The following is a 115,343-nucleotide window of genomic DNA, read 5'->3' as shown; positions in this document are numbered from 1 at the left end:
TCGCGCTCACCGCCGATCGGTTCCTCGCCCGCTGGCGTGATCAGCGACTGGCCGGTAATGGTGTAGCTGGCCTGGCCCTCGCGCATTTCGATGGCGATATCGTGAGGGTCGATGCCGCCGCCGCAGAAGGCATGGCTGGCGACCGTCAGCTCGGCGATGCCGTCCTTGTTCAGGTCACTGACATCACTGACATCGGTATAGAAGTCGACATCCAGGTCCAGCCCCGGGCAGGTGGTTTCCTGTTCGATCTGCCAACGTGCCTTGAACGCATCGTTTTCGGCCATACGCCCATACAACGTGGCCTTGAGCACCACCTTGTCCACTTCCTGCTGGTTCTGTGCGTCGGTGGCCTGGCCATCGGCGCGGCTCAGCACCAGCAGGCCTTCGCCGTCACGGTCACGAAAGTGCACGCTCTTGATCGGCGTCTGCACGCCCAGGGCCTCAAGCTGCCCGGGCGGAATCGCCGGCAAGGTCTCGAAGCTTTTTTGTTCGCAGGTGGCCAACAGCACCAGGCTGCTCACGGCCAGGGAAGCGTTCAACCAGCGGTGCTTGGCGGACATGTTGATACGCAGCCCTCGTCAGCAAGACGGTGTTGGTCGATGAAACGGCTAGACTGTTGGTCTTCGGCACCCTTCGGTGCACTTCAACACTTTGGTCTGACCGGCCGATCCGTTAACATAGCCGGCTTTTCATCGCGGGAGTTCAGGCAGTATGGCGCAGCAGTATCAACCGGGGCAACGCTGGATCAGCGACAGCGAAGCAGAGCTCGGCCTGGGTACCATCCTGGCGCAGGATGGCCGCCTGTTGACCGTGCTCTACCCGGCCACTGGCGACACCCGCCAGTATTCCCTGCGCAATGCGCCGCTGACCCGCGTGCGCTTCTCGCCAGGTGACCAGATCACCCACTTCGACGGCTGGAAGCTGACCGTGCGTGAGGTCGACGATGTCGATGGCCTGCTGGTCTACCACGGCCTGGACGGGCAGAACCAGCCGCGTACCCTGCCGGAAACCCAGCTGTCGAACTTCATTCAGTTCCGCCTGGCCAGCGACCGCCTGTTCGCCGGCCAGATCGACCCGCTGTCGTGGTTCAGCCTGCGTTACAACACCCTGCAGCACACCAGCAAACAGATGCAATCGTCGCTCTGGGGCCTGGGTGGCTGCCGCGCCCAACCGATCGCTCACCAGTTGCACATCGCCCGCGAAGTCGCAGACCGCAGTGCGCCACGGGTTCTGCTGGCTGACGAAGTAGGCCTGGGCAAGACCATCGAGGCCGGCCTGGTCATCCATCGCCAACTGCTCTCCGGGCGCGCCAGCCGCGTGCTGATCCTGGTCCCGGAAAACCTCCAGCATCAGTGGCTGGTGGAAATGCGCCGGCGCTTCAACCTGCAGGTGGCGCTGTTCGACGCCGAACGCTTCATCGAGAGCGATGCCAGCAACCCGTTCGAAGACGCCCAGCTCGCGCTGGTCGCCCTGGAATGGCTGGTTGACGACGAGAAGGCCCAGGACGCGCTGTTTGCCGCAGGCTGGGACCTGATGGTGGTCGATGAAGCCCACCACCTGGTCTGGCATGAAGACCAGGTCAGCGCGGAATACGGCCTGGTCGAGCAACTGGCCCAGGTGATCCCTGGCGTGCTGCTGCTCACCGCCACCCCCGAACAGCTCGGCCAGGACAGCCACTTCGCCCGGCTGCGCCTGCTCGACCCCAACCGCTTCCACGACCTGGTGGCGTTCCGTGCCGAGAGCGAAAACTATCGCCCGGTCGCCGAGGCGGTACAGGAGCTGCTTGACGAAGGCCGCCTGTCGCCCAAGGCCCACGCGACCATCCATGGCTTCCTGGGCGCCGAAGGCGATGCCCTGCTGGCGGCCGTTAGCGATGGCGATACCCAGGCCAGCGCGCGCCTGATCCGCGAGTTGCTCGACCGCCACGGCACCGGCCGCGTGCTGTTCCGTAATACCCGTGCAGCGGTTCAGGGCTTCCCCGAGCGCCAGTTGCATGCCTACCCGGTGGCCATGCCGGAGCAGTACCGCGACCTGCCGCCCGGCGAAAAGGCCGAGCTGTACCCGGAAGTCGCGTTCCAGGCCCACGGCGACACCACTGATGACGAGCGCTGGTGGCGTTTCGACCCTCGGGTCGACTGGCTGATCGATACCCTCAAGATGCTCAAGCGCACCAAGGTGCTGGTGATCTGCGCCCATGCCGAGACCGCCATGGACCTGGAAGACGCCCTGCGCGTGCGCTCCGGCATACCGGCTTCGGTGTTCCACGAAGGCATGAGCATTCTTGAGCGTGACCGCGCCGCCGCCTATTTCGCGGACGAGGAATTCGGCGCCCAGGTGCTGATCTGTTCCGAGATCGGCAGCGAAGGCCGCAATTTCCAGTTCTCTCATCACCTGGTGATGTTCGACCTGCCGGCCCACCCGGACCTGCTTGAACAGCGTATCGGCCGTCTCGACCGGATCGGCCAGAAGCACACCATCCAACTGCACGTGCCCTACCTGCAGGACAGCCCGCAAGAGCGCCTGTTCCAGTGGTACCACGAAGCGCTCAATGCCTTCCTCAACACCTGCCCGACCGGCAACGCCCTGCAACATCAGTTCGGCCCTCGCCTGCTGCCGCTGCTTGAAAGCGGTGACAGCAAAGCCTGGGAAGCGCTGGTGGCCGATGCCCGCAACGAGCGCGAACGCCTGGAAGCCGAGCTGCACAGCGGCCGCGACCGCTTGCTGGAACTCAACTCCGGCGGCGCCGGCGAAGGGCAGGAACTGGTCGAAGCGATTCTCGAACAGGACGACCAGTTCGCCCTGCCGATCTACATGGAAACCCTGTTCGACGCGTTCGGCATCGACAGCGAAGACCATTCGGAAAACGCCCTGATCCTCAAGCCAAGCGAGAAGATGCTCGACGCCAGCTTCCCGCTGGGTGACGACGAAGGCGTCACCATTACCTACGACCGCGCCCAGGCGTTGTCCCGCGAGGACATGCAGTTCCTGACCTGGGAGCACCCGATGGTCCAGGGCGGCATGGACCTGGTACTGTCCGGTTCGATGGGCAATACCGCCGTTGCGCTGATCAAGAACAAGGCCCTCAAACCAGGCACCGTGCTGCTCGAACTGCTGTTCGTCAGCGAGGTGGTGGCACCGCGCAGCCTGCAGCTTGGCCGCTACCTGCCACCGGCAGCCCTGCGCTGCCTGCTCGACACCAACGGCAACGACCTGGCGTCGCGCGTGGCGTTCGAAACGCTCAACGACCAGCTCGAAAGCGTGCCTCGCGCCAGCGCCAACAAGTTCGTCCAGGCCCAGCGTGATGTGCTGTCCCAACGCATCAGTGGTGGTGAAGCCAAAATCATGCCGACCCACGTCGAGCGTGTGGCCGAAGCCCAGCGCCGCTTGAAGGCCGAGGCCGACGAAGAACTGGCGCGCATGATTGCCCTCAAGGCCGTCAACCCAAGCGTGCGCGACAGCGAGATCGACGCCCTGCGCAAGCAGCGTGAAGACGGCCTGGCGATGCTGGACAAGGCGGCCTTGCGCCTGGAAGCGATTCGCGTGCTGGTAGCTGGCTGATTCTTTCACCGGCATCAGGGGGCTGCATTGCAGCCCCATTACGACACAAGGCCACTCCCACAGCAGTCATATTCCTGACTGCGATTAGGCTCATAACCAAATCGTAGAAATCAAAGTGCCATTAGTCAGGAAGGCCTAACTACCTCTTCCTATACTGCGTCTGGACAGTCTCCCAAGGGTTGTACCGGAGACGAGTGAAAACTCGACCACGAGGCGCGCAATGGAATGGCTGGGACTGCAACTGTTCGCCGATCTTCCGGCAACCGGACGCATCGTCATCGATTGTCGGCACGAACCCTTTCTGGTCCTGCTCGCCTACACCGTGGCTTGCGCTGCGTGCTTCGCGACCCTGGACATGGTCGAGCGCCAATCCCATAGCGAACAGCCCACCGCGCAACGCCAATGGCGCATGCTCGGCGCCTGCTGCCTGGCCGGCGGTGTCTGGGCCATGCACTTCATCAGCATGTTGGCATTCCAGGCCCCCCTGGAGCTTCACTACGACGTCTCGCTGACGGTCCTTTCACTCCTCATTGCCCTGATCGTTGCCTGGGTGGGCATGAACAGCCTCAACCGTAGCCACATGCGCCCGCACCATTACCTGAAAAGCGCAGTGCTGATCGCTGCCGGCATCATTCTCATGCACTTCGTTGGCATGGCCGCCCTGGAAACCAGCGCCCATCAGTACTACCAGACCGGGCTGCTGCTGGCCGCCATGGCCATCGCCCTGCTCACCAGCCTCGCGGCGCTGCTGCTGGCGCGGTATTTTCGCAACGGTAGCGGCACGTTGCACCAGGCCCTGAAGTATGGCGCCAGCCTGCTGATGGCCGGCGGCATCGTCGCGACCCATTTCACCGCGATGTCGGCCATGACCCTGGTCATTCCAGCCGACACCGCCCTGCGCTTGCCCTCTGCAGACAACAGCCTGCAACTGGGGCTGACCATTGCCTTCATCACCCTGCTGATCAGTGGTGCCAGCATCAGTGCGGCATTGGCCGACAAGAAGCTGCAAAGCAAGGAACACGACCTGCGCCGGGTCAGCGTGCTGCTCAACCAACTGGATCAGGCACGGGCCTCGCTGCAACAGGCCGCGCACTACGACGCCCTGACCAACCTGATCAACCGCCGCGGCTTTAATCAGGTATTCGCCGAACGCCTCGCCGAACAGAACGCCGATGAAAACCGCCTGGCGGTGATGTTTCTCGACATCGACCATTTCAAACGCATCAATGACAGCCTTGGCCATGCGGCAGGCGACGAACTGCTCAAAGTCATTGCCAACCACATCAAGGCAGCCACCCGCAGCCAGGACCTGGTGGCACGATTCGGTGGCGACGAGTTCTGCGTGGTCACCAGCCTCAATAACCGTGATGAGGCACGCCATCTAGCGCAGCGCATCATGCAACGGATGAAAGAGCCCATCGACCTGGGCGGCCGGCGCATGGTCATGACCACGAGTATTGGTATCAGTATTTTCCCCGACGATGGCAACACGGCCGAAGAGTTGCTCAAGCACGCCGACCTTGCCCTATACCAATCCAAGGGCAACGGGCGCAACAGCCTGAACTTCTTCAACGACAGCCTGAAAACCCGCGCCACCCTTGCCCTGCAGCTGGAAGAAGAATTGCGCATCGCGCTGCTGGAGGAACGCGGGCTGTGCGTGCACTACCAGCCGATCTTCGACCTGCGCAATGGCCAGGTGGCCAAGCTCGAAGCCCTGGTACGATGGCAGCATCCACAACACGGGCTGCTCGGGCCCGACCGGTTCATCGGCATTGCCGAAGCCAATGGCTTGATCATCGACCTCGACTTGTGGGTGCTGCGCCATGCCTGTGCCGACCTGGCCCAGCTGCACCGCCACGGCTATGGCGACCTGAAGGTTACGGTGAACTGCTCGGCAGTGACCCTCAGCCACGACGAACTGGCCAGCGAAGTGGAGAAAGCGCTGTTTCATTCAGCGCTGGCGCCCCGCCACCTGGAGCTGGAGGTCACCGAAAACGCCTTGATGGGAGACATTCAGCGCACGGTCAGCCTGCTCAAGCGCGTTCGCGCCCTGGGCGTGGCCCTGTCGATCGATGATTTCGGCACGGGTTACTCTTCGCTGGCCTACCTCAAGCGCTTGCCGCTTGATGTCCTGAAAATCGACAGGACATTCCTGCAGGATGTGCCAGGCAGCCAGAAAGATCGCGAGATCGTCCAGGCCATCATCGTCATGGCCCACACCCTGCACCTGCAGGTGGTCAGCGAGGGTGTGGAAACCGTCGAACAGCTCGAATTCCTAGAAACCCACGGCTGCGACTACCTGCAGGGTTACCTGCTCAGCCGCCCGGTGGCGCTGGGCGAATTGCGGCCAATCCTCGAGCGGCTGGAACGCCACAACGGCGTGCTCAGCCCTTGCTGCGATACAGCGATACCAGGGTCGCCGGATCTTTTTGCAGATAGCCCTGGCTACCGTGCAAGCGCATCAATTGCGCGGCGAGGCCACTGAGCGGTGTCGCCGAGCCCTGCTCGCGGGAAAACTTGACCGCGCTGTCGAGGTCCTTGAGCAACGTACGCACATGCCACTTGATCGGCTCGAAGCGGCTCTCGGCCATTTGCGGGGCGAGGATCTGCAAGGGTTTCGAATCAGCAAAGCCGCCCGCCAAGGCCTCGGCGATCAGGGTCGCATCGACGCCCGACTGCTCGGCCAACGCCACCACTTCGGCAATCACCAAGGCATTGCAGGCCACGATCATCTGGTTGCAGGCCTTGGTCACCTGGCCCGCGCCCACAGCGCCCATGTGCGTCACACGCTGGCCAAGGGTCAGCAGCACCGGTTGCGCGCGTTGCACATCAGACGCGTCACCACCGACCATGATTGCCAAGGTGCCGGCCTCTGCGCCCGGCGTGCCACCGGACACCGGCGCATCCACCCAGGCCATGCCAGACAACGCCGCGAGCTCTGCGGCCATCTCGCGGGTGGCGGTCGGTTCAAGGCTGGAGAAGTCGATCAGCAGTTGGCCACTGCGCCCACCCTGCGCAATGCCCTGCTCACCAAACACCACTTCGCGCACCACCACCGTGTCGGCCAGGCACAGCAGCACCATGTCGCTGTCGCGGCACAGCTCGGCCGGGCTTGCCGCCAGGCGCGCGCCAGCCGCCACCAGCTCGGTGCATTTGTCCGGGCTGCGGTTCCACACCGTCAGGGGGTACCCGGCAGCCAGCAGGCGCCTGCACATCGGCAGGCCCATCAGGCCGATGCCGGCGAATCCTAGCGAAGGTAGTTGTGAGCTCATGAACGACTCCTGGCACATTTGTTATTTTTAAGGCCGCGGTCAGGGCACTGCTGCCGTGGCATACCCGCGAAGGGCCCTGCGGCGACCCCATTACGCATCCCGTAAACTGTTACCGCCACGCCGAATTGTTACTTACCTCTACCCACCTGATCGCCCTCAAGCACCAGATTGAGGCAGCTGCGTATTTTCACGCACCAAAAACGTTCACGCTCATTCCGAGCGCTTCGCCTGAATCACGATAAACGGTGAAACCACCACCGCCCAGATCTCTGGATCGCGGCTTTGCAGGTCCACTGCCTGCTCGGCTGTGACCGGCCCAACAGTGCCATCACTACGCCACTTGGCGAAGATCTCGCTGCGATTCTCGGCCATCGCTTCGGCAACGGTGATCAGGTCCAGGCTGGGGTCGACCCAAATCAGGTCACCCTTTGCCCAGAAGCGCTCCAGCGCTTTCCACTCGATGATTGCCGTCTCGCCAATCAATTTGGCATAGAGGGTGCTTGTTTGATCAGTCATGGGTTGCTACCCGCAAAAATCGGCCAATAAAAAAGGCCGCTATTTTTGCAGAAAAACCCGGTTTCAAATACGTAATTTGGTCGATTGGCCCCGAACTTGTGGGGTGGGGCCGCAGATGCAGGCTAATTGATGGCGCTTTTTTGTATCTTTATGTCGATCATGCGACAACCCAGGAAACAGGCTCTTTTTGACCGCTTTTCAAGCGCTCGAACAGCGCTCTACACTGTACCGGTACAGTTCCGGGACATGTTCCGGGGGAAGGTGGGCATGCAGTATGGCGTGGCCATACCGCAAATCCCGCCCGGTCTGTAGCCCTGGCCGCCAGGACTATAAGAATTACAACAGAATGAGTGGAGCACTATGATCAAGATTTCCAAGCTGTTCGCCGCAATGGTTCTGGCCGGGGTAGCCAGCCATTCGTTTGCCGCCGATACCATCAAGATCGGGATCGCAGGTCCTAAGACCGGCCCTGTGACCCAGTACGGCGACATGCAGTTCATCGGCGCCAAGCAAGCTATCAAAGACATCAACGCCAAGGGCGGCGTCGATGGCAAGATGCTTGAAGCCAAGGAATACGACGACGCCTGCGACCCTAAACAGGCCGTTGCAGTCGCCAACAAAGTGGTCAACGACGGCGTCAAGTACGTCATCGGCCACCTGTGCTCCAGCTCCACCCAGCCTGCGTCCGACATCTACGAAGACGAAGGCGTGATCATGATCACCCCCGCCGCCACCAGCCCGGAAATCACCGCGCGTGGCTACAAAATGATCTTCCGTACCATCGGCCTGGACAGCGCCCAGGGCCCGGCCGCCGGCAACTACATCGCCGACCACGTCAAACCGAAAGTCGTCGCGGTCCTGCACGACAAGCAGCAGTACGGTGAAGGCATCGCCACCGCAGTCAAGCAAACCCTGGAAGGCAAAGGCACCAAGGTTGCCGTGTTCGAAGGCCTGAACGCCGGTGACAAGGACTTCTCCTCGATCATCCAGAAGCTCAAGCAGAACAACGTCGACTTCGTCTACTACGGCGGCTACCACCCAGAGCTGGGCCTGATCCTGCGCCAGGCTCAGGAAAAAGGCCTGAAAGCCAAGTTCATGGGCCCAGAAGGTGTCGGCAACGACTCCATCTCGCAGATCGCCCAGGGCGCTTCCGAAGGCCTGCTGGTCACCCTGCCGAAGTCGTTCGACGCAGACCCTGCGAACAAGGCCATCGTCGACGCCATCAAGGCTGACGGCAAAGACCCAAGCGGCCCGTTCGTGTTCCCGGCCTATTCGGCTGTCGAGCTGATTGCCGAAGGCATCAAGGCCGCCAAGTCCGAAGACACCGACAAGGTGGCAGCCGCCATCCACGCTGGCACCTTCAAGACCCCGACCGGCGAACTGTCGTACGACGCCAAGGGCGACCTGAAAGACTTCAAGTTCGTGGTCTACGAATGGCACTTCGGCAAGCCGAAGACTGAAGTTTCCCCTCAGTAACTGCGTGACTAAATAGCTGACCGTAAAAGCCCACTGTGCGAGCAGTGGGCTTTGTTTTACGAGGTTCATGGACCTGATTCCCGCGATCCGGGGGCCGGTTCACCTGAAAATCTTAAAACCGTCACTCGCGGTTTCCTGGCCTACCCCCGCCAGCGAAATGCAAATCAGGTTTTTAGGAGCGCTGTAATGCCTGAGATCTACCATTTCTTCCAACAACTGGTTAATGGATTGACCATCGGCAGCACCTATGCCTTGATCGCCATCGGCTACACGATGGTGTACGGCATCATTGGCATGATCAACTTCGCCCACGGCGAGGTGTACATGATCGGTTCCTACGTGGCCTTCATCGCCCTGGCGGGCCTGGCCATGATGGGTATCCATTCGCTGCCGATCCTGATGACCGTCGCCTTCGTCGCGACGATCTTCGTCACCAGTGCCTATGGCTACAGCATCGAACGGGTTGCCTACCGCCCCCTGCGCAACAGCAACCGTCTGATCCCGCTGATCTCCGCCATCGGCATGTCGATTTTCCTGCAGAACACGGTCTTGCTTTCGCAGGACTCCAAGGACAAATCCATCCCCAACCTGATCCCTGGGAGCTTCTCCTTCGGACCGGGTGGCGCTGAAGAAGTCCTGATCAGCTACATGCAGGTCCTGGTGTTCGTGGTCACCCTAGTGGCCATGACCCTGCTCACCCTGTTCATCTCCCGTTCCCGCCTGGGCCGCGCCTGCCGCGCCTGCGCCGAGGACATCAAGATGGCCAACCTGCTGGGCATCAACACCAACAACATCATCGCCCTCACCTTCGTCATCGGTGCCGCACTGGCGGCGGTGGCGGCCGTGCTGCTGAGCATGCAGTACGGGGTGATCAACCCCAACGCCGGCTTCCTGGTGGGCCTCAAAGCCTTTACCGCAGCTGTGCTGGGTGGCATCGGCAGTATTCCGGGCGCCATGCTCGGTGGGCTGGTGCTGGGTGTGGCCGAGGCCTTCGGCGCCGACATCTTCGGCGACCAGTACAAGGATGTGGTGGCATTCGGTCTCTTGGTGCTTGTCCTCCTGTTCCGGCCGACCGGCATCCTGGGCCGCCCGGAGGTTGAAAAAGTATGAACAAAAATCTCAAACAGGCGTTCTTCAGCGCCTTGCTGGTCTGGGCCGTGGCCTTCCCGGTACTGGGCCTGAAACTGAGCATCGACGGCATCAGCCTGATCGTGCACAGCCAGGGCTCGTTCACCATCAGCATCATCGCCGCCTGCTCGGTGTTGATGTTCCTGCGCGTGCTGTTCGACAAGCAGTGGAGTTCGGTGATGGGTCGCCGCTCGGATCGCAAGCTGATGCCGCCTGCGGTAAGCAATTACCTGACCCTGCCCAAGACCCAGCGCTGGATCATCATGGGGCTAATCGTGGCCGCGCTGGTCTGGCCGTTCTTCGGCTCGCGCGGTGCGGTCGACATCGCCACGCTGATCCTGATCTACGTGTTGCTTGGCCTGGGCCTGAACATCGTGGTCGGCCTGGCGGGCTTGCTCGACCTGGGTTATGTGGGCTTCTACGCCGTGGGTGCCTACAGCTATGCCATGCTGTCGCACTACCTGGGCTGGAGCTTCTGGGTGTGCCTGCCGATCGCCGGCCTGATGGCTGCCACCTTCGGCTTCCTGCTCGGTTTCCCGGTACTGCGCCTGAGGGGCGACTACCTGGCCATCGTGACACTCGGGTTTGGCGAGATCATCCGCCTGTTCCTGCGTAACCTCACCGACTGGACCGGCGGCCCCAACGGCATCAGCAACATCCCCAAGCCGGAGCTCTTCGGCTTGACCTTTGAACGCCGTGCCGCCGAGGGGATGCAGACCTTCCACGAGTTCTTCGGGCTGGAATACAACTCGATCAACAAGGTCATCTTCCTCTACCTGGTAGCCCTGCTGCTGGCCTTGCTGGCGCTGTTCGTCATCAACCGCCTGCTGCGCATGCCAATCGGTCGTGCCTGGGAAGCCTTGCGTGAAGACGAGATCGCCTGCCGCGCACTGGGCCTGAACCCTACCGTGATCAAGCTCTCAGCGTTCACCCTGGGTGCCTGCTTCGCCGGTTTTGCCGGCAGCTTCTTCGCTGCCCGCCAAGGCTTGGTGACACCCGAGTCGTTCACCTTCATCGAGTCGGCGATCATCCTCGCCATCGTCGTGCTCGGTGGCATGGGCTCACAACTGGGCGTGATCCTCGCGGCCATCGTGATGATCCTGCTGCCCGAGCTGATGCGTGAGTTCAGCGAATACCGAATGCTGATGTTCGGTGCGCTGATGGTGTTGATGATGATCTGGCGTCCGCAAGGCCTGCTGCCTATGCAACGTCCACACATGGAGCTGCGTCGATGAGCCGCGAAATTCTGCAAGTCAGCGGCCTGAGCATGCGCTTCGGCGGCTTGTTAGCGGTCAACGGCGTGGCCCTGACCGTCAAGGAAAAACAGGTGGTGGCGCTGATCGGCCCGAACGGCGCAGGCAAGACCACCGTGTTCAACTGCCTGACCGGCTTCTACAAGCCCAGCGGCGGCACCATCCTGCTCGATGGCCAGCCGATCCAAGGCCTGGCCGGCCACCAGATCGCCCGCAAGGGCGTGGTGCGGACCTTCCAGAACGTACGCCTGTTCAAGGAAATGACCGCGCTGGAGAACCTGCTGATCGCCCAGCACCGGCACTTGAACACCAACTTCTTCGCGGGCCTGTTCAAGACCCCGAGCTTCCGCCGCAGCGAGAAGGAGGCCATGGAGCGCGCGCAGTACTGGCTGGAGAAGGTCAACCTGACCGAATTCGCCAACCGTACCGCCGGCACCCTCGCCTACGGCCAGCAACGCCGCCTGGAAATCGCCCGCTGCATGATGACCCAGCCACGGATCATCATGCTCGACGAACCGGCTGCGGGCCTGAACCCGAAAGAGACCGAAGATCTCAAGGCTCTGATTGCCTATCTGCGCGAATCACACAACGTCACCGTGCTGCTGATCGAGCACGACATGAAGCTGGTGATGAGCATTTCCGACCATATCGTGGTGATCAACCAGGGTACCCCCCTGGCAGATGGCACGCCGGAGCAGATTCGCGACAATCCTGATGTGATCAAGGCTTACCTGGGGGAAGCGTAAATGCTGAAGTTCGAGAACGTTTCCACTTTCTACGGCAAGATCCAGGCGCTGCACAGCGTCAACGTTGAGATCAACCAGGGCGAGATCGTCACCTTGATCGGCGCCAACGGCGCGGGCAAGTCGACCCTGCTGATGACCCTGTGCGGTTCGCCGCAGGCCCATAGCGGCAGCATCAAGTACCTGGGTGAAGAGCTGGTCGGCCAGACCTCCTCGCACATCATGCGCAAGAGCATCGCCGTCGTCCCGGAAGGGCGCCGCGTGTTCGCCCGCCTGACAGTCGAAGAGAACCTCGCCATGGGCGGTTTTTTCACCGACAAGGGCGACTACCAGGAGCAGTTGGACAAGGTCCTGCAGCTGTTCCCGCGCCTGAAGGAGCGTTACATCCAGCGTGGCGGCACCATGTCCGGTGGCGAGCAGCAGATGCTCGCCATTGGCCGAGCACTGATGAGCAAACCCAAGCTACTGCTGCTTGACGAGCCATCACTGGGCCTGGCCCCGATCATCATCCAACAGATCTTCGACATCATCGAACAGCTGCGCCGTGACGGCGTGACCGTGTTCCTGGTGGAGCAGAACGCCAACCAGGCGCTGAAGATCGCTGACCGTGCCTATGTACTGGAAAACGGACGGGTGGTGATGCAGGGCACGGGGGAAGCACTGCTGAGTGATCCGAAGGTACGTGACGCCTACCTCGGAGGTTGATGAACAAAGGGCCTTCGGGCCCTTTTTTGCCAGAACGAGATGCACCACTAGTACCGGCCCTTTCGCGGGGCAAGCCCGCTCCCACAAGAAATATAGGCACAGATCAGAGGCCTGTGGGAGCGGGCTTGCCCCGCGAAAGAGCCGGTGCCGGCAACACATCAGCGCTTGTGAACCCTGCCCAGCCTGAGTAACGTGGCCAGCTCTTTTGCAACGTTCGCCGGAGCCCGCCCCATGCGCCTCACCCCCTCCCTGCTGCTCGCCGCCCTGCTGCCACTGTTCGCCGGCTGCCAGCTCATGGCTGCCACGCCGACCGACCCGAACATCGGCACCACGCGCATGCAGGGCGAACTGAGCGCCGCCGGTGGCCAGTTGCTGTTCAAACCCTGCAATGAAAGCCGCCGCTTCGTGATCAACGACGTCGCCGGCACGGGGATCCTGCAGGAAGCCGCCAACCTCGCCAAGGATGCGGGCGACAAGCTGTTCGCCGATGTACGTGGCCGCCTTACCGGCAGCAAGCAGGCCAACAACGACGGCCAGCTCGAAGTCCGTCGCCTGTACCGCCTGGAACCCTCGACCCGCGCCTGCGAAGACCCCAACTTCAAGCAACTGACCCTGCGTGCCAACGGCCATGAGCCCGACTGGGACATCAAGGCCAGTGGCAAGGGCATGGTCGTCAGCCGCGTTGGCCAGGCGCCGCTGCCGCTGCCGTTCCTGGAGGAAGAAGTGCCAGGTGGCGGCCTGACCCTGACCAGCGAAGCCAACGGCCAGCACGTGGAGCTTTGGGTCGCACCGCAACGCTGCGTGGACAGCGCCACCGGGGCGGTCCGTCACCTGCGCGCCGAGCTGCGTATCGACGGCAAGACCCTGCAAGGCTGCGGTTACTACGGTGGTGCACGCGACAACTGATCGCCGGGCGCTTTTATCCTGCCAGTCAGGGCGGCGAACAGCTTATACTTGGCGGTTTGTGTAAAGCCGCCGGCCGCCCATGGCCGGGATACTGGACCCTGCCATGCTACGAATCACCGAACTGAAGCTGCCCCTGGACCACCCTGACGAAGCCCTGCGCGAAGCCATCGTCCAGCGCCTGGGCATCAGCGATGAGCAATTGCTCAGCTTCAACCTGTTCAAGCGCAGCTACGACGCACGCAAGAAAAACAGCGAGCTGCTGTTCATCTACACCATCGACCTCGAAGCCAGCAACGAAGCCGAACTACTTCGCAAGTTCGAAGACGATCGCAACATCGGCGTTGCACCCGACGTCACCTACAGGTATGTCGGCCAAGCCCCCGCTGAGCTTGAACAACGCCCGATCGTGGTCGGCTTCGGCCCTTGCGGCATCTTCGCCGGGCTGCTGTTGGCGCAGATGGGCTTCAAGCCGATCATCCTCGAGCGCGGCAAGGAAGTGCGCCAGCGCACCAAGGACACCTGGGGCCTGTGGCGCAAAAGCGAGCTCAACCCGGAGTCCAACGTGCAATTTGGCGAAGGCGGCGCCGGGACATTCTCCGACGGCAAGCTGTACAGCCAGATCAAGGATCCGCTGCACCACGGCCGCAAGGTGCTGGTAGAGTTCGTCAAGGCCGGCGCGCCGGATGAGATCCTCTACATCAACAAGCCGCACATTGGTACCTTCCGCCTGACCGGCATGGTCGAGCAAATGCGCCAGGAAATCATCGCCCTGGGCGGCGAAGTGCGCTTCCAACAGAAAGTCACCGACCTGCTGACCGATGAGGGCCAACTGACCGGTGTGGTGCTGGAAAGCGGCGAGCAGTTGCAGTCGCGCCATGTGGTGCTGGCCCTGGGCCACAGCGCCCGCGACACGTTCCGCATGCTGCACGCCAAGGGCGTGTACATGGAGGCCAAACCCTTCTCGGTCGGCTTCCGCATCGAGCATCCGCAAACGCTGATCGACAAGGCGCGCCTGGGCAAATACGCCGGCCACCCGAAACTCGGCGCCGCCGACTACAAGCTGGTGTATCACGCCAAGAACGGCCGTTCGGTCTACAGCTTCTGCATGTGCCCAGGCGGCACCGTGGTCGCCGCCACCAGCGAGCCTGGCCGCGTCGTGACCAACGGCATGAGCCAGTACTCGCGTAATGAACGCAACGCCAACTCCGGCATCGTCGTCGGCATCGACCCCGAACGTGACTACCCGGGCGGCCCGCTGGCCGGCATCGAGTTGCAAGAGCGCCTGGAGGCTCACGCCTATGTGATGGGTGGCAGCAACTACCAGGCACCGGCGCAGTTGGTAGGCGACTTCGTGGCCGGCAGGCCGTCCACTGCCCTGGGCAGTGTCGAACCGTCGTACAAGCCAGGCGTGACCCTGGGTGATCTGGCGCCCAGCTTGCCGGACTTCGCCATCGAAGCGATCCGCGAAGCACTGCCGGCCTTCGATCGGCAGATCAAGGGCTACAACCTGCACGATGCGGTGTTGACCGGCATCGAGACGCGCACCTCTTCGCCACTGCGCATTACCCGTGGCGAGGACTTCCAGAGCCTGAACATGAAGGGGCTGTTCCCGGCCGGTGAAGGTGCGGGTTACGCGGGCGGTATCCTGTCGGCGGGCGTGGATGGCATTCGCATTGCCGAGGCGGTTGCGCGGGATATGCTCGGGCTGCAGGGCTAAAATCGCCTGATCAGGCCTCTTCGCGGGCAAGCTTGCGAAGGGGCCATGGCAATCGTCAGATAGTTCTGCGGGGAAAATCAGATTTCCCCTACCCTCACATTCCCAAACTGCATCTAGGCTTCCCACAGCCGAGGCAGCAACACCTTAGAACAAAAAAGAATATAGTTTTTGTTTTAAAGCATATCGCCACAGGCTAGGGTGTACGCCCGTTCCATCCTTAAATTCTCTCAGGGAGAGCCCATAGCCCGTGCGTAGCCTCTTCACCCGATTCTTTCAGCTTGAAGCCGCCAGTGGCCTGCTGCTGATCGCCGCGGCCATCCTTGCTCTGGTCATCAACAACTCACCTTTGTCCTTCCTCTACAACGGTTTGCTCGAAGTCCCGGTCGCCGTCAAGGTTGGCGCGCTGGAGATCGCCAAGCCTCTGCTGCTGTGGATCAACGACGGCCTGATGGCGCTGTTCTTCCTGCTCATCGGCCTGGAGGTCAAGCGCGAGGTGGTCGACGGCCACCTGTCAAAGCCCTCTCAGGTAGTCCTGCCCGCTACCGCTGCGGTGGGCGGCATGGTGGTGCCGGCACTGATCTACTGGTTCATCAACCGTGAAGACCCGGCGGCCGTCGCCGGCTGGGCAATCCCCACCGCCACCGACATCGCCTTCGCCCTTGGCGTGCTGGCACTGCTGGGCAAGCGTGTGCCGGTGTCGCTGAAGCTGTTCCTGATGACCCTGGCGATCATCGATGACCTGGGTGCGATCATCGTCATCGCCCTGTTCTACTCGGGCACCTTGTCGAGCGTGTCGCTGCTGCTGGCCGGTGCCTGCCTGGTAGCGCTACTGGCCATGAACCGGCTTGGCGTGGTCAAGCTTGGGCCTTACCTGATCATCGGCCTGATACTCTGGGTGTGCGTGCTCAAGAGCGGTGTCCATGCCACGTTGGCGGGTGTCGCCCTGGCGCTGTGCATTCCACTGCGCACCCGCAACGCCGAAACGTCGCCGCTGCTGTCCCTGGAGCACGCCCTGCACCCTTGGGTTGCCTATGCCATTTTGCCGCTGTTCGCGTTCGCCAACGCCGGTGTCTCGCTGGCAGGCATGACCGTGGAAAGCTTCACCCATCCGGTGCCGATGGGTATCGCTGTCGGCTTGCTGCTGGGCAAGACGGTGGGGGTTTTCGGCCTGACCTGGGTCGCGATCAAGCTTCGCGTGGCCGCATTGCCTGCAGGCGCAAACTGGGGGCAGTTGCTGGGGGTGGCGATCCTGTGTGGCATCGGCTTCACCATGAGCCTGTTCGTGGGCTCGCTGGCCTTCGTGCCAGGCAGTAGCGACTATGCGGGCATGGACCGCATGGGCATCCTCACTGGCTCGTTCTTCGCAGCGGTCATCGGCTATGCCGTTACCGCCATGGCCAGCCGAGCACCCCGCGCAAGCTAAACAGGCAGCGGTATGAAAAAACCCCGACTGGCTTGGCCATGTCGGGGTTTTTGTTTCTGCGCTATGGCCCTTGCGAGGCTTAGTGCGAGACGCGGCTGGTACCGTCGACGGTCATGATGCGCACACGTTCGCCCACCCGGAAAATTTCGTTTTCCTGAACGGCCTGCACATAGGCGCGCATGCTGCCATCGTCTTCACGCACGGTGATCTCAACACCTTGGGTGCGGGTAATGCCTTCCTCGGCGGCAGAGCCTGCCAGGCCACCGGCAACCGCACCAATCACAGCCGCGACGATACTGCCGCGGCCACCACCCACTGCGCTGCCGGCAACGCCGCCGACAATGGCGCCAGCGCCGCCGCCGATCGGGGTCTTGGTGCCTTCGATCTTGACTGGACGCAGGGCTTCGATGGTCCCCATGCGTACGGTCTGCACGCGACGGGCCTCATCACGGGAGTAGCTATCGCCGGTCAGGCTCGAGGCACAGCCCCCCAGCAACAGCGACATGGTGGTAAAGGTCGCCACCAGCAAAACGGATTTACGCATGGGTAAAGTCTCCAAAAGTCATCGGTGTCCATTAGACGCTGCGCGTTGACGGCTGTCACGACACAGACGTAATAAAATTGTTTTCATTCAGCCTGGGTACAGCCTGCCTGGGCTGTATCGTGGGGCCTTTCAAGTGAGACCAAGGATAGCCATGGATTACTTCATCGTCGTGGTGACGACCGTCGCAGGGCTGTATTTCCACGGGTGGCTGTATGTGCGCATGCGCCGCTGGATGGACCGGGATCTGGCGCTGTCGCTGGCCGGGGACGATGTACGCAAGCGTGACTACATGTTGCAGCGACTGCAACAGGCGCGGGTGGAGAAGGTCAAGCGCAAGGACCTGGCAGCCTGGTTGGCGCGTGAGGCGCAGGCTTATCCGGGGTAGCCGGATGGGCGTTGGGGCCGCATTGCGGCCCCAGGTACTTCAAGGCGCCAGCCGCTCCCGCAGCCATTGCCCATCGACCAGACGATAATTCATCCGGTCATGCAAGCGGCTCGCCCGCCCCTGCCAGAACTCGATACGCTCAGGCAACAGACGGTACCCTCCCCAATGCTCCGGGCAATGTGGCTGAACGTCGGAGAACCGTGCCTCAGTCGCCTTGACCAGCCCTTCCAGCTCTTCGCGGCCGGTAATGACCCGGCTCTGAGGCGAGGCCCAGGCCCCCAGGCGACTGCCCAGAGGGCGCACCTGGTAGTAGTCGTCCGACTCCTTGGCCGTGACCTTTTCCACGCGCCCCTCAATCCGAACCTGGCGCTCCAGCGCCGGCCAGAAGAACGTCATGGCGGCGAAAGGGTTGGCCAGCAGTTGCTGGCCCTTGGCGCTTTCGTAGTTGGTAAAGAAGGTAAAACCACGGTCATCGAGCCCCTTGAGCAGCAACACGCGGCAATGGGGGCGGCCCTCGCCATCGACTGTGGCAAGGGTCAAGGCGTTGGCCTCGACCGGTGGTTGCTCGGTCTTCACCGCATCGGCGAACCACTGGTGGAACAAAGCGAACGGCTCACTCGGGGCCTGGGCTTCAGCCAGGCCATCACGGGTATAGTCGCGGCGCATATCGGCCAGGGATTGGGTCATGGCTGCGTTTCCTTGACGATCAGTTGGTCTTCGCAGGGCTGTTGGCGGCTACTTTCTTGTCAGCCGTCGCCTTCTTGGCAGCAGGTTTGACCGGCGCGGCTTTCTTCTTGGCGGCAGTCTTGGCAGGTGCCTTGGCCTTGGCGACAGGTTTCTTCGCAGCCGGTTTGGCAGCAGCCTTGGCAGCGGGCTTGCTAGCAGCCTTGACGGCAGGCGCCTTGGCATCCTGAACGGCGACCATCGAGGCCGGTACAGGTGCCGGCGCGGCCTGCTGGTACTTGGCCAGCAGCGCGATCATGGTGTTCTGCGGCGTCAGCAGCATTTCCACCCGGCGGTTCAATGCACGGCCTTCGGCACTGTCGTTGGCCGCACGCGGCATCACCGAACCCATGCCCTTCAAGGTCAGGCGATCACGCTGCAGGCCGCTGAGGCGGAAGATCGCCGATACCGAGGCGGCACGCTCCAGGCTGAGTTTCTGGTTGGCGGCGGCGGCACCGCTGCTGTCGGCATGGCCCAGCACCAGCACGGCGGTCTTGGTATCGCCCTCGACGGTCTTGGCCACACGCGTGATCGGCCCCAGGGTCATGGGCAACAGCATGTTCGGGCGGTCAGGGTTGTACGCGCTGTCCACTGGAATGGTCACAGCCAGCACGTTGTCACGGCGTTCAAGCTCCAGCTTGCTGTCCTTGATGGCCTCACGCAGCTTGGGCTCGTACTCGTCCAGCCAGGCTTGGGTGGCTTTCTGGTCGATTTTCGGCACGACTGGCCCTTTGGCCTTGTCGTCACCCCCGAACGGCCACCACCAGCGACTGGCGCTTTCCGACTTGGCATCGGCCTTGGCTACTTTTTCGGTGACGGCTTCCTTCACTTCCTGCTCGGCAACCTGGTCCGAACCAAAAGGCCACCAGCTGGAGCCACTGCCCTTCGCGGCGTCCGGGGAATGACTGGCGCAGCCGGTGACGGCGGTCAGGCACAGGGCGAGTGCTAAGGTTTTATGTGAAGACATCAGCGATACACCATGAAATAAAAAGAAATTTTGCCAACGCACTTAAAGCGTAGACAGTGAGGATAGTCAAAGGGGTCAGCCAATACCCGCATTACCCGATCAAAGGCAACTGGCAAGAACGCGTACCAGTTTCTGGGCTCTTGGGTCCATTAGCACATACGGGCCGAGGGTATTGACCACAAAGCCAAAGGCCACATCGTGCTCCGGATCGGCAAAACCTACCGAACCGCCCGCGCCAGGATGCCCGAAGGCACGGGCACCAAGGCCAAAGGTGGCATTGGCCACCTGCGGTTGGTCGAGCATGCAGCCCAGGCCGAAACGGGTCTGGGTCAGCAAGGTGCGGTCCTGGCCGATGCTGTGCTCGCGCGTCAGTTCGTCGAGCAGCTCGGATTCGAGCAGGCTGCCATCGAGCAGCCCAGCATAGAAGCCGGCCAGGCTGCGGGCATTGCCGTGACCATTTGCCGCCGGCTGCTGCATGCGCCGCCACTCGGGCTTGTTGGTACTGGTAAGAATCGCTGGCGGGTTGGTGAAGGCACGGGTCGACAGTGCCTCGGGCTCGCGCAAGGTCACCTGCAGCAAACGCTTGGCCGCGTCATCTCCAGGGTTGCCCTTGCCGCGCGCGATATGCGCCACGCGATAAAATTCTTCATCTGCCAGGCCGACATGGAAGTCCAGCCCCAACGGACGGGCCGTACGGGCCACGATCGAATCACCTGGGCCACGGCCATCGGCGCGGCGGATAAGCTCACCGATCAGCCAGCCATAAGTGATGGCGGCGTAACCGTGCTCGGTGCCCGGCGTCCACCATGGGGTTTCGGCGGCCAGGGCATCGACCATGGCCTGCCAGTCATACAGCGCCTCGGCCGGCAGCAGCTCACGGATAGCTGGCAGGCCAGCGCGATGGCTGAGCAGCTGGCGCAGGGTGACGGACTGCTTGCCAGCCTGGGCGAACTCGGGCCAGTAACGGGCCACCGGCGCATCCAGGGCAAGCTTGCCCTCGCCCACCAGTTGCAAGGCGGTGACAGCCGTGAAGGTCTTGGTGCAGGAGAACAGGTTGGCGATGGTGTCGCTGTGCCAGGCCTGCTGCCCGTCCTTGTCGGCGCTGCCCGCCCACAGGTCGATCACGGTCTCGCCGCCCACCTGAATGCACAGCGCCGCGCCGCGCTCCTGGGGATCATCGAACAACTCGGCGAAGGCTTCGCGCACCGCCTCGAACTTCAGCTCATAGTGACCCTGGATCTGCACCCACTGTTCTCCGTACGACCTTCTGAAAATGGCGTGCATTGTTTCAGTAGTTGGCGGTTTTGCAAACTGGCTTAGGCTCGGTGGTCGCCATAAAAGGGGCCGGTTGACGGCCCCAATGGCTCAGGGGAGCGGCTTGGCCAACTCAGCGCGCAACTGACCAATGGCCTGCTGGTTGCTTTTACGCACGGCCTCGACGAACCCCGAATACGGCACATCGGTAATCGCCACCAGGCCCAGGTGCCCATTCTCGCCATCGAGCAACCGCCCACTGGCTGGTTGGTCCAGGTACTGGAACCAATGCGCACCGACAATCATCGGCTGCGCCAACGCGGCCTTGAGGAAGTTGCCATAGGCCGGCCCACGGTCTTCTTCACGTGCGACTTCCAATGGCCCCGGCCAGAATGGCCCACGATCGCGGGAGCCAAACTGGAACTCGGAAACCAGCACCGGCTTGTCCAGTTCGGCCAGGCGAGCGAAGTCGTAACCGTCCTCGGGCTTGAGGGTATAGAAGTTGAAGCTCAGCACATCGCAGAACTCGGCGCAGGCCTTGACCGCCTCTGGCGTGCTCACGGCATAGCGACCGCCGAGCAGCAGGTGATTGGGCGCATGCCACTTCAACGAGTCGGCGATGGTCTTGAAGTAGGTCTCGGCGAACACCTGCTGGAAGTGCTGGTAATCCCGCTCAATTTCCGGGTGCTCGGGGTTGGGCACGGGCGCCTCGAAACCAGGGTCTTCCATCAGTTCCCAGGCGGACAATTCGATCCCCCAGGCCTTGGACAGCCCCTCCTGATTGCGGTACTTGTCCCGTAGTTGCTTGAGGAAGGCGCGCTTGGCGGGCACGTCGGTGGTCAGGCGCAAGGTGCCATAAGCCAGCCCGTAGCGAGCCTTGGGGTCATTGCCCGGCGCGGCCCACGCCAGCTCGTTGTCAGCGAAGTAGCCGATCAACCAGGGATCATCACGGTGGTCCCGGGCAGCAATGGCGACGGCGCGCTCGGTGGCCATGGCGAACCGTGGGTCGAAGGGATCGGGCATGCTGCCCCACCAGTCCATGCCTGTGCTGATGCTGGCGTAGTCACCGACAATCGACAGTGGCAGGGTATAGGGCATGCGCTTGGCCTGGCCCAAGGCCGGATCGCTCCAGTTACCCAGGGTGTTGAAGCCCCAGGCTTGCAGGCGATCGAGCGTGTGCGCCTGCCAACGCGAGGCGTCCAGCACCAGCGGCGGGCAGTTGGCCGCAGGCTGCCCCTCGACACTGGGTGGGCATGGCTTGCCATAGGTACGCTGGATGTTGGCGGCATAGAAGTCGAACCAGCGCCCCTGCTTGAAGTTACGCCCTTGTGACGAGGCGTTGCCGTCGTCGTTGTTACCCTTGCCATAGAACGCCGCCAGCGGATCGCTCTCGGTTGGCAGCGCCTTGAACATGCCATCACGGCCTTCGACATAAGTGCGCCCGCCATCAGCGGCCACGGCGTTGACACCCAGCGAGTAGAACGGGTGCCCCTCCGGCGTTACCAGGTACCAGCGGCCACCCTGCTTCTCGGTACGGAAAAACCCCTTGGCCTCGAACGCCGGCCCGCCCAACAGCCCGCCATAACTGTCCAGCTGCTGCTTGCCATGCTCGGCCAACCAGCCCTTGAGTTGCTGCTGCTCACGGCCATCAGCAGCCTTGAGCTGCTCGTCACTGACGATTTTTTCTGGCCATTGGCCGCGGGTGGACTGGCCATACGCGTCGATCAGTTCATGGTAGGCAGCCTTGTAGGCCTGATCGTCATCCTGAATACCCACCTTCTCGATCAGCAGGTTCTGCGCCACCTTGGGGTTGGGAATGCTCAGGCTGACAGACGCCACTTGCTTGAGGTCAACCGCGCCCGCGCTGCTGGTCAGCAGCAGGCGCTGGCCAGCGTACGTCCACGGCATCGGCGGGCCGGCGCGCATGCCCTGGCTTAACGGTGAGCTGGCGGTGAGCGGCACCATCACGGTCTGGGCAGGCCCTGCGGGCAGGTCGATGCGGCTGGTCAGCGTGCGGCCATCACTGCCCACCACGGTAACGTCCACGGTCAGCGCCCAGTCCATGGCGCTTTGCAGGCGCAAGGTCAGAAACTGCCCGGCAGACCAGTCCCAGACACCGCTCTGCGGGCTCAAGCGCAGCGTCGGCCGCTCGGCCGGGTTGAACACCACGCGCCGCAATACCTCACCCCCGGCCGTCTGCTCTGCGTTGTACTGCGGCATGCCGGCATCCTCGGTCACCACATTGACCACCGAGGCCGGGCGCACGAAGCTGAACAGCGTCTGCTGCCCGGCCAGCAATGGCGAGCTGAACAACAGGGCGAATACGACGGGCAGGGTACGGCGGACCATAAGGCTGGGGCTCTCCTTCAGGGCCCTCATGAGCCCAAGACTGAGTGATGGACAACAAGCCGGTGCAGTGTGCTCCGGCTGTCAGGAAATCTCCCGCCGGAAGGGCGGCAGCGCATTGAGAATAGCCTTGCCGTAGCGCTGGGTGACCAGACGTCGATCAAGCAAGGTAATGACGCCGCGGTCCTGCTCGGTACGCAGCAGCCGGCCGCAGGCCTGGATGAGGCGCAGAGAGGCGTCGGGCACGGCAATTTCCATGAACGGATTGCCCCCTCGGGCCTCGATCCATTCCGCCAGGGCCGCTTCGACCGGGTCGTCGGGCACGGCGAAGGGGATTTTGGCGATGACCACGTGCTCGCAATAGGCGCCAGGCAGGTCGACCCCCTCAGCAAAGCTGGCCAGGCCGAACAGTACGCTGTGCTGGCCGTCATCGACCCGCGCCTTGTGCTTGTTGAGGGTTTCCTGCTTGGACAGGTTGCCCTGGATCAGCACCAGCTTGCGCCAGTCGCGGTCCAGGCCGTCGAACACATCCTGCATCTGCTTGCGTGACGAGAACAGCACCAGCGCGCCACGGGCATCATCGAGCATGTTCGGCAGTTCACGAATGATCGCCGCAGTGTGCGCCGTCGCATCACGCGGATCGGCGCCCAGGTCGGGCACCCGCAGCAAGCCAGCGTCGCCATGCACGAACGGGCTGGGTACCACACAGGTCACGGCATCGCGCGGCAGCCCCGAACGCATGCGGTAGCGGTCGAACTTGCCCAGGGCGGTGAGCGTGGCCGAGGTCACCAGCGCGCCGTGGGCGACGCTCCACAGGCTGCGACGAAGCATTTCGGCAGCCAGTATGGGGCTGGCGTTGACTTCGATGTCGAACAGCGCACCACTCTCGGCCAGGGTCAGCCAACGCGCCATGGGCGGGCTGTCCTCGGGGTCTTCGGCGGTGAAGGCCGTCCACAGTTCCCAGTTACCCTGGGCGCGGGTCACCAGGCTGCCAAACAGTGGGTACCATTCTTCGGCCTGATGGCTGGCGATGCCGATATTGACTTCACCGTCCATGCCTTCCTTCAGCAGGTCGGCCAGGCGGGTGAACAGATCGTTGAGGCGGGCGAAGCCCTTTTTCAGCTCGATGCCCACCTCGCGGATCTGCTCCGGTATCACGCCCCCTTCGAAGCGATAGCGGGGGCGTTCGCGGCCCTCGGTGTCTTCACTGGGGCGGAAGTCTGCGACCTGCTCGCACAGGGTGAACATGAACTGCTGCTGGGTACGGATCTCCCGTGCCAGCTCTGGCACCTGTTCGATGAACTTGCCCAGGTCACCCGGCAGCGGGTGTTGGGCCAGCAGCTTGGTGAGGTTCTTGGCGGTCTGCTCCAGCCAGTCGGCGGTGGAGCGAAGACGCGAATAATGGGCGAAATGGCCAATGGCCTTGTCTGGCAGGTGGTGGCCTTCGTCGAACACATACATGGTGTCGCGGGGGTCGGGCAGCACCGCGCCGCCGCCCAGGGCCAGGTCAGCCAGGACCATGTCATGGTTAGTGACGATCACGTCGACCTTGCCCATGCCTTCGCGAGCCTTGTAGAACACGCACTGCTGGAAGTTCGGGCAGTGGCGGCCGGTGCACTGGCTATGATCGGTGGTCAGGCGTGCCCAGTCCTGGTCTTCCAGGGCTTCGGACCAGCTGTCACGGTCACCGTCCCAGCGGTTGCCGGCCAGCTTTTCGATCATGCTGTTGAACAGCTTCTGGCTGCGCTCGTCGACCTCGATGTGGAAGCCTTCTTCCTCGAACAACTGAGCAGTGGCCGACTGCGCGTGACCTTCTTGCAGCAGTACGTCGAGCTTGGACAGGCACAGGTAGCGGCCACGCCCCTTGGCGAGGGCGAAGCTGAAGTTCAGCCCACTGTTGCGCATCAGGTCGGGCAGGTCCTTGAAGACGATCTGCTCCTGCAAGGCGACGGTGGCGGTGGCGATCACCAAGCGCTTGCCGGCGGCCTTGGCGGCCGGGATCGCGGCCAGCGCATAGGCGACCGTCTTGCCGGTACCGGTGCCCGCCTCCACGGCGACCACGGCAGGCTCGCCGGCACGGCGGCCTTCATCGTCGCAGGCGATGTCGCCGAGCACCTTGGCCACTTCGGCAATCATCAGGCGCTGGCCGTAACGCGGCTTGAGGCTCTTGGCTTCGAGAAAACGCGAGTAGGCGCCCTGGATGGTGGCTTTGAGTTCGTTGCTGATCATGGTCTGCAGGCGCCCGAAGGGCTGGATATATTTTCAGTGTTTCGCATTGGACGGCTATCATACCCCGCTATTGCCCTTTATGCCGCATGGAGATCCGGATGCTTGCCTTTGCCCTGCCCTACACACTGCATGTCCTGGCCGCGCTGGTCTGGGTCGGCGGCATGTTCTTCGCCTGGCTGGTGCTGCGCCCGGCAACGGTTGCAGCCCTCGACGGGCCTGCTCGCCTGCGGTTGTGGGTGGAAGTTTTCCGACGCTTCTTCGGATGGGTCTGGCTGGCTGTCGCGATCCTGGCGATAAGTGGTATCGGCATGTTGCACATGCGCTTCAGCGGCCTGGAGACGGCGCCGAAGTACGTGCAGGTGATGATCGGTGGCGGCATCGCCATGTTCGCCCTGTTCATGCGCATTCAGGCGTTGCTGTTGCCAGAGCTGAAAACGGCCGTGCAAGCCGAGGACTGGCCGGCAGGGGCTGCGGTACTGGGACGGATTCGACGGATGGTCGGGATCAACCTGTTGCTGGGGATCGCGGTGGTGGCGGTGGCCAGTTCGCGCGTGATGCTGTAAGCGACGCGGCCCGAGGGCCGCACCGCCCCTTCACGTCAAAGACGCTGCAAGATCAACTCACCCGAAGCACCGGCCAGGCCTGGCTGGCCCGCTTGCCCCGGCCGGCCGCTGGCGCCGGCATCGGTGCGATAGACCAGGCAACCCTTGCTCGCCCCGCCCTTGCCTGCCTTGCCTGCGGCACCGGCCTGCCCCGGCGCCCCACCATCCAGGCGCACCACGATGCGCTCCTGCGGGAAGCCCTGTGGCAGGCTCAGACGAATTCGCCCACCCGCTGCGCCATCGTGCCCGTTGCCACCGTCATCGCCATTGGCGCCGCGGCTGGCCTGGCCCCAGGTACAGCCTCCGGCCTGGCCGTTGGCGCCATCAAGCCCGACATAACCCGGCGCACCGGCCCCGCCTCGCGCATCGATCGCGAGCTGCTCGGCCTCTATCTCATCCAGCTTCAAGTCCAGGCTTCGACCAGAACGGGCCGCACGCTGGTAGGTGCCCGGGGCACCCGGCGCACTGATCTCACTGCCTTCGCCCAGCTTCGCACTGTGCGCCTCGATGCGCAGTGGATGGTCGGAGGGGGCAATGGCGATACGCGCCTCACGCCCCAGTTGCAGATGATCGATTTTCAATTCGGTGAGCGTGGCGGGCAACAGCAACGTCGCCGAATCGGCCACACGCAGATGCTCCAGGTGCACGCTGGCAGACTTGTCGGGCAGGCGCAGCATGGAGTTGGAGGCCACTTCGAGGGTTTCGGCCTGGGCCAGGGGAGCGGCCAACACGGCCAGCAACATCAGATTACGCATTACGCGGCGCCTCCTGCGCACGGGGTATGGACATGACATGGAAGATACCCGTCAGCAGGATCTGCAGACGGTCGAACCAACGGTGGCTGCGACCCCGCAGGCTGGCGTTGAAGAACAGCACCTCAAGCACATGCAGGCTCAGCAGGATAATCCCTACCGCGTTGATCAGTAAATTCAATGGCAAGGGTTGCGGCATCAGCAAATTGAACAGCGCCACGCCCCAGAAGACAACCGTCAGGACCTTGCCCAGGCCCAGGATGAATTTCATACCCCCGCCCCTATACCTTTATTGTTATGTCGAAGCGGCCCGTTCGAGCGGGCCGTGCGACCAACAGTACCTGCCTTGCCCAGGCATCCGCCAGCACTGCTCAGTTGAGGTGCAGTTCCACCCGTCGGTTATGGGCGCGGCCTTGTTCGGTGTCGTTCTCGGAGACTGGCTCGCTTTCACCACGCCCCTGGCTGGTGACCTTGGCCGGTGCCAGGCCTTGGCCGATCAGGTACTCGGCAACACTGCTGGCGCGGCGCTCGGACAGTGCCTGGTTGTAGCTGTCGGAACCGACACTGTCGGTGTGGCCGATGACCTTGACCCGGGTCACCCCCGGCTCGTTGAGCTTGGGCAAGAGCCCCTGCAGACGCTGCTGAGCAGCGGTGGTGAGTTCGGCGGAGTCGAAGGCGAACATCACCTGCCCGTTATCGTCCAGAGTAATCACCTCTGGCGCAGGCTCGACTGCCGGTGATGGCGGTGGACTCTGTTTGAGCGGGCAACCCATGTGGTCGACGGCGGTATTGGCCGGCGTGTCGGGGCAGCGGTCACGACGATCGAAAATGCCATCGCCATCTTCATCACCGTCCTGCGCAAAGCAGATCAGGCCGCCGGTGATTGCCCCCAGCACGCCGCCACCCGCGGCCCAGGCTGAACTTTCGATGGCGCCCAGGCCGCCACCTGCCAGGCCGCCCAGCACGCTGCAGAGGGGCCAGGTCCTTTGATTGAGGGGCGCACTGCCATCGCTGTGGGTGGCACAACCTGCAAGCAGGCTCGTCACCACCAGCAACGGCAGTGCTGTCTTCGACATAACACGCATGCTGACGCTCCTTGTGTCATTGGCCACAACCGGCTTAGCGGTTTGAAGACGCGCCCGCGCCACTGCTCAAGGCACGGGCGCAAGCCGTCACCGCTGGATCTTGATCTCCGTGCGACGGTTCATGGCGCGCCCATCGGCCGTAGCATTGTCTGCCACTGGCTGGGTTTCACCCGCACCGACCACCGAGACGAAGCTGCTGCGTGGTACACCACTCTCGACCAGGTAATCGGTCACCGAATGTGCACGGCGCTCGGACAGTTTCTGGTTGTAGCTGTCGGACCCCACGCTGTCGGTATGGCCACTGACGCTCAGACGAGCACTGGGTGCTTCCTGTTTGAGGCGGGTGGCGATGGTGTTCAGGCGCTCTTTATCGGTAGCGGTCAGGCGCGCGGAGTCAAACTCGAAGTGCACGTCACGAATGACGATGATTTCTTCCTTCTGCACCACCACCTCTTCGACTACCGCAACCGGCTCCGGAGGGCAGCCATTGGCATCGACCTGCACGCCGCGCGGGGTGCCGGGGCATTTGTCGCGGCTGTCCGGCACGCCATCGCCATCTTCGTCGCCATCACCATGGGCCCAGCAATAGCCCGCCGCCAGGCCGCCGCCCAGCAACGCGCCCCAGCCAGCCCAGCTGGAACTCTCGATGGCGCCCAGGGCGGCGCCGCCTACGCCCCCGACGGCAGCACACTTCGGCCAGTCGGTTTTTTGCAAACCTGCACAACCAGTCAACACACTGGTGAGCAGTACCAGGGGTATCGCTGTGCGTACTATGCTCATTTTCGTTGCATCTCCTAGGGGGAATCGGCATAAGGCCGATCTCTGGGAGTAAAGACCGCGCAATCCATCCCTGCCAGCAATAAGCCACGACACGGTCACATGCTGCTTTGCCCACGCGCCGCGGCCCGCTAGTCTTGGACGACTTGAACGAGGATTGGCAATGACCGACGGTTTTTCCCAGCGCACACCCCAGCAGGCCCTGGCAGCCCTGCTCGAGCGTTTCACCCCTCAGCGCCTGCTGCTGGTAGGCACGCGCTTCCCTGCATTGGACGCCTTTGCCGAGGCACACCCGCAGGTAGCCATCGCAACGACCGCGCCTGGCCCGCTGCCGGCAGACCTTGCGAGTCAACGCTTTGACCTGGCGGTACTGGTGGACTGCCTGGAACACCTGCCTAAGCGCACGGGCCTGGAACTGCTCGGTGGCATTCGTAACCTCAATGCCAGCCGGGTTGCTGTGCTGGCCGACCTCTCGGCCTGCGGCTGGCAAGACACTGACTTCTTCGCCCTGGCCTTGTCGGCCAGCGAAAAATTCCGGCGTGAAGGGCAAGTACTGAGCCTGTTCACCTATGATCTACATGATTACAAGCAAGTGCCGGACTGGCTGAATGCGCGGTTTTGGGCCAACCCTGAAAACTTTGGAAAGTATTGGTGGTGATGATGAGTGTTTCGGTTTGCCCCTGCGGCAGTGGCAACCTGCTGGGCGCCTGCTGCGGGCACTACCATGCCGGAACTCCGGCACCCGATGCCCAGACGCTGATGCGCTCACGCTACAGCGCTTACGTGCTGGGCCTGATCGATTACTTGGTAAGCACTACCCTGCCTGCCCAGCAAGCGGGGCTGGACCGTGCCGCCATAGCCAGCTGGAGCGCCCAGAGCACCTGGCTGGGGCTGGAAGTGGAAAAAGCCGAGGTGCTTGGCGGCCAGCCGGAGCACGGCTTCGTCACCTTCACCGCACGCTGGCACGACCTGGAGGGCGATCACCAGCACCGCGAGCGCTCGGCGTTCGTCCAGCATGACGGGCGTTGGTACTTCATTGACCCTACGGTCGGGCTGAAAGCCGGGCGCAACGACCCTTGCCCGTGCGCCAGCGGTCAGAAGTTCAAGAAATGCTGCGCCAGCTACGTGGCCAGTTGAGCATGATCGCCCAGGCCCGCGTGCTTCTGCTCGGCATCCTGCTGGCTCTGCTGGCGGGTTGCGCCAGCTGGGGCGGCGACGATTGGCGCGAGCCTGAGGTGCACCTGGTCAAGGTAGAGACAGTCAAGGCCAGGCTGCTCCAGCAGGAATTCGTCCTGCACCTGCGTGTCGACAACCCGAATGACAGCCGGTTGTTCATTCGTAGCCTGGCGTATTCGATACGGCTCAACGACCTGCTTCTGGTGCAGGATGAGACGAGTGTATGGCGCAGCGTTGGCGGCCATGCCCGGCGTACGTTCAAGATCACTGCGCGGACCAACCTGTGGCAGCACTTGAAGCCGCTGGCCAAGCTGCTGAAGAGCGAACAGCCGCTGCACTATTCCCTGCAAGGGGAGTTGGCCACCGGGTTGCTCATCCATCGGGACCTGCACTTGTCGCGCAGTGGTGAGATAATCCCCGGTGATTTCATACCGGAGTAACCTTGCAATGACTCAGCAACCCCATGTTCATGGCCCTGACTGCAACCACGATCATGATCACCACCACGATCACGACCATGGCCATGTACACGGCCCGCACTGCAACCACGGCCATCAGGAGCCTGTTCGCAACGCCCTGAAGGACGTTGGCCGCAACGATCCTTGCCCATGCGGCAGCGAGAAAAAGTTCAAAAAGTGCCACGGCGCCTGATCTGACGAAGCACCTAAAAGCAAAGGTCTACCTGAGCGCTGAACCGAGCTCTTGATCTTGATCTTGATCTGGCTTTTGATCTTGATCTTGATCTGGCTTTTGATCTTCAGCGACTCAGGAGCGAGGGGACCCCGAAGCGCAGCGTAGGGGCCGTATGATGGAGCGCAGACCTTTTTGGTTACTTTTTGGGGCGTTTGCCAAAAAGTGACCCGCTGTAAGAGCGGAAAGGTGATTAAGCGTCGCCACCGCAAATGGACCTTGCCAGATCTCAGCACCATCAGTTGAAGCCCAACGCACAACTATGGCCGGACACACCGCGTAACCATGCAAGAGCAAGAGCAAAAACTCACCTAAGGTGACGCTCAGAATTGCGCGTTGGTGAGTGAACGCGTCTGCGACCCATATGGGTGATCCGTTCAGTAACGTACCATTCGTAAATAAACCGCCTCAGCACCTTGCACCGCGCCTGCGTGCTCACTACCTTAGCGCCTTCCAAACCCCCGCCACGCCTTGCAGGAGCCCTTGTCATGGCCGCCCCCGCCTTTCCTCCCTTCCGCCTGCGGTTAACGACCGCTGCCACGCTAGTGGGCACGCTCGGACTCGCCGGTTGCCAGATGGGCGGCTACCAGGACAGCGTGCCACCGACCACCGGCGTACAGCCGCTCAAGGGCCTGGCACAAAACGTCTCGGTACGGCGCAATGCCATGGGCGCTCCGTTGATCGAAAGCGGCAACTTCCATGACGCGCTGTTCAGCCTGGGTTACGTACACGCAGGCGATCGCATCGAGCAGATGGTCGCCATGCGCCTGCTCGCCCAAGGCCGCCTCGCCGAACTTGCCGGCAGCGATGCACTCGACATCGACCGCCTGATGCGCGCCGCCAACCTCAAGCAAAACGCCGCTCAGCAATACGCCGACGCCTCGCCCCGGCTCAAGCGCTTCTTCGAAGTCTACGCCCGCGGCGTCAACGCCTACCTGTTCCGCTACCGCGACAAGCTGCCCGCCAGCCTGGCCAGCAGCGGCCATCGCCCTGAGTACTGGAAGCCAGAAGACTCGGCGCTGATCTTCAGCCTGTACGCCTTCAGTCAATCGGTAAACTTGCAAGAAGAACTCAGTGCCCTGACCCTGGCGCAGCAGGTCGGCAGCGACAAGCTGGCCTGGCTGCTGCCCGGCGCACCGGACGAACCATTGGCCGACAGCGAAGTGGACAAGCTCAAGGGCCTCAACCTCTCCAGCCAACTACCCGGCTTGCCTGCCCTGGCGGCAGCCAGCCAGAAACTCGCCGACCTCGACCTGCTCGGCAGCCCAGGCTCGGCCAACCTGGCCTTGGCGGCCCAACGCAGCCGCAGCGGCAAGAGCCTGCTGGCCAGCGACAGCCAGGCCGCCTGGGCCTTGAGCCCAGTGCAGATCCACACCGGCAAGTATCAGGTCGCCGGCCTGTCGCTGCCGGGCCTGCCGATCGTACTGGCCGGCTACAACGGCAAGATCGCCTGGAGCAGCAGCGCCGTGATGGCTGACAACCAGGACCTGTACCTGGAGCAACTGCGCCGCCAAGGCAACCAGTTGAGCTACCTGGCCGACGGCAAGTGGCTGCCAGCACGGGCACGCAGCGAAACCTTCTTCGTGCGTGGCCAACGCCCGCTGCGCGAGGTGATGTATGACACGCGCCACGGCACCTTGCTCGCCCAACCGACAAGCGCCAGCCTGGGCCTGGCCCTGAACCTGCCACAGCTCAAGGGCGACCGCAGCCTCGATGCGCTGTTCGACCTGACCCGCGCCAAAACGGTCGAGCGCGCCTTCGACAGCACCCGCGAAGTCGCCGCCGCGGCGCTCAACTTTGTCTTCGCCGAGCCCGAACACATCGGCTGGCAAGTCAGCGGGCGCTACCCTAACCGCCGCGAAGGCCAGGGCCTGCTGCCCTCGCCCGGCTGGGACGGGCGTTACGATTGGGACGGCTACGCTGACCCGATGCTGCACCCTTACGATCAGGACCCACCCGCCGGCTGGATCGGCCACGCCAACCAGCGCAGCCTGCCGCGCGGCTACGGCATGCAGTTGTCCAACACCTGGTACTACCCCGAGCGCGCCGAGCGCCTCGCTCAGTTGGCAGGCAACGGCCGTCACGACAGCCGCAGCCTCATGGCCCTGCAGAACGATCAAGTCACCCTGCTGGCCGACAAGCTCAAGCAGATGTTCGACGCACCGGGCATGGCTCAACCGCTCAAACAAGCCATCGATGCCCTGCCAGCCGCACAGCGTGACAAGGCCCGCGACGCCTTGGCCCGGCTCAAGGCATTCGATGGCCGCCTGAGCCCGGTGTCGGCAGATGCCGCGCTGTACGCGTTGTTCCTCCAGGCCTTCGCCCGCGAAACCTTCCTCGATGACCTCGGGCCAGAATCCGGCCCTGCCTGGCAGGCGTTCGTCAGCAATGCGCGGTTGTCCTACTCGGCCCAGGCCGACCACCTGCTGGGCCGCGAGGACAGCCCGTTCTGGGATGACCGCAGCACCCCGCAGAAAGAAGACAAGCCGCTGATTCTCGCCCGCAGCCTGGCTGCTGCAGTGGATGCCGGCACTGCGCAACTCGGCGCCGACCGCCGCGCCTGGCAGTGGGGCAAACTGCACCAGTACCGCTGGCCGGCACCGGCCTACCATGGCCTGGGTGATGCCCTCAGCCGTTCACCGCTGGCTGCCGGCGGCGACTTCAGTACCCTGGTCCTCACCCCCTACGCCTGGGGCAGTGACTTCAACACCCGCCTGCCAGCGTCGGCACGCATGATCGTCGATTTCGGCCAGGCCGAACCGTTGCAGGTACTGACCAGCAGCGGCCAGTCCGGCAACTCGGCAAGCCCGCACTACAGCGACGGGCTGGATGCCTGGTTCAAAGGGCGTTTCATGAGCCTGCCGATGCAACCGCAGAACTTTGGGCGGGGCTATGGCAATCAACGGCTGACGTTGGTGCCGGGGCGGTAATCGGGAGGGGGATGGCCTGGGAGATCGAGCGCCGCGCGCGCGGCGCTCGATCTCCCAGGCGATACAACACTCACGACAAACCCACTCGAACTTCCCATCGCCCGCCGCGCTCCTAACGGGTAACCCACCACCAGCGCCCGTGCCATGGACCTCGTTATCGCCCGCCCCGAAGGCCTGTACTGCCCGCCCGGTGATTTCTACATCGACCCTTGGCGGCCGGTGGACCGTGCCATCATCACCCACGGCCACGGCGACCACGCCCGCACCGGCAATAACCACTACCTGACCGCCGCGCCCGGCGCAGGCATCCTGCGCAGCCGACTGGGCCAGGACATCAACCTGCAAACCTTGGCCTACGGCGAGCGCATCCTTCACCACGGTGTCACCCTGAGCCTGCACCCCGCCGGCCATGTACTGGGCTCGGCGCAAGTTCGCCTGGAATACCAGGGCCAGGTCTGGGTCGCTTCGGGCGACTACAAAGTCGAACCCGATGGCACCTGCGCCCCCTTCGAGCCAGTGCCTTGCCACACCTTCATCACTGAGTCGACCTTCGGCCTGCCTATTTACCGCTGGCCCCGCCAGCCTGAGGTATTCGCCGGTATCAACGCCTGGTGGCGCGCCAATTGCGCGCAGGGCAAAGCCTGCGTGCTGTTCTGCTACGCCTTCGGCAAAGCGCAGCGCATTCTCCACGGGCTGGACGCGAGTATCGGGCCGATTTTGGTACACGGCGCGGTCGAGCCGTTGAACCGGGTGTACCGTGAGGCTGGCGTGCACCTGCCGGAAACCCGCTATGCCGGCGACATCCCGCGCAACGACCCGTTGCTGCGCCACGCCTTGGTCCTGGCCCCACCTTCTGCCGGGGGCAGTAGCTGGATGCGGCGCTTCGGCGACTACAGCGATGCCTTCGCCAGCGGCTGGATGCTGTTGCGCGGCACACGCCGGCGGCGTGGCGTCGACCGAGGCTTCGTACTGTCGGACCACGCCGACTGGCCGGGCCTGCTGTGGGCCATTGGCCAGACTGGCGCGGAGCGCGTGATGGTCACCCATGGCTCGGTCAACGTGCTGGTGCGCTACTTGAACGAACAGGGCCTGGATGCTCGCGCCTTCGCCACCGAATACGGCGACGAAGACGAGCCAGCGCCCTCGGAGCCCGAGGCATGAAAGCCTTCGCCGCGCTGTACCTGCGCCTGGACGCGACCACCTCCAGCAACGCCAAGCTCGAAGCCTTGCGCGACTACTTTGCCCAGGCGCCTGCCGAGGATGCGGCCTGGGCCGTGTACTTCCTGGCCGGCGGCCGCCCTCGGCAACTGGTGCCAACCCGAGTGCTGCGCGAACTGGCGACTGAGTTGGCAGAGCTGCCTGAATGGCTGTTCGAAGAGAGCTATCAAGCCGTGGGCGACCTGGCCGAAACGATCTCGTTACTGCTGCCCGATAACAGCCACGGCAGCGACGAGGGTTTGGCCCATTGGGTCGAGACATACCTGCTGCCCCTTCGCGGCCTGCCGCCCGAAGTGATCCGCCAGCGCCTGCCGCCGCTCTGGGCGCAGCTCGACCGGCCAAGCCTGATGCTGTGCCTGAAGCTGATCACCGGCAGCTTTCGCGTCGGTGTTTCCAAGCTATTGGTCACCCGCGCCCTGGCGCAACTGGCCGGCCTCGATGCCAAGCGCGTGGCCCAGCGCCTGGTTGGCTACACCGATATCAGCCACCGCCCTACCGCCACCGGCTACCAGCAGTTGATCGCTGCCGAGTCGGCGGATGAACACCGCCAGCGTGGCGGTCAGCCCTATCCTTTTTTTCTGGCTCACCCGCTGCAGGCGCCCGTCGAGCAGTTTGACGCGCTGCTCGGCCCGCCGAGCGACTGGCAGATCGAATGGAAGTGGGACGGTATCCGCGCGCAGGTGGTCAAGCGCGACGGCCAATTGTGGGTCTGGTCGCGCGGCGAAGAATTGGTCACTGATCGCTTCCCCGAACTGCATAGCCTGGCGCAGACGCTGCCTGACGGCGTCGTGCTCGATGGCGAGATCCTAGTGTGGAAACCGAGGGCCACGGACGATGCCCTGGCCGTGCAACCCTTCGCCCTGTTGCAGCAACGCCTGGGCCGCAAGACCCTGGGCAAGAAGCTGCTGGCCGACGCACCCGTGGTGCTGCAGGCCTATGACCTGCTGGAATGGCAGGGCGAGGATTGGCGCAACCAGGCGCAGCACGCACGTCGTCAGCAGTTGCAACGGCTGGTGGCAGATTACCCGCTAGCGCCCGTGCTGCTGTCGCCCTTGCTCGAAGGGCAAACCTGGGCCGAGCTGGCCGAACAGCGCGAGCAGTCCCGCAGCCTGGGCGTCGAAGGCCTGATGCTCAAGCAGCGCAAGGCCCTGTATGGCGTGGGGCGCACCAAAGACATGGGCACCTGGTGGAAGTGGAAGATCGACCCCTTCAGCGTCGATGCCGTGTTGATCTACGCCCAACGTGGCCATGGCCGCCGCGCCAGCCTCTACAGCGACTACACCTTCGCCGTCTGGGACGCGCCCGCCGGCACGGCCGGACGAGCATTGGTCCCATTCGCCAAGGCCTATTCGGGGCTGAGCGACGAAGAGATGCGCAAGGTTGACGCGATCATCCGCAAAACCACCGTGGAAACGTTCGGCCCGGTGCGCAGCGTGACACCGACCCTGGTGTTCGAACTGGGCTTCGAAGGCATTGCATTGTCCAAACGCCACAAAAGCGGCATCGCCGTGCGCTTTCCACGCATGCTGCGCTGGCGCCTGGACAAACCGGTCGAAGAAGCCGACAACCTGGCGACCCTGCAGGCACTGCTGATCTAACAGTGCCTAATTTGCACAGGCGCAGATGCAAAAATTATGCTTCTATTTTTGTGCCGACCCGTGTCGCAGACCGTATTCGCCACGAACCTAGGACCACCATGCACCATTCGACCCACGAGCTGCTTTCTCCCGTACCGGGCATCTCACGCCAACTGCACAGCTTTCACTTCGGCCCCCGCGGTGAAGGCAAGGTGTACATCCAAGCCTCGCTGCACGCCGACGAACTGCCCGGCATGCTGGTGGCCTGGCACCTCAAGCGTCGGCTGGCCGAGCTGGAGCAGCAGGGCCGTCTGCAGCGGGAAATCATTCTAGTGCCGGTGGCCAACCCGGTGGGCCTGGAACAGGTGCTGCTGGACGCCCCGCTGGGGCGTTTCGAGCTGCAAAGCGGCGAAAACTTCAACCGCAATTTCGTCGACCTCTCCGACAGCATCGGCGACCAGATTGAACAGCATTTGACCCAGGACCCGGCACACAACATCGCGCTGATCCGCGAGTACCTGCGTCGCGGGCTGGATGCACACCCCACCCGCACCCCACTTCAGGACCAGCGCCTGATCCTGCAGCGCCTGGCGTGCGACGCCGACCTGGTGCTGGACCTGCACTGCGACTTCGAGGCAGTCGAACACCTCTACACAACGCCGGAAGCCTGGCCGCAGATCGAGCCGCTGGCCCGTTACCTGGGGGCCCAGGCGAGCCTGTTGGCCACCGACTCGGGCGGGCAATCGTTCGATGAATGCTTCAGCCTGGTCTGGTGGCAGCTGCAACAGCGCTTCGGCAAGCGTTTCCCGATTCCGCTGGGCTGCTGCTCGGTAACCGTCGAATTGCGTGGCCAGGCGGATGTGAGCCATGAGCTGGCCGGCAAGGACTGCCAGGCGATCCTCGACTTCCTGACCCATGCCGGCGTCATCGAAGGCAGCCGCGCGCCCCTTCCGCCGCTGTCCCGCCCGGCTACACCGCTGGCCGCCGTAGAGCCCGTCTCGACGCCGCTTGGCGGTTTGCTGGTGTACCACACGCGGCCAGGCCAGTACCTGCAAGCCGACCAGCTGATCGCCGAGGTCATCGACCCGCTAAACGACCGGGTAACTGCGGTGCGTAACAGCCAGCCCGGGCTGTTGTACGCCCGCAGCGTGCGCCGCATGGCGACGGCGGGCATGGTCATCGCCCATGTGGCGGGCGAGCAGGTGTGCCGCAGCGGCTACCTGCTGGGCAACTGATCCGGTAAAACCAATCTACCCGGCGGGCGGTCAGTAGAAGCACAGCCTTCGAAGGATCAGCCCGCGCCCATGGCCACCTCCACCGACCTCGCCAATGCCTGGTTCGCCATGCTCGGCTGGAAACCATTCGCTTTCCAGCGACGTGTCTGGGCGGCCGTCGAACGCGGCGAGTCCGGGCTGCTGCACGCCAGTACCGGCGCCGGCAAAACCTATGCTGTCTGGCTGGCGGCACTGCGCGCGTTCGCCATTGCCAGCCCAGGCCGCCAACCGGCCCCCTTGCAGGTGCTGTGGGTCACGCCCATGCGCGCCTTGGCCGCCGATACCGCGCGTGCCTTGCAAGCACCGCTCGATGCGCTAGGCCTGAACTGGAGCGTGGGGGTGCGCAGTGGCGACACCGGCAGCGCCGAGCGCGCCCGACAAGCCCGGCGCCTGCCCAGCGTGTTGATCACCACACCCGAAAGCCTGACGCTGCTGCTGACCCGGGCGCAAGCCTGCGATGATTTCGCCGGCCTGCGCCTGGTGGTGGTGGACGAATGGCATGAACTGCTGGGCAACAAGCGTGGGGTGCAATTGCAACTGGCCCTGGCACGCCTGCGCCGCTGGCACCCGACGCTGCTGACCTGGGGGCTTTCGGCCACCCTTGGCAACCTGCAACATGCCCTCGACGTGTTGATGCCCCACGACGGGTTGCTGGTGCAAGGCCGACAGGACAAACGACTGCAGGTCGATACCTTGCTCCCCACTGAGATCGAGCGTTTCCCCTGGGCAGGCCATATGGGGCTGAAGATGCTCGATCAGGTCAGCCGAGAGATCGACACGAGCGCCAGCAGCCTGGTGTTCACCAACACCCGCGCCCAGGCCGAACTCTGGTACCAGGCATTGCTCGATGCACGCCCTGACTGGGCCGGCCTGATTGCCCTGCACCATGCCTCGTTGGCCCGCGATACCCGCGACTGGGTCGAGCGCAACTTGAAGCAAGGTTCGCTCAAAGCGGTGATCTGCACCTCCAGCCTGGACCTGGGCGTGGATTTCCTGCCTGTGGAGCGGGTACTGCAGATCGGTTCGGCCAAAGGTATCGCCCGCCTGATGCAACGCGCCGGGCGTTCCGGGCACGCACCAGGTCGCCCCTCGCGGGTAACCCTGGTGCCCACCCACAGCCTCGAACTGGTAGAGGCAGCAGCGGCCCGGCACGCGCTGCTCGCCGGGCAGATCGAGGCCAGGCGCTCGCCTCAGCTGTGCATGGATGTGCTGGTGCAGCACCTGGTCAGCATGGCCCTGGGCAGCGGCTTTCGACCCGAGCAGTTGCTAGCCGAAGTACGCAGCACCTGGGCCTTTCGCGCGTTGCGCGACAGCCAGTGGCAGTGGGCGCTGGACTTTGTCTGCCACGGCGGCAACTCGCTCAGCGCCTACCCTGATTACCAGCGTGTCGAGCCCCATGCCGACGGGGTCTGGCGGGTGGCCAGCGAGCGCCTGGCGCGGCGGCACCGCATGGGCATCGGCACCATCGTCAGCGATGCCAGCCTGCAGCTCAAGTACTGGAGCAAAGGCGGTGGCGGCAAGCCGCTGGGCAGTGTCGAGGAGGCCTTCATCGCCCGCCTTCGCCCTGGCGACAGCCTGATCTTCGCAGGCCGGGTATTGGAGTTGGTGCGTGTCGAAAACATGACCGCCTATGTACGCCGCAGCACCTCGCGCAAAGCCGCCGTGGCCCGCTGGAACGGCGGGCGCATGCCCCTGTCCAGCGAGCTGGCCGATGCCCTGGTCGCACAGTTAGATGCCGCAGCCCATCAGCGTTACGACAGCCCGGAAATGCGCGCCGTGCGCCCCCTGCTGGCGTTGCAGGCCAGCTGGTCGGCGCTACCGACCACCCGCACACTGCTGGCAGAAACCCTGAAATCACGTCAGGGCTCGCACCTTTTTCTCTACCCGTTCGCCGGGCGCATGGCCAACCTGGGCCTGGCCAACCTGATTGCCTGGCGAATCAGCCGGGTACAGCCGCTCTCAGTGTCCATCGCTGTCAATGACTATGGCTTTGAGCTGCTCAGCCCCAGTGCCGTGGATTGGGCAACGCACTTGCCGACCGCACTCTTGCCCGAGCACCTGCTGGAGGATGTACTGGCCAGCCTCAACGCGGGCGAGATGGCACTACGGCGCTTTCGCGAGATCGCCCAGATTGCCGGGCTGGTATTTGGCGGCTACCCGGCCGCGCAAAAGAGCACCCGGCAGATCCAGGCGTCCAGTGGGCTGTTTTACGAGGTTTTCCGCAAGCACGATGCCGACAACCTGCTGCTGGGCCAGGCTCGGGACGAGGTATTGCGTGAAGAACTCGAGATCGAGCGGCTGCATCGCCAGTTGCTCAAGCTTGGCCAACTGCGGCTGGACCTGCATGCGTTGCCTCGCCCTGGCCCGTTGGCCTTTGCCCTGCTGGTGGAAGGCATGCGCGAAACCTTGAGCACGGAAAAACTGGCAGAGCGCATAGCCCGGATGGTCGCGGACCTGGAAAAGGCGGCGAGTGGCCGCGATGAATGATCACCTGGCCATCCAGCACTGCGACCAAACGCTCTGGCTACTGCCGGACAAAGCCGTGTACTGGCCTGCCCGTCGCGCCCTGCTGGTGGCCGATGTGCATATCGGCAAAGCCGCCAGCTATCGCGCCCTTCATCAGCCCGTGCCACGCGGTACCACCGAGGCAACCTTGGCGCGCCTTGACACCCTGCTGGCCAACCATGATTGCCGACTGCTGGTCGTGCTTGGCGATTTCCTGCACGCCCGCACGGCACGCGCACCGGCAACGCTGGCCAGGCTGCAGGCGTGGCGGCAACGGCATGCGGGGCTCCGCATCGTGCTGGTGCGTGGCAATCATGATCGCCACGCTGGCGACCCACCGGTTGCACTGGGGATTGAGGTGGTGGAAGAGCCATGGGTGCTGGCGCCCTTCGCCTTGCAGCACGAGCCCGTCGCCCATCCCCAGCACCCGGTGCTGGCGGGCCATGTCCACCCTGTGTTCGTCTTGCAGGGGCGGGCCAGACAGCGTCTTCGCCTGCCTTGCTTTCTGATGGATGACAGGGTCAGCCTGCTGCCAGCCTTCGGCGAATTCACCGGTGGCTGGCGCGTGCGCGGCGATGCGACTACCCGCGTGTTTCTGGCAGGCGCAGAGCGGGTCTGGGCGCTATAGCCACACGTGCTCAGGCGACCGGTGCGGGAGGCGGCTCATCGGGCAAGGTGGGTTCACCTGGCTCCATGGGCTGCGTTTCACCCGGCTCCGGTGGTTGTGGGGTATCGGGATCAGGCTGATGAGGCACGCCCCCCGCCTGCATCGGCAGCGGATGCGCCAGCAGTGACCATGGCAACAACCCGACATGATTGGGCTGCAAACCAGCCAGCTTGGCACTGATTGCGGGATGGAGTTTCATTGGCGGCTCCTGACGAGAGCCGATGCGCATCATGCACATCGGCAAGTTACTCGTTGGAGTCGCAAACACGCGGGGAATTCCCCGCGCTCGTCGGCTCAGGTGCGTGGCAGGGTGACGCCACGCTGGCCCTGGTACTTGCCGCCACGGTCCTTGTAGGACACTTCGCATTCTTCATCGGATTCCAGGAAGAGCATCTGCGCCACACCCTCGTTGGCATAGATTTTTGCCGGCAAGGTGGTGGTGTTGGAGAATTCCAGGGTCACGTGGCCCTCCCACTCTGGCTCAAGCGGGGTGACGTTGACGATGATGCCGCAGCGCGCATACGTGCTTTTGCCCAGGCAGATGGTCAGCACGTTGCGTGGAATGCGGAAGTACTCCACAGTGCGGGCCAGGGCGAAGGAGTTTGGCGGGATGATGCAGACGTCGCTCTTGACGTCGACAAAGCTGCCGGCGTCGAAGTTTTTCGGGTCGACGGTGGCCGAATTGATGTTGGTGAACACCTTGAATTCGTCGGCGCAGCGCACGTCGTAGCCGTAGCTGGAGACGCCGAAGGAGATGACACGGCTGTCGTGTTCGCCGCGCACCTGGCGCTCGACGAAGGGTTCGATCATGCCGTGTTCCTGTGCCATGCGGCGAATCCACTTGTCCGATTTGATGCTCATGGCGGGGTGTCCTGAAGAGTTGCGAGGTGAAAATCGTGAGGCGCATCTTACCGGTCCCGGCGCCCTCTTCAAAGTTCCATCCTGCATTCTGGCCACAATCCCCGCCAGGCGGGGCTTACAGCCGCCGCCGATCTGATTTTCAGTAAAGCGGCCTCTGGCCATTGGCAGGTTGCGGAAAGTGGGTTAAGGTGGCGCCACTGTGCTGCACGTGACACCGAGAATCTCTAGTTTGATGCACGATCCTGATCGGCCCATCTCTGAATTTTCTGCTCTCTTTGCACTCAGTCCCGGGCAGGGATTTTCCTGACCGTTATCAACTTTGTCCAAGGAGACAGAAACATGTCCAACCGTCAAAACGGTACCGTTAAGTGGTTCAACGACGAGAAAGGCTACGGCTTCATCACCCCTCAGTCGGGTGACGACCTGTTCGTGCACTTCAAAGCCATCCAAGCTGACGGCTTCAAGACCCTGAAAGAAGGCCAAGCTGTTACTTTCGTCGCTACCCGCGGCCAGAAAGGCATGCAGGCTGAAGAAGTTCAGATCGCCTAAGTCGATCTAAGCTTTCTAGCTTTCAAAAAACCCGCCTTCTGGCGGGTTTTTTTATGCCTGGCTGAACCGGCGCTGCCTTCTTCGCGGGTAAAACCGCGCCTACAGGCCTGTGGTGTACCTGTAGGAGCGGGCTTACCCGCAAAGCAGGCGACGCGGTCTCTGGTCAGTCTTCGCTGATGGTAATGTTCGGCATCGCCGGTGCCGCTGCTTCCTGCAGCACGATGCGCGCGCCCACCTGACGGGCCAATTCCTGATAGACCATGGCGATCTGGCTTTCGGGCTCGGCAATCGCCGTTGGCTTGCCACTGTCGGCCTGTTCGCGGATCAGCATCGACAACGGCAGCGACGCCAGCAGGTCGACGCCATACTGGGCCGCCAGTTTCTCACCGCCGCCTTCGCCGAACAGGTGCTCGGCATGGCCGCAGTTCGAACAGATGTGCACGGCCATGTTCTCCACCACACCCAGCACCGGGATATTGACCTTGCGGAACATCTCCACGCCCTTCTTGGCGTCCAGCAGGGCCAGGTCCTGCGGCGTGGTGACGATCACCGAGCCGGCCACCGGTACCTTCTGCGCCAGGGTCAACTGGATGTCACCCGTGCCTGGCGGCATGTCGATCACCAGGTAGTCGAGGTCATCCCAGGCGGTCTGGGTCACCAGTTGCAGCAACGCGCCGGACACCATCGGGCCACGCCACACCATCGGCGTGTTGTCGTCGGTGAGAAACGCCATGGACATGACTTCCACACCATGCGCCTTGATCGGCACGAACCACTTCTGCTCGCGAATCTGTGGCCGAGTGCCTTCAGCGATACCGAACATCACGCCCTGGCTAGGGCCATAGATATCCGCGTCGAGAATACCGACCCGGGCGCCTTCACGGGCCAGGGCCAAGGCCAGGTTGGCGGCAGTGGTCGACTTGCCGACGCCACCCTTGCCCGAGGCCACGGCGATGATGTTCTTGACGTTGGCCATGGCCGGCACCTGCGCCTGAGCCTTGTGCGCGGCGACCACGCAGTCGATCGACACCTGGGCGCTGCTGACGCCTTCCAGGTTGCCGATCGCTGTCTGCAGTACCTGGGCCCAGCCGTTCTTGAACAACCCTGCGGCATACCCCAGTTGCAACTGCACATTGACCTGCCCGCCCTGGATATCGACGGCGCGCACACAACCTGCGCTGACTGGATCCTGGTTCAGGTAGGGGTCGGTGTACTGGCGAAGCACGCCTTCGATGGCGGCACGGGTGACGGCACTCATGGAGACTCCCATTGGCAAACTGAATGTAAAACAGGCGCCTATCCTAACCCGTCAATCGTCAGCAGGTGCGTCTGTGGGGTGAAATATCTTCGCCAGCCCTTTATAGTGGCCGATCACCCTCATTTTTACCCCGTAGCCAGATAAGTAGCCGAGCCACCATGTCCGAGCCACGTCAGATTCTCGTCACCAGCGCCTTGCCCTATGCCAATGGATCGATCCACCTTGGCCATATGCTCGAGTACATCCAGACAGACATGTGGGTCCGTTTCCAGAAACTACGCGGCAACCAGTGCATCTACGTCTGCGCCGACGACGCCCACGGCTCGGCCATCATGCTGCGTGCCGAAAAGGAAGGCATCACCCCTGAGCAGTTGATCGCCAACGTTCAGGCCGAGCACAGCGGCGACTTCGCCGACTTCCTGGTGGATTTCGACAATTTCCACTCGACCCACAGCGAAGAGAACCGTGAGCTGTCCGGCATGATCTACACGCGTCTGCGTGAAGCCGGGCACATTGCCACCCGTTCGGTGACCCAGTACTACGACCCTGAAAAGGGCATGTTCCTGGCCGACCGTTTCATCAAGGGCACCTGCCCCAAGTGCGCGGCCGAAGACCAGTACGGCGACAACTGCGAAAAGTGCGGCGCGACCTACGCCCCGACCGAGCTGAAGAACCCCAAGTCGGCCATCTCCGGCGCCACTCCGGTGCTGCGTGATTCCCAGCACTTCTTCTTCAAGCTGCCCGATTTCCAGACCATGCTGCAGCAGTGGACCCGCAGCGGCACCTTGCATGAAGCCGTTGCCAACAAGCTGGCCGAATGGCTGGACTCGGGCCTGCAGGAGTGGGACATCTCCCGCGACGCGCCGTATTTCGGCTTTGAAATCCCGGGCGAGCCAGGCAAATATTTCTACGTCTGGCTGGATGCGCCAATCGGCTACATGGCCAGCTTCAAGAACCTTTGCGCGCGCCGCCCGGAGCTGGACTTCGATGCCTTCTGGAAAGAAGACTCCAAGGCCGAGCTGTACCACTTCATCGGCAAGGACATCGTTAACTTCCACGCCCTGTTCTGGCCAGCCATGCTTGAAGGCGCGGGCTTCCGCAAACCGACTGCGGTCAACGTGCACGGCTACCTGACCGTCAACGGCGCCAAGATGTCCAAGTCGCGCGGCACCTTCATCAAGGCCCGCACCTACCTGGATCACCTGCAGCCGGAATACCTGCGTTACTACTACGCGGCCAAACTGGGCCGTGGCGTCGATGACCTGGACCTGAACCTGGAAGACTTCGTGCAGAAGGTCAACTCCGACCTGGTCGGCAAGGTGGTCAATATCGCCAGCCGTTGCGCCGGTTTCATTCACAAAGGTAACGAAGGCGTACTGGTAGCCGGTGATGCTGCGCCCGAGTTGACCGAAGCCTTCCTGGCCGCCGCGCCTTCCATCGCCGAAGCCTACGAGAGCCGTGACTTCGCCCGCGCGATGCGCGAAATCATGGCCCTGGCCGACCGCGCCAACGCCTGGATCGCCGACAAGGCACCTTGGTCGCTGGCCAAGCAGGAAGGTAAACAGGATGAGGTTCAGGCCATCTGCGCCCAGGGCGTCAACCTGTTCCGCCAGTTGGTGATCTTCCTCAAGCCGGTACTGCCGGTGCTGGCCGCCGATGCCGAGGCTTTCCTCAATGTCGCGCCACTGACCTGGAACGACCACCAGTCGCGCCTGGAAAACCACCGCCTGAACGCCTTCAAGGCACTGATGAGCCGCATCGAACCGGCCAAGGTCGACGCCATGGTCGCTGCCAGCAAGGAAGACCTGCTGGCGGCTGGAGCCCAGGCCCAGGCCCCGACAGGCAATGGCGAGCTGACCAAGGACCCGCTGTCGGCGGAAATCGAATTCGATACCTTTGCCGCCGTCGACCTGCGCGTGGCGCTGATCGTCAAGGCCGAGGCCGTACCCGGTGCCGACAAGCTGTTGCAACTGACGCTGGACATCGGTGACGAGCAGCGCAACGTGTTCTCCGGCATCAAGTCGGCCTACCCCGACCCGTCCAAGCTGGAAGGCCGCCTGACCATGATGGTAGCCAACCTCAAGCCTCGGAAAATGCGCTTTGGCGTCTCTGAAGGCATGGTCATGGCCGCCGGCCCTGGCGGTGAAGAAATCTACCTGCTCAGCCCGGACAGCGGCGCCAAGCCAGGCCAGCGCATCAAGTAAGCCCCCTGCCCCGGCCTCAGTGCCGGGGCAGTTCCCTCTCCCGCTCAATGCCGGACAATCGCCACGATTCCCGGCTATCGTCAGTTCATGAGTGACTACGTTCTGGTTCTGATCAGCGCTACGCTGGTCAATCATCTGTGCCTGCAGCAGCAGCCGACTTCTCAGCTGCGCTTGCATGTGCTCGGCCTGGCATGCGCCCTGTCCATTGCGCCGGGGCTGATCGGCGCTCACCTGCTGAGGTGGCTGGTGCTCGACCCTTGGCAGATCCACGACCTCAGCCTGTTCCTGTTGCTGCCCTGGCTGGCGTTGCTGGCATTCGCAGTGCCGTGGGCACTGACAAGGCTACGCCCTGGCTGGCCTGTGGCCGACCTGACCGGGCTGCTGCTGTGTAACGCCACCGTGCTGGGGCTGGCTCTGGAAGAGGCAGGCAACGACACCACCTGGCTTTCGACACTGACCAAGGGCTTGCTGGCAGGGGGCGGCTTGTGGCTTGCACTGGCCCTGTTCGCGGACCTGCGCCAGCGCAGCGCACAGGCCGACATACCCGGCGCCCTGCGCGGCCTGCCCATAGAACTGCTTGGCGCCGGGGTAATGGCCATGGCATTTTCCGGTTTCAACGGACTCTTCGCACAATGAAGCGGACTCAACACCCCCAGCCCCGAGAGAACGAGCGCGATCATGGCGAAGCCTGACCCACGCCTGCGTACGAGCACGGGCCTGGTGCTACTGGCCTGTGCCCCTGGTTTACTGACGCTATTGTGGTTGCAGGGCTGGGGGCTGCTCTGCAATCTGCTGCTGTGCGCCAGTGCAGCGCTGCTCTGCGAGGCGCTGCTAGTGAAGCTGCGTGGCCAGCCTGTCAGCGTCGCACTGAACGACGGCAGCGCACTGGTGACCGCCGTGCTGCTGGCGGCCGCACTGCCTACCCAGGCCCCAGGGTGGCTGCCCGTGGTCGCCGCTGTAGTCGCTATCGGGGTGGGTAAACAGGCTTTTGGCGGTGTCGGACGCAACCTGTTCAACCCGGCCATGGTTGGTTTTGCCTTTGTGTTGCTGAGCTTTCCCCTGCAGATGAACCAGTGGCCAGGACAGCCATCAGGCCTGTTCGAGAGCCTGCAACAGGTATTGGGTGGCGGTGAGCACATCGATGCCTGGGCACAACCGACAATCCTCGATGGCCTGCGCCATAACCGCAGTCTGACCCTCGATGAGCTGTTCGCCAGCCACCCGGGCTTTGGCAGCATCGGCGGGCGCGGTGGTGAGTGGGTCAATCTGGCCTTTTTGCTCGGTGGCTTGTTTCTGTTGCAGCGCAAGGTGTTCAGTTGGCACGCGCCAGTGGGTTTGCTGGTGGGGTTGTCGCTGTTCAGCCTGCTGGCCTGGAACGGGTCAGGCTCGGACTCCAATGGCTCCCCCTTGCTGCACCTGTTTTCTGGCTCGACCATGCTGGCCGCCTTTTTCATTGCCACCGAGCCTGTCTCCGGCCCCAGAAGCGAAGGGGCCAAGCTGGTATTCGGCTTTGGTGCGGGCCTGCTGATCTACCTGATCCGCACCTGGGGCAGTTACCCCGATGGCACGGCGTTCGCCATCCTGCTGATGAATCTCACGGTCCCCAGCCTCGAACGGCTGGCCCTGCGCCGCCAGCGGGCTGACCGGTGAACCGCCGGGTGCGTTCAGCAGGGCTGCTGCTGGTGACAGCTGCACTGGCGTTGTCGACGACGCTGGTCTGGCGCACGTGGACAACCCCGTCCATCCGCGAAGCCGAAAAACAGCTGCAAAGTCGCCAGAGACTCGCGGTATTACCCGAGGGCAGTTACGACAACCAGCCGCTGGATGCTCCGCTGCCCAGCCCCGGCTCGCCACTTGCACACAGCCGCATCATGGCAGCCTACCGCGCAACGCTGGCGGGCAAGCCTACCGCCATCGTCCTGGTTACCCATGCCCAAGGCTATGCCGGGCCAATCGTGTTAAGCATCGCCATCGCACCGGACGGGCGCCTGATCGGTAGCCAGGTGGTCGAGCAACAGGAAAGCCCTGGGCTGGGCGGACGCCTTGCCGACCCGCAAGCGAACTGGCTGGCGCAGTTTGCCGAACACCGCCTGAGTGATCGCTGGGCATTGAAGCGGGACCAGGGCGATTTCGACCAACTGGCGGGCGCGACAGTAACCTCACGCGCGGTTATCGAGGCAATACAAAGTGCCCTACGCTATTTCGATGAGCACCGTCACGTATTGCTCGGGGAGCTCGACCATGAATAGGGGCTACTTGCTGGCCGCCAGCCTTGCCCCCCTGCTTGGGGCCACGCAAACGCTGCCCTTGGCCGCTGCCATAGGCGTGTGCGCGGTCATGATGCTCGGCCTGCATCAAGTAGGGCTGATGCCGTTGCGCAGCCGCCTGAACGGTGCGGCATACGTGCTGGCAAGCCTGCTGCTTTTGGCTGCCCTGGCCTGCTGCCTGCAGTTGGCACTGCGTGCCTGGCTGCTGCCAATGGCGCTGTTACTGGGCCCGTATCCGGCCCTACTGTGCCTGCAGTGCCTGGCAGCAGACCGCCTGCTACCGCATGAAGGCCGTTGGCACGCACTGCTGGTGCACCTGGCGGGCCTGTTGGCCGCCTGCCTGCTGCTCGGCGCCTGCCGTCAAGGGCTGGCCGAAGGCTTGGGCGTGCACCTTGCCAGTGTCGCCCCTGGCGCCCTGCTACTGCTCGGCGTGCTGTTGGCCTTGTACAATCACCTGCGTCCGGGCTCTGCCCACCCACGTCGTCAAGGAAAGCCCTGATTCCATGAATGCCGCAAAACGCCTGGAGATCTTTCGCAGGCTTCACGAAGACAATCCTGACCCCAAGACGGAACTGGCCTATACCACACCGTTTGAACTGCTTGTTGCCGTCACGCTGTCAGCGCAATCCACTGACGTCGGCGTCAACAAGGCCACCGCGCGCCTGTTCCCGGTCGCCAATACCCCAGAGGCGATCTACGCCCTGGGCGTCGAAGGGCTGAGCAATTACATCAAGACCATTGGCCTCTACAACAGCAAAGCCAAGAACGTGATCGAGGCTTGCAGGCTGCTGATAGAGCGCCATGACAGCCAAGTGCCACAAACCCGAGAAGCACTCGAAGCGCTGCCAGGGGTGGGCCGCAAGACGGCCAATGTGGTACTCAACACGGCGTTCCGGCAGCCGACCATGGCAGTGGACACCCATATTTTCAGGGTCAGTAACCGCACCGGCATCGCACCGGGCAAAACCGTGCTGGAGGTCGAGAAGAAGCTGGTCAAGTTCGTGCCCAAGGAATACCTGCTCGATGCCCATCATTGGCTCATCCTGCATGGGCGCTACGTATGCCAGGCACGCAAGCCCCGCTGCGGGAGTTGCCGGATCGAGGACCTGTGCGAATACAAGCAGAAGACGTCTGACGATTGAGCCGATAGCGAAAAACCACCCGGTACGATTGAAAAAATCTTTTTTACCAGCGTCAGCTTTCTGGTTATAAGGACGGCCAATGGCCCTTTGGCTTGGAGCGACTCATGAGTGCCGATAAAGACGACCTGTCAATCGAAGATGATTTTGTTGCCGCAGATGATGAAGCGGAGCCGCAGGTAGAGACTGCAAAGACCAACCTGAGCAAACGCCGCACCATCGACAACCTGCTGGAAGAGCGACGCCTGCAGAAGCAACTGGCCGATTTCGACTACGATCTGTAGCGCAATGCAAAGCCTGCCCTGGGAGGCTTTGCATTGCGGCGCTCAGTTCAAACCGTGACGCTGCGCAAGCTCGATCAGGTCTACCAGCGACCGGGCGTTGAGCTTGAGCAACAAGCGTGACTTGTACGTGCTGACGGTCTTGTTGCTGAGGAACATGCTGTCGGCAATTTCCTTGTTGGACCGACCGCGCGACAGCTGTTGCAAGACCGTCATTTCCCGGGCCGAGAGGCGGTTGACCATGTCCGTCTCGCTACCACCTCCCCTACCCCGTGAGGCATGCAAGGCCTGATTAGGGAAATAGCTGTAGCCTGACAGCACGGCCTTTATGGCGCTGAGCAATTCGGTCAGCTCCTGTTGTTTGCACACATAACCCGCCGCCCCCGCTTGCATGCAACGCATCGAGAAGTTTCCAGGCACCTGCGAGGTGAGCACCAGCACTTTGCTGCCTGGGCTGAAGGCGGCCATGCGGGCGATGACTTCAAGGCCATCCAGTTTTGGAATACCGATGTCGAGCACGACGATATCGGGCAGGTGTTCACGCGTCAGTTGCAAGGCGGCCACGCCGTTATCGGTTTCCGCAACGACGTCATACCCATGCCGCTCCATCAGCATACGTACGGCTAGGCGTATGACCGGATGGTCATCCACGATAAGGACTTTATTCATGTGATATCCATTCATTCATTTATTTTTGCTATGGCACGCCACGATAACCGACAGAACGCTTCGTGGCGCGACGATTTGCCAATGAAACTCATGAATAGACGAGCCCTACAACACTTACAGAAATTTCCTACACAAAACTTCGCACAGCGCTAACCGTAAGATTAAAGACTCACAAGAAACCGCATCGCGGATTCAATCGACTGAAGCCACTGAAAACAAACTTCCACGCGCGGAATATGCCACTTCAATGAGGCGAAAAATTCAGGTACGAGGTTGTTCATCAGAAAGTGCTCAGGCGGGAAACACTGCAGCCTTCAGTTAAGCGCCGCAGCACGGTAATGATGAGCAAAACCGCAGGAGACAGCCATCATGCCCGAAGCACAACCTGTCGCCCCGCTGACGATCATTGCTATCTTCGCGGGGATTATCGAAGCATCCGCACTTGCGACACTGCCGTTCCTCAGCGAATCCAGCCAGAGCCTCTATACTTGGTTTCTGGTGGGCTTTCCGTTTTTCCTTACTGCGCTGTTCTTTCTAACCCTGAACTTCAATTACAAGTCGTTCTATAACCCAGGTCTAAAAAGAGCAACTAACGACAGCCCGGACACCGATGCACTCGAGCCGGTTACCGTTATCTTTTCCGGCCCCGATGCACAACACCGGCTGGAACAGCACATCCTCGTGGCCCTCGCTCAAGCGCCGGCATCAACGCGTACCTGGCACTTCCTTAATCTGGAGAAGCGCCAATGCGCACGCCTGTCCATCAGCGCACTTGAGGAAGGTACCGCCAATCGTAGAGCTTGAAGGCCATTTGGATAGCGCCGCAAAAAAAACCCCGGCCTGAGCCGGGGTTCGTGCAACGCGTGCCAGTACTTAGAGCAGCGAACGGCCCTTGTTGGCGGCAATGCGCATGCGCAGTGCATTGAGCTTGATGAAGCCGGCAGCGTCCGCCTGGTTGTAGGCGCCGCCATCCTCCTCGAAGGTCGCGATGTTGGCATCGAACAGCGAGTCGTCCGACTTGCGGCCGACAACGGTGACATTGCCCTTGTACAGTTTCAGGCGTACTACGCCATTCACGTTGACCTGCGAAGCGTCGATCATCTGCTGCAGCATCACACGCTCCGGGCTCCACCAGTAACCGGTGTAGATCAGGCTGGCGTATTTCGGCATCAGCTCATCTTTCAGGTGAGCGACTTCGCGGTCCAGGGTGATCGACTCGATCGCACGGTGGGCGCGCAGCATGATGGTCCCGCCAGGCGTCTCGTAGCAGCCACGGGACTTCATGCCGACGTAACGGTTCTCGACGATGTCCAGACGGCCGATGCCGTTGGCGCCGCCGATGCGGTTCAGGTCGGCCAGGACGGTGGCCGGCGACTTCTCGACACCATCGATGGCGACGATGTCACCGTTGCGGTAGGTCAGTTCGAGGTAGGTAGCCTGGTCCGGGGCGTTTTCCGGAGAGACGCTCCAACGCCACATGTCTTCTTCGTGCTCGGTCCAGGTATCTTCCAGGACACCGCCTTCGTAGGAGATGTGCAGCAGGTTGGCGTCCATCGAGTACGGCGATTTCTTCTTGCCATGACGCTCGATCGGGATACCGTGCTTCTCGGCGTAGTCCATCAGCTTCTCGCGGGACAGCAAGTCCCACTCACGCCAAGGGGCGATGACCTTGACGCCCGGCTTGAGCGCATAGGCGCCCAGTTCGAAACGAACCTGGTCGTTGCCTTTACCGGTTGCACCGTGGGAAATGGCGTCGGCGCCGGTTTCGTTGGCGATTTCGATCAGGCGCTTGGCGATCAGCGGACGGGCGATGGAGGTACCCAGCAGGTACTCGCCTTCGTAGACGGTGTTGGCGCGGAACATCGGGAACACGAAATCACGCACGAATTCTTCGCGCAGGTCGTCGATGTAGATCTCTTTCACACCCATCGCCTGTGCCTTGGCACGGGCCGGCTCGACCTCTTCGCCCTGACCCAGGTCAGCGGTGAAGGTCACCACTTCGCAGTTGTAGGTATCCTGCAGCCACTTGAGAATCACCGAAGTATCAAGGCCGCCGGAATACGCCAGTACGACCTTATTTACGTCCGCCATGCCATCACTCCACGGGGTTGTACGGAAAGGGGTCGATTCTAACGGCGTTGCGGAAAAATTTACAGTGGGGCGACAGCTTCTGACGACAAAGCGACAGTAATTGTCGAAGGCGCGACGTACTGTGTGGCTGCCTTGCCGGCTGCCACAGCGTTCCTGCCAATGGTGTTATTTCGCAGCGGATGCAGGTGCAGGTGCAGGCACAGGCGCTGGCGTTTCAGCCGCCTTCTCGACCGGCTTCTCAACCACCGCCACCCGATCCAGCTCGATATTCACCCGCCGATTACGCGCCCGGTTGGCGGCACTGTTGTTCTTCGCCAGCGGATAGCGCTCGCCGTGGAAGCGCACGGTGATCTGCGCTTCCGGCACGCCATGGGCCTTGAAATAGTCCGCCACGGCCATCGCCCTGCGGCGCGAAAGATCACGGTTGGTCAGGCGATTACCGCTGTTGTCGGAATGGCCGTTGAGTTCGATGTGGTTAACCGTCGGGTCGGCCTTCATGTAATCGAGCACCACGTCCAGCCGCGCCCGAGCCGAATCGTCCAGCTCGATGCCCCCCCCTGGGAAGCCCACCTGTGTCTGGCGCACTTGATCGTAATTCATCGGCAGCAACTTGCTGGCACAGGCCTGGTAGTCGCCATAGGCCTTGGCGAAGCTGACCGGCAGCACCCGAACTTCCATTGCCCGCCCAGCCTCGCCGGTGTAGTTGCGCACCACCGTGCTGCGGCCATCGAGCAAACCATTGATCAGTCGGCTGGCCTGCCCCTGGGACGAACTGAACAGCACGCCGTTGCGCGCCAGGCGCACAACGCCCAGGTTGATATCACCGCGCCCTGGCTGCCAGGGCGCCGCTGCCGCCAGCAACGTGGCTGAACCGGCGCCCAGCGCATTACTGTGTGATCGCAGTTGGAACACCGGCTGCTCACCTGCCCGGCGCACGAACTCGCCACTGCCGAAACCGTCGATCGGTTGGATCAGCCGGCATTCGAACTGGTCGCCCTCGACCTGCCAGGCAATGTTCTCCATGCGCGTCTGGAAAGTCAGTGCACCGGCCGGCAGGCTGGCGAACAGGGTCAACAGGGCTAGGTAACGCTGGCGCACGGGCGGCTCCACAAATTCTGACGGCTTACCTGCAGGGTATCGGACGCTGCCCGAAAAACTTGATAGCCGTGCTCGGGCCAGGGTTTTCCGGTAGCATTGAGCCTTGAGTTCGACCCGCCTGGAATCCCCAATGTCCGATCGCCTGACCCTCCTGCGTCCCGACGACTGGCACATCCATCTGCGCGATGGTGCCGTCCTGCCCCATACCGTTGGCGATGTGGCGCGTACCTTCGCCCGTGCCATCATCATGCCCAACCTCGTACCGCCGGTACGCAACGCCGTCGAAGCCGGCGCCTACCGTGAGCGCATCCTTGCCGCGCGTCCGGCCGGCAGCCGTTTCGAACCCCTGATGGTGCTTTACCTCACTGACCGCACCAGCCCCGAGGACATCCGCGCGGCCAAGGCCAGCGGTATCGTGTACGCCGCCAAACTCTACCCGGCCGGCGCCACGACAAACTCCGATTCAGGCGTGACCAGCATCGACAACATCTTCCCCGCCATCGAAGCGCTGGCCGAAGTCGGCATGCCGCTGTTGGTGCACGGTGAGGTGACGCGCAGCGAAATCGATGTATTCGATCGCGAGAAGCGCTTCATCGACGAACACATGCGTCGCGTGGTCGAACGCTTCCCGACGCTCAAGGTGGTGTTCGAGCACATCACCACCAGCGATGCCGCGCAGTTCGTCACCGAGGCTTCGGCCAACGTCGGCGCGACCATTACCGCCCAGCACCTGCTGTACAACCGCAACCACATGCTGGTAGGCGGTATTCGCCCGCACTTCTACTGCCTGCCGATCCTCAAGCGCAACACCCACCAGGTGGCGCTGCTGGACGCTGCCACCAGTGGCAACCCCAAATTCTTCCTCGGCACCGACTCGGCCCCTCACGCCCGTCACGCCAAGGAAGCCGCCTGTGGTTGTGCCGGTTGCTACACCGCTTATGCAGCCATCGAGATGTACGCCGAAGCGTTCGAGCAGCGCAATGCGCTGGATAAGCTCGAAGGCTTTGCCAGCGTGCACGGCCCGGCCTTCTATGGCCTGCCAGCGAACACCGACACCATCACCCTGGTTCGCGAAGAGTGGACCGCACCCGAAAGCCTGCCCTTTGGCGAGCAGACGGTAATACCGCTGCGCGCTGGCGAAAAGCTGCGCTGGCGCCTGCTGGAGGACAACGCGTGAGCGAAGACCTCTACGAAGACGATCAGGACGGCCAGGCCGGCGGCGGTTCGCGCCACCCGATGGCTGAGCGCTTCCGTGGCTACCTGCCTGTGGTGGTGGATGTCGAGACCGGCGGCTTCAATAGCGCCACCGATGCCCTGCTGGAAATCGCCGCTGTCACCATCGGCATGGACGAAAAAGGCTTCCTGTTCCCGGAACATACCTACTTCCACCGGGTGGAGCCGTTCGAAGGGGCCAACATCGAGGCTGCCGCCTTGGAGTTCACCGGCATCAAGCTGGACCACCCGCTGCGCATGGCTGTGAGTGAAGAAAGCGCGCTGACCGACATCTTCCGTGGCGTGCGCAAGGCGCTCAAGGCCAACGGCTGCAAGCGCGCAATCCTGGTCGGCCACAACAGCAGCTTCGACCTGGGCTTCCTCAATGCCGCGGTCAACCGCAACGACCTCAAGCGCAACCCCTTCCACCCGTTCTCCAGCTTCGACACCGCCACCCTCGCTGGCCTGGCCTATGGCCAGACCGTACTGGCGCGGGCCTGCCAGAGTGCCGACATCGACTTTGACGGGCGTGAGGCGCATTCGGCGCGCTATGACACCGAGAAGACCGCCGAGCTGTTCTGCGGCATCGTCAACCGCTGGAAGGAAATGGGCGGCTGGCGCGATTTCAACGACTGAGTTGAGATTTTGGGGCCGCAAAGCGGTCCCAACATGCAGGCACAAAAAAACCGGCCACCAGGGCCGGTTTTTTATGCGCTCGGCAATTACAGCTTGCCAGCGTTCTCGCTCAGGTATGCAGCAACGCCTTCTGGCGAAGCGTTCATGCCTTTGTCACCTTTTTTCCAGTTGGCAGGGCAGACTTCGCCGTGCTCTTCGTGGAATTGCAGGGCGTCGACCAGACGCAGCAGCTCGTCCATGTTACGGCCCAGTGGCAGGTCGTTGATGATCTGCGAACGGACAACACCGTTGGTGTCGATCAGGAAGGCGCCACGGAAGGCCACGCCGCCTTCGGACTCAACGTCGTAGGCTTTGCAGATTTCGTGGGTCATGTCGGCAGCCAGGGTGTACTTCACCTGGCCGATGCCGCCGTTGTTGACCGGGGTGTTACGCCAGGCGTTGTGGGTGAAGTGCGAGTCGATCGAAACGCCGATCACTTCCACGTTGCGCGCCTGGAAGTCAGGGATGCGGTTGTCCAGGGCGATCAGCTCGGACGGGCAGACGAAGGTGAAGTCCAGCGGGTAGAAGAACACCAGGCCGTACTTGCCCTTGATGGCCGAGGCCAGGTTGAAGCTGTCGACGATTTCGCCGTTGCCCAGCACAGCTGGAACGGTGAAGTCGGGGGCTTGTTTACCAACGAGTACGCTCATTGTTATCTCCTGATGAGGGTGAAAAACCGTTTGCCGGGCCAGACGGGCCTGCCCGACATCCAACAAAGGCTGACCATCATACACGGCTTCTCATGACAGGCCGAATCCAACCGCCGGTCGCTCAAGCACGGCCCTCTCAGAAAGTCTTTTGACAAGCATTCTCATTACCATTAAGCTCCAATCCATCTCAACCAGCGATGGTCCGACTTTATGTATGTGTGTCTTTGTGTCGGCGTGACCGATGGACAGATCCGCGATGCGATCTATGAAGGATGCTGCAGCTACAAGGAAGTTCGAGCCGCGACCAATGTCGCCAGCCAATGCGGCAAATGCGCCTGCCTTGCCAAGCAAGTGGTGCGCGAAACCCTGACCGATCTTCAGGTCAGCCAGGCTGCCCTGCCCTATCCGGTAGAATTTACCGCTGCCTGAAACCACCTTATTTGAAGAACCGGGCCTAGTGTCCGGTTTTTTTATGCCCGAAATTCAATAACTTAGCTCCCCAACGCGCTTCACAAACATTCTTATTCCTATTCATTTTCACTTATTATTCAACAACTTAGGTTTGACAGCCCTAAGTATCAAGCTCAAACTTCTCTGTATTGGCACACTTCTACAGGGCAGGAACCCGTCATGAAAGGCGACGTAAGCGTCATCCAGCATCTCAACAAGATCCTCGGAAACGAGCTGGTCGCGATCAACCAGTACTTCCTGCACGCACGCATGTACGAAGATTGGGGCCTGAACAAACTCGGCAAGCACGAGTACAAGGAATCCATCGACGAGATGAAACACGCTGACAAACTGATCAAGCGTATTCTCTTCCTCGAAGGCATCCCCAACGTCCAGGACCTGGGCAAGCTGCTGATCGGCGAGCACACCAAAGAGATGCTCGAGTGCGACCTGAAGATCGAACAAAAAGGCCTGATCGACCTGAAAGCCGCCATCGCTCACTGCGAAACCGTCGGCGACTTTGGCTCGCGTGAAATGCTCGAAGACATCCTCGAGTCCGAAGAAGAGCACATCGACTGGCTGGAAACCCAGCTGAGCCTGATCGACAAGATCAGCATCGAGAACTACCTGCAGTCGCAGATGGGCGAAGAGTAAAATCACCGCCCATAAAAAAACCCGCCATGAGCGGGTTTTTTTATGGGCGTTCTAGGATCAGGCTTCAGCAGCCTTCGCCTTGGCAGCCGCTTCCTTGATCAGGGTTTGCAGCTCACCGTTTTCAAACATTTCCAGCATGATGTCGCTGCCGCCGACCAGCTCGCCAGCTACCCACAGCTGCGGGAAGGTTGGCCAGTTGGCGTACTTGGGCAGGTTCGCGCGGATTTCCGGGTTCTGCAGGATGTCGACGTAGGCGAACTTCTCGCCACAACCCATCACAGCTTGCGATGCCTTGGCCGAGAACCCGCATTGCGGGGCATTCGGCGAGCCTTTCATGTAAAGCAGAATGGTGTTGTTGGCAATCTGCTCTTTGATCGTTTCGATGATATCCATGGAACACCTCGTCTGAACTTTCCGACTCGATGGTCGGCACGGTGACGCATTGTATCGGAAAGCCGAGCGGAGTGCTCGGCCTTGCCGTTGCTCAGGCGGCCTCTACGTGTACAGGCACGCCATTGAGGGCTGCATTGCCCGACACCTGATCGCGCAAGCGCTCATCGGTCAGGTCGTTGGCACTGCCCCCAGGCTGCCCGTGGGCAATCTGCAACCGCACGCCCTGGCGGCCATGGCCATACCCGTGTGGCAGGCTGACCACGCCTGGCATCATGTCCGTACACGCCTGCACCTCAACTTCGAGGGTGCCGGTACGCGAACGTATGCGCACACGCTGGCCATCCTGCAACTGTCGTTGCTGCAAATCGTCAGGGTGCATCAACAGCTGATGGCGCGGCTTACCTTTGACCAGCCGGTGATAGTTGTGCATCCACGAGTTGTTGCTGCGCACATGGCGGCGGCCGATCAACAACAGCGTCCCCGACGCCATCGGCGCTTGCCGTGCCAGCCTGGCCAAGTCGTCGAGCAGCACCTGCGGTGCCGCCTCGATGGCCTGGCTGGCAGTGTTCAAACGGGCCTCCAGATTGGCGCTCAACGGCCCAAGGTCGAGCCCGTGGGGGTGCCGATCGAGCGTTTCCAGCGAGAGTTTCCAGGCCGACTCATCGCCGTAGCGCCCCTTGCGCAGGGCCCAATCGATCATCTTCGCCGGCGCCATGGTTGGCTTGAGCTCAAGGTTCGCCCGTTCGGCAAAGGCCCTGGCCAGGCCGACAAAGATCTCCCAGTCATGCAGCGCGCCTTCGGGCTTGGCCAGGATCGCTCGGTTGAAGCGCGTCACGTTGCGCACGGCCAGCAGGTTGAAGGTGCTGTCGTAGTGATCGTTCTCCAGCGCCGACGTGGACGGCAGGATCAAGTCGGCATGGCGAGTGCTCTCGTTGATGTAAAGGTCGATGCTGAGCATGAACTCGAGCCCCTCCAGCGCCCCGTCCAGTTGCCGACCGTTAGGCGTGGACAGCACCGGGTTGCCCGCCACGGTGATCAGGGCCCGCACCTGCCCCTCTCCGGGCGTGAGGATTTCCTCGGCCAGTGCAGCGACCGGCAGCTCGCCCGCGTACTCCGGCAGCCCCGAAACCCGGCTCTGCCAGGCATTGAAGTGCCCGCCCGAAGTACTTGCCACCAGGTCGACAGCAGGCTCGGTACACAATGCGCCACCCACCCGATCCAGGTTGCCGGTGACCAGGTTGATCAGTTGCACCAGCCAGTGGCACACGGTGCCGAAGGCCTGGGTCGAAACGCCCATGCGGCCATAGCAGACCGCCTTGTCGGCCGCCGCGAAATCCCGCGCCAGTTGGCGAATATCCGCAGCAGCTATGCCACACAATGCGCTCATGGCTTCGGCCGTGAACGGGGCGATTGCGCTGCGCACCTGATCCAGGCCATTGACTGGCACGTGTGACACACGGGTCAGGCCTTCGTCGAACAGGGTATTGAGCAAACCACTGAGCAATGCCGCATCGCCGCCGGGGAGGATGAACAGGTGCTGGTCGGCCATGGCTGCCGTTTCGCTGTGCCTCGGGTCAACCACCACCAACTGGCCACCACGGGCACGCAGGGCCTTCAGGCGCTTTTCCACATCGGGCACGGTCATGATGCTGCCATTGGACGCCAACGGGTTGGCGCCCAGCATCAGCATGAAGTCGGTGTGGTCGATGTCCGGAATCGGCAACAGCAGACCGTGGCCGTACATCAGGTGACTGGTCAGGTGCTGGGGTAATTGATCCACCGAGGTGGCCGAAAATCGATTGCGGGTCTTCAACAAGCCCAGGAAATAGTTGCTGTGGGTCATCAACCCATAGTTGTGCACGCTGGGGTTGCCTTGATACACCGCCACTGCGTTGCGACCGTGGGCCTGCTGGATGCGCCACAATGTGTCGGCCGCCAGGGCGAAGGCCTCGTCCCAACCGATCGCCTGCCATTGATCGCCAACCCGTCGGTGGGGCTGACGCAGGCGGTCGGGATCGTTCTGGATGTCTTGCAAGGCCACGGCCTTTGGGCAGATATGGCCGCGGCTGAACGGGTCGTCGGGGTCGCCTTTGATCGCACTGATCAGCGCCCGACCGTCGTCGTCATGGCTGACTTCAATGTTCAACCCGCAGATCGCTTCGCACAGGTGACAGGCACGGTGATGCAGGGTCTTGGTCATGGCCGCCTCTGCGTTATGGTGGGTCCGATCACGACTATGCGCCCGGCCCCAGGGCCCCGCCAGCGCGTTTCGCGCTGTGAATTCCCCGACATCAGGCAAACGATTCGCGACACACATTTGCCAAATCGCGGGCAAGCCGTGTACAACCTCTGTAGCAAATAAAAAACAGCGCACGCTCAATGGGTAACGACACCCTTTGCAACAGAGCTGCTGTTTCCCCTCTTGGTTTCAGGCGACATTTAATTATAGTATTGCGCCTTTCCCTATTTCGTCCGCCCCGTGCGGCTTACGCCGCAGGTCACTCCCGTTGTCAAAAAAAACCATACGGTCGACCTGCATACCGTTGCAGATAAGGTAGTCAATCATGAGCGCTAGGCACTTTCTCTCCCTGCTGGACTTCACCACCGACGAATTGCTCGGGGTGATCCGCCGCGGCATCGAGCTGAAGGACCTGCGCAAGCGAAGCGTGCTGTTCGAGCCACTCAAAAACCGTGTGCTGGGCATGATCTTCGAAAAGTCCTCGACCCGTACCCGAGTGTCGTTCGAGGCCGGCATGATCCAGTTGGGCGGCCAGGCGATCTTCCTGTCGCCTCGCGATACCCAACTGGGCCGTGGCGAGCCAATCGGTGACAGCGCCATCGTCCTGTCGAGCATGCTCGACGTGGTGATGATCCGTACCCACGCCCACAGCACCTTGACCGAGTTCGCCGCGAAATCGCGCGTACCGGTGATCAACGCCCTGTCCGATGAGTCGCACCCGTGCCAGTTGCTGGCCGACATGCAGACGTTCCTCGAACATCGCGGCGCGATCCAGGGCAAGACCGTGGCGTGGATCGGTGATGGCTTCAACATGTGCAACTCCTATATCGAAGCCGCTCGGCAGTTCGATTTCCAACTGCGCATCGCCTGCCCGGAAGGGTACGACCCGGATCCACGCTTCATGGCACTGGGCGGTGATCGCGTGCAGATCATCCGCGATCCCAAGGAAGCGGTACGTGGCGCGCACCTGGTGACCACCGATGTCTGGACTTCCATGGGCCAGGAGGAGGAAACTGCACGGCGCCTGGCGCATTTCGCGCCTTACCAGGTCACCCGCGAACTGCTCGACCTGGCGGCACCCGACGCCCTGTTCATGCACTGCCTGCCCGCCCACCGTGGCGAGGAAATCAGCCATGACCTGCTCGACGACCCTCGTTCGGTCGCCTGGGACCAGGCTGAAAACCGCCTGCATGCACAGAAGGCCCTTCTCGAATTCCTTGTAGAACCGGCTTACCACCACGCATGAGTCAACCCCTACTGCTCAACCTGCGCAACCTCGCCTGCGGCTATGGCGACCAGCGCATCGTCCAGAACCTCAACCTGCACCTGAACGCAGGCGACATTGGTTGCCTGCTGGGTTCATCCGGTTGTGGCAAGACCACCACCTTGCGCGCCATCGCCGGCTTCGAGCCTATCCATGAAGGCGAGATCCAGCTGGCTGGCGAGGTCATATCCCGTGCCGGCTTCACCCTGGCCCCAGAAAAGCGCCGCATCGGCATGGTGTTCCAGGACTACGCCCTGTTCCCGCACCTGACCGTCGCCCAGAACATCGCCTTCGGCATCGCCAAGCACCCGCGCCAGGCTGAAGTCGTCGAAGAAATGCTCGAACTGGTCAAGCTCGGTGGGCTGGGCGGCCGCTATCCGCACGAACTGTCCGGTGGGCAGCAGCAGCGGGTCGCCCTGGCCCGCGCGCTGGCGCCAGAGCCTCAGTTGCTGCTGCTCGACGAGCCTTTTTCCAACCTCGACGTGGAACTGCGCCGGCGCTTGAGCCATGAGGTTCGCGACATCCTCAAGAGCCGTGGCACCAGCGCTATTCTGGTGACCCACGACCAGGAGGAAGCATTTGCCGTCAGTGACCAGGTGGGGGTGTTCAAGGAAGGTCGCCTGGAGCAGTGGGATACCCCGTACAACCTCTACCATGAGCCGCAGACGCCGTTCGTGGCCAGCTTCATCGGCCAGGGCTACTTCATCCGGGGCCAGATGAGCAGCCACGAGGCGGTCAGTACCGAACTCGGTGAGCTACGGGGCAACCGTGCGTACATCATGGCGCCGGGGAGCTCGGTGGATGTGCTGCTGCGGCCCGATGACATCGTGCATGCGCCAGACAGCCAACTGCGCGCAAGCATCGTCGGCAAGAGCTTCCTCGGTGCATCGACCCTGTATCGCCTGCAACTGCCTACAGGCAGCCAGCTGGAGGCGATCTTCCCAAGCCATATCGATCAACAGGTCGGTGAAGACGTAGGGATTGCGGTGGAGGCCGATCACCTGGTGCTGTTCCCAGTGCCGGGCAGTGTCGCGGCGCAGTTGCCACGGCAGGAGAATGGTGTTCGCCGGTACAGTTCGGCGACCTGATTCTGTATTCAGGGGCTGCTGCGCAGCCCCAGCAATGTCAGCCCCGGCCAATGCCTGCAAACGTGCCCTGGGTATGTTCGGCCAGCACCGCTGCCGCCAACTCCACTTCCAACCCGCGCCGCCCGGCGCTGACATGAATGGTTGCAAAGTTTTGCGCCGAATCATCAATGAAGGTGCGCAGGCGCTTCTTCTGGCCCAACGGGCTAATGCCGCCCACCAGATACCCCGTGGCACGCTGGGCCGCCGCAGGGTCGGCCATCTCACACTTCTTCACACCCGCCGCATGGGCCAGCGCCTTAAGGTCCAAGGTCCCCACCACCGGCACCACCGCCACCAGCAATTCACCTTTCTCACTGCTCGCCAGCAAGGTCTTGAACACCTGCTGCGGGTCAAGCCCGAGCTTTTCCGCTGCCTCCAACCCATACGACGCTGATTTCGGATCGTGTTCATAACTGTGCACGCGATGCTCGGCGCGGTTTTTTTTCAACAGGTCTAGGGCGGGGGTCATGCGTAGGCTCCGGTCAGGGACAAGTCGGCGGCTACTTTAGGACATATCCCACATCCCAGCCAGTTCGGAGCTTACGCGCCTCTCTAGCGTAAGGTTTCGCGACCTAGAACTACGTCCAAATCGTGACTGACCGTTCACTTTCGACCTTTGACATAAGCGTTTCTTGTCTATATTTTTTCGTTTCTGAATAAATGGTGCACGTTTTAGGTGCATTTCTTACATCTGCCCGGGGTCAATGGGGATAGACACCGGGCTTTGCTGTCGAGCGCCACGCGCCTCACAACAAAAAAAACGAGGTCATACATGACGACTGCTCTACGCGAACCCACCTTGTCCAGCCAATGCCTGGCCGAGTTTCTTGGCACTGCGCTGCTGATCTTTTTCGGTACTGGTTGCGTCGCCGCGCTCAAAGTCGCGGGCGCCAGCTTCGGCCTGTGGGAGATCAGCATCATCTGGGGCGTCGGCGTGAGCATGGCGATCTACTTCACCGCTGGCGTTTCAGGTGCGCACCTGAACCCGGCCGTGAGCATCGCCCTCACCCTGTTCGCCGGTTTCGACAAGCGTAAATTGCCGTTCTACATGCTGGCCCAGGTCTGCGGCGCCTTCTGCGGCGCAGCGTTGGTCTACACCTTGTACAGCAACCTGTTCTTCGATTTCGAACAAGCCCACGCCATGCTGCGCGGCAGCACCGAAAGCCTGGAACTGGCCTCGGTGTTCTCCACCTACCCGCACCCGTCGCTGTCCACCGGGCAGGCGTTCCTCGTGGAAGTGGTCATCACCGCCATCCTCATGGCCGTGATCATGGCCCTCACCGACGACAACAACGGCCTGCCCCGTGGCGCCGTAGCGCCGTTGCTCATCGGCCTGTTGATTGCCGTGATCGGCAGCGCCATGGGGCCGCTGACCGGCTTTGCGATGAACCCGGCCCGCGATTTCGGGCCAAAATTGATGACTTTCCTGGCCGGTTGGGGCGAAATCGCCTTCACTGGCGGACGGGACATCCCCTATTTCCTGGTTCCGGTGTTCGCACCTATTCTCGGCGCATGCCTGGGCGCCGCAGCGTATCGCGGCTTGATCGCCCGCAACCTGCCGGTGGCGCCAACCGCGAACCCTGAGACAAACGACAATCGCCAGGGCGATACTCAAGTCAACTAATGCGGCCTCACGCCCAAGCCCTGACTTCCTAATTTTGCAAGGCCTACGACCATGACAGACACCCTGGATAAGAACTACATCATCGCCCTGGACCAGGGCACCACCAGTTCGCGGGCCATCATTTTCGACCGCGACGCCAATGTGGTCGGCACCTCCCAGCGCGAATTCGTCCAGCACTACCCCCAGGCTGGCTGGGTCGAACACGACCCGATGGAGATCTTCGCCACCCAGAGCGCCACCATGGTCGAAGCCCTGGCCCAGGCGGGCATCAGCCATGCCCAGGTCGCGGCACTCGGCATCACCAACCAGCGTGAAACCACGGTGGTGTGGGACAAGGAAACCGGCCGCCCGGTGTACAACGCCATTGTCTGGCAGTGCCGGCGCAGTACCGAGATCTGCGCACAACTCAAGCGTGATGGCCATGAAGACTACATCCGCGAGACCACGGGCCTGGTCACCGACCCGTACTTCTCCGGCACCAAGCTCAAGTGGATTCTCGACAATGTCGAAGGTGCCCGTGAACGCGCCGAACGCGGCGAACTGCTGTTCGGCACTATCGATACCTGGCTGATCTGGAAGTTCTCTGGCGGCAAGGTGCATGTCACCGACTACACCAACGCGTCGCGTACGCTGATGTTCAACATCCACACGCTGGAATGGGACGACAAGCTGCTGGAAATCCTTGGCATTCCACGCCAGATGCTGCCCGAAGTACGCTCCTCTTCCGAAGTCTATGGCCACACCAAGAGCGGGATTGCCATCGCCGGTATCGCCGGCGACCAGCAGTCAGCGCTGTTCGGCCAGATGTGCGTCGAGCCTGGCCAGGCCAAGAACACCTATGGCACCGGCTGCTTCCTGCTGATGAACACCGGCGACAAGGCCGTCAACTCGTCTCACGGCTTGCTCACCACCATCGCCTGCGGCCCCCGCGGCGAGGTGGCCTATGCCCTGGAGGGCGCAGTGTTCAACGGTGGCTCTACCGTGCAGTGGCTGCGCGACGAACTGAAGATTGTCAACGATGCACTGGACACCGAGTACTTCGCCAGCAAGGTCAAGGACAGCAACGGCGTATACCTGGTGCCCGCCTTCACTGGCCTGGGCGCACCCTACTGGGACCCCTATGCCCGTGGCGCCCTGTTCGGCCTGACGCGCGGGGTGAAGGTAGACCACATCATCCGCGCAGCGCTGGAGTCTATCGCCTACCAGACCCGTGACGTGCTTGACGCCATGCAGCAAGATTGCGGCCAGCGCCTGTCCGAGCTGCGCGTGGACGGCGGCGCAGTCGCCAACAACTTCCTCATGCAGTTCCAGGCCGACATCCTCGGTACCTGTGTGGAACGCCCGAAAATGCGTGAAACCACAGCCCTTGGCGCCGCCTACCTGGCGGGTCTGGCCTGTGGCTTCTGGAGCAGCCTGGACGAGTTGCGCGACAAGGCGATCATCGAGCGCGAGTTCAGCCCACAATTGGACGAGACGCAGAAAGAGAAGCTGTACGCTGGCTGGAAAAAAGCCGTCGACCGTACCCGCGACTGGGAAGACCACGAGGCTTGACGCCTTCCTGTAGGGGCAGCCTTGTGCTGCTCCTACAGGCGTGTTGCACAACCGGCTACTGGCCGTCATCCCCGTCCTACGGCATCATTGCAGAATTTGTCCGGCAGCCCAAAAGGACCGCCCATGAATCTGCCCCCTCGCCAACAACAAATCCTCGAGCTGGTCCGCGAACGCGGCTACGTCAGCATCGAAGAAATGGCGCAGCTGTTCGTCGTCACCCCGCAAACCATCCGCCGCGACATCAACCAGCTTGCCGAGCTCAACCTGCTGCGCCGCTACCACGGGGGCGCCGCGTATGACTCGAGCATCGAGAACACCGCCTACGCCATGCGCGCCGACCAGATGCGCGACGAGAAACAGCGCATCGCCGAAGCTGTAGCCTCGCAGATTCCCGACCATGCCTCGCTGTTCATCAACATTGGCACAACGACCGAATCGATCGCCCGCGCACTGCTCAACCATAACCACCTGAAGGTGATTACCAACAACCTTCACGTGGCCTCGATCCTGGCGGCCAAAGACGATTTCGAAGTACTGGTGGCAGGTGGCACGGTGCGCCGCGATGGTGGTGTGGTAGGCCAGGCCAGCGTCGATTTCATCAACCAGTTCAAGGTCGACTTCGCCCTGGTTGGCATCAGCGGCATCGACGAAGATGGCAGCCTGTTGGACTTCGATTACCAGGAGGTACGGGTTTCCCAGGCCCTGATCGCCAATGCACGCCAGGTGATCCTGGCTGCCGACTCCAGCAAGTTCGGGCGTAATGCCATGGTTCGCTTGGGCTCGATCAGCCTGGTGGACTGTTTGGTGACCGACCAGACGCCGACACCCGCCCTCGCCCACTTGCTCAACCAGTACAAGATTCGCCTCGACGTGGTGTGAAGCAGATTGCGGCACTCAAGCGTATGGATTGAGATTTTTATCGCCCTCTAGATCGAGCGCCGCCCGCGCGGCGCATCGCGAGCAACGCTCGCCCCTACGTTTGTTTCGGGCCAATCAAGCCTTACACCCGAATTTTCGTAAATGTTCACTTTATTGTCATCCGATCAGTATTTTCTATAAAGACTGACTGGATACCGGCCTTCTGTTGCGCTAGTATTTTCGGAAACGAACATCAATGTTCATATTCGATGTGAACAGCCTCAGGAGGCCTTGCCCGTGTCCCAGCCCGTTTCGTCCCAGCCACCCCTCGCCGACTGCTATGACCTCGCCGTGATCGGCGGTGGCATCAATGGTGTGGGCATTGCTGCCGACGCCGCCGGGCGCGGCCTGAAGGTGTTCCTTTGCGAAAAGGACGACCTGGCGCAGCACACCTCGTCGGCCAGCAGCAAGCTGATCCACGGCGGCCTGCGGTACCTGGAGCACTACGAATTCCGTCTAGTACGCGAAGCGCTGGCAGAACGCGAAGTACTGCTGGCCAAAGCACCGCATATCGTCAAGCCAATGCGTTTCGTACTGCCTCACCGCCCGCACCTGCGCCCGGCCTGGATGATCCGCGCCGGCCTGTTCCTCTACGACCACCTGGGCAAGCGCAAGCGCCTGGGCGCTTCGCGTAGCCTGCGCTTCGGCCCGGGCTACCCGCTCAAGCCGGCCATCACCCGTGGGTTCGAATATGCTGACTGCGCCGTGGACGACGCACGCCTGGTGGTGCTCAATGCCATGGCGGCGCGCGAAAACGGTGCGGATATCGTCACTCGCACCCGCTGCCTGCGTGCCGAGCGTGTCGATGGCGTGTGGCAAGTCGAACTGCAGCATGCCGACGGTCGCCTGCAGACGATTCGTGCCCGTGCCCTGGTCAATGCTGCCGGCCCCTGGGTGGCCAGTTTCATCAAGGATGACCTCAAGCTGGACGCACCGTATGGCATCCGCCTGATCCAGGGCAGCCACATCATCGTCCCGCGCCTGTATGAAGGTGAGCACGCCTATATCCTGCAGAACGAAGACCAGCGCATCGTGTTCTGCATCCCGTATCTGGAACGTTTCACCCTGATCGGCACCACCGACCGCGAATACAGCGGCGACCCGGCGCAGGTGAACATCACTGAAGGCGAAACCGATTACCTGCTCAAAGTGGTCAACCAGCACTTCAACCATCAGCTCAGCCGTGACGACATCCTGCACACTTACTCCGGCGTTCGCCCGCTGTGCAATGACGAATCGGACAACCCTTCGGCCGTGACCCGCGACTACACACTGGCGCTGTCCGCCGGTGAAGGCCAGGCACCGTTGCTGTCGGTCTTTGGCGGCAAGCTCACTACCTACCGCAAACTGGCTGAATCGGCCATGGGCGAGCTCAAGCCATTCTTCACCCAGATGCGCGGCAGCTGGACCGCCGCTGCCCCTCTGCCAGGAGGCGAGCAAATGACCGCAGCCCAGACTTTGGTTGACGAATTGGTTGCACGCCACCCTTGGCTGCCAGTAGCGATCGCGCAACGTTGGGCAACCACATACGGCAGCCGGGTTTGGCGCCTGCTTGAGGGCATCAGCGGGCCTGAAGGCCTGGGTCAATCATTGGGCGGCGGCCTGTTCGCTCGGGAAGTCGATTACCTTCGCAGCGAAGAATGGGCAGTGACTTCCGACGATATCCTGTGGCGACGCACCAAGTTGGGCCTGTTTACCTCTATCGCCGAGCAACAATCGCTGAGTGATTACCTGCAGCAGACTGCGCCTCTTGACGCAAACGAACGAGCCGCTTGAAGACGATGCCCCCGGCACTGACCAAGGTCAGTTCCCGGGAGCGAACATGTTTGGGGCCGCTCAGAGCGGCTGGTGCTTGTAAGCCTCTGCTGTCAAGGCCCTGATCAGCTCGCTCTCCTCCTGCGTCAAGTCCGACTTCAGCACATTGCAGGCGGTCAGATAATCCGCCTCCGTCATTTCTTCACGGCCAAGCTTTTCTTCGAGGAGTGATAATTCGGACTGTTTTGCATCGACCAGCTGTTTGAACCGAGGGCTGTACGTGGCACGCAAGTACTCTTGCCAAAATTCCTGGCCTGCAAGTGAATCGACCAAGCGCTCGTCAGTTTCACCTTGGAGAATCTCGAGCCGGGCAGCATTGATGTCCGCAGCGGTCACCAGGGACTCTGCTTCATAATGCATTCTTATCGGTTGCCCAACCAATTGCAGCGGTGATGCCAGGCGGATCCGGTAGGCAAGATAGGTTTCGACGTCATCGATTTTCTCCAGCCGAGCCGGCTGATCCGCGAACAGCACCCTCAACCGCTGCAGTTTTTGCGCCGCTATCCGGTCGACCTCCTGCATCCGGTAAAGCGAACGGCCCAGTCTCAACAGCGACCTTTCACTCGACATCTCTCCCGCGCCCGCGGTTTGGCCATGAATCAATGCCCTGACCTCCATCTGGCTGAATACCCACAGCAGCCGATCCTCACACGTTGCAATACCACCTGCCTGCTCGAACAAAAGCTCACGTAATTCGGCATTCTGCTCGCATGCCTCGATGATGGCCCAGACGCGCGCGCGATAGAATGCCGGGTACTTCAGATAGTCGGGCGATTGGGAAAAGTCCGTAAGGAAGCGGAAGAAGTCGTCCGAGCCAGTTTCACCACGCAGGTTGCCCCAGGACGTTTCGCGCATGACCCGTTGCGCACCGGTCGAGCCGACAAGCCAATCTGAAACTTGCGCCTGCGCAAGCACATGCTGACGATAACTTGGGCTCGGCTGGGCTTCATGCGCTGCAGTACTCGAAGGGCCAGGTTGCGGTTGCAGCAAGCGTTCACTGGCTTCATCGACAGGATTTTCATGCAGCGCCATCTGTTCCAAGCGAACCCGCAGCCCCTCAAGGTCTTGATTGACCTGCCGGATCTGATTGTTTCGCAAATCAACCATGCCCCGCCAGGGCAGTTGCTGAATGTCGGACGGAAAAGTAGCCAATTGCGTTGAACGCAAACCCAGCTGCAGCAAGTTTGGCAAACGCCTTACCAGTGGCATCTGCCCCAGCGGATTATGATTGAGTTCGAGTCGTTCCAGCCTGCTTAGCCTACCCAGCCTTGAGTTGTCCGCAATGGTAAGCACGATCTGGTTGTGGTCGAGCCGCAATACGCGCAGGCGAGCCAACGAGTAGACACCCGACGGAATCGAAGGCAAACGATTACCCCGCAGATCCAGGCATTCAAGGTTCGGGAAGCGCTTGAGGAAATCAATGTCGACAGCAGGCAGGTTCATATCCCGCAGCACCAAACGCGTCACATGATCGAACCTGAGCTCATCCGGTAGCGCTGGCAAGCCAGCCACCCGTTCGCCACGGATTTCCAAGGTGTATGTGCCATCGGCCCTGCGCCCAATCTTGCGCCGCCAGCTTCGCCGGATCGTGTTTATCACTCGGGTCCGGCGCAGGTAATCGGTGACCGAGGCATATTCGGCCCGCCAAGACTGCAATCCCTGGCGCAACGCGGTCCATTGGCGGTGCAGCGCCTCATAATGTGACCATGGGTCTTCACCCTCCGCGATGTGCTCCAGCAGGTACTGCTGCACCTGGGTATCATCAAGGGTTGGAAACACCTGCCTGATCCCCCGCCTCGCCGCCTGCCCTTGGCTTTCTCCGTGACCACTGAGTGGGTAACCTATACGTCCATCGCCAAAACGTACCGGCGGCCGCACACCACCGGCAATGTCCGCCTGCCCGATCAATCTTGACGCCAATGACCTGTGCGTTCGCACATGGGTCGACAGCTTATCGACCAATTGCGACTCACTCAACGCGGCATCGCCCAGACCAAGCTTCTGATCATCACTGAGCGTGAGCAGCAGTGCCCGCATCAGCGTACCGTTATCAGTCGCTCCTGGTTGCGAGCCAGCCGGCAGATGAACGCTGTAGGTACGTTCGTCGCGAACGAGGCTGATGACCTTCTGCGCCGATTCAGCGCCCGCACGGCCCACCAAAGCCCCCTCAACGGACCCTGCTCGCAACTCTACACGGAGCGAATCGGGCCATGCTGCCAGCGCCTGCACCAAACCGAGGGCAAGCTTTTCCGTGTCCTCGTTGACAGCCTGCCACTGTCGCAGACCGGCGCAAGCGCGATCCAGGCGACTGTCCCGCAAAAACCAGCGCACTCGTTCCGCCATGCCCAACGGGACTTTGCCCGTGGCCTCAAGCTGCATCAGCTCATCACTACTGACTTGGCGGCATATCTCCTTCGCTCCCCGCACAGTGAGCCCCGGAAAATCGCGCCTTAGCAGCGTGCCTTGTGTGTCTTCAGCTTCCTGGGACGCAGTGATCATTCGTTCGAAGCTATCGCCTGTCGTGTCGGGGGACGTTTCATGCAGCCGGTAGCGCTCCATGGCGTCCGCCAGCCGTGCAGGCACAGGCGCGTTCTCCAGGTGCAGCTGCCTCAATCGCGATTCATCGAACCCTGTGCATTCGAGCACGGCAGTGGCCTGCTGCTCAGTGACACCGGCATACGCATCATCCAGCCGTCGCAGAAGCAGCAGGTCTTCTGCCCAGGTCTCTGGATGTTCCAGCGCGTGCCGCCAGCTGCCAGCTGCTGTGCGCTCAAGTGGAAGACGATAACGGGTGTCACGTGAGGGGTGACGTAACTGCAATTGCGTTCCGTCATCTGAACGGGCCACCGGGTAAGTGCCTTCCTGTTGGTGCAGATGCCAGCCTGTTTCATCCGGGTGAATCTGACCCACGAAATGCTCACCCTCATGCACAGTCCTGTACGGCGACAGGTCGTCGGAACACAGCTTTACGCGGGCACCGTCAATAACGGGTGTCAGGTCATCGACAAAGGCTATACGTTCAAGCACCTTGCCCCCCGCAACCGAAACACCGCCCACTACTGCGCCCACTGCCAGTGTTTCTGCCACCGAAAACAAATGCCCAAGCGCCGCTTCACGATCGCCTATCTGCCAGTCCTCATAGCCTTCATAGACCTCGCCAGCAATCTGCAACGCCGTGATCCCAAGCATCACCTCCCCCAACACAGGGACGAACAGCCCTGCCAGCCCCAGCACTGTCAGGCCGACATTCTCGTAACCGGTCAACCGTTCCCTGCGGGACGCTGCGTCCTCGACCCCGGTCGGTACGGCCAACGCTTGTGCATCATCAAGGATTTTCTGAATCCACCGGGCACGCAGGTACATAAAGAGGGGACCGCCGATCTGGACGTGACGGCCATCAAGTTCCAACGCCCGGCCTGCTTTGGTGGCCGACAGCAAGCGGTCGAGGGTCATCAGAAACGCGACGCGGTCCTTCTCGGCAATGAACCTGCTGAAGAACTGGCGGTAGTCTGGGTTTCGCAAATTGAGCCCGAGCGCTTGATAGAGCGCCGCCCAGGAGGCGAATTGCCTTACCGCCTGCACGGGATCACCCGGTATCCAGACCACAAGGTTGAGCAACGTGAAGCGCTTCTCATCCCAGGCTTCAACGGCTACCACCCCTTGCACCGTCTTGCCCAGTACGTACAGCTGGCGATACTTGAGTACTGATGTGTCTGCAGGCACGATTGCTTTGGCGGTGAAAACCCTCAACATCTGCAGATAGCTGCTTTCGTCAATCTGGCCCTTGACTGCTGCATAACGCACGGCTGCTTCCATTGCGGCGCGCGTCGACTCCTCAATCAACGCCTCGACGTGCTTTCGACGCTGACCTGGGGAATCCCCTTTGGCATCAGCGGGTAACAAATGCTCACGCAACAGCACCTGATAGCGCGCACCAATATCCAGCTCGCGGCACAGTTTGGCGAACTGCACAAATGAGATCGCCAAAGGTGTACCCGATGCGCGCTCGAGCTTTCGGCGCACGCGCGGCCGAGCATCCAGCTCCTCCAAGGCAAAATTATGCAGTGCCGCCGATAACAGCGGGATGAACGACGTGCGCACCGTACGCACGATGGGCGGAAGAGGGAAAATGCTTGGGAACTCCCTGCTCACCACCATGCACAGCAGCGCAGTCCGGCACTCCACTTTGATGTTGAAGTTTTTGTGCAACTGCTCCTCAAGCAAGGGTTGTGCAAAGGCACCAAGCCCCGGAATGCTCGCGAGCACCCGCCTGAGCTTCTCGGCTGCCTTCTGCTCCCGCTTCAACGCCTGGTGCAACTGCTGAAGTGACTCGCTGGAAGTGGTCTTGACCCAATCTGGCATCTGCCTGGCGATCAGGGCGTCCACCGATGCAGGAGGAAACAGTTTGCTGTCTGCAGTGCTCATTGGCTCATCTCTTGAAAAAAGCGAGCGTCCCTCAGGCCCCTTTCAAAAGAGTGGTAGATATTTCTCAAGGGCTGGCAGACAACAATCCGTTCGGATAACCGAACGCAACCAGGCCACGCATTCGGAAAGCCGATCGAAAAAATCACCTTCCACTCAGCAAAAAATACTCCGTTGCGCCTTTTTCCGGGGCGTTATGATCAATGTCAGAGCTTGGCACGACTCATGCTCTACACTTGGAAGCCGAATGCACATCGCTTCATGCTGTATTCGTTGAACGAAAGAGTCCGCCAACGGCTCCATAAAAAAAACAAACACGTCGAGGAAAATTTGATGCGTATCGTTCGTCAATTGCTGGGCGCCGCTATCGCGGCTGCAGTCATCGCTTCGCCCGTCATGGCCGAGGAGCTGACCGGCACCCTGAAGAAGATCAAGGACTCGGGCACCATCACACTGGGGCACCGTGACTCATCCATTCCGTTTTCCTACCTGGCAGGCAAGCCTGAACCCGTCGGCTACTCCCATGACATCCAATTGGCCGTGGTCGACGCGCTGAAAAAGCAACTGGGCACCGACATCAAGGTCCGCTACAACCTCGTCACCTCCCAGACCCGTATCCCGCTGGTGCAGAACGGCACCGTTGACCTGGAATGCGGCTCCACCACCAACAACGTCGAGCGCCAACAGCAAGTCGGCTTCTCGGTCGGTATCTTCGAAGTCGGCACGCGCCTGCTGACCAAGCTCAAGGACGGTCAGCCAGCATACAAAGACTTCCCGGACCTGGCTGGCAAGAACGTGGTAACCACTGCCGGTACCACCTCCGAGCGCATCCTCAAGGCGATGAACGCCGACAAGCAGATGAAGATGAACGTGATTTCCGCCAAGGACCACGGTGAAGCCTTCAACATGCTCGAAAGCGGCCGCGCCGTGGCCTTCATGATGGACGACGCCCTGCTGGCCGGTGAAATGGCCAAGGCGCGCAAACCCGCAGACTGGACCATCACCGGTACTCCACAGTCATACGAAATCTACGGTTGCATGGTGCGCAAAGAAGACGCTGCGTTCAAGAAAGCGGTCGACGACGCCATCGTTGCCTACTTCAAGTCGGGCGAGGTCAACAAGAGCTACGACAAGTGGTTCAATCAGCCGATCCCACCGAAGGGCCTGAACCTGCAGTTCCCGATGAGCGACGAGCTGAAAAAACTGATCGCCGAGCCGACCGACAAGGCCGCGGACGAGAAGAAGTCCTAACCCTCAGCAAATAGTGGCCTGGTGCTCACGAGCACGAATCAATTCTGCAGGCCACTCATTAGTGTCTAACCTTTCATCCGAGGGCGCCAAGCGCCCCCGGATGCTGGAAGGTGCCCGTGAAACAACCGTCTGAGGGGAAATCCCGATGAATTACAACTGGGACTGGGGCGTGTTCTTCAAGTCCACCGGCGTGGGCAGCGAAACCTATCTGGACTGGTACATCACCGGCCTGGGCTGGACCATCGCCATCGCCATCACTGCCTGGATCGTCGCGCTGCTGCTGGGGTCGGTGCTCGGTGTCATGCGTACCGTGCCGAATCGCCTGGTATCAGGCATCGCCACTGCCTATGTCGAGCTGTTCCGCAACGTACCGCTGCTGGTGCAGCTGTTCATCTGGTACTTCCTGGTGCCAGACCTGCTGCCCGAAGGCCTGCAGGAATGGTTCAAGCAGGACCTCAACCCGACTACCTCGGCACTGATCAGCGTGGTCATCTGCCTGGGCCTGTTCACCGCCGCCCGTGTCTGCGAACAGGTGCGCACCGGCATCCAGGCGCTGCCCCGCGGCCAGGAAGCCGCCGCCCGCGCCATGGGCTTCAGCCTGCCGCAGATCTACACCAACGTGCTGCTGCCGCAAGCCTACCGGATCATCATTCCGCCGCTTACCTCCGAGTTTCTCAACGTGTTCAAGAACTCCTCGGTGGCGTCGCTGATCGGCCTGATGGAGCTGTTGGCGCAGACCAAACAGACGGCTGAGTTCTCCGCCAACCTGTTCGAGGCGTTCACCCTGGCCACGCTGATCTACTTCACCCTGAACATGGGCCTGATGCTGCTCATGCGCATGGTCGAGAAGAAAGTCGCCGTACCCGGCCTGATTTCTGTAGGAGGCAAGTAAATGGAGATGGATTTCAGCGAAATCATCCCGGCCCTGCCTGCCCTGTGGGACGGTATGGTCATGACCCTGCAACTGATGGTCATGGGCGTGGTCGGCGGTATCGCACTCGGCACCATCCTGGCGCTGATGCGCCTGTCGTCGAGCAAGCTGCTGTCGCGGGTGGCGGGCGCTTACGTCAACTACTTCCGCTCGATCCCGCTGCTGCTGGTGATCACCTGGTTCTACCTGGCGGTGCCGTTCGTACTGCGCTGGATCACCGGCGAGGACACCCCGGTCGGTGCGTTCACCTCATGCGTGGTCGCCTTCATGATGTTCGAGGCCGCGTACTTCTGCGAAATCGTCCGCGCCGGTGTGCAGTCGATCTCCAAAGGGCAGATGGGCGCCGCGCAAGCGCTGGGTATGAACTACGCGCAGACCATGCGCCTGATCATCCTGCCCCAGGCCTTCCGCAAGATGACCCCACTGCTGCTGCAGCAGAGCATCATCCTGTTCCAGGACACCTCGCTGGTATACACCGTGGGCCTGGTCGACTTCCTCAACTCGGCTCGCTCCAACGGCGATATCATCGGGCGCTCCCATGAGTTCCTGATCTTCGCCGGGGTTGTCTACTTCATCATCAGCTTCTCCGCTTCGTGGCTGGTCAAGCGCCTGCAAAAAAGGATCACCGTATGATTTCCATCAAGAACGTCAACAAGTGGTACGGCGACTTCCAGGTACTGACCGACTGCAGCACCGAGGTCAAGAAGGGTGAAGTGGTAGTGGTGTGCGGCCCATCGGGCTCGGGCAAATCTACCCTGATCAAATGCGTCAACGCCTTGGAGCCGTTCCAGAAGGGCGACATCGTGGTCGATGGCACCTCGATTGCCGACCCGAAGACCAACCTGCCCAAGCTGCGTTCGCGGGTCGGCATGGTGTTCCAGCACTTCGAGCTGTTCCCGCATCTGACCATCACCGAGAACCTGACCATCGCCCAGCGCAAGGTGCTCGGCCGCAGCGAGGCGGAGGCCAGCAAAAAAGGCCTGGCCCTGCTTGAGCGCGTCGGCCTCAGTGCACACGCCAAGAAACACCCCGGCCAACTTTCCGGCGGCCAGCAGCAGCGCGTGGCGATTGCGCGCGCCCTGGCCATGGACCCCATCGTCATGCTGTTCGACGAACCTACCTCCGCACTGGACCCGGAAATGGTCAGCGAGGTGCTGGATGTGATGGTACAGCTGGCCCACGAAGGCATGACCATGATGTGCGTGACCCACGAGATGGGCTTCGCCCGCAAGGTCGCCAACCGGGTCATTTTCATGGACAAGGGCAGCATCATCGAAGACTGCACCAAAGAAGAGTTCTTCGGTGACCAGAGCGCCCGCGACCAACGTACCCAGCACTTCCTCAGCAAGATCCTGCAACACTAAGTCGGCCTCAGCATCCTCTGCCCGCCCCCATCGGGCAGCGGATGCTGGTCGTGACAAGGCCACTGTGATGAAATGCGACCCTTCTCTACCGCTCCCTGCCAGACCTGCCGTGAATTCCCGCCTGATCCGTCAATTGCTGCTTCCCCCCCTGATCATCCTGCTGATGGTCGGCCTCGGCATGGCCGGTTACCTGGTCAGCGAAAGCAATGGCATCCGCAACCTGAGCGAAAACGGCGAACGTCAACTGGAGCTGCACGCGCGCACGGTCGAGAGCGAGATCAGCAAATACACCTACCTGCCCAGCCTGCTGGAGCTTGAAGACAGCGTTTCGCACCTGCTTACCGACGCTGATGGCGGCTCCCGCCAGGTCGTCAACGAATACCTCGAAGGCCTCAACCGACGCAGCCGCAGCCGGGCAATCTTCGTCCTCGACACCAATGGCCGGGTGCAGGCCACCAGCAACTGGCGCGATGCCGATTCGTTCCTTGGCGAAGACCTGTCGTTCCGGGCCTATTTCCAGACTGCCGTGCGCGGCGAACCCGGGCGCTTCTACGGCATCGGCAGCACCACCGGCGAGGCCGGCTACTACCTGGCCCACGGGCTGGAAGAACACGGCAAGATCATAGGCGTTGCGGTGATCAAGGTGCGCCTGGACACCCTTGAGGAGCGCTGGCAGCGTGCCCGTCTGGAAGCCTTCGTCAGCGACGAAAATGGCATCATCATCCTCTCCAGCGACCCGGCGCGACGCCTGAAGTCGGTGCGCCCGCTAACCCCGCAAATCAAGGAGCGCCTGGCGCGCAGCCTGCAGTATTACTGGTGGCCGTTGAACGAGCTGCAGCCGCTGGCCCGGGAAACCCTGGCCGATGGCGTCGAGAAACTGACCTTCCCGGCCAACAGCGAAACGGCTCAAGGCAAGGCCCATGAAGTGACCTACCTGGCCCAAACCCGTCGCCTGGCCGATACCCCGTGGAACTTCACCCTGCTGACCCCGTTGCAGGACCTGCGCCGCGAATCCATGGTGCAAGGCATCCTCGTTGGGGTGGCATTCGCCCTGCTGGCGATTCTGGGTATCGCCTGGAATGAACGCCGCAAGGTCATCGCCACCCGCCTGGCCGCGCGCGAGGCGCTGCAGGAAGCCAACAGCCAGCTCGAACGGCGTATCACCGAACGCACCGCCGACCTGCGCGCCAGCAACGAGCGGCTCAAGGGGCAGATCCGCGAGCGCCGGCATGCCGAGCAGACCCTGCGCCACGCCCAGGATGAGCTGGTGCAGGCGGGCAAGCTGGCCGCCATTGGGCAGATGTCCACGAGCATCGCCCACGAACTCAACCAGCCCCTGGCCGCGCTGCGCACACTGTCGGGCAACACCGTGCGCTTCCTCGAACGCGGCGCGCTGGAAACCGCCAGCACCAACCTGCGCACCATGAACGACCTGATCGATCGCATGGGCCGTATCACCGCCAGCCTGCGATCATTCGCCCGCCGCGGCGACGACAGTGGCCAGGCGTCGCTGGCCAAGGCCGTGGAAGCCTCCTTGCAGGTGCTGGCTAACCGCATCAGCAGCTGCCATTTGCAGTTGCACAACGAATTCGAAGACCAGCACCTGGCCATCGACCAGACCCGCCTGGAGCAGATACTGGTCAACCTGATCGGCAACGCCCTCGACGCCATGGCCACCCAGCCCCTGCCAGAGCTATGGCTCGAAGGCGAACTGCAGGGCGACAAGTATCGTCTGCGGGTCCGTGACAATGGCCATGGCATCGACGCCGAGGCGCGCAAGCACCTGTTCGAGCCCTTCTTCACCACCAAACCGGGCGAACACGGCCTGGGCCTGGGCCTGACCCTGTCGGCGAGCCTCGCCGCCGCCGCCAGGGGCAGCCTGAACGTCGAGCATCCTGTCAGTGGCGGCACGGCCTTTGTGCTTGTCCTGCCCCTGGTATCCCCCCCTAGCGAATCGGCAGAGCACTCATGAACCAAGCGCCTCTCACCGTCCTGATTGTCGAAGACGACCCGCATGTGCTGCTCGGCTGCCAGCAGGCACTGGCCCTGGAAGACATCGCCTGCGAAGGTGTCGGCAGCGCCGAGCTGGCCCTGGAACGCATCGGCGACGACTTCGCCGGCATCGTCGTGAGCGATATCCGCTTGCCGGGCATCGATGGCCTTGAGCTGCTCACCCGCCTCAAGGCACGTGACCGCAGCCTGCCGGTGGTGCTGATCACCGGCCACGGCGATATCGACATGGCGGTCGGCGCGATGCGCAATGGCGCCTACGACTTCATGGAGAAACCCTTCTCGCCAGAGCGTCTGGTCGACGTGGTGCGCCGCGCCTTGGAGCATCGCGGCCTGTCCCGAGAAGTGGTTGCCCTGCGCCGCCAACTGGCCGAACAGAGCAGCCTGGAGGGTCGCATCATTGGCCGCTCGGCCGGCATGGAGCATCTGCGTGAGTTGATCGCCAACGTGGCCGACACCTCAGCCAACGTACTGATCGAAGGCGAGACCGGTACCGGCAAGGAGCTGGTCGCCCGTTGCCTGCACGACTTCAGCCGCCGCCAAGGGCAGCCCTTCGTGGCACTGAACTGCGGCGGCCTGCCCGAGAACCTGTTCGAGAGCGAGATCTTCGGCCACGAGGCCAACGCCTTCACCGGTGCGGGCAAACGCCGCATCGGCAAGATCGAGCACGCCAACGGTGGCACGCTGTTCCTCGACGAGGTCGAGAGCATGCCGATCAATCTGCAGATCAAACTGCTGCGCGTATTACAGGAGCGCACCCTGGAACGGCTGGGCTCGAACCAGAGCATTGCAGTGGATTGCCGGGTGATCGCCGCGACCAAGGCCGACCTCGATGCCATGGGCCAGAACGGGCAGTTTCGCAGCGACCTGTACTACCGGCTGAACGTCGTAACGCTGGAGTTGCCGCCACTGCGCGAACGCCGCGAAGACATCCTGCAGCTGTTCGAGCACTTCCTGCAGCAATCGGCCCTGCGTTTCGACCGTGAAACGCCAACGCTCGACAGCCAGACCCTGTCGCGTTTGATGGCCCACGATTGGCCGGGTAACGTGCGTGAACTGCGCAACGTTGCCGAGCGCTATGCCTTGGGCCTGCCCGCCTTCAAGAAGGGCCCCAGTGGCGGTGCCAGCCAAGGGCTGGGCTTTTCCGAGGCCGTGGAGGCTTTCGAACGCAATCTGCTCAGCGATGCCTTGCAACGCACCGGCGGCAACCTCAGCCAGGCCAGCCAGGAACTGGGCATGGCCAAGACCACGCTGTTCGACAAAGTGAAAAAGTACGGGCTGGGGTGAAAAGTCGGCGTCGCTATCCTGTGGGAGCGGGCTTGTCCGCGAAGAAGCCAACGCAAATCTCACAGACCTGCGATATGCGTGACATCCTGCCGATGTGACTGCAGATACGGCAGCACCGCCCCCAGCAACGGCCCCTTGAACGGTTCCTGGAAGCGATGCGCCAGGCCCGGTATCAAGCGCAGCTGGCTGCCCTGGATATGCGCCGCCAGGTGCACCCCATGCATCACCGGCAACAACGGGTCGGCCGTGCCATGCACCACCAGGGTCGGTACGCGCAACTGATTAAGCAACTCCACCCGGCTTGCCTCGGCGATAATCGCCATGATCTGGCGCTTGGCGCCATCGGGGTTGAACGCCCGGTCATAGGCCACTGCGGCCTGTTGCAACAAAGCGGCCCGATCGTCACGTACCTGTGGGCTGCCCAGTGCCGCCAGCAGGTCGGCCTGCTGTTCGATGGCCACCTCGCGATTCGGCGCACTGCGCCGTGCCAGCAACTGCACCAGCGCAGGGTCCGGTGCCGGCAGGCCTGCCGCGCCAGAGCTGGACATCACCAGCGTCAGGCTACGCACCCGTTCCGGCGCCATGGCCGCCAGATGCTGTGCGATCATCCCGCCCATGCTGACACCCAGCACATGAAACTGACGTATACCCAGTGCGTCCATCAGCCCCAGCCCGTCACCCGCCATGTCGGTGAGCGTGTAGGGCGCGGCAACCGGCAGGCCGAGCTTGTAGCGCAGCAGCTCAAGCGTCAGGTTGGCCGAGGGTGGCGGCTGGTTCCAGCGCGACAGACCGACATCGCGGTTGTCATAGCGAATGACTCGAAAACCCTGGCGGCACAAGGCCTCGACCACATCGTCCGGCCAGTGGATCAGTTGCCCTCCCAGGCCCATGACCAGCAGCAATGCAGGGTCTCGCGGCGCACCGACGCTCTGGTAAACCAGGCTCAAGCCCCCCAGGTCCGCCCGTTGAACCGCCGCGTGCACGTCACAACGCTGATCGGCGAAGCTTGCCGGCACACTGACAAGAAAGAAGAAAAACAGCAAAAAAGCCCGCATGAAAGAAACACCAGAATGCAGATCCCCAGTAGAGCGCGAGTTTGATGAAAACCATTCAAGCGCGCTGCCACAGTTCAATGACAATTTCATGAACCTCGCCCAGCGGTACAGGCACTAGTTATCTACCGCACGTGCTTTCAGGGTGCCTCCTCTAATAGCGATACCACTTACGGCCTTGCTTGCATCACGGGAAGCCCAATGACCGACGACCTGCCCTCCGTTATCACCACCCCGCTCATACCCGCACGCCAGCTACCGCTGACACGCTCGACACTTGCCGCAATAAGCCGCTGCAAGCGCACGCGGGCAACGCTCCATGAGCTGCTCAACACGGCGCCAAGGCCTGCAGCCACAGGCCAACAGTGGGCGACCTATTGGCAAGGCCGGGCCGAGGGCACTTCGTTAAGCCGCCAGCACCATGCCCGGGCTCAGTACGTTGGCTATTTCGATTCGGCGCTGACCTTGTCACTGGCCGCCAATGAACTGACCGACGTGCAGTTGCGGCCTGTCACTGGTGTGCTCGACGACCCTGAATGGAAGAAGATCGATGGCAAACAGATTCTGATTGAATCACCCGCTTGCGGTTCAGGTGCTTTGGTATTCAGCATCCAAGACGAAGAGGCGCTGGTGTTGTATCTGCCCGGACGTGCTGCGGCCTTCAGCAGCCATGCCACGCGCGTAGAACTGGAGCATCACCTGCCGACGAGCACCGAAGCGATCCGTTATCGCCCGCTAGACGACGTGGCAGACGGGCTTGGCGCTCTACTCGATGACCTGCTTGAAACCGAGCATCAAGCAACGCTCGCCACCCCGCAAATAGTCTTCGCCAACCCGGCCGACCTGCTGCCAGAGGCCATTGACGCTGCTGCGCCGCTGTCGCTGTTCGACATGGGCAGCTTGGGTGCTGAAGTTTCGAGCCTCGCAGGCTCACGTCAGGTCGACATCCAGATGCAGCTGATAGAGGCCTTGAGCGATACCGACGCCAAGCAGTTGGAGCAGCTTGAAACTGACTTGCAGGTACAAGGCGAACACGCCAGGCAAGCTATCAATGCCCTGTTGCAATCGCCACGCTGGCACTCGGGCGCTGTTGTACCGCCCATCAACCCTGCCTTGATCGACGCCCACCGCCAGAGCCTGCGCATTCATGCACAGGCTCAGCGACTGCTGGGGCAGATTACAACGGCACAGCTGAACGCCATTGAGCGCATGCTGGATCAAGGTGAGCTTTTTCCTCAAGCAGGCAGCGATGTGGTCGCCGCCTATCCGTTGATCAAGCAGCAAGCCCATGCCGAATTCGGCGACAGCGCAGGTGAAGAATCACTGCGCCAAATCCTGCTGGTCACCTCCCAAGCAACATTGGCTGCCACAGCCGATGGTCCGTTCTTGCTGTACTGGCCTGGTACACAGGGCGGGCTGCTGCTCTGCGAAAACCATCTGGCCCTTGCAACTTGCCTCGGTGCGACCGCCGAGCACCAGTCAGTGGAACTGCGGCAAATCAAAGGCGATGTACTTACCCAAATGCTTAACGCCACGCTTATAGGCGTGCGCGCAGAAAAGCAGCAGATACAAAATGACCAAGGTCTGGATGCGCTAGCCACCGAACTGCCACGCCTAAAGGAAGTGCTCCAACAACGTCTGCAGCCCCCTCGCCATACGGCGCGAGAAGTGGCACTTGACCTTGTGCGTGAGCAGCATCAGGTAGTGAGCCTGGCCACTGCAAGCGCCACACGGCTGAGCAAACTACCGCTCGCCACGTGCCAGGCACTTGGCCGTATCGTTCCTCAATACATCGAAGCAGTAAAGCGATCAGAAGCCCTGCTGAGCAAAGACCTGCTGGACTGCCAGGCATTCTGCCGCCCCCTCATCAGGCAACGCCTGAAACACGACTTCCCTGGCTACGACAACTGCTATATCGGCCTGGACGTGCCCCTCAGGGTCGACCTGGTCACCGAAATCGTTACGGGGGGAACCCCAGGATCAGTGACAAAAAAAGTCTACCGGCCCAGCCGAGAGCGTGAAACGCTGAGCCTTGAAACGCTGTTGCTGGAAAACATCGACGAAACCATGGGCAGGCGGCTGAACTACCTGAAACTGCAACTGGCGACAAACGACGCTGCACTGCTACACAGCATGACAACCGGGGTCACACGACAGTATCTGGAGACGCTTACCAAAGACCTTGACCTCGCAAAGGCCTACGAAACGCAGATTCTCGCCGCGTATCAAGGGCTGAACGATAGCCCCTTCGTTGCCGAATTTCGCCGCGAGTGCCTGACTGCGCCTTATGCATCAATGCTGCGCATGCAGGGCCTGCTGCTGCGTGGGAAGGGCACACTGGACACCCAAGGCCTTGCCATCCTGGAGATCGCCATAGCGGCAAGCTCCCGTGCCGCCTATCAGGCACAAGGACACGACATCCAGCTGCTGGCCGCGACGCTGACCGCAGGCGGCCCGGACACCGAAGACCGCCCGGCTGCCCTTTCAGGCATCACCTTCATAGAGGACCGCACATCTGGCATCACGCTGCTGTATCTGCCCGAACACTCGACCACTCCCCTGACCCAATACGCAAGCCTGGAGGCCGCCAGGCTCAGCCTGTACGAACGCAGTAAACAAGCGGGTGAGGCCGACTACCTCGCAGGTCGCGCTCTACTCGGCGATCCGCGCGCGCACAGCAGCCGTATACGGCAAGCTCATACCAACGCTTACTCGGGCATCATTGGCATCGGCGGCGCCTGGCCAGCAACTACCTCCCTGCCCGAGCACCTGTTAAAAGCGCAGATGGGCCGCGTCATACGGGCGCATCGGACTACGACACGCTCAAATGACGAGCTGTGGCTGGAAAACTTCACCCAGCAGAGCACAATGATCTTTACGTACCTGAAGATCGTGCTGGGCCTGGTGCCCTTTCTTGGCACCGCGATCGGGATTTATGACTTTTTCGATTCTGCGGCACGAGCGGTCAACGCCTTTACCCAAAACAAGATTATCGAAGGGCTCGAAGCCCTCAATGATGTCTTGCTGGCGGTCATCGACGCGGCGATGGATGTCGCGACCGGCGTCGGCGTCAATGTGCTCACTCTGCGTCAGCGCCAGCTACGTACGTTTCGCAGAACGACGCCCCAGCGCCTGCAAGTGGAGGTTGATGCCCTTCAACGCGCCAGACGTTTTGCCGGGTATGAACACCCTCAGGCGATCACCCTGGATGGCATGTCACCGGGTGCGCAGGGGCGTTACCAAGGCGTTTACCGGCATGCTGAGGGCGATTTCGTCCTGATCGAACACCAGCCGTATCAGGTGGAGTGGGATTCAACCGCTCATACCTGGCGCCTGAAGGGCTCTGCAAGCAAGACATGGAAACGTGCCATCGCGCTGGATGAGAACGGCCTGTGGGACACCCACTTCGCGCTGTATGGCGTTCACCTGCGGGGCGGTGGCTCAGGTGGCGGACAAATCTTCGGGCGGCTGGCCGATCAGCTGAACCCTTACTGGCCCGCTGCGATACGTGACCAACTGCCACGTTTTCTGGTCGACCAACAGTATCGCCAGCAACGCCGGATAACCGACAAGGCCTTTGCAGACGAAGCGAATGTGATCGCATCGCTAAAGCGCAGCAATGCACTTACCGAGCGCTCCGCCTCCTCTGCACAACTGGAAGCGCACTTTCTCAACGACATCAGGCTGGCCAAGCAAAGCTACCAGTCCTGGGACGAACTCCTGAAAATCAGCGTGCGCAGGGATCAAGTAACGCCGAAAACGCAAAAAGCCCGTTCGGCCAAACTGATCTGCGAGCGGCTGATCAATGTGATCGAACAGCGGGCGATTCGCGCTCGCGCCCGCCTGGTGGAAATGGCCCAGTTGCACGCAGCGATGTTGCTGAGGGAGGGGTTGGCCGAGCGGTTGCCGCTGTTGCAGCAATGGCGACAGAAAGCCGTCCAGCACCTCAAGGAGCGGGATGAGATGTTCAAGGAGATGGATGAACTGGACACATGGTTCCCAAGGGCCGAACGCGACCCGACGCTACAGAGGTCCGTTGAGGGATACCAGCAGCACCTGAACAAAGACTTCAAGTCATTCTTCGACACCTTCCACCTGATGACAGCTGCATTGCGCCATAACGCTGCAACAGTGGTGGCTGAATACCTTCTTGAGGGTCTCATCGAGTTTGAAGACAGCATCCACCGTAGCCGTAATACACTGGTTGGCCTGCAGGAGGTTTCCGTCAACGCCCAGCAAAGGCGGGCCATCTATGAACAGGCTCGTACCGTCCACGGGCAGTACAAGCGACGCTTGCAAAGCACCCATGCAAGCTTCCCGGCGCTGTTCGACGAGGCGTACCTCAAGCGGCTCTACGACAATCTGGATGCGCTCATGGCGATATCGGACACCCAACTCAAGCGCTTGCCACGGCAGCCAGTAACCGGTGGGGCCTCGCGCAGCCCGAGGTTATTCCTCGACACCACCGGGCATTGGCATGTCGGCGACTATCAGCCTGCAACCACAGCCCATCCCGCGCAAATTATCATTCACAGGGATGACGGCACTGTGCTCAACCGCTTCTCGGCCGACGGTGAACGTTGGCGCCAACTGCCAACCAACCGGCCCGCACGTCCCCATGAACTGCAAGACCTCAAGCAGGTAGCCAACCAGGCGTTATCCGATCTACCCGCCTACCGCCACCAGATCCAGCGCTACCAGCGCCAAGGCATGCTGCCCGTGGACGTCGAACACATGATGACCATCAAGGCCGAGGACCTTGAGCGTTACGCCAACCGATTGCAGCAGTTGCAACCGACTGCGACCGAGCCGGCCCGCCTGCGCGCCGAAGCCAGTACCCTGCGCAACGAAGGCCGGACCCTGCGGATTGAACAGGTCAAACAAGGTGCTCAACCCAATGAGGCCCACTTGAGCTACCTGATTGAACAGCAGCAGGTCGAGATACGCCGCGTGGGCACGCGCCAGAGGCTTAATGAACGCGACTACCTGCAAGAGTACGAGGTGCTGGATACCCGCGCCAACGGCTCGCCCGTGCTGTGGTACGTTCACTTTCACTACCGGGGCCTGGAGACCCCCTTCGAGCAGTTCAGCGCAGCGCACCTCAAACGTGCCGTAGATCGCTATCACGGCCAGCAATGGCAACAGGGTCAGCCTGAGCATGACGCGGTCTGGCGTGGACCTGTGTCACGCCAGATCGCCAACACGCACTTTGCCCGCCTGTAGCAGCACACCTGGGCGGGGGCTTCTCCGCTCAGGTGGCCTCACACAAAACCCTGATCGACAGCCAAGTCAACTTGAGCCAAACTCAACGATAATTGCGTTATCTCCAATATTCCTCATGGGAAGTCGTTGTGCTCGAAATCCGTCACCTGAAAACCCTTCATGCCCTGCGCGAGGCCGACAGCCTGGTGGAGGCTGCCGAGCGCCTGCACCTGACCCAGTCGGCGCTGTCGCACCAGTTCAAGGAACTTGAAGAACGCCTTGGCCTGCCGCTGTTCGTGCGCAAGAGCAAACCGATCCGCTTCACCAGCGCCGGGCTGCGCCTGCTACAACTGGCCGATGCCACTTTGCCGCTGCTGCGCGGCGCCGAACGTGACATCGCACGCCTGGCCGGCGGCACCGCCGGGCGCCTGCACATGGCCATCGAGTGCCACAGTTGCTTCCAGTGGCTGATGCCGACCATCGACCAGTTCCGCGATGCCTGGCCAGAGGTGGAGCTGGACCTGGCCTCCGGCTTCGCGTTCGCTCCGCTGCCCGCCCTGGCCCGCGGCGACCTGGACCTGGTGGTCACCTCCGACCCACTGGACCTTGCCGGCATCACCTACGTACCGCTGTTCACCTACGAGGCGATGCTCGCCGTTGCCAACCAGCACCCGCTGGCCAGCAAACCGTACATCGTGCCCCAGGACCTGCTCGACCAGACCCTGATCACCTACCCGGTAGAACGCGACCGTCTGGATATCTTCACCCGCTTCCTGGAACCCGCCGACATCGAGCCGGCCGCCGTACGCACCTCGGAGCTGACGGTGATGATGATGCAACTGGTGGCCAGCGGCCGGGGCGTGTGTGGCATGCCCCACTGGGCGCTGCACGAGTACAGCTCACGCGGCTATGTAAAGGGCAAACGCCTGGGCGAAAAAGGCCTGTTCGCCACGCTCTACGCGGCGGTGCGCACCGACATGCTCGATGCGCCGTACATGCGCGACTTCCTGCTGACCGCCAAGGACACCTCGTTCGCCACCCTCGACGGGGTCAGCGCGGTACGCTGACGGCCTGGCGGTACAAGGGCAGGATCAGGTCGCGAGTCAGCGGCGCCAGCTCAAACGCTGGCGCCTGGTCAGCCGCCAGCCAGATCACCTCTTCGATTTCCGCCGCCGGGGCTACCGCCTCGGCACTGTCGACACGGTACAGCTCAGCCTGCACCTCAAAGCCCGGCTCGTTGGCAGCCGGGGCACTGAATCGGCCCAGGTGGATGGCCTGGGCCGGGTCGATGTGCAGGCCGAGCTCTTCATGCAGTTCACGCACCAGTGCCGCTACCGGCGACTCCCCCGCGTCGATCTTGCCGCCAGGCTGCATGAAGGCCTGGGTGCCACGCTTGCGCACCAACAGGGTGCGGCCTTCAGGGTCGATGAGCAGGGCGGCGGCGATGCGGATGATGTTGGGCATGTCTGAATTCTCAAGGGGCGGGGCGCGCAAGGATCACATGAGGTCGTGCTTCAGGCAACCGACCCTCTGACAGACGAACGGCCCCTTGCCTACCCGCCCCAGCCTTTACGAATGATTTTCGATACCCCGAATTTCATTTTCAGCACCGCGCAACCGGGCTATGGTCGGGGTTTGCCCCAGGCCCTGAGCCTGACCGCGCCATCGCAAGGACCCTGTATGAGCCTGTCACTTCTCAGCCGCTACGCCTTCTTCGCCGCCTGTGTACTGTTCACCCTGGCAAGCCTGCCGTTCACTCACCACGAGTGGTTGTGGCCTTTCACCCTGACCACAGCCGTGCTCAGCCTGGTCGGCGTGTTCGACTTGCTGCAAAAGCGTCACGCCGTGCGCCGCAACTATCCGATCCTTGGCAACATCCGTTATCTGGTCGAGGCCATTCGCCCGGAAATCCGCCAGTATCTGCTCGAAGCCGACAGCGACGCCCTGCCCTTCTCGCGCGCCCAGCGCTCGCTGGTCTATGCCCGGGCCAAGAACGAGGCCTCGGACAAACCCTTCGGTACCCTGATCGACGTGTATGAGTCCGGCTTCGAATTCATCGGCCACTCCATGCGCCCAGCACCGCTGACCGACCCGGCGAGCTTTCGCATCATCGTCGGCGGGCCGCAGTGCCGCCAGCCATATTCGGCGTCGATCTTCAACATTTCCGCCATGAGCTTCGGCTCGCTCAGCGCCAACGCCATCCGCGCCCTCAACCAGGGTGCCAAACTGGGCAACTTCCACCATGACACCGGCGAAGGCAGCATCAGCCCTTACCACCGTGAACACGGTGGCGACCTGGTCTGGGAGCTGGGCAGCGGCTACTTCGGTTGCCGCACGCCTGACGGGCGCTTCGACCCCGAGCGCTTCGCCGCCCAGGCACGCAGCCCGCAGGTGCGCATGATCGAAATCAAGATGAGCCAAGGCGCCAAACCTGGCCATGGCGGCATCCTGCCCAAACACAAGGTGACCCAGGAGATTGCCGAAACCCGCGGCATCCTCATGGGCGAGGACTGCATCTCGCCGTCGCGCCACAGCGCCTTCTCCACCCCCATTGAGATGATGCAGTTCATCGCCCAGCTTCGTGAGCTGTCGGACGGCAAGCCGGTGGGCTTCAAGTTCTGCCTGGGCCACCCGTGGGAGTTCATGGGCATCGCCAAGGCGATGCTGGAAACCGGCATCCTGCCCGATTTCATCGTCGTCGATGGCAAGGAAGGCGGCACCGGGGCAGCACCGGTGGAGTTCACCGACCACATTGGCGTACCGCTGCGCGAAGGCTTGTTGTTCGTGCACAACACGCTGGTGGGCCTGAACCTGCGCGACAAGATCAAGCTCGGCGCCAGCGGCAAGATCGTCAGCGCCTTCGACATCGCCAGCGTGCTGGCCATCGGCGCCGACTGGGCCAACTCGGCGCGCGGCTTCATGTTCGCCATTGGTTGCATCCAGTCGCAAAGCTGCCACACCAACAAGTGCCCGACCGGCGTGGCCACGCAAGACCCCTTGCGCCAACGTGCACTGGTGGTGCCGGACAAAGCCCAGCGGGTGTTGAACTTCCACCACAACACGCTGCGCGCCCTGGCCGAAATGCTGGCAGCGGCAGGCCTGGAGCACCCCGCGCAACTGGAGGCCAAGCACTTGGTGCGGCGCGTCTCGGCCACCGAAATCAAGCTGTTCTCGCAGATGCATGTGTTCCTCAAGCCGGGCGAGTTGCTGACCGGTGAGGTGAATGGGCAGTTCTATTCGCGCATGTGGCAGCTGGCCAGGGCGGACAGCTTCGAGCCGAACACAGAGGCGGCAGCGTAACCAAGCCCATGTTCAGCAAACCGTGACCGGGGTAAATAACTAGCACCTCAGCCCTATCCCGGATCGCGATCATCCTCACGGGTACACCCAACCACCCTTGAGGATGATGCAACATGACCCAAACAGACCGGGAACGCTCATTCATCGCCCAACTGACTGCCGAGACCGGCACGCTGGGCTTTTTTTCTGAATTGCACGATGTGGTTCCACTGGACCCCAATCCTGCTTTTTCGTGGGTAGGCGTACAAGTATCCAGGCTAGGCCATATGTTGGGTTACCTTGCCGAGCCGCGAAGTGTGACGCCCTTGCGGCTGTATTTCAGGTACACCGAACATGGCTACAAACTGTTTGTCCGCAGTGCTCGCTGTTACCGGTCGACGCTAGGTTTCAAGGACGGCTTTATTGGCGCTTTTTCGACGCAAGAAAACGAGCATCGAGAACTGTTCAGCATTCAGTGGCTTGGCGGCACGCCCGAACTGCCGGTCCAACCTGATTCGCGGCTCACTTGTCATCTGATAGCAAGATCCACAGGCAAGCCCCTGAGTGTGCGTACGCGCAGACTCCAGCTCAACGTCGGAGGGCGTAGACACCCTGCACAGTATGAAACGTTTACCGGCATTTCAGCAGATGGGGCGAGCCCACTGAGTCTTCACCTGCAGATCCTTCAAATCCATGCTCCCTATCTGGATAACCCTGACGAAGTGTGATGTTCACACGCAAAAAGCAGGTGTATCAAAAATCGAGAAACCTCCTACAACACCCTGAGCCAGGTCCTACGTATGGATTAAGTGCTCGTTAATCGTCGGCAGACAAGCTTGATGCCTCTCATTCAGGAGTATGCATCGTGCCCACATCCGTTGATTCAAGCGCTTCCACAACGTGTTCCTCTCATCACCAGAAACTGCTCATCCTCGGCAAGAACATCGCAGTGCTTGGCGTGGTCATGCCCATGTTGATGATCGGCTTGCTCAAGTTCACTGCCATTGAAGTTGAGGCACTCAAACCGTTGATCAACCAGACGCCATGGCTGGCATGGTTGTACGCGGTGTTCGGCGAAGCCGGAACGTCCTATCTGCTGGGCGTGGTGGAAATTCTGGCCGCTGTGCTGCTGATTGCCTCACGATGGTCAACCAGGGCCGCCGTTGCAGGCGGAGCCTTGTGCACGCTGACGTTCATCACCACCTTGTCGACCCTGCTCACCATGCCTATCTGGGAAGAAGCCTCAGGCGGTCTCCCCTGGTTGAATGGCTACGGCAGCTTCCTCATCAAGGACCTCGCACTGCTGGGGGTGAGCCTGATGGTGTTGGCCGAAGGTTTGCTGCGCCACCACGAACGTGCGTGACAGCGCAGCAACGCCTGGAGCCGCTTTACAGCTCCAGGCGTGTTGGCTCAGGAGGCGGTACTGATCGCACCGTGTGCTTCTTTCGGCGCCAGACGCAATCCGTAATACAACACGGTCAGCAGCGCCAGGAACGCCGGGCCGATGTACAGCGCCACGCGGGTGTCTTCGAAGTACGCCATCAGCCCCACCACCAGCACCAGGAAGGCCAGTGCCAGGTAGGAACTCAGCGGCCACAGCCACATGCGGTATTTCAGCGCCTTGCGCTCGGCAGTCGACAGCCCTGCGCGGAATTTGAGCTGCGCCAGCAGGATCATCACCCAGGTCCAGATCGCGCCGAAGGTGGCGATCGACGTCACCCAGACGAACACTTTTTCCGGTACCAGGTAGTTGGCCAGCACACCCAGCAACAGCGCGCCGATCGACAGCAGCAAGGCATTGCGCGGTACACCGTTTTTCGAGGTACGGGCAAAGGCTGCCGGGGCCTGGCCATTTTGCGCCAGGCTGTAAAGCATGCGCCCGGTGCTGAAGATGCCGCCGTTGCACGACGACAACGCCGCAGTGATGACCACGAAGTTGATGATACCGGCTGCGGTCTTGATACCAAGGCGCTCGAAGGTCATCACGAACGGGCTGCCCTGGCTGCCGATTTCGTTCCACGGGTAGATCGACAGGATCACGAACAGTGCGCCCACGTAGAACAGCAGGATGCGCCAGAACACCGAGCCGATGGCCTGCGGGATGGTTTTCTGCGGGTTGCGAGCTTCACCGGCAGTGAGGCCGATCATTTCCACGCCCAGGTAGGCGAACATCACCATCTGCAGTGACATCAGCACGCCCGTCACGCCGTTAGGCATGAAGCCGCCGTTGCTCCACAGGTTGGAGACACCCATGGCCACGCCGTCGTTGCCGAGGCCGAAGGCAATGATGCCGATGCCCCCCAGGACCATGGCGATGATGGTGACGATCTTGATCAGGGCGAACCAGAACTCGAACTCACCGAACGCCTTGACCGCGACCAGGTTGACCGCGCCCATGCTGCCCAGCGCCGCCAGGGCCCAGATCCAGCGCGGTACGTCGGGGAACCAGATGCCCATGTAAATGGCCACTGCGGTGATTTCTGCCACGCAGGTCACCAGCCACAGGAACCAGTAGTTCCAGCCGGTAAGAAAGCCCGCCAACGGGCCAAGGTAGTCCTGGGCATAACGGCTGAAGGAGCCCGCTACTGGGTTGTGCACGGCCATTTCGCCGAGGGCACGCATGATCACCAGAATGGCCAGGCCGCCGATGATGTAGGAAAGCATGATGGCAGGGCCGGCCATTTCGATGGCTTTGGCCGAACCGAGGAAGAGACCGACACCGATACAGGCGCCCAGCGCCATCAGACGGATGTGCCGTTCGCCAAGTTCACGCTTCAGAGGGCCGCCCTGGGCGGTCTCGGCATGGGCAGGGTGGTTGCCGACGGGCATAGCAATACAACCTCATTTTGTTATTGGATTTGGCCTTCGTGCAGCACCAGCCGAGCCGATAGGCGGGGCGTTGGCTTGCCGGGCAGGCCTCGTGGGCCGGCCCGTGTGCCGGAGTAGAGCGTCCGACAGGGCGAAGGGGGCGAGCAGTATAGGAAGCTCCCTGTAGGGATTTTCACTGTATAAACGGGGAAATTTGGCGAGAAATCTCGGGCAAATTTCATCCCGTGTAGGGTTCTGAGGCTGCGAACAGCGCCAGACACATGCTGCCACCTTAACAACATCGCCTTACCCCGAAACCCACACCAAAGCCGCATATCCCTACGCCAGTTTTCTCGCCCTCCTACAAATTTTTCACCTAACCCGGTCAACGTCTAAGCTTCAGACAAGCAAGACGAAAATACCTGGCCGGATAGAAGACTATGGGCGCACTGTGGCAATCGGAACCAACCAGAACGGAAGCACCCGCAACCCCTCCGGCCGAGACGCCACCTGCAAAGTCCCCACGTCAGCGTCGGCTCTGGTGGCGGCTGATCATCCTCATCCTGCTGGTGGCCCTCATTGCCCTGGGTTTTGCCGCCTATGACGAGTTCCGCACCTCCAACCTGCAATCGCGGGAATTCAGCAAACTCGCCACCACCCTGACCTATTCGCTGCAGCCTGGCCCCAGCGATGCCATCGTCTACCCCGGTGAAGGCCCGTTCGACAAACGTTTGGGCTACAGCGCGCTAGGTGAATTCCTGCCGCGGCTGCTCAAACGCGACTACCTGATCAGTGAACAAGTGCGGTTCTCGCCAGCGTTGATGGACTACGTCGATCACGGCCTGTTCGCCCCCTACATCGAGAAGATCCAGGCTGGCCTGTCGATCACCGACTGCCGTGGCGACACGCTCTACCAGTACAACTACCCGCAGCACCTGTACCCGGACTTTGCAGCGATCCCGCCGGTGATGGTCAACAGCCTGTTGTATATCGAGAACCGCGACCTGCTCGATACCAAGGACCCGCGCAACAACCCGGCGGTGGATTGGCCGCGCTTCGCCAAGGCCGCCTACAGCCAGGTGGCCAAGTACTTTGCCCTGCCCGGCCAGTCGGCGGGCGGCAGTACCCTGGCGACGCAACTGGAGAAGTACCGCCACTCGCCGGATGGCCTGACCGTGTCCGGTGCCGAGAAGATTCGGCAGATGATTTCCGCCAGCGTGCGCGCCTACCAGGGCGGCCCGGACACCACCGAGGCCCGTCAGCGCATCGTGCGCGACTACCTCAACAGCGTGCCGCTCTCGGCGGTGCCCGGCCACGGCGAAGTGCATGGCATGGCTGAGGGCTTGCGGGTGTGGTACGGCGCCGATTTCGATCAGGTCAACCAGGCCTTGATCTCGACCGCCAGCGACCCCGAAAGCATGGCCGCGCGCGGCCTGGCACTGCGCCAGGTGCTGTCGCTGATGATCGCCCAGCGCCGCCCCTCGCATTACCTGTCCAAAGGCCGCGTCGAACTGGCCGAGCTCACAGATTCGCACGTTCGCGTACTGGCCGCCAACAAGGTCATCGACCAGCCACTGGCAGACGCGGCGCTGGCCAGCAAGGCGGTGTATCGCGACTGGGTGGCACAACCGACCATCGTCCCGATCATCACCAACAAAGGCATCAGCCTGGCCCGTAATCGCCTGGCGGCCATGCTCAACCGCCCACTGTACGACCTCGATCGCCTCGACTTGTCGGCCACCAGCACCTTGCAGGCCGACCTGCAGATGCAGGTCAGCCAGTACCTGAAAAACCTCTCCGACCCTGAATTTGCCGCCCAGATTGGCCTGATCGGCGAGCGCCTGCTGACCAGCAAGACCACCGACCAGGTGCGCTACAGCTTCACGCTGATCGAGCGCACGGCGGACGGTTCGCGGGTGCGGGTGCAGACCGACAGCACCGACCAGCCGTTTGACATCAACGAAGGCAGCAAGCTGGAGCTGGGCTCGACCGCCAAGCTGCGGGTGCTTACCACCTACCTTGAAATCATTGCCGAACTGCACGACAAATACGCTGGCAAGCCTGCCGCCGAACTGAAAAAGGTCGAGGTGGCCGAACTGGACCGCCTCACCCAGTGGTCGCTGGAATGGCTGACGCAAAACAGCAAGGACCAGAACCTCGATGCCATGCTCGACGCCGCGCTGGAACGCAAGTATTCGGCCAATACCGGCGAAGCGTTCTTCACCGGCGGCGGCATGCACGTGTTCAACAACTTCCGCAAGGAAGACAACAGCCGCAACCCGACGCTGAAGATTGCCCTGCGCGAGTCGATCAACCTGCCGTTTATCCGCCTGATGCGCGACGTGGTGCGCTACGTGACCTACCAACAGCCGTTCAATCGGGTACCGCTGCTCAAGGACGACGCCGACCCACGCCGCCAGGAATACCTGGCCCGGTTCGCTGACAAGGAAGGCACCAACTACCTGATGCGGTTCTGGAAGAAGTACCAGCGCAAGACCTCGCAACAACGCCTGGATACCTTCCTCGACAGCATGCGCGTGACCCCACAGCGCCTGGCGGCGGTGCACCGTTACCTGTTCCCCGAAGCGGGCCAGGAAACCTTCAACGCGTTCGTGCGCGCGCACAGCAAGGACGACAAGATCGCCCTGGGCAAACTCACCGACGGTCGCCTGTCGGAAATGTACGACGCCTACGGCCCGGGCAAGTACGACTTGCCTGACCAGGGTTACATCGCCAAGGTCCACCCACTGGACCTGTGGTTGCTCGGCTACCTGCTCAAGCACCCGAGTTCGTCGCTGACCGAAATGGTCAATGCCAGCCGCTTCGAACGCCAGGAGGTGTATGGCTGGCTGTTCAAGAGCCGCCACCAGGGCGCGCGCGACAGCCGCATTCGCACCATGGTCGAGATCGAAGCGTTCCTCGACATCCACCAACGCTGGAAGCGCGTGGGCTATCCGTTCGACCACCTAGTGCCGTCACTGGCCACCGCCATCGGCAGCTCGGGCGACCGCCCGGCCGCCCTCTCCGAACTGGTCGGCATTATCCAGAACGACGGCGTGCGCCTGCCGACCTTGCGCATCGACACCCTGCACTTCGCCGACAACACGCCCTACGAGACCAAGCTGGTGAGTGACCCGGACCGCGGCCAACGCATCCTTCCGGTTGAGGTCGCGCGGGCCCTGAAAGGGGCCATGTCGCAAGTGGTCGATGCGGGTACCGCCCGGCGTATTTCCGGCAGTTTCAAGCTACAGGACGGCACACCGCTGGTGATGGGCGGCAAGACCGGTACCGGCGACAACCGCATCGAAAGCTTCGGGGCGGGCGGCCGGCTGATCGGCTCGCGCTCGCTGAACCGTACCGCCACGTTCGTGTTCTTCCTGGGGGATAACCACTTCGGCACATTGACTGCGTTCGTGCCGGGGCGCACGGCGGAAGCCTTCAAATTTACCTCGGCGTTGCCCGTTCAGGTGCTCAAGGGCATGGCGCCGATCCTCATGCCGTACCTGCAACCTGGCAATCCAAATGAGTGCAAACCACCCCAGGTAGCGATGCACGGATCGGACTCATCCAACATTTAGATGATAATCATCCGCATTAAAGGGCTTGTCTTTAGATATATCTTGAGTAATATCTTAAGATATATCGCACAAGACGGAGCCCATGATCATGCGCGAGCATTCACCCCACGACCCCTTCGAACGTCGCCCCGGCCGCGGCGAACGCGGCCCACGCGTCTTCGCCCCGGGCGATCTGAAGCTGCTGATGCTGGCCTTGCTGGCCGAGCAAGCTGGCCACGGCTATGACCTGATCCGCCAAATCGAAAACCTCTTCGACGGCAGCTACAGCCCTAGCCCTGGCGTCATCTACCCCACCCTCAACTTCCTTGAGGAGGCCGAGCTGATCAGCGGCCAGACCCAAGGCAGCAAACGCCTTTACGTCATCACCGATGCCGGCCGCAACGCCCTGGCCGAACAGGCCGTCGCCCTTGACGGCGTGCGCATGCGCATTGAAGTCAGCAAGCGCGCACTGCGCGGCCACGACCGCCCACCCGAGATCCATGAAGCAGTCGGCAACCTGCGCCATGCACTGCATATGCACAGCGGGCGCTGGACACCGGAAGAAATCGAGCGGGTTCGCGACCTGCTCAACAACACTGCCAAGGCCATCGCCTCCGGGCCGGCCGCCCCCGTTACGGAGAACACCCATGAGTGACACCATCCACCGCGTCAATCACGAAATCCGCCAACGCCGCCTTGACGTGCTGCGCGTCACCGACCTGACCCCACGCATGCGTCGTATCACGTTGGGTGGTGCGGAGCTGGCGGGCTTCACCAGCGTCGGCAGTGACGACCACGTCAAACTGCTGTTCGCCGAAACCCCAGAGCAACAGCAGGCCATCGAGGCCAGTAACCTGGGCCGTGACGGTGGCGCACGGCCCACCATGCGCGAATACACGCCACGGCGCATCGACCTGGTGGCCCTTGAGCTGGACATCGACTTCGTCCTGCACGGTGATGGCCCTGCCTCCACCTGGGCTGCCCAGGCCACCCCAGGCCAGCACCTGAACATCGCCGGCCCCAGGGCCTCGCTGGTGGTGCCGGACATCTTCGACAGTTACCTGCTGATTGGCGACGAGACCGCCATCCCCGCCATCGGCCGGCGCCTTGAAGAACTGCCTGCGGGCCGCCAGGTGCTGGCGGTGATCCAGATCGAAGACGAACAGGAGCGCCAGCCACTGCCGAGCAAGGCGCAGCTGGATGTGATCTGGGTAAGGCGCCAGGAAGAGGACGTGCTCGCCCTGCTGAAGAACCTGACCTTGCCGCAAGGCAAGCTGTACGGTTGGGTGGCGCTGGAGAAAGCCCTGACTCGCCAGGCCAAGGCGTTGTTGCTGGACAAAGGCGTGCCGGAAGATGCCTTGAAAGCAGCGGCCTACTGGCGGGCAGACGGTACTGCGGACGACGAGTAAACGGCCCAGGCCTCAACAGGTAACGCGCTTTCTGTAGAGCAGCCTTGCGCTGCTCCTACACGCTGGCCGCCAACTGCCTGCCCCGCCACCTATCCAGCCCCAGCAGCACCAGCCCAATCCCCCAGAACCCCGCCAACACCCCGAGGGCATTGAGCATGACCTGCCCATAGCCGAGTCTCGACACATCGATGAACGGGTAGGCATACACGCCAATCTCACTGCCCCGCCACAGTGCATAAACAAAGTACCCCGCCGGGTACAGCGCCCAGCGCGCCAGGTGCCACAGCCGCAAATGGCCCTTGGGCACTGCGAACCACCAGTACAGCACGAACAACGCCGGCATCACATCGTGCAGCAGTTCGTCCGCCAGCCACTGCCAGCCCTCGGGTTGCCACAGGTGGCGCAACAGCACGCTGTAGGCCAGCGCCACCAGCACGATACTGGCCGCCACAGCAGAACTTACCGACGGCAACAGGAAGAAGCGCTTGGCGCCGCCCTCTCGGCCAAACGCCGCATAGCTCAGCACAGTCGCCACCAGGGTGTTGGTCAAAACCGTGAAGTAGCCGAACACATTGACCAGGCCGCCGATCAGGCTGGCGTGCTCCTGCCAGCGTGCCAGCAGTACCAGATAGACCTGGACGGCAAGGCCGAACCAGCCGAGCAGGGCTGCCAGGGTCAGCCACGGATGGCGCCGCACCTCAGGCCTTGCGCTGCAGCTTCACGTACAGCTGTTCGACCTTCTCCCGTGCCCAAGGGGTCTTACGCAGGAAAGTCAGGCTCGACTTGATGGTCGGATTGCTCTTGAAGCAGCGCACGTCGACACGCTCGGCAAGGCCCTGCCATTGGTAGTGAGCCACCAGCTCGGTGAGGATCTGCTCCAGGGTCTTGCCGTGCAGCGCGTTGTGTTGGGCCGTGCTCATGCCAGTGCTCCAGCGTGGGAAAGGTGCGCACCTTACACGAGTGTAGTGGCCAGGGGATCTGGGGGCGCTTGAAAAACCGCTGGCCAGAGGCGAAACCCTTATGCTGAAATAGATATGTTATACAGTTACATTAAAACAGCCTCTGCCAAGGAACGCCCCATCCCCATGCTGTACATCCCGCTCCGCCTCTCCCCCCTCGCCGTCGCGCTTTGGCTGGCCTCATCGCCCAGCCAGGCCGTTGAACTCGAACCCCAGGTCATCACTGCCAACCCGCTGGGCAACCGCCAACTGGCCGCCCCGAGCACGGTCCTCGAAGGCGACGACCTGCTGCAGCAGCAACACGGCAGTCTCGGTGAAACCCTGAACAAACAGCCCGGTGTCGCCTCCACCTGGTTCGGCCCTGGCGCCAGTCGCCCGGTGATTCGTGGCCTGGACGGCGACCGTATCCGCATCCTGCGCAACGGCGTCGGCGCCCTGGATGCCTCGTCGCTCTCCTACGATCACGCCGTGCCGCTCGATCCTGTGAATGTGGAGCGCGTCGAAATCGTCCGCGGCCCTGCCGCCCTGCTGTATGGCGGCAATGCGATCGGAGGGGTGGTCAATACGTTCGATAACCGCATCCCCGATGCGCCCATCGAAGGCATCCACGGGGCTGGCGAACTGCGTTACGGCGGTGCCGACACCACCCGCAGCAGCGCCGGTAAGCTGGAGGCAGGCAACGGCGCCTTCGCCTTGCACCTGGACGCCAACAGCCGCCAGTTCAACGACCTGCGCATCCCCGGCTACGCACGCAGTTCGAAAGTGCGCGACGCCGACGAACCCGGCAGCAAACACCGCCTGGAAAACAGCGACGGGCGCCAGGACGGGGGCGCCGTCGGCGGGTCCTACCATTGGGATCATGGGTATGCCGGCTTGTCCTACAGCCGCTATGACAGCAACTACGGTTCGGTGGCCGAACCCGGCGTACGCCTGGACATGAAGCAGGACCACTACGGCTTCGCCTCAGAGCTGCGCGACCTGGACGGCCCGTTCAGCTCGGTCAAGGTCGATGCCGGTTATACCGACTACGAACACAGCGAGATCGAACAAGGCGAGGTGCACACCACCTTCAAGAACAAGGGCTACGAAGCCCGCATCGAGGCACGCCATCAGCCCATCGGGCCGGTTGAAGGGGTGATCGGCGCCCAGGTCAGTCGCAACGAGTTCTCGGCGCTGGGCGAGGAGGCGTTCGTCCCGCATACCGATACCGACAGCCTGGCGCTGTTCATGCTCGAGCAATGGCAGGCCACCGAGCGCCTGAACCTGAGCCTGGGCGCACGCCTGGAACACACCCGGGTCGAGCCGGATGCCAAGGGCAACGCGACCTTTGCTGCGGCCGACAGCGCCAGCAGTTTCAATGCCTTCAGCCTGTCCTCTGGGGCGGTGTACCAGCTCGACCCGGTCTGGGCGCTGGCCGCCAACCTTGGTTACACGGAGCGCGCCCCGACCTTCTATGAGCTCTATGCCAATGGTGCGCACGTGGCCACGGGTGCGTATGAAGTGGGCGATGCCAGCCTGAACAAGGAAAAGGCCATTTCTGGTGACCTGGCCCTGCGCTTCGACAATGGTACCCACAAGGGCAGTGTCGGCGTGTTCTACAGCCACTTTCGCAATTACATCGGCCTGATCGGCACGGGTAACCTGCGTGAAGGGCATGATCACGACCATGGCGAGGATGAGCATGACCACGATCACGATCACGATCACGACCATGGCCATGACCACGACCATGGCGGCATCCCGGAGTATCAATACCAGGGTGTGCGGGCACGCTTCTATGGCATCGAGGCGCAGGACCGCTGGCAACTGGTCGAGAACCGGTATGGCAGCTTCGCACTGGAGCTGTCCGGCGACTATACCCGTGCCAAGAACCTCGACAGCGGCGAGCCATTGCCGCGTATCGCACCGCTGCGGTTGAACAGCGGCCTGGTCTGGGAGCTGGACCGCTGGCAGGCGCGGGTCGATGTGCAGCATGCCACGTCGCAACATCGCAAGCCGGCCAACGAGACCAGCACCGATGGCTACACCACGCTGGGCGCCAGCGTCGGCTATCGCTTTGACATCGGGCAAAGCCAGTGGCTGGCGTTCGTGCGGGGTGAAAACCTGACGGACCAGACCGTGCGCTACGCCAGTTCGATTCTGCGCGATATTGCGCCAGCACCGGGGCGCAGCGTGCAAGTCGGGTTGCGGACGTCGTTCTGAAATCCCTTGGGGCGCTTTGCGCCCCATTCGCGGAGCAAGCCCGCTCCCACAGGTTTGGGTAATTGCAACAACAGCACTATTACTGAATTAACAACAATCAACTGCGACAAATTGTCTTTTTTTCTTACAACTTCCGCTATATCCTCCCCGCCGAAAGCTGAATCGCTTCACTGAATCCACCTTGTTGTCATCTCCATTGACGGGCTCGCCCTTCGATGCCCTTGCCGTTTGTTCAATAATCAAAAGATAGCGCTATCTCATGCTCCAGCTGCCCAAAACCTGCTTCATCGGCCTTGCCCTCACCGCACTCGCAACCCCTGTCAGCGCCAGCGACATGTTCGCCAGCGATTCCCCTTGGATGCTGGGTGACTGGGGCGGCAGCCGCAGCGAATTGTTGGCAAAAGGTTACGACTTCACCCTCGGCTATACCGGCGAGATGGGCAGCAACCTGCACGGTGGCTTCGACCACGACCGTACCGCGCGCTACAGCGACCAGTTCACCTTCGGTAGCCATCTGGACCTGGAAAAGATCCTTGGTTGGGGCGACACCGAATTCCAGCTGACCATCACCGAGCGCCACGGCGACAACATCAGCAACGACCGCATCAACGACCCGCGCGTCGGCGGTTTCACTTCCGCCCAGGAAGTCTGGGGCCGTGGTGAAACCTGGCGGCTCACGCAACTGTGGGTCAAACAGAAGTACTTCGATGGCGCGCTGGACGTCAAATTTGGCCGTTTCGGCGAAGGCGAAGACTTCAACAGCTTCCCCTGCGACTTCCAGAACCTGGCCTTCTGCGGTTCGCAGGTGGGCAACTGGGTGGGTGGCATCTGGTACAACTGGCCCGTCAGCCAGTGGGCCCTGCGCGTGCGCTACAACCTGGCCGACACGCTCTATGCCCAGGTCGGCGTGTACGAGCAAAACCCCTCCAACCTGGAGTCGGGCAACGGTTTCAAGCTCAGCGGCAGTGGCACCCAGGGTGCCATCATGCCGGTCGAACTGGTGTGGAGCCCACAGGTCAATGGCCTGAAAGGGGAATATCGCGCCGGCTACTACTACAGTAATGCCAAGGCACAAGATGTGCTCAACGACAGTAACGGCCAGCCGGCCGCCCTCAGCGGCGCCGCCTACCGCAGCAGTTCGAGCAAGCACGGCATGTGGCTCGGCGCCCAGCAGCAGGTCACTTCGCTGGCATCCGACCAGTCGCGCGGCCTGAGCGTGTTCGCCAATGCCACATTGCACGACAAGAAGACCAATGCCATCGACAACTATGTTCAGGCAGGACTGGTATACAAAGGGCCCTTCGATGCCCGCGCCAAGGACGACATCGGCTTCGCCCTCGCCCGCGTGCACGTTAACCCGGCCTATCGCAAGAACGCCCGCCTGGCCAACCAGGCCGCCGGCCTCGACGACTACCACAACCCTGGTTTCCTGCCCGTGCAGGACACGGAGTACAGCGCCGAGCTGTACTACGGCATTCACCTGGCCGACTGGCTCACGGTGCGCCCCAACCTGCAGTACATCCGCCACCCGGGCGGGGTGTCGCAGGTTGACGATGCCCTGATCGGCGGCCTGAAGATCCAAAGCAGTTTCTGATCAACTTTTTTGACGTAACGGAGAACCTACGATGAGCACTGACGGTGCCAAGAATGGAACCCGCTGGCTACCGCGCCTTCTGGGCGTGCTGCTATTGCTGATGGGCTTGGCCCTGCTGGCGGGCGGTATCAAGCTGAGCCAGCTGGGGGGGTCGCTGTACTACCTGATCGCCGGTATCGGCTTTGCCCTGTCCGGCATTCTGCTGCTGGCCCAGCGCCGTATCGCCCTTGGCCTGTATGGCCTGGTGCTGCTCGGCAGCACGGCCTGGGCATTGCTGGAAGTGGGCCTGGACTGGTGGCAACTGGTGCCGCGCCTGGCCATCTGGTTCGCCATCGGCGTGGTCCTGCTGCTGCCATGGGCGCGTCGCCCCCTGATCGGCCCGGCCGCCACGGCCAACACCGCGTTGCTCAGCGTCGCAGTCCTCGCCTCCGGCGCCTGTGCGCTGGGCAGCCAGTTCACCCACCCAGGTGAAGTGTTCGGCGAACTGGGCCGTGAGAGCAGCGAGATGGCCAGTGCCGCGCCCGCCATGCCCGACGGCGAATGGCAGGCCTACGGCCGCACCGAGCATGGCGACCGCTACTCGCCGCTGCGCCAGATCACCCCGCAGAACGCCTACCGCCTGGAAGAAGCCTGGCGCATCCGTACCGGCGACCTGCCGACCGACAACGACCCGGTGGAGTTGACCAACCAGAACACCCCGTTGAAGGTCAACGGCATGCTTTACGCCTGCACCGCGCACAGCAAACTGCTGGCCCTGGACCCGGACACCGGCGCCGAAATCTGGCGTTACGACCCCCAGGTCAAGAGCCCGGTCGGCACCTTCAAGGGCTTTGCCCACATGACCTGCCGCGGCGTCTCGTACTATGACGAGAACAACTACGTCAGCCGTGACGGCACACCAGCACCGAAGATCACCGACGCAGGCCAAGCCGTTGCCCAGGCCTGCCCACGCCGCCTGTACCTGCCCACTGCGGACGCCCGCCTGATCGCCATCAACGCCGACAACGGCAAGGTCTGCGAAGGCTTCGCCAACCAGGGCGTGGTCGACCTGACCACCGGCATCGGCCCGTTCACCGCTGGCGGCTACTACTCCACCTCGCCTGCAGCGATCACCCGTGATCTGGTGATCATCGGCGGCCATGTCACCGACAACGAGTCGACCAACGAGCCCTCCGGCGTCATCCGTGCCTACGACGTGCACGACGGCCACCTGGTGTGGAACTGGGACAGCAACAACCCGGACGACACCAAACCACTGGCCCCCGGCAAGACCTACAGCCGCAACTCGGCAAACATGTGGTCGATTGCCAGTGTCGATGAAGACCTCGGCATGATCTACCTGCCGCTGGGCAACCAAACCCCCGACCAGTGGGGCGCCGACCGCACCCCAGGCGCGGAGAAGTACAGCGCAGGCGTTGTCGCCCTGGACTTGACCACCGGCAAGGCCCGCTGGAACTACCAGTTCACCCATCACGACCTGTGGGACATGGACGTCGGCAGCCAGCCGACCCTGGTTCACCTGAAGACCGCCGATGGCGTGAAACCGGCAATCATCGTGCCGACCAAGCAAGGCAGCCTGTATGTGCTGGACCGCCGCGACGGTACGCCGATTGTGCCGATTCGTGAGATCCCGACCCCGCAAGGCGCGGTGAAAGGCGACCACACCTCGCCGACCCAGGCCCGCTCCGACCTCAACCTGCTCGGCCCTGAGCTGACCGAACAGGCCATGTGGGGCGCCACGCCGTTTGACCAGATGCTGTGCCGCATCCAGTTCCGCGAACTGCGTTACGAAGGCCAGTACACTCCGCCGTCCGAGCAGGGTTCGCTGATCTATCCGGGTAACGTTGGTGTGTTCAACTGGGGCAGCGTGTCGGTCGACCCGGTACGCCAGTTGCTGTTCACCTCGCCCAACTACATGGCCTTCGTGTCGAAAATGGTGCCACGCGAGCAAGTGGCCGCTGGCAGCAAGCGCGAGAGCGAAACCAGCGGCGTGCAGCCAAACACCGGCGCACCGTACGCGGTGACCATGCACCCGTTCATGTCGCCGCTGGGCGTACCGTGCCAGGCGCCTGCCTGGGGCTATGTGGCGGCCATCGACCTGTTCACCAACAAGGTCGTGTGGAAGCACAAGAACGGCACCACCCGCGACAGCACCCCGATACCGATCGGGATGCCGGTAGGCGTGCCAAGCATGGGCGGTTCGATCGTCACCGCAGGCGGCGTCGGCTTCCTCAGCGGCACCCTGGACCAGTACCTGCGTGCCTACGACACCAACAACGGCAAAGAGCTGTGGAAAGCCCGCCTGCCGGCCGGTGGCCAGGCCACGCCCATGACCTACAGCGGCAAGGACGGCAAGCAGTACGTGCTGGTAACCGCTGGCGGCCACGGCTCGCTGGGCACCAAGATGGGTGATTACATCATCGCTTACAAACTCGCCGACTAAACTTCTAGCGGCAAGCTACAAGCCACAAGAGAAAGCGGGGCCTGCATGGCCCCGTTTTTTTTTGCAGCTTGCAGCTTCTAACGCGAAGCTTGAAACCCATCCCCCCGCGCCCCATCTAAGCACCATAGTCATTCACGCAGGTGCCCCATGAGCGACCAGCAGGATTTCCCCGAACACCCCGACGAACACAGCGAAGTCGAACACACCGACACCCAGGCCGCCCCCGGCCATGCCCTCGCCCTGCCCGGCCAGCAGCTGCCGGACAAGGTCTATGTGATCCCGATCCACAACCGCCCATTCTTCCCTGCACAAGTGTTGCCGGTAATCGTCAACGAAGAGCCCTGGGCAGAAACCCTCGACCTGGTCGCCAAGACGCCGGACCACTGCCTGGCGCTGTTCTTCATGGATACCCCGCCCGAAGACCACCGTCATTTCGACACCTCGGCTCTGCCGGAGTACGGCACCCTGGTCAAGGTGCACCACGCCAGCCGTGAAAACGGCAAGCTGCAGTTCGTTGCCCAGGGCCTGACCCGGGTACGCATCCGTACCTGGCTCAAGCACCATCGCCCGCCCTACCTGGTCGAAGTGGAATACCCGCGCCAGCCCACCGAGCCTACCGACGAGGTCAAGGCCTACGGCATGGCGCTGATCAACGCGATCAAAGAGCTGCTGCCGCTCAACCCGCTGTACAGCGAAGAGCTGAAAAACTACCTCAATCGCTTCAGCCCCAACGACCCTTCGCCGCTGACCGACTTTGCCGCAGCCCTCACCTCGGCCACCGGCAGCCAGTTGCAGGAAGTGCTCGACTGCGTGCCCATGCTCAAGCGCATGGAAAAGGTCCTGCCGATGCTGCGCAAAGAGGTCGAAGTGGCGCGTCTGCAGAACGAGATCTCGGCCGAGGTGAACCGCCAGATCGGCGAACACCAACGCGAGTTTTTCCTCAAAGAGCAGCTCAAGGTCATCCAGCAGGAGCTGGGCCTGACCAAGGACGACCGCAGCGCCGACCTCGAACAGTTTGAGCAGCGCCTTGAAGGCAAGACGCTGCCCGCCCAGGCGCAAAAGCGCATCGACGAAGAAATGGGCAAGCTGGCGATCCTTGAAACCGGCTCGCCAGAATACGCCGTGACCCGCAACTACCTCGACTGGGCCACCGCCCTGCCCTGGGGCGTCTACGGCAAAGACAAGCTCGACCTCAAGCACGCGCGCAAGGTGCTTGACCAACACCACGCGGGCCTGGACGACATCAAGGAACGCATCCTCGAATTCCTCGCCGTGGGTGCCTGGAAAGGCGAGATCAGCGGCTCGATCGTGCTGCTGGTGGGCCCGCCCGGTGTGGGCAAGACCAGTATCGGCAAGTCCATCGCCGAATCCCTTGGCCGGCCGTTCTACCGCTTCAGCGTCGGCGGCATGCGCGACGAGGCGGAAATCAAGGGCCACCGCCGTACCTACATCGGCGCCCAACCGGGCAAGCTGGTGCAGGCGCTCAAAGACGTCGAAGTGATGAACCCGGTGATCATGCTCGACGAGATCGACAAGATGGGCCAGAGCTACCAGGGCGACCCAGCCTCGGCTCTTTTGGAAACCCTCGACCCCGAGCAGAACGTCGACTTCCTGGACCACTACCTCGACCTGCGCCTGGACCTGTCCAAGGTGCTGTTCGTCTGCACCGCCAACACCCTCGACTCGATCCCAGGGCCCTTGCTCGACCGCATGGAAGTGATCCGCCTCTCCGGCTACATCACCGAAGAGAAGCTGGCCATCGCCAAGCGCCACCTGTGGCCCAAGCAGTTGGCCAAGGCCGGCGTGGCCAAGACCAGCCTGAGCATCACTGACAGCGCCCTGCGCACCGTGATCGAAGGCTATGCCCGCGAGGCCGGCGTGCGACAGCTGGAAAAGCAACTGGGCAAACTGGTGCGCAAAGCCGTGGTCAAGCTGCTGGAAGACCCGGATGCCAAGCTTAAGATTGGCAGCAAGGACCTGGAGGCCGCGCTCGGCATGCCGGTGTTCCGCAGCGAGCAGGTGCTGGCCGGCAAGGGCGTGATCACGGGCCTTGCCTGGACCAGCATGGGCGGCGCCACGCTGCCGATCGAAGCCACCCGCATTCACACCCTCAACCGCGGCTTCAAGCTGACCGGCAAACTGGGGGATGTGATGAAGGAGTCCGCCGAGATCGCCTACAGCTACGTCAGCTCCAACCTCCAGCAGTTTGGTGGTGACCCAGGCTATTTCAACGAAGCATTCATCCACCTGCACGTGCCCGAGGGCGCTACGCCCAAGGACGGCCCGAGTGCCGGGGTGACCATGGCCAGCGCGCTGCTGTCGCTGGCGCGGGACCAGGCGCCGAAAAAGGGCGTGGCCATGACCGGTGAACTGACCCTGACCGGCCAGGTGCTGCCCATTGGCGGGGTGCGTGAGAAGGTGATTGCTGCCAAGCGGCAGAAGATCTTCGAGTTGATCTTGCCGGAGGCCAACCGCGGCGACTTCGAGGAATTGCCGGACTACCTGCGTGAAGGGTTGACGGTGCATTTCGCCAAGCGCTTTGCCGACGTGGCGAAAGTGTTGTTCTGATCAGTCCTGGCCTCTTCGTGGCCTAAGCCGCGAAGAGGCCAGTACAGGTGGCACAAATTTGCACCTGCTTCGGTTATCCTCAGGCCATTGCCAGCCTTTGGAGCCAACATGACCGCCCCTCGTCTGCTCGTTCCCTTGAGCCTCGCCCTGCTTGCTGCCTGCGCCCAACACCCCCTGCAAACCGTCGAACTGGACGCCGAAAGCGAATGCCCCCAGCGTCTGCAGGTGGGCCAGGCACTGACCCTGACCCTGCCAGGAAATCCCTCAACCGGCTACCGCTGGCGCATTGAGAACCCTGCCGCAAGCATCCTGAAAAGCCTCGGCCCCGAGCTCTACAGTGCCCCCGATGACACCGACGTGGTCGGCAGTGCCGGCTCGTCCACCTGGCGCTACCTTGCCAGCAGTGCCGGAGAAGGCCAACTCGTCCTGGTCTACCAACGCCCCTGGGAAGCTGAAATAGCACCGGTGCAGAGCTTCGAGTGCAAGATCATCGTCCGCTGACAGCGCTTAACGCCTGTCGCTGGCAACTTTGACTGCCTGCAGGTACGTGCAAAGGTCCTGCAGCTTCACCTGCGCGACCGCCAGGTCCATCATGGGGTTGAGCTGCATGGCTTGAGAGTGCCATTCTTGCTCCACCTTACGCAGCTCTTGCAGCCACGCCTGCTTGAGCGGCTCAACCCCGACCAGCAGCTTGACTGCCTCGTACTCGTTCAGTGCATCGTTCAAGGCGTGCTTCACCGCTGCCAGGTCACCGGTCGTTTCACTGATCTTCACGTCGAGCTGGGCGCGCACCTTGATCAGGTCATTGAACGTTTTCGCCCCTTCCAGTACATCGACGTGGCTTGTGAGTTTCTGAACGACTGCCGTGAGCAACTGGGTGTCGACTTTCGGGTCTTTGATCAACCCGGCTATCTGAGCGATCTCCTCCTCACTGGGGATCAGCCCCTTCAAGGCACTGGAGATGGAGGGTTTTTCGAACAGCGTGATGGCCTGGACGATATCCGTCTGTTGTTGCCGCTGCTGCTGCAAGCGCTGGTCAAACGCTGCGACCTGGCCATCGAGCCTGGCGGTGCGTGCTTCCAGGTCGGGCAACTGCTGCACCAAGGCAGAAAGCGAAAAGAGCTCCAGCCGCAAACACTGCTTGGCCAATACTGCATGATGCTGGTTGAGCCGGCTGATAACGCCGGCCAACCTCGTATCGATGCTGGCCACCGCCGTGCGGGTAACAAATTCCCGATTTTCCAGAAGGACGATGCCGCCGACCAGACTTTCCATGAAGAACCGCTCCACCGCCACTATCAGTTTCTTCAGATCATCCAGTTGCTCTCGCGCTGCAGGCAAGACCTGCTGGCGCTTGGTATCAATCAACAAGAACGCCTGATCTTCCAACACCTGCATGCGGGTGAAATCAGGTATTGCGTATTCGACGTTTGCAACATCCATGTCAGGCATCCTCGTATTCTTCAACCAGGTCATTAAACAATTCAGACAGCGTATGGCAAATACCGCCTATCTTGGTCCACGGGTTGATCACCTCTGAAAAATCGTGGACGAAGGATTCCAATTGGGTACTGCTGGTCAGTTCCTTGGCCTCATTCACCGAGTTATTGGCATAGGACGCCAGAAACAACCAGACATCCGCAAGCCTTTTAGTGGCCGCAGACAGGTCTTTGCACCTGAAATGAAGGTCCCTGACCAAGGAAGATACCCGTTCAAAATCTTTGCGCGCCGGCTCCATTTTTATCAGTGCAAGCGCCAACTCATCCCGTTGCGCAATCATTTCATTCTTGGCTGCACGTATCTGCTCTGCCTTGGCACCGAACACACCACCGGTCACCAACAGCCCCAGCGGGCCTAACACCAGCCCCGTGAATGCATAACCAACGTTGGCGTCGTACTCCGACTTGAGGTGTTCGATTTTCTGATCCCACTCATCAAGCTGCTTGCGCTTTTCCAAGACATCGTGGGCGGCGTTTTTTTCATCAAAATGCTTAAGCAACCGCACCATGCGAGGCTTGAGCTCAATCCTGATTTCACGATTGAACCAGGAGGCGCGCTTGTCGACGTCTTCGATGCGCCGCTGAGTGTTCTCGATCTCACGGATCAGGCCAGTGATGCCGCCACTTAACACGGATGTGATCTGCTCGCGCTCATCCGGGGTCAGCACATGGTTGTAGACATCCACGCCTTCTTCGGATTTGTTTTTCTTGATCTGCTGAAACACCTCGCTGCGCTCAAGGTTATCCAGCAATGCACCGCCGCGCTGTACCAGGCTTTCAGCGAACAGTTCAATTTCCGGCCCCAGCTGTTTAATGCTGCGTTCGAGCGTGTCCCATTCATTTACATGCCTGTGCAGCGCCACATACAGATCATGCACATAGGTGGCGTCAATGCCGAGCGACGCGTAATTGACATCCTGATCAACGTCGCTTCGGGTGCGCGGTAACTGGTGAACAACATTGGCATACGACTTGATTGCCTTGAGGTTCTCTGCGGTCAATAAGCCGCCCACTTGGCTGCCGCTATTGATACGGCTGCTGATAAATGCAAAGTACCGTTCGGGCAATAACTTAACCTTGAGCGCCAGGTCCATTTCCTCAATGGGAATACCTGCCTGCCCCGACGCATCATTCATTATATGTTCCATGACCTTACCCGTATAACCCACGATGGGAGTGCGTCATTAAAGTAGCGGTATTACGGGGCTCACGTTAATAGAGGTAATTGTTGTTATCGGGTAGGAAAGTTCAATTAAGCCAGTGTGATCGCACTGACCCCGAAGCACTGCCATGGCAAGATGCGCCGCCTTTGGCTAAAATGCGTCTCCGTTTCACCCCGTATCGAGCCCGCCGTGAGCAAACAACCCGACCGCCTCTTCGCCCAACCTCTGGAGCAGGTACCCGACTTCGCCTTCAACGAGGACGTGGTGCGCGTGTTCCCGGACATGATCAAGCGTTCGGTGCCGGGCTACCCGACCATCGTCGAAAACCTTGGCGTGCTGGCTGCGCGCTTCGCCCAGCAGAACAGCACGCTGTACGACCTGGGTGCCTCACTGGGCGCTGTGACCCAGTCGTTGCGCCGTCATGTACGCAGCGACGGCTGCCGGGTGATCGCCGTGGACAACTCCGCTGCGATGGTCGAGCGCTGCCGCCAGTACCTCACGGCCCAGGACTCGATGTTCCAGGAGCTGCTGCCGGTCAGCGTGCTGGAAGCCGACATCCTCGCCCTGCCCTTCGAGCCCGCCTCGGTGGTGGCGATGAACTTCACCCTGCAGTTCATCGCCCCCCATCAACGCCTCGAACTGCTTGGCCGTATCCGCCAGGCCCTGTTGCCAGGCGGCGCATTGATCCTCTCGGAGAAACTGCATTTCGCCGATGAAGAGGAACAGGCCCTGCTCAATGAACTGCACCTGGACTTCAAACGGGCCAATGGTTACAGCGAACTGGAAATCGCCCAGAAGCGCAGTGCCATCGAGAACGTGATGAAGCCAGACACCCTGGAGGCCCACAAGGCGCGCCTGCGCGCTGCGGGTTTCTCCAAGGTCGTGCCATGGTTCCAATGCCTTAATTTTGCCTCGCTGATAGCCCTGCCATGATCGATTTGTCCCCGCTTGTCCGCCGCCTGGCGGGCACCCCCCTGGCTTCCTGGTCGCAAGGCCTGCAAGCGCAACTGGAAGCCAAACTGGAAAAAGGCCACGGCGACCTCGATCGCTGGCGCGGCGCGCTCGACGCGCTGCCCGCCGTGCAACCGAGCGAAATCGACCTGGTCAACGGGCTGCGTCTGGACTGTGACTGCGACGATGCCACCCGCGCGCAGATGCGCGAGGCGCTGATGGGCCTGTCGCCCTGGCGCAAAGGGCCATTCGACCTGTTCGGCGTGCACGTGGACACCGAATGGCGCTCGGACTGGAAATGGTCACGGGTCAGCCCGCACCTGGACCTCAAGGGCAAGCGTGTGCTCGATGTCGGCTGCGGCAACGGCTACTACCAGTGGCGCATGCTCGGCGCAGGTGCCGACATGGTGGTCGGGGTCGATCCCAACTGGCTGTTCTTCTGCCAGTTCCAGGCAGTACAGCAGTACCTACCGGAGCTGCCGGCCTGGCACTTGCCGTTCGCCCTGGAAGACCTGCCGGCCAACCTGGAAGGTTTCGACACCGTGTTTTCCATGGGCGTGTTCTATCACCGCCGCTCCCCCATAGAGCACCTGCTGGCCCTCAAGGACTGCCTGGTCAAAGGCGGCGAGCTGGTGCTGGAGACGCTGGTGGTCGAAGGTGACGCGCAACAGGTGCTGGTGCCTGAAGACCGTTATGCGCAGATGCGCAACGTCTGGTACCTGCCCTCGGTACCGGCCCTGGAGCGCTGGTTACGCCGTGCCGGTTTCAGCGATGTACGCTGCGTCGATGTCAGCGTCACCAGCATCGATGAACAGCGCAGCACCGACTGGATGCGCTACCAGTCGCTAAGCGACTTCCTCGACCCGAACGACCACAGCCGGACCATCGAAGGCCTGCCGGCCCCGCGCCGGGCGACGCTGGTGGCGCGCAAATAAAAAAGGCGCCCGACGGGCGCCCGAAAAACCCTGCGACGAGGAGCGATGGCGTCGCAGGTGGGTACAATCAGTCCTTGGCCACCTCGCGGGCCTTCTCCTGCGCAGTACGTTCCTGCTTCACCAGCACCTGTTGCTTGTCGCCGTGCAGGCGCTGCTGGTCTTGGCGGAAGGCCTCCCAGAACTGCCTGGAACGTTCGGCGCCCCCTTCGGCATAGACGCTGGCGCTGCCCAGGGCCAGGGTTGCCAACAGCAGGTATTTGATCAGGTTCATCGTGCTTGCCTCGTGATAACCGTTCAGATGAGGCCATCCTAGCGAGGCGTAGCTAACGCCAAGGTGAGGCGGGCATTACAGTCCTGCAATGTGCCTAAACAGCCAGTTAACACCCAGATTACAAATCCGTTATCCAAGCAAATACCCCTCTCTCATGCCGTAACATCCTGCCGCTTGACCCTGATGTCACTTCAGGGTCGAGAATCGCCCCTTTTCACCACTTCGAGCCCCCTATGCGCTTACTGATCATCGAGGACGAACTGCGTACCGCCGACTACCTGCAACAAGGCCTGCGCGAGAACGGCTACGTGGTCGACTGTGCCCATACCGGCACCGACGGCCTGCACCTGGCCCGCCAGCAGGCCTACGACCTGGTCATCCTTGACGTCAACCTGCCCGAGCTCGATGGTTGGACCGTGCTGCAACGGCTGCGCGCCGACTCGGCCACGCGCATCATGATGCTGACCGCCCACGGTCGCCTTGCCGACCGGGTCAAAGGGCTGGACCTGGGCGCCGATGACTACCTGCTCAAGCCTTTCGAATTCCCAGAGTTATTGGCGCGAATCCGCAGCTTGCTGCGCCGCAACGACCAGCAACTGCAGCCCAGCACCCTGCGCGTCGCCGACCTGGAGCTGGACCCCGGCCGCCACCGCGCCTATCGCGCTGGGCAGCGCATCGACCTCACCGCCAAGGAATTCGCTTTACTGCACCTGCTGATGCGCCAGACAGGCGAAGTGCTGTCGCGCACGCAAATCATCTCGTTGGTGTGGGACATGAACTTTGACTGTGACACCAACGTCGTTGAGGTTTCGATCCGGCGCCTGCGGGCGAAGATCGACGACCCGTTCGAAGATAAGCTGATCCATACCCTGCGCGGCGTTGGCTATGTACTTGAGGCACGCTTTTGAAAAACGCCAGTCTGTCGCTGCGCCTGGGCCTGAGCGTGACGCTGATGGGGGCGGTACTGGTGCTGCTGTTGGCTTGCCTGGCCGTGCTTGCCCTTGATCACGAACTGGACAGCCGCGCCCGTAAGGACCTGGCGCGCAAGATGCTGCAGGTGGAGCACAATCTGCGGGTCGACCTGCGCAACGAGGACCTGGGTAGCCGCGCCCACCCTTTACTCGACCTGGTCATGGGGCACGACAACCTCAGCCTCAGCGTGCTGGCACTCGAAGGCCGCCACCCGCACCTGCTCAGCCTGGGCCCTGCCCTGGAGTCGCGCGTGGGTGAACTGCAGACCGGTACGCGACTGACGTTCCACGAATGGCGCGACAGCCGCGGTAACCAGATGCTGACAGCGACACGCCAGATGCGCTTGCGCGACGAGACGCCGGTGCGGGTGATGATGTCGCTCGACCGCGCCGACGACAACGCGCTGCTCCAGGCCTACCTGCATTCGACGCTGCTGGTCTTGCCGTTGCTGCTGCTGTTGATCGGCGCTGCGGCGTGGTGGCTGGTACAGCGTGGCCTGTCGCCACTGCACCATTTCAGGCGAATCGCCGGGCAGGTATCGGCACAGGACCTGCAACACCGGTTGCCCGATACCGGGCTGCCGCAGGAGCTGGCGACGCTGGCCAGGAGCATCAACGTGATGCTCGACCGCCTAGACCAGGGCGTCAGCCAGCTGTCGCAGTTTTCCGACGACCTGGCCCACGAGCTACGCACACCGCTGAGCAACTTGATGGGCAAGGCCCAGGTCACACTGAGCCGTGAGCGCGACAATGCCAATTACCGGGAAGTACTGGAAGACAGCATCGAAGAACTGACCCGGCTCAACCGCATCATCAATGACATGCTGTTTCTTGCCCAGGTCAGCCAGCCGCAGGCCCAGGTGGCGCTCAAGCCCCTGGCGCTCGCCGATGAGACGGCGCAGGTGGCCGAACTGTTCGCCATCAGTGCCGAGTTCAAAGATATCGAGCTTCGCATCCGGGGCTGGGGCACGGCCTTGGGTGATCGGCTGATGTTCCAGCGTGCGTTGTCTAACCTGTTGAGCAATGCCATTCGGCATGCGCCGGCAGGCAAACACATAGACCTTGGCATCGAGCGCGAGGGCAGCGATATCAGGGTATGGGTGGAGAATCAGGGGCCGGGCATTGCCGCAGAGCATCAGCCGCAGCTGTTCGAGCGTTTTTATCGAGTGGGTGCTGGGCGCTCACGGCTGGAGGGAGGCACCGGGCTGGGGTTGGCGATCGTGAAATCGATCATGCAGTTGCATAGTGGGCGGGTCGAGGTGATGAGCAGCCCGGCAGGGCCAACCCGGTTTACCCTGGTGTTTCCCGCTAACTGACGCTGACAGTTCTGCCGCCGCACCCTGTAGGAGCAGCCTTGCCGGGGCGCTCCTACAAGAACCACATCTCATCACACCGTTGAGTCAATCAGTGATCAGCGCGAAGCCGCCACGATCAACGCCTTCATCTCCGCCACCGCAGCCTTGAAGCCGACGAACAGCGCATGGGCCACCAGCGCGTGGCCGATGTTCAGCTCATTGATGCCCTTGATCGCCGCGACCGCCTCGACGTTGTGGTAATGCAGGCCATGACCGGCGTTGACGATCAACCCCTGCCCCACGCCAAACGCCACGCCGTCGACGATGCGCTTGAGCTCTTCAGCGACTTCGGTCGGCGTCTGCGCATCGGCGTAACGGCCGGTGTGCAGCTCGATGGCCGGCGCACCTACGCGACGCGACGCTTCGATCTGCCGCTCGTCGGCGTCGATGAACAGCGACACCTCGGCACCGGTGCGCGCCAAGCGCTCCACTGCCGCCTTGATCCGCGCCTCTTGCCCCGCCACGTCCAGGCCGCCTTCGGTGGTCAGTTCCTGACGGGTCTCGGGCACCAGGCAGATGTGCGCCGGGCGAATTTTCTCGGCGAAGGCCATCATCTCTTCGGTGACGCCCATCTCGAAGTTCATGCGCGTCTGCAGCACATCTTTGAGGAGCACCACGTCACGTTCCTGAATGTGCCGGCGGTCTTCGCGCAGGTGCACGGTGATGCCGTCGGCGCCCGCTTCTTCAGCGTCCAGAGCAGCCTTGACCGGATCAGGGTAACGCGTGCCCCGGGCCTGGCGCAGCGTCGCCACGTGGTCGATATTAACGCCGAGAAGCATGCGGTTGCTGTGAGTCACGAAAGGCTCTCCTGAAGATTGAGCCCCACAGCATACGACGTGATCAGCGCTTGCGAAACAGTTCCCGGCTGACCAGCGGTTTAGCGCCCAAGTGAACGGCCAGTGCTTGGCGCATCAGCCGTTTGGCTGCGAGCAAGGCGCCGGGGGCTTCCCAGTCCGCTTCAGCCAGGGCCAGCAGCTCGAAGCCCTGGAACAGGCCAGGCTGCAGCAGCTCGACCCGCTCAAGCCCCGCATCCACGCGCAAGCGGTAGCGGCCATTGGCGTCTATGGGCATGTCGTTGACATCACGCTGCAACGAAAACGCATAACCGAGCTCGTCCAGCAGGCGCCATTCGAATGCGCGCAGCAGCGGCTCCAATGGGCGCCCGGCAGCCAACGCCTGCAAGGTCAGGGTGTAGTGGTCGAACAGCGCGGGGTGAGGGGCTTCGCCAGGCAGCAAACGCATCAGCAGCTCGTTGAGGTACAAACCACTGAACAACGCATCACCGTGCAACCAGCTGGCAATGCCAAGCGCCTCCAGGCGGCCGACGTTCTTCAGCTCGCCCCGCCCGCGCAGCTCCACTTCCAACGGCACGAACGGCCGCACCAGGCTGCCACCTTTGCCTCGTGCACGGCGCAGTACGGCCCGCACACGGCCTTGCGGCGTGAGGAAGTCCACCAGTGCGCTGGTTTCCTTGTAGGCACGACTGTGCAGCACATAGGCCGGCTGGCCGACTGGTTGTTCCATGGGAGTGGCCCGAAAGCAGAGCGGCCCGGAGAGATCCGGGCCGCCACAGGGTTACAGGTCGCCGTAGCCCAGCGAGCGCAGGGCGCGCTCGTCGTCGGACCAACCGCCTTTGACCTTGACCCAGAGGTTGAGCATGACCTTGGCGTCGAACAGCACTTCCATGTCCTTGCGCGCATCGGAGCCAATGCGTTTGATACGCTCGCCCTTGTCGCCGATGATGATCTTCTTCTGGCCATCGCGTTCAACCAGGATCAGCGCGTGGATATGCAGCACATGCCCCTGCTGCTTGAACTCTTCGATCTCTACGGTGATCTGGTACGGAAGCTCCGCCCCCAACTGACGCATGATCTTCTCGCGCACCAGTTCAGCCGCCAGGAAACGGCTGCTGCGGTCGGTGATCTGGTCTTCCGGGAAGAAATGCTCGTTCTCTGGCAGGTGCTTGGCAATCAGGCCTTCCAGCGCTTCGAGGTTATGCCCCTGCTGCGCGGAGATCGGCACCACTTCCGCGTTTGGCAGTTGCTCCTGCAGCCATTGCAGGTGCGGGATCAGATCGGCCTTCTCTTCCAGACGGTCGGTCTTGTTGACCGCCAGGATGACCGGGCCACTGACGTACTGCACGCGCTCGAGCACCAACTGGTCCTCGTCGGTCCAACGGGTGCGATCAACCACGAAGATCACCACGTCGACGTCTTTCAGGGCCGCCGAAGCGTTACGGTTCATGTAACGGTTCAGGGCCTTGTCGTTGGCCTTGTGCATACCGGGCGTATCGACATAGATCGCCTGCACGTCACCCTCGGTCTTGATGCCGAGCATGTTGTGCCGGGTGGTCTGAGGCTTGCGCGACGTGATCGCCAGCTTCTGGCCGAGGATGTGGTTGAGCAAGGTCGACTTGCCCACGTTGGGGCGGCCGACAATGGCCACGTAGCCGCAGCGAGTCGGGTTGTTATCA

Annotated in this window: 101 protein-coding genes (3 of these 101 cut by a window edge); 64 read left to right on the top strand and 37 right to left on the bottom strand. The window is 62.1% G+C overall.

The window, feature by feature from the left end; all coding sequences use genetic code 11:
• Nucleotides 1–560: the 5' portion of a M949_RS01915 family surface polysaccharide biosynthesis protein gene (locus tag OGV19_RS02090; protein WP_264311912.1), read on the bottom strand. 136 nt of this gene lie to the left of the window's left edge; 560 of the gene's 696 nt are visible here — the first part of the coding sequence; the start codon lies at nt 558–560; its stop codon lies beyond the left edge, outside the window.
• A 151-nt stretch (nt 561–711) separates the two neighbouring features.
• Between OGV19_RS02090 and rapA the strand changes: the two genes are divergently transcribed.
• Entirely contained in the window at nt 712–3,558 is a 2,847-nt protein-coding gene (gene rapA / locus OGV19_RS02085; protein WP_264311911.1) for an RNA polymerase-associated protein RapA, read from the top strand.
• Between the two features lie 220 nt (nt 3,559–3,778).
• Nucleotides 3,779–6,043, top strand: a complete 2,265-nt coding sequence (locus OGV19_RS02080) for a putative bifunctional diguanylate cyclase/phosphodiesterase (RefSeq protein ID WP_264311910.1) — start codon at nt 3,779–3,781, stop codon at nt 6,041–6,043.
• On the opposite strand, the gene OGV19_RS02075 is transcribed toward OGV19_RS02080, so the two are convergent.
• Both OGV19_RS02075 and OGV19_RS02070 read right to left on the bottom strand, forming a co-directional pair.
• The gene (locus OGV19_RS02075; RefSeq protein WP_264311909.1) at nt 5,943–6,830 is read right to left on the bottom strand and encodes an NAD(P)-dependent oxidoreductase; all 888 of its coding nucleotides are present in this window, start codon (nt 6,828–6,830) and stop codon (nt 5,943–5,945) included. The genes OGV19_RS02080 and OGV19_RS02075 overlap by 101 nt on opposite strands.
• Before the next feature lie 210 nt (nt 6,831–7,040).
• Complete coding sequence (locus OGV19_RS02070; protein ID WP_264311908.1) at nt 7,041–7,346, bottom strand: DUF2288 domain-containing protein; 306 nt, start codon at nt 7,344–7,346, stop codon at nt 7,041–7,043.
• 360 nt (nt 7,347–7,706) lie between these two features.
• Here OGV19_RS02070 and OGV19_RS02065 point away from each other — a divergent pair, with 360 nt between their 5' ends.
• The 8 genes from OGV19_RS02065 (at nt 7,707) to nhaA (ending at nt 16,697) form a co-directional block, all read left to right on the top strand.
• Nucleotides 7,707–8,822, top strand: coding sequence for a branched-chain amino acid ABC transporter substrate-binding protein (locus tag OGV19_RS02065; protein ID WP_264311907.1), 1,116 nt, complete (start codon nt 7,707–7,709; stop codon nt 8,820–8,822).
• A gap of 186 nt (nt 8,823–9,008) precedes the next feature.
• Complete coding sequence (gene livH, locus OGV19_RS02060) at nt 9,009–9,932, top strand: high-affinity branched-chain amino acid ABC transporter permease LivH (protein ID WP_003254876.1); 924 nt, start codon at nt 9,009–9,011, stop codon at nt 9,930–9,932.
• Nucleotides 9,929–11,185 (top strand): high-affinity branched-chain amino acid ABC transporter permease LivM, encoded by a 1,257-nt coding sequence (locus OGV19_RS02055; RefSeq protein ID WP_264311906.1) that lies wholly within the window; start codon nt 9,929–9,931, stop codon nt 11,183–11,185. Before livH ends, OGV19_RS02055 begins: the two co-directional genes overlap by 4 nt.
• Nucleotides 11,182–11,949 carry a high-affinity branched-chain amino acid ABC transporter ATP-binding protein LivG gene (livG, locus tag OGV19_RS02050; protein WP_027594237.1) on the top strand — a complete coding sequence of 256 codons (768 nt, stop codon included), beginning with the start codon at nt 11,182–11,184 and terminating at the stop codon, nt 11,947–11,949. The genes OGV19_RS02055 and livG overlap by 4 nt, the downstream gene beginning before the upstream one ends.
• Nucleotides 11,950–12,651, top strand: coding sequence for an ABC transporter ATP-binding protein (locus tag OGV19_RS02045; protein WP_085273538.1), 702 nt, complete (start codon nt 11,950–11,952; stop codon nt 12,649–12,651).
• 231 nt (nt 12,652–12,882) lie between these two features.
• Nucleotides 12,883–13,557 (top strand): COG3650 family protein, encoded by a 675-nt coding sequence (locus tag OGV19_RS02040; RefSeq protein WP_264311905.1) that lies wholly within the window; start codon nt 12,883–12,885, stop codon nt 13,555–13,557.
• Nucleotides 13,558–13,660: 103 nt separating this feature from the next.
• Entirely contained in the window at nt 13,661–15,274 is a 1,614-nt protein-coding gene (locus OGV19_RS02035; RefSeq protein WP_264311904.1) for an NAD(P)/FAD-dependent oxidoreductase, read from the top strand.
• 247 nt (nt 15,275–15,521) lie between these two features.
• Nucleotides 15,522–16,697, top strand: coding sequence for a Na+/H+ antiporter NhaA (gene nhaA, locus OGV19_RS02030; protein ID WP_264311903.1), 1,176 nt, complete (start codon nt 15,522–15,524; stop codon nt 16,695–16,697).
• A gap of 79 nt (nt 16,698–16,776) precedes the next feature.
• On the opposite strand, the gene OGV19_RS02025 is transcribed toward nhaA, so the two are convergent.
• Nucleotides 16,777–17,241 (bottom strand): outer membrane lipoprotein, encoded by a 465-nt coding sequence (locus OGV19_RS02025; RefSeq protein ID WP_264311902.1) that lies wholly within the window; start codon nt 17,239–17,241, stop codon nt 16,777–16,779.
• A gap of 151 nt (nt 17,242–17,392) precedes the next feature.
• Between OGV19_RS02025 and OGV19_RS02020 the strand changes: the two genes are divergently transcribed.
• Complete coding sequence (locus OGV19_RS02020; RefSeq protein WP_264311901.1) at nt 17,393–17,626, top strand: hypothetical protein; 234 nt, start codon at nt 17,393–17,395, stop codon at nt 17,624–17,626.
• Between the two features lie 39 nt (nt 17,627–17,665).
• On the opposite strand, the gene pdxH is transcribed toward OGV19_RS02020, so the two are convergent.
• The 5 genes from pdxH to dinG form a co-directional block, all read right to left on the bottom strand.
• A complete protein-coding gene (gene pdxH / locus OGV19_RS02015; RefSeq protein ID WP_264311900.1) occupies nt 17,666–18,313 on the bottom strand; it encodes a pyridoxamine 5'-phosphate oxidase in 648 nt (215 codons plus the stop codon).
• Nucleotides 18,314–18,332: 19 nt separating this feature from the next.
• Nucleotides 18,333–19,316: an OmpA family protein gene (locus OGV19_RS02010; protein WP_264311899.1), complete on the bottom strand. Its 984-nt coding sequence runs from the start codon at nt 19,314–19,316 to the stop codon at nt 18,333–18,335.
• A gap of 99 nt (nt 19,317–19,415) precedes the next feature.
• Nucleotides 19,416–20,561: a serine hydrolase domain-containing protein gene (locus OGV19_RS02005; protein ID WP_264311898.1), complete on the bottom strand. Its 1,146-nt coding sequence runs from the start codon at nt 20,559–20,561 to the stop codon at nt 19,416–19,418.
• A gap of 120 nt (nt 20,562–20,681) precedes the next feature.
• Nucleotides 20,682–22,919, bottom strand: a complete 2,238-nt coding sequence (locus OGV19_RS02000) for a beta-galactosidase (RefSeq protein WP_264311897.1) — start codon at nt 22,917–22,919, stop codon at nt 20,682–20,684.
• Between the two features lie 81 nt (nt 22,920–23,000).
• Entirely contained in the window at nt 23,001–25,145 is a 2,145-nt protein-coding gene (gene dinG, locus OGV19_RS01995; protein ID WP_264311896.1) for an ATP-dependent DNA helicase DinG, read from the bottom strand.
• A gap of 98 nt (nt 25,146–25,243) precedes the next feature.
• Here dinG and OGV19_RS01990 point away from each other — a divergent pair, with 98 nt between their 5' ends.
• Nucleotides 25,244–25,708, top strand: a complete 465-nt coding sequence (locus tag OGV19_RS01990) for a CopD family protein (protein WP_264311895.1) — start codon at nt 25,244–25,246, stop codon at nt 25,706–25,708.
• Nucleotides 25,709–25,743: 35 nt separating this feature from the next.
• On the opposite strand, the gene OGV19_RS01985 is transcribed toward OGV19_RS01990, so the two are convergent.
• From OGV19_RS01985 to OGV19_RS01970, 4 genes are all read right to left on the bottom strand, one after another.
• Nucleotides 25,744–26,502, bottom strand: coding sequence for a collagen-like protein (locus OGV19_RS01985; protein ID WP_264311894.1), 759 nt, complete (start codon nt 26,500–26,502; stop codon nt 25,744–25,746).
• Nucleotides 26,495–26,770: a DUF1145 domain-containing protein gene (locus tag OGV19_RS01980; protein ID WP_264311893.1), complete on the bottom strand. Its 276-nt coding sequence runs from the start codon at nt 26,768–26,770 to the stop codon at nt 26,495–26,497. Before OGV19_RS01980 ends, OGV19_RS01985 begins: the two co-directional genes overlap by 8 nt.
• 100 nt (nt 26,771–26,870) lie before the next feature.
• The gene (locus OGV19_RS01975) at nt 26,871–27,584 is read right to left on the bottom strand and encodes a PA1041 family peptidoglycan-binding anchor lipoprotein (RefSeq protein ID WP_264311892.1); all 714 of its coding nucleotides are present in this window, start codon (nt 27,582–27,584) and stop codon (nt 26,871–26,873) included.
• 87 nt (nt 27,585–27,671) lie between these two features.
• Complete coding sequence (locus OGV19_RS01970; RefSeq protein ID WP_264311891.1) at nt 27,672–28,364, bottom strand: PA1041 family peptidoglycan-binding anchor lipoprotein; 693 nt, start codon at nt 28,362–28,364, stop codon at nt 27,672–27,674.
• A 160-nt stretch (nt 28,365–28,524) separates the two neighbouring features.
• Between OGV19_RS01970 and OGV19_RS01965 the strand changes: the two genes are divergently transcribed.
• From OGV19_RS01965 to pdeM, 10 genes are all read left to right on the top strand, one after another.
• Nucleotides 28,525–29,019 (top strand): DUF6231 family protein, encoded by a 495-nt coding sequence (locus OGV19_RS01965; RefSeq protein ID WP_264311890.1) that lies wholly within the window; start codon nt 28,525–28,527, stop codon nt 29,017–29,019.
• Between the two features lie 2 nt (nt 29,020–29,021).
• Nucleotides 29,022–29,498, top strand: a complete 477-nt coding sequence (locus tag OGV19_RS01960; RefSeq protein ID WP_264311889.1) for a YchJ family protein — start codon at nt 29,022–29,024, stop codon at nt 29,496–29,498.
• A gap of 2 nt (nt 29,499–29,500) precedes the next feature.
• On the top strand, nt 29,501–29,977 hold the full coding sequence (locus tag OGV19_RS01955; protein WP_264313874.1) for an LEA/WHy family protein: 477 nt from the start codon (nt 29,501–29,503) through the stop codon (nt 29,975–29,977).
• A 7-nt stretch (nt 29,978–29,984) separates the two neighbouring features.
• Nucleotides 29,985–30,188 carry an SEC-C metal-binding domain-containing protein gene (locus OGV19_RS01950; protein WP_033694179.1) on the top strand — a complete coding sequence of 68 codons (204 nt, stop codon included), beginning with the start codon at nt 29,985–29,987 and terminating at the stop codon, nt 30,186–30,188.
• A 527-nt stretch (nt 30,189–30,715) separates the two neighbouring features.
• A complete protein-coding gene (locus OGV19_RS01945; protein ID WP_264311888.1) occupies nt 30,716–33,157 on the top strand; it encodes a penicillin acylase family protein in 2,442 nt (813 codons plus the stop codon).
• Nucleotides 33,158–33,301: 144 nt separating this feature from the next.
• A complete protein-coding gene (locus OGV19_RS01940; RefSeq protein ID WP_264311887.1) occupies nt 33,302–34,318 on the top strand; it encodes a ligase-associated DNA damage response exonuclease in 1,017 nt (338 codons plus the stop codon).
• The gene (locus OGV19_RS01935) at nt 34,315–35,973 is read left to right on the top strand and encodes an ATP-dependent DNA ligase (protein WP_264311886.1); all 1,659 of its coding nucleotides are present in this window, start codon (nt 34,315–34,317) and stop codon (nt 35,971–35,973) included. Before OGV19_RS01940 ends, OGV19_RS01935 begins: the two co-directional genes overlap by 4 nt.
• Nucleotides 35,974–36,071: 98 nt before the next feature.
• Complete coding sequence (locus OGV19_RS01930; protein ID WP_264311885.1) at nt 36,072–37,187, top strand: succinylglutamate desuccinylase/aspartoacylase family protein; 1,116 nt, start codon at nt 36,072–36,074, stop codon at nt 37,185–37,187.
• A 69-nt stretch (nt 37,188–37,256) separates the two neighbouring features.
• The gene (locus OGV19_RS01925) at nt 37,257–39,713 is read left to right on the top strand and encodes a ligase-associated DNA damage response DEXH box helicase (protein ID WP_264311884.1); all 2,457 of its coding nucleotides are present in this window, start codon (nt 37,257–37,259) and stop codon (nt 39,711–39,713) included.
• Nucleotides 39,706–40,359: a ligase-associated DNA damage response endonuclease PdeM gene (gene pdeM / locus OGV19_RS01920; protein WP_264311883.1), complete on the top strand. Its 654-nt coding sequence runs from the start codon at nt 39,706–39,708 to the stop codon at nt 40,357–40,359. The genes OGV19_RS01925 and pdeM overlap by 8 nt, the downstream gene beginning before the upstream one ends.
• A gap of 10 nt (nt 40,360–40,369) precedes the next feature.
• On the opposite strand, the gene OGV19_RS01915 is transcribed toward pdeM, so the two are convergent.
• Both OGV19_RS01915 and dcd read right to left on the bottom strand, forming a co-directional pair.
• Nucleotides 40,370–40,597 carry a hypothetical protein gene (locus tag OGV19_RS01915; protein WP_264311882.1) on the bottom strand — a complete coding sequence of 76 codons (228 nt, stop codon included), beginning with the start codon at nt 40,595–40,597 and terminating at the stop codon, nt 40,370–40,372.
• A gap of 95 nt (nt 40,598–40,692) precedes the next feature.
• Nucleotides 40,693–41,259, bottom strand: coding sequence for a dCTP deaminase (gene dcd, locus OGV19_RS01910; RefSeq protein ID WP_012313046.1), 567 nt, complete (start codon nt 41,257–41,259; stop codon nt 40,693–40,695).
• A gap of 339 nt (nt 41,260–41,598) precedes the next feature.
• Between dcd and OGV19_RS01905 the strand changes: the two genes are divergently transcribed.
• Entirely contained in the window at nt 41,599–41,808 is a 210-nt protein-coding gene (locus OGV19_RS01905) for a cold-shock protein (RefSeq protein ID WP_012273869.1), read from the top strand.
• A 163-nt stretch (nt 41,809–41,971) separates the two neighbouring features.
• On the opposite strand, the gene apbC is transcribed toward OGV19_RS01905, so the two are convergent.
• Nucleotides 41,972–43,066 carry an iron-sulfur cluster carrier protein ApbC gene (apbC, locus tag OGV19_RS01900; protein WP_264311881.1) on the bottom strand — a complete coding sequence of 365 codons (1,095 nt, stop codon included), beginning with the start codon at nt 43,064–43,066 and terminating at the stop codon, nt 41,972–41,974.
• A 158-nt stretch (nt 43,067–43,224) separates the two neighbouring features.
• Here apbC and metG point away from each other — a divergent pair, with 158 nt between their 5' ends.
• From metG to OGV19_RS01865, 7 genes are all read left to right on the top strand, one after another.
• Entirely contained in the window at nt 43,225–45,270 is a 2,046-nt protein-coding gene (gene metG / locus OGV19_RS01895; RefSeq protein WP_264311880.1) for a methionine--tRNA ligase, read from the top strand.
• 87 nt (nt 45,271–45,357) lie between these two features.
• Complete coding sequence (locus tag OGV19_RS01890; protein ID WP_264311879.1) at nt 45,358–45,906, top strand: Rnf-Nqr domain containing protein; 549 nt, start codon at nt 45,358–45,360, stop codon at nt 45,904–45,906.
• Between the two features lie 42 nt (nt 45,907–45,948).
• Nucleotides 45,949–46,920, top strand: a complete 972-nt coding sequence (locus OGV19_RS01885; RefSeq protein WP_264311878.1) for an RnfABCDGE type electron transport complex subunit D — start codon at nt 45,949–45,951, stop codon at nt 46,918–46,920.
• Complete coding sequence (locus tag OGV19_RS01880; protein WP_264311877.1) at nt 46,917–47,519, top strand: RnfABCDGE type electron transport complex subunit G; 603 nt, start codon at nt 46,917–46,919, stop codon at nt 47,517–47,519. Before OGV19_RS01885 ends, OGV19_RS01880 begins: the two co-directional genes overlap by 4 nt.
• Nucleotides 47,512–48,036, top strand: coding sequence for an NADH:quinone oxidoreductase (locus tag OGV19_RS01875; RefSeq protein ID WP_264311876.1), 525 nt, complete (start codon nt 47,512–47,514; stop codon nt 48,034–48,036). The genes OGV19_RS01880 and OGV19_RS01875 overlap by 8 nt, the downstream gene beginning before the upstream one ends.
• Before the next feature lie 4 nt (nt 48,037–48,040).
• Nucleotides 48,041–48,679 (top strand): endonuclease III, encoded by a 639-nt coding sequence (gene nth, locus OGV19_RS01870; RefSeq protein ID WP_264311875.1) that lies wholly within the window; start codon nt 48,041–48,043, stop codon nt 48,677–48,679.
• Nucleotides 48,680–48,783: 104 nt separating this feature from the next.
• Nucleotides 48,784–48,960, top strand: a complete 177-nt coding sequence (locus OGV19_RS01865; protein ID WP_027594199.1) for a PA3496 family putative envelope integrity protein — start codon at nt 48,784–48,786, stop codon at nt 48,958–48,960.
• 42 nt (nt 48,961–49,002) lie between these two features.
• On the opposite strand, the gene OGV19_RS01860 is transcribed toward OGV19_RS01865, so the two are convergent.
• Nucleotides 49,003–49,626, bottom strand: a complete 624-nt coding sequence (locus OGV19_RS01860) for a response regulator transcription factor (protein ID WP_264311874.1) — start codon at nt 49,624–49,626, stop codon at nt 49,003–49,005.
• 369 nt (nt 49,627–49,995) lie between these two features.
• Here OGV19_RS01860 and OGV19_RS01855 point away from each other — a divergent pair, with 369 nt between their 5' ends.
• The gene (locus tag OGV19_RS01855) at nt 49,996–50,430 is read left to right on the top strand and encodes a hypothetical protein (RefSeq protein WP_264311873.1); all 435 of its coding nucleotides are present in this window, start codon (nt 49,996–49,998) and stop codon (nt 50,428–50,430) included.
• A 69-nt stretch (nt 50,431–50,499) separates the two neighbouring features.
• On the opposite strand, the gene OGV19_RS01850 is transcribed toward OGV19_RS01855, so the two are convergent.
• Nucleotides 50,500–51,717, bottom strand: a complete 1,218-nt coding sequence (locus tag OGV19_RS01850) for an argininosuccinate synthase (protein ID WP_264311872.1) — start codon at nt 51,715–51,717, stop codon at nt 50,500–50,502.
• A gap of 165 nt (nt 51,718–51,882) precedes the next feature.
• Nucleotides 51,883–52,815, bottom strand: a complete 933-nt coding sequence (locus OGV19_RS01845) for a flagellar protein MotY (protein WP_264311871.1) — start codon at nt 52,813–52,815, stop codon at nt 51,883–51,885.
• Between the two features lie 130 nt (nt 52,816–52,945).
• Here OGV19_RS01845 and pyrC point away from each other — a divergent pair, with 130 nt between their 5' ends.
• Nucleotides 52,946–53,992 carry a dihydroorotase gene (pyrC, locus tag OGV19_RS01840; protein WP_264311870.1) on the top strand — a complete coding sequence of 349 codons (1,047 nt, stop codon included), beginning with the start codon at nt 52,946–52,948 and terminating at the stop codon, nt 53,990–53,992.
• Between the two features lie 59 nt (nt 53,993–54,051).
• A complete protein-coding gene (gene rnt, locus OGV19_RS01835; RefSeq protein ID WP_371097688.1) occupies nt 54,052–54,663 on the top strand; it encodes a ribonuclease T in 612 nt (203 codons plus the stop codon).
• 86 nt (nt 54,664–54,749) lie between these two features.
• Here the strand turns inward: rnt and OGV19_RS01830 are convergent, their stop codons facing one another.
• Nucleotides 54,750–55,352: a peroxiredoxin gene (locus tag OGV19_RS01830; protein ID WP_008099573.1), complete on the bottom strand. Its 603-nt coding sequence runs from the start codon at nt 55,350–55,352 to the stop codon at nt 54,750–54,752.
• Between the two features lie 210 nt (nt 55,353–55,562).
• Here OGV19_RS01830 and OGV19_RS01825 point away from each other — a divergent pair, with 210 nt between their 5' ends.
• Together OGV19_RS01825 and bfr are read left to right on the top strand one after the other, a co-directional pair.
• Nucleotides 55,563–55,781, top strand: a complete 219-nt coding sequence (locus OGV19_RS01825; protein WP_264311868.1) for a bacterioferritin-associated ferredoxin — start codon at nt 55,563–55,565, stop codon at nt 55,779–55,781.
• Nucleotides 55,782–55,982: 201 nt separating this feature from the next.
• Nucleotides 55,983–56,456 carry a bacterioferritin gene (gene bfr / locus OGV19_RS01820; RefSeq protein WP_027594191.1) on the top strand — a complete coding sequence of 158 codons (474 nt, stop codon included), beginning with the start codon at nt 55,983–55,985 and terminating at the stop codon, nt 56,454–56,456.
• A 57-nt stretch (nt 56,457–56,513) separates the two neighbouring features.
• Here bfr and grxD read toward each other — a convergent pair whose 3' ends face one another.
• On the bottom strand, nt 56,514–56,849 hold the full coding sequence (gene grxD, locus OGV19_RS01815) for a Grx4 family monothiol glutaredoxin (protein WP_264311867.1): 336 nt from the start codon (nt 56,847–56,849) through the stop codon (nt 56,514–56,516).
• 91 nt (nt 56,850–56,940) lie between these two features.
• Nucleotides 56,941–59,049, bottom strand: coding sequence for a molybdopterin oxidoreductase family protein (locus OGV19_RS01810; protein WP_264311866.1), 2,109 nt, complete (start codon nt 59,047–59,049; stop codon nt 56,941–56,943).
• Between the two features lie 364 nt (nt 59,050–59,413).
• On the opposite strand from OGV19_RS01810, the gene argF reads away from it, so the two are divergent.
• Nucleotides 59,414–60,334 carry an ornithine carbamoyltransferase gene (argF, locus tag OGV19_RS01805; RefSeq protein WP_264311865.1) on the top strand — a complete coding sequence of 307 codons (921 nt, stop codon included), beginning with the start codon at nt 59,414–59,416 and terminating at the stop codon, nt 60,332–60,334.
• Nucleotides 60,331–61,440 carry an ABC transporter ATP-binding protein gene (locus tag OGV19_RS01800; RefSeq protein WP_264311864.1) on the top strand — a complete coding sequence of 370 codons (1,110 nt, stop codon included), beginning with the start codon at nt 60,331–60,333 and terminating at the stop codon, nt 61,438–61,440. The genes argF and OGV19_RS01800 overlap by 4 nt, the downstream gene beginning before the upstream one ends.
• 37 nt (nt 61,441–61,477) lie before the next feature.
• On the opposite strand, the gene ybaK is transcribed toward OGV19_RS01800, so the two are convergent.
• Nucleotides 61,478–61,948, bottom strand: a complete 471-nt coding sequence (ybaK, locus tag OGV19_RS01795) for a Cys-tRNA(Pro) deacylase (protein WP_264311863.1) — start codon at nt 61,946–61,948, stop codon at nt 61,478–61,480.
• Nucleotides 61,949–62,251: 303 nt separating this feature from the next.
• Between ybaK and OGV19_RS01790 the strand changes: the two genes are divergently transcribed.
• The 4 genes from OGV19_RS01790 (at nt 62,252) to glpD (ending at nt 67,348) form a co-directional block, all read left to right on the top strand.
• Nucleotides 62,252–63,103: an MIP/aquaporin family protein gene (locus OGV19_RS01790; protein WP_033702676.1), complete on the top strand. Its 852-nt coding sequence runs from the start codon at nt 62,252–62,254 to the stop codon at nt 63,101–63,103.
• Between the two features lie 51 nt (nt 63,104–63,154).
• Nucleotides 63,155–64,654 carry a glycerol kinase GlpK gene (gene glpK / locus OGV19_RS01785; protein ID WP_264311862.1) on the top strand — a complete coding sequence of 500 codons (1,500 nt, stop codon included), beginning with the start codon at nt 63,155–63,157 and terminating at the stop codon, nt 64,652–64,654.
• 123 nt (nt 64,655–64,777) lie between these two features.
• The gene (gene glpR / locus OGV19_RS01780) at nt 64,778–65,533 is read left to right on the top strand and encodes a DNA-binding transcriptional repressor GlpR (protein WP_186677481.1); all 756 of its coding nucleotides are present in this window, start codon (nt 64,778–64,780) and stop codon (nt 65,531–65,533) included.
• Between the two features lie 276 nt (nt 65,534–65,809).
• Nucleotides 65,810–67,348 (top strand): glycerol-3-phosphate dehydrogenase, encoded by a 1,539-nt coding sequence (gene glpD, locus OGV19_RS01775; RefSeq protein ID WP_264311861.1) that lies wholly within the window; start codon nt 65,810–65,812, stop codon nt 67,346–67,348.
• Nucleotides 67,349–67,408: 60 nt separating this feature from the next.
• Here the strand turns inward: glpD and OGV19_RS01770 are convergent, their stop codons facing one another.
• The gene (locus tag OGV19_RS01770) at nt 67,409–71,812 is read right to left on the bottom strand and encodes an NEL-type E3 ubiquitin ligase domain-containing protein (protein WP_264311860.1); all 4,404 of its coding nucleotides are present in this window, start codon (nt 71,810–71,812) and stop codon (nt 67,409–67,411) included.
• A gap of 330 nt (nt 71,813–72,142) precedes the next feature.
• Here OGV19_RS01770 and OGV19_RS01765 point away from each other — a divergent pair, with 330 nt between their 5' ends.
• From OGV19_RS01765 to OGV19_RS01740, 6 genes are all read left to right on the top strand, one after another.
• On the top strand, nt 72,143–73,060 hold the full coding sequence (locus OGV19_RS01765) for a glutamate/aspartate ABC transporter substrate-binding protein (RefSeq protein ID WP_264311859.1): 918 nt from the start codon (nt 72,143–72,145) through the stop codon (nt 73,058–73,060).
• A gap of 145 nt (nt 73,061–73,205) precedes the next feature.
• On the top strand, nt 73,206–73,952 hold the full coding sequence (locus OGV19_RS01760; RefSeq protein WP_264311858.1) for an amino acid ABC transporter permease: 747 nt from the start codon (nt 73,206–73,208) through the stop codon (nt 73,950–73,952).
• Nucleotides 73,953–74,624: an amino acid ABC transporter permease gene (locus tag OGV19_RS01755; protein ID WP_264311857.1), complete on the top strand. Its 672-nt coding sequence runs from the start codon at nt 73,953–73,955 to the stop codon at nt 74,622–74,624.
• On the top strand, nt 74,621–75,355 hold the full coding sequence (locus OGV19_RS01750; RefSeq protein ID WP_264311856.1) for an amino acid ABC transporter ATP-binding protein: 735 nt from the start codon (nt 74,621–74,623) through the stop codon (nt 75,353–75,355). The genes OGV19_RS01755 and OGV19_RS01750 overlap by 4 nt, the downstream gene beginning before the upstream one ends.
• A 67-nt stretch (nt 75,356–75,422) precedes the next feature.
• A complete protein-coding gene (locus OGV19_RS01745; RefSeq protein ID WP_264311855.1) occupies nt 75,423–77,327 on the top strand; it encodes a two-component sensor histidine kinase AauS in 1,905 nt (634 codons plus the stop codon).
• Entirely contained in the window at nt 77,324–78,652 is a 1,329-nt protein-coding gene (locus tag OGV19_RS01740; protein WP_264311854.1) for a two-component response regulator AauR, read from the top strand. The genes OGV19_RS01745 and OGV19_RS01740 overlap by 4 nt, the downstream gene beginning before the upstream one ends.
• Nucleotides 78,653–78,711: 59 nt before the next feature.
• On the opposite strand, the gene OGV19_RS01735 is transcribed toward OGV19_RS01740, so the two are convergent.
• Together OGV19_RS01735 and OGV19_RS01730 are read right to left on the bottom strand one after the other, a co-directional pair.
• The gene (locus OGV19_RS01735) at nt 78,712–79,707 is read right to left on the bottom strand and encodes an alpha/beta fold hydrolase (RefSeq protein WP_264311853.1); all 996 of its coding nucleotides are present in this window, start codon (nt 79,705–79,707) and stop codon (nt 78,712–78,714) included.
• A 927-nt stretch (nt 79,708–80,634) separates the two neighbouring features.
• Complete coding sequence (locus OGV19_RS01730) at nt 80,635–80,853, bottom strand: hypothetical protein (protein WP_264311852.1); 219 nt, start codon at nt 80,851–80,853, stop codon at nt 80,635–80,637.
• Between OGV19_RS01730 and OGV19_RS01725 the strand changes: the two genes are divergently transcribed.
• A complete protein-coding gene (locus OGV19_RS01725; protein WP_264311851.1) occupies nt 80,818–84,927 on the top strand; it encodes a DUF6543 domain-containing protein in 4,110 nt (1,369 codons plus the stop codon). The genes OGV19_RS01730 and OGV19_RS01725 overlap by 36 nt on opposite strands.
• Nucleotides 84,928–85,055: 128 nt before the next feature.
• Entirely contained in the window at nt 85,056–85,973 is a 918-nt protein-coding gene (gene metR / locus OGV19_RS01720) for a transcriptional regulator MetR (protein WP_264311850.1), read from the top strand.
• On the opposite strand, the gene OGV19_RS01715 is transcribed toward metR, so the two are convergent.
• Entirely contained in the window at nt 85,957–86,370 is a 414-nt protein-coding gene (locus tag OGV19_RS01715) for an NUDIX hydrolase (RefSeq protein ID WP_264311849.1), read from the bottom strand. The two genes, metR and OGV19_RS01715, sit on opposite strands and share 17 nt — an antisense overlap.
• A 216-nt stretch (nt 86,371–86,586) precedes the next feature.
• On the opposite strand from OGV19_RS01715, the gene OGV19_RS01710 reads away from it, so the two are divergent.
• The 3 genes from OGV19_RS01710 (at nt 86,587) to OGV19_RS01700 (ending at nt 89,548) form a co-directional block, all read left to right on the top strand.
• Complete coding sequence (locus tag OGV19_RS01710; protein ID WP_264311848.1) at nt 86,587–88,206, top strand: FMN-binding glutamate synthase family protein; 1,620 nt, start codon at nt 86,587–86,589, stop codon at nt 88,204–88,206.
• Nucleotides 88,207–88,319: 113 nt separating this feature from the next.
• Complete coding sequence (locus OGV19_RS01705; protein ID WP_264311847.1) at nt 88,320–88,913, top strand: hypothetical protein; 594 nt, start codon at nt 88,320–88,322, stop codon at nt 88,911–88,913.
• A gap of 137 nt (nt 88,914–89,050) precedes the next feature.
• On the top strand, nt 89,051–89,548 hold the full coding sequence (locus OGV19_RS01700) for a DUF417 family protein (RefSeq protein WP_264311846.1): 498 nt from the start codon (nt 89,051–89,053) through the stop codon (nt 89,546–89,548).
• Nucleotides 89,549–89,595: 47 nt separating this feature from the next.
• Here the strand turns inward: OGV19_RS01700 and OGV19_RS01695 are convergent, their stop codons facing one another.
• Nucleotides 89,596–91,014: an amino acid permease gene (locus tag OGV19_RS01695; protein ID WP_264311845.1), complete on the bottom strand. Its 1,419-nt coding sequence runs from the start codon at nt 91,012–91,014 to the stop codon at nt 89,596–89,598.
• 419 nt (nt 91,015–91,433) lie between these two features.
• On the opposite strand from OGV19_RS01695, the gene OGV19_RS01690 reads away from it, so the two are divergent.
• From OGV19_RS01690 to OGV19_RS01680, 3 genes are all read left to right on the top strand, one after another.
• On the top strand, nt 91,434–94,571 hold the full coding sequence (locus tag OGV19_RS01690) for a transglycosylase domain-containing protein (RefSeq protein ID WP_264311844.1): 3,138 nt from the start codon (nt 91,434–91,436) through the stop codon (nt 94,569–94,571).
• Nucleotides 94,572–94,659: 88 nt separating this feature from the next.
• Complete coding sequence (locus tag OGV19_RS01685) at nt 94,660–95,205, top strand: PadR family transcriptional regulator (RefSeq protein WP_264311843.1); 546 nt, start codon at nt 94,660–94,662, stop codon at nt 95,203–95,205.
• On the top strand, nt 95,198–95,959 hold the full coding sequence (locus OGV19_RS01680; protein ID WP_264311842.1) for a siderophore-interacting protein: 762 nt from the start codon (nt 95,198–95,200) through the stop codon (nt 95,957–95,959). Before OGV19_RS01685 ends, OGV19_RS01680 begins: the two co-directional genes overlap by 8 nt.
• 55 nt (nt 95,960–96,014) lie before the next feature.
• On the opposite strand, the gene OGV19_RS01675 is transcribed toward OGV19_RS01680, so the two are convergent.
• Entirely contained in the window at nt 96,015–96,656 is a 642-nt protein-coding gene (locus OGV19_RS01675; protein WP_264311841.1) for a Pr6Pr family membrane protein, read from the bottom strand.
• A gap of 1 nt (nt 96,657) precedes the next feature.
• Nucleotides 96,658–96,879, bottom strand: a complete 222-nt coding sequence (locus OGV19_RS01670) for a VF530 family protein (protein WP_264311840.1) — start codon at nt 96,877–96,879, stop codon at nt 96,658–96,660.
• A 165-nt stretch (nt 96,880–97,044) separates the two neighbouring features.
• Between OGV19_RS01670 and OGV19_RS01665 the strand changes: the two genes are divergently transcribed.
• The 5 genes from OGV19_RS01665 to OGV19_RS01645 all read left to right on the top strand — a co-directional run bounded on the left by OGV19_RS01665 (nt 97,045) and on the right by OGV19_RS01645 (nt 106,226).
• Nucleotides 97,045–99,120, top strand: coding sequence for a TonB-dependent receptor (locus tag OGV19_RS01665; protein WP_264311839.1), 2,076 nt, complete (start codon nt 97,045–97,047; stop codon nt 99,118–99,120).
• Nucleotides 99,121–99,379: 259 nt separating this feature from the next.
• Nucleotides 99,380–100,714 (top strand): carbohydrate porin, encoded by a 1,335-nt coding sequence (locus OGV19_RS01660; protein WP_264311838.1) that lies wholly within the window; start codon nt 99,380–99,382, stop codon nt 100,712–100,714.
• 31 nt (nt 100,715–100,745) lie between these two features.
• Nucleotides 100,746–103,157 (top strand): glucose/quinate/shikimate family membrane-bound PQQ-dependent dehydrogenase, encoded by a 2,412-nt coding sequence (locus OGV19_RS01655; RefSeq protein WP_264311837.1) that lies wholly within the window; start codon nt 100,746–100,748, stop codon nt 103,155–103,157.
• Nucleotides 103,158–103,304: 147 nt separating this feature from the next.
• On the top strand, nt 103,305–105,725 hold the full coding sequence (gene lon / locus OGV19_RS01650) for an endopeptidase La (protein ID WP_264311836.1): 2,421 nt from the start codon (nt 103,305–103,307) through the stop codon (nt 105,723–105,725).
• A 108-nt stretch (nt 105,726–105,833) separates the two neighbouring features.
• The gene (locus OGV19_RS01645) at nt 105,834–106,226 is read left to right on the top strand and encodes a protease inhibitor I42 family protein (protein ID WP_264311835.1); all 393 of its coding nucleotides are present in this window, start codon (nt 105,834–105,836) and stop codon (nt 106,224–106,226) included.
• A gap of 6 nt (nt 106,227–106,232) precedes the next feature.
• Here OGV19_RS01645 and OGV19_RS01640 read toward each other — a convergent pair whose 3' ends face one another.
• Together OGV19_RS01640 and OGV19_RS01635 are read right to left on the bottom strand one after the other, a co-directional pair.
• On the bottom strand, nt 106,233–107,168 hold the full coding sequence (locus OGV19_RS01640; protein WP_264311834.1) for an alpha-xenorhabdolysin family binary toxin subunit B: 936 nt from the start codon (nt 107,166–107,168) through the stop codon (nt 106,233–106,235).
• 1 nt (nt 107,169) lies between these two features.
• Complete coding sequence (locus OGV19_RS01635) at nt 107,170–108,360, bottom strand: alpha-xenorhabdolysin family binary toxin subunit A (RefSeq protein WP_264311833.1); 1,191 nt, start codon at nt 108,358–108,360, stop codon at nt 107,170–107,172.
• 216 nt (nt 108,361–108,576) lie between these two features.
• On the opposite strand from OGV19_RS01635, the gene cmoA reads away from it, so the two are divergent.
• Nucleotides 108,577–109,320: a carboxy-S-adenosyl-L-methionine synthase CmoA gene (gene cmoA, locus OGV19_RS01630; protein WP_264311832.1), complete on the top strand. Its 744-nt coding sequence runs from the start codon at nt 108,577–108,579 to the stop codon at nt 109,318–109,320.
• On the top strand, nt 109,317–110,273 hold the full coding sequence (cmoB, locus tag OGV19_RS01625) for a tRNA 5-methoxyuridine(34)/uridine 5-oxyacetic acid(34) synthase CmoB (protein WP_264311831.1): 957 nt from the start codon (nt 109,317–109,319) through the stop codon (nt 110,271–110,273). Before cmoA ends, cmoB begins: the two co-directional genes overlap by 4 nt.
• Before the next feature lie 67 nt (nt 110,274–110,340).
• Here the strand turns inward: cmoB and OGV19_RS01620 are convergent, their stop codons facing one another.
• On the bottom strand, nt 110,341–110,544 hold the full coding sequence (locus tag OGV19_RS01620) for a hypothetical protein (RefSeq protein ID WP_264311830.1): 204 nt from the start codon (nt 110,542–110,544) through the stop codon (nt 110,341–110,343).
• A gap of 233 nt (nt 110,545–110,777) precedes the next feature.
• Between OGV19_RS01620 and OGV19_RS01615 the strand changes: the two genes are divergently transcribed.
• Complete coding sequence (locus OGV19_RS01615; protein ID WP_264311829.1) at nt 110,778–111,452, top strand: heavy metal response regulator transcription factor; 675 nt, start codon at nt 110,778–110,780, stop codon at nt 111,450–111,452.
• A complete protein-coding gene (locus OGV19_RS01610) occupies nt 111,449–112,831 on the top strand; it encodes a heavy metal sensor histidine kinase (RefSeq protein WP_264311828.1) in 1,383 nt (460 codons plus the stop codon). The genes OGV19_RS01615 and OGV19_RS01610 overlap by 4 nt, the downstream gene beginning before the upstream one ends.
• 95 nt (nt 112,832–112,926) lie before the next feature.
• On the opposite strand, the gene pdxJ is transcribed toward OGV19_RS01610, so the two are convergent.
• On the bottom strand, nt 112,927–113,649 hold the full coding sequence (gene pdxJ / locus OGV19_RS01605; protein ID WP_371113220.1) for a pyridoxine 5'-phosphate synthase: 723 nt from the start codon (nt 113,647–113,649) through the stop codon (nt 112,927–112,929).
• A gap of 61 nt (nt 113,650–113,710) precedes the next feature.
• Nucleotides 113,711–114,394, bottom strand: a complete 684-nt coding sequence (recO, locus tag OGV19_RS01600) for a DNA repair protein RecO (protein WP_264311827.1) — start codon at nt 114,392–114,394, stop codon at nt 113,711–113,713.
• A 51-nt stretch (nt 114,395–114,445) separates the two neighbouring features.
• Nucleotides 114,446–115,343, bottom strand: the 3' portion of a protein-coding gene (gene era, locus OGV19_RS01595) for a GTPase Era (RefSeq protein WP_027594149.1). Its footprint extends 5 nt past the window's final position; 898 of the gene's 903 nt are visible here — the last part of the coding sequence; the start codon falls outside the window, past its right edge; the stop codon is at nt 114,446–114,448.
• Nucleotides 115,341–115,343, bottom strand: partial view of a ribonuclease III gene (rnc, locus tag OGV19_RS01590; RefSeq protein ID WP_264311826.1) — the 3' end only. It continues 687 nt past the right edge of the window; the window shows 3 of its 690 coding nt (coding positions 688–690); its start codon lies off the right edge, out of view — the gene reads right to left on this strand; it ends in the stop codon at nt 115,341–115,343. The genes era and rnc overlap by 8 nt, the downstream gene beginning before the upstream one ends.

The organism is Pseudomonas putida (assembly GCF_025905425.1).
In the GTDB taxonomy this organism is placed as follows: Bacteria; Pseudomonadota; Gammaproteobacteria; order Pseudomonadales; family Pseudomonadaceae; genus Aquipseudomonas; species Aquipseudomonas putida_AF.
Note: the sequence above shows the minus strand (reverse complement) of the source record. Positions and strands in the feature narration are given on the sequence as shown.

What these genes read in the sequence shown, in the direction of transcription:
- rapA (WP_264311911.1), top strand. Translation starts at nt 712, where the DNA reads ATGGCGCAGCAGTATCAACCGGGGCAACGCTGGATCAGCGACAGCGAA.
- OGV19_RS02080 (WP_264311910.1), top strand. Translation starts at nt 3,779, where the DNA reads ATGGAATGGCTGGGACTGCAACTGTTCGCCGATCTTCCGGCAACCGGA.
- OGV19_RS02075 (WP_264311909.1), bottom strand. Translation starts at nt 6,830, where the DNA reads ATGAGCTCACAACTACCTTCGCTAGGATTCGCCGGCATCGGCCTGATG.
- OGV19_RS02070 (WP_264311908.1), bottom strand. Translation starts at nt 7,346, where the DNA reads ATGACTGATCAAACAAGCACCCTCTATGCCAAATTGATTGGCGAGACG.
- OGV19_RS02065 (WP_264311907.1), top strand. Translation starts at nt 7,707, where the DNA reads ATGATCAAGATTTCCAAGCTGTTCGCCGCAATGGTTCTGGCCGGGGTA.
- livH (WP_003254876.1), top strand. Translation starts at nt 9,009, where the DNA reads ATGCCTGAGATCTACCATTTCTTCCAACAACTGGTTAATGGATTGACC.
- OGV19_RS02055 (WP_264311906.1), top strand. Translation starts at nt 9,929, where the DNA reads ATGAACAAAAATCTCAAACAGGCGTTCTTCAGCGCCTTGCTGGTCTGG.
- livG (WP_027594237.1), top strand. Translation starts at nt 11,182, where the DNA reads ATGAGCCGCGAAATTCTGCAAGTCAGCGGCCTGAGCATGCGCTTCGGC.
- OGV19_RS02045 (WP_085273538.1), top strand. Translation starts at nt 11,950, where the DNA reads ATGCTGAAGTTCGAGAACGTTTCCACTTTCTACGGCAAGATCCAGGCG.
- OGV19_RS02040 (WP_264311905.1), top strand. Translation starts at nt 12,883, where the DNA reads ATGCGCCTCACCCCCTCCCTGCTGCTCGCCGCCCTGCTGCCACTGTTC.
- OGV19_RS02035 (WP_264311904.1), top strand. Translation starts at nt 13,661, where the DNA reads ATGCTACGAATCACCGAACTGAAGCTGCCCCTGGACCACCCTGACGAA.
- OGV19_RS02025 (WP_264311902.1), bottom strand. Translation starts at nt 17,241, where the DNA reads ATGCGTAAATCCGTTTTGCTGGTGGCGACCTTTACCACCATGTCGCTG.
- OGV19_RS02020 (WP_264311901.1), top strand. Translation starts at nt 17,393, where the DNA reads ATGGATTACTTCATCGTCGTGGTGACGACCGTCGCAGGGCTGTATTTC.
- pdxH (WP_264311900.1), bottom strand. Translation starts at nt 18,313, where the DNA reads ATGACCCAATCCCTGGCCGATATGCGCCGCGACTATACCCGTGATGGC.
- OGV19_RS02010 (WP_264311899.1), bottom strand. Translation starts at nt 19,316, where the DNA reads ATGTCTTCACATAAAACCTTAGCACTCGCCCTGTGCCTGACCGCCGTC.
- OGV19_RS02000 (WP_264311897.1), bottom strand. Translation starts at nt 22,919, where the DNA reads ATGGTCCGCCGTACCCTGCCCGTCGTATTCGCCCTGTTGTTCAGCTCG.
- dinG (WP_264311896.1), bottom strand. Translation starts at nt 25,145, where the DNA reads ATGATCAGCAACGAACTCAAAGCCACCATCCAGGGCGCCTACTCGCGT.
- OGV19_RS01990 (WP_264311895.1), top strand. Translation starts at nt 25,244, where the DNA reads ATGCTTGCCTTTGCCCTGCCCTACACACTGCATGTCCTGGCCGCGCTG.
- OGV19_RS01985 (WP_264311894.1), bottom strand. Translation starts at nt 26,502, where the DNA reads ATGCGTAATCTGATGTTGCTGGCCGTGTTGGCCGCTCCCCTGGCCCAG.
- OGV19_RS01980 (WP_264311893.1), bottom strand. Translation starts at nt 26,770, where the DNA reads ATGAAATTCATCCTGGGCCTGGGCAAGGTCCTGACGGTTGTCTTCTGG.
- OGV19_RS01975 (WP_264311892.1), bottom strand. Translation starts at nt 27,584, where the DNA reads ATGCGTGTTATGTCGAAGACAGCACTGCCGTTGCTGGTGGTGACGAGC.
- OGV19_RS01970 (WP_264311891.1), bottom strand. Translation starts at nt 28,364, where the DNA reads ATGAGCATAGTACGCACAGCGATACCCCTGGTACTGCTCACCAGTGTG.
- OGV19_RS01965 (WP_264311890.1), top strand. Translation starts at nt 28,525, where the DNA reads ATGACCGACGGTTTTTCCCAGCGCACACCCCAGCAGGCCCTGGCAGCC.
- OGV19_RS01960 (WP_264311889.1), top strand. Translation starts at nt 29,022, where the DNA reads ATGAGTGTTTCGGTTTGCCCCTGCGGCAGTGGCAACCTGCTGGGCGCC.
- OGV19_RS01955 (WP_264313874.1), top strand. Translation starts at nt 29,501, where the DNA reads ATGATCGCCCAGGCCCGCGTGCTTCTGCTCGGCATCCTGCTGGCTCTG.
- OGV19_RS01950 (WP_033694179.1), top strand. Translation starts at nt 29,985, where the DNA reads ATGACTCAGCAACCCCATGTTCATGGCCCTGACTGCAACCACGATCAT.
- OGV19_RS01945 (WP_264311888.1), top strand. Translation starts at nt 30,716, where the DNA reads ATGGCCGCCCCCGCCTTTCCTCCCTTCCGCCTGCGGTTAACGACCGCT.
- OGV19_RS01940 (WP_264311887.1), top strand. Translation starts at nt 33,302, where the DNA reads ATGGACCTCGTTATCGCCCGCCCCGAAGGCCTGTACTGCCCGCCCGGT.
- OGV19_RS01935 (WP_264311886.1), top strand. Translation starts at nt 34,315, where the DNA reads ATGAAAGCCTTCGCCGCGCTGTACCTGCGCCTGGACGCGACCACCTCC.
- OGV19_RS01930 (WP_264311885.1), top strand. Translation starts at nt 36,072, where the DNA reads ATGCACCATTCGACCCACGAGCTGCTTTCTCCCGTACCGGGCATCTCA.
- OGV19_RS01925 (WP_264311884.1), top strand. Translation starts at nt 37,257, where the DNA reads ATGGCCACCTCCACCGACCTCGCCAATGCCTGGTTCGCCATGCTCGGC.
- pdeM (WP_264311883.1), top strand. Translation starts at nt 39,706, where the DNA reads ATGAATGATCACCTGGCCATCCAGCACTGCGACCAAACGCTCTGGCTA.
- OGV19_RS01915 (WP_264311882.1), bottom strand. Translation starts at nt 40,597, where the DNA reads ATGAAACTCCATCCCGCAATCAGTGCCAAGCTGGCTGGTTTGCAGCCC.
- dcd (WP_012313046.1), bottom strand. Translation starts at nt 41,259, where the DNA reads ATGAGCATCAAATCGGACAAGTGGATTCGCCGCATGGCACAGGAACAC.
- OGV19_RS01905 (WP_012273869.1), top strand. Translation starts at nt 41,599, where the DNA reads ATGTCCAACCGTCAAAACGGTACCGTTAAGTGGTTCAACGACGAGAAA.
- apbC (WP_264311881.1), bottom strand. Translation starts at nt 43,066, where the DNA reads ATGAGTGCCGTCACCCGTGCCGCCATCGAAGGCGTGCTTCGCCAGTAC.
- metG (WP_264311880.1), top strand. Translation starts at nt 43,225, where the DNA reads ATGTCCGAGCCACGTCAGATTCTCGTCACCAGCGCCTTGCCCTATGCC.
- OGV19_RS01890 (WP_264311879.1), top strand. Translation starts at nt 45,358, where the DNA reads ATGAGTGACTACGTTCTGGTTCTGATCAGCGCTACGCTGGTCAATCAT.
- OGV19_RS01885 (WP_264311878.1), top strand. Translation starts at nt 45,949, where the DNA reads ATGGCGAAGCCTGACCCACGCCTGCGTACGAGCACGGGCCTGGTGCTA.
- OGV19_RS01875 (WP_264311876.1), top strand. Translation starts at nt 47,512, where the DNA reads ATGAATAGGGGCTACTTGCTGGCCGCCAGCCTTGCCCCCCTGCTTGGG.
- nth (WP_264311875.1), top strand. Translation starts at nt 48,041, where the DNA reads ATGAATGCCGCAAAACGCCTGGAGATCTTTCGCAGGCTTCACGAAGAC.
- OGV19_RS01865 (WP_027594199.1), top strand. Translation starts at nt 48,784, where the DNA reads ATGAGTGCCGATAAAGACGACCTGTCAATCGAAGATGATTTTGTTGCC.
- OGV19_RS01860 (WP_264311874.1), bottom strand. Translation starts at nt 49,626, where the DNA reads ATGAATAAAGTCCTTATCGTGGATGACCATCCGGTCATACGCCTAGCC.
- OGV19_RS01855 (WP_264311873.1), top strand. Translation starts at nt 49,996, where the DNA reads ATGCCCGAAGCACAACCTGTCGCCCCGCTGACGATCATTGCTATCTTC.
- OGV19_RS01850 (WP_264311872.1), bottom strand. Translation starts at nt 51,717, where the DNA reads ATGGCGGACGTAAATAAGGTCGTACTGGCGTATTCCGGCGGCCTTGAT.
- pyrC (WP_264311870.1), top strand. Translation starts at nt 52,946, where the DNA reads ATGTCCGATCGCCTGACCCTCCTGCGTCCCGACGACTGGCACATCCAT.
- rnt (WP_371097688.1), top strand. Translation starts at nt 54,052, where the DNA reads ATGGCTGAGCGCTTCCGTGGCTACCTGCCTGTGGTGGTGGATGTCGAG.
- OGV19_RS01830 (WP_008099573.1), bottom strand. Translation starts at nt 55,352, where the DNA reads ATGAGCGTACTCGTTGGTAAACAAGCCCCCGACTTCACCGTTCCAGCT.
- OGV19_RS01825 (WP_264311868.1), top strand. Translation starts at nt 55,563, where the DNA reads ATGTATGTGTGTCTTTGTGTCGGCGTGACCGATGGACAGATCCGCGAT.
- bfr (WP_027594191.1), top strand. Translation starts at nt 55,983, where the DNA reads ATGAAAGGCGACGTAAGCGTCATCCAGCATCTCAACAAGATCCTCGGA.
- grxD (WP_264311867.1), bottom strand. Translation starts at nt 56,849, where the DNA reads ATGGATATCATCGAAACGATCAAAGAGCAGATTGCCAACAACACCATT.
- OGV19_RS01810 (WP_264311866.1), bottom strand. Translation starts at nt 59,049, where the DNA reads ATGACCAAGACCCTGCATCACCGTGCCTGTCACCTGTGCGAAGCGATC.
- argF (WP_264311865.1), top strand. Translation starts at nt 59,414, where the DNA reads ATGAGCGCTAGGCACTTTCTCTCCCTGCTGGACTTCACCACCGACGAA.
- OGV19_RS01800 (WP_264311864.1), top strand. Translation starts at nt 60,331, where the DNA reads ATGAGTCAACCCCTACTGCTCAACCTGCGCAACCTCGCCTGCGGCTAT.
- ybaK (WP_264311863.1), bottom strand. Translation starts at nt 61,948, where the DNA reads ATGACCCCCGCCCTAGACCTGTTGAAAAAAAACCGCGCCGAGCATCGC.
- OGV19_RS01790 (WP_033702676.1), top strand. Translation starts at nt 62,252, where the DNA reads ATGACGACTGCTCTACGCGAACCCACCTTGTCCAGCCAATGCCTGGCC.
- glpK (WP_264311862.1), top strand. Translation starts at nt 63,155, where the DNA reads ATGACAGACACCCTGGATAAGAACTACATCATCGCCCTGGACCAGGGC.
- glpR (WP_186677481.1), top strand. Translation starts at nt 64,778, where the DNA reads ATGAATCTGCCCCCTCGCCAACAACAAATCCTCGAGCTGGTCCGCGAA.
- OGV19_RS01770 (WP_264311860.1), bottom strand. Translation starts at nt 71,812, where the DNA reads ATGAGCACTGCAGACAGCAAACTGTTTCCTCCTGCATCGGTGGACGCC.
- OGV19_RS01765 (WP_264311859.1), top strand. Translation starts at nt 72,143, where the DNA reads ATGCGTATCGTTCGTCAATTGCTGGGCGCCGCTATCGCGGCTGCAGTC.
- OGV19_RS01760 (WP_264311858.1), top strand. Translation starts at nt 73,206, where the DNA reads ATGAATTACAACTGGGACTGGGGCGTGTTCTTCAAGTCCACCGGCGTG.
- OGV19_RS01755 (WP_264311857.1), top strand. Translation starts at nt 73,953, where the DNA reads ATGGAGATGGATTTCAGCGAAATCATCCCGGCCCTGCCTGCCCTGTGG.
- OGV19_RS01750 (WP_264311856.1), top strand. Translation starts at nt 74,621, where the DNA reads ATGATTTCCATCAAGAACGTCAACAAGTGGTACGGCGACTTCCAGGTA.
- OGV19_RS01745 (WP_264311855.1), top strand. Translation starts at nt 75,423, where the DNA reads ATGAAATGCGACCCTTCTCTACCGCTCCCTGCCAGACCTGCCGTGAAT.
- OGV19_RS01740 (WP_264311854.1), top strand. Translation starts at nt 77,324, where the DNA reads ATGAACCAAGCGCCTCTCACCGTCCTGATTGTCGAAGACGACCCGCAT.
- OGV19_RS01735 (WP_264311853.1), bottom strand. Translation starts at nt 79,707, where the DNA reads ATGCGGGCTTTTTTGCTGTTTTTCTTCTTTCTTGTCAGTGTGCCGGCA.
- OGV19_RS01730 (WP_264311852.1), bottom strand. Translation starts at nt 80,853, where the DNA reads ATGAATGCGCAGGCTCTGGCGGTGGGCGTCGATCAAGGCAGGGTTGAT.
- OGV19_RS01715 (WP_264311849.1), bottom strand. Translation starts at nt 86,370, where the DNA reads ATGCCCAACATCATCCGCATCGCCGCCGCCCTGCTCATCGACCCTGAA.
- OGV19_RS01710 (WP_264311848.1), top strand. Translation starts at nt 86,587, where the DNA reads ATGAGCCTGTCACTTCTCAGCCGCTACGCCTTCTTCGCCGCCTGTGTA.
- OGV19_RS01705 (WP_264311847.1), top strand. Translation starts at nt 88,320, where the DNA reads ATGACCCAAACAGACCGGGAACGCTCATTCATCGCCCAACTGACTGCC.
- OGV19_RS01695 (WP_264311845.1), bottom strand. Translation starts at nt 91,014, where the DNA reads ATGCCCGTCGGCAACCACCCTGCCCATGCCGAGACCGCCCAGGGCGGC.
- OGV19_RS01690 (WP_264311844.1), top strand. Translation starts at nt 91,434, where the DNA reads ATGGGCGCACTGTGGCAATCGGAACCAACCAGAACGGAAGCACCCGCA.
- OGV19_RS01685 (WP_264311843.1), top strand. Translation starts at nt 94,660, where the DNA reads ATGCGCGAGCATTCACCCCACGACCCCTTCGAACGTCGCCCCGGCCGC.
- OGV19_RS01680 (WP_264311842.1), top strand. Translation starts at nt 95,198, where the DNA reads ATGAGTGACACCATCCACCGCGTCAATCACGAAATCCGCCAACGCCGC.
- OGV19_RS01670 (WP_264311840.1), bottom strand. Translation starts at nt 96,879, where the DNA reads ATGAGCACGGCCCAACACAACGCGCTGCACGGCAAGACCCTGGAGCAG.
- OGV19_RS01665 (WP_264311839.1), top strand. Translation starts at nt 97,045, where the DNA reads ATGCTGTACATCCCGCTCCGCCTCTCCCCCCTCGCCGTCGCGCTTTGG.
- OGV19_RS01660 (WP_264311838.1), top strand. Translation starts at nt 99,380, where the DNA reads ATGCTCCAGCTGCCCAAAACCTGCTTCATCGGCCTTGCCCTCACCGCA.
- OGV19_RS01655 (WP_264311837.1), top strand. Translation starts at nt 100,746, where the DNA reads ATGAGCACTGACGGTGCCAAGAATGGAACCCGCTGGCTACCGCGCCTT.
- lon (WP_264311836.1), top strand. Translation starts at nt 103,305, where the DNA reads ATGAGCGACCAGCAGGATTTCCCCGAACACCCCGACGAACACAGCGAA.
- OGV19_RS01645 (WP_264311835.1), top strand. Translation starts at nt 105,834, where the DNA reads ATGACCGCCCCTCGTCTGCTCGTTCCCTTGAGCCTCGCCCTGCTTGCT.
- OGV19_RS01640 (WP_264311834.1), bottom strand. Translation starts at nt 107,168, where the DNA reads ATGGATGTTGCAAACGTCGAATACGCAATACCTGATTTCACCCGCATG.
- OGV19_RS01635 (WP_264311833.1), bottom strand. Translation starts at nt 108,360, where the DNA reads ATGAATGATGCGTCGGGGCAGGCAGGTATTCCCATTGAGGAAATGGAC.
- cmoB (WP_264311831.1), top strand. Translation starts at nt 109,317, where the DNA reads ATGATCGATTTGTCCCCGCTTGTCCGCCGCCTGGCGGGCACCCCCCTG.
- OGV19_RS01620 (WP_264311830.1), bottom strand. Translation starts at nt 110,544, where the DNA reads ATGAACCTGATCAAATACCTGCTGTTGGCAACCCTGGCCCTGGGCAGC.
- OGV19_RS01615 (WP_264311829.1), top strand. Translation starts at nt 110,778, where the DNA reads ATGCGCTTACTGATCATCGAGGACGAACTGCGTACCGCCGACTACCTG.
- pdxJ (WP_371113220.1), bottom strand. Translation starts at nt 113,649, where the DNA reads ATGCTTCTCGGCGTTAATATCGACCACGTGGCGACGCTGCGCCAGGCC.
- recO (WP_264311827.1), bottom strand. Translation starts at nt 114,394, where the DNA reads ATGGAACAACCAGTCGGCCAGCCGGCCTATGTGCTGCACAGTCGTGCC.